102 protein-coding genes, 7 pseudogenes, 1 riboswitch and 1 other annotated feature are annotated in these 105,042 nt (G+C 36.6%); of the genes and pseudogenes, 72 read left to right on the top strand and 37 right to left on the bottom strand.

All coding sequences use genetic code 11. From position 1 onward, the window contains the following. The 10 genes from IGI66_RS18415 to IGI66_RS18460 all read left to right on the top strand — a co-directional run. The coding region (locus IGI66_RS18415; protein ID WP_438849898.1) for a phage tail tip lysozyme at nucleotides 1-1,445 on the top strand (1,445 nt) is incomplete at its 5' end. A 14-nt stretch (nucleotides 1,446-1,459) separates the two neighbouring features. After that, nucleotides 1,460-2,188 (top strand): hypothetical protein, encoded by a 729-nt coding sequence (locus tag IGI66_RS18420; protein ID WP_010742439.1) that lies wholly within the window; start codon nucleotides 1,460-1,462, stop codon nucleotides 2,186-2,188. Between the two features lie 13 nt (nucleotides 2,189-2,201). Beyond that, nucleotides 2,202-2,492, top strand: coding sequence for a hypothetical protein (locus tag IGI66_RS18425; RefSeq protein ID WP_010742438.1), 291 nt, complete (start codon nucleotides 2,202-2,204; stop codon nucleotides 2,490-2,492). Next, nucleotides 2,482-3,720, top strand: a complete 1,239-nt coding sequence (locus IGI66_RS18430) for a hypothetical protein (RefSeq protein ID WP_010742437.1) — start codon at nucleotides 2,482-2,484, stop codon at nucleotides 3,718-3,720. Before IGI66_RS18425 ends, IGI66_RS18430 begins: the two co-directional genes overlap by 11 nt. A gap of 62 nt (nucleotides 3,721-3,782) precedes the next feature. Beyond that, on the top strand, nucleotides 3,783-4,286 hold the full coding sequence (locus IGI66_RS18435; RefSeq protein ID WP_114526118.1) for a DUF3801 domain-containing protein: 504 nt from the start codon (nucleotides 3,783-3,785) through the stop codon (nucleotides 4,284-4,286). 44 nt (nucleotides 4,287-4,330) lie between these two features. Beyond that, entirely contained in the window at nucleotides 4,331-4,609 is a 279-nt protein-coding gene (locus IGI66_RS18440; protein ID WP_114526119.1) for a hypothetical protein, read from the top strand. 46 nt (nucleotides 4,610-4,655) lie between these two features. After that, the gene (locus IGI66_RS18445) at nucleotides 4,656-4,991 is read left to right on the top strand and encodes a hypothetical protein (protein WP_010742434.1); all 336 of its coding nucleotides are present in this window, start codon (nucleotides 4,656-4,658) and stop codon (nucleotides 4,989-4,991) included. 29 nt (nucleotides 4,992-5,020) lie between these two features. Next, nucleotides 5,021-6,832: a VirD4-like conjugal transfer protein, CD1115 family gene (locus tag IGI66_RS18450; RefSeq protein WP_090408147.1), complete on the top strand. Its 1,812-nt coding sequence runs from the start codon at nucleotides 5,021-5,023 to the stop codon at nucleotides 6,830-6,832. Nucleotides 6,833-6,894: 62 nt separating this feature from the next. Further along, on the top strand, nucleotides 6,895-8,073 hold the full coding sequence (locus IGI66_RS18455; RefSeq protein ID WP_090408150.1) for a toprim domain-containing protein: 1,179 nt from the start codon (nucleotides 6,895-6,897) through the stop codon (nucleotides 8,071-8,073). Between the two features lie 20 nt (nucleotides 8,074-8,093). Next, entirely contained in the window at nucleotides 8,094-9,632 is a 1,539-nt protein-coding gene (locus IGI66_RS18460) for a hypothetical protein (protein ID WP_071862926.1), read from the top strand. A 136-nt stretch (nucleotides 9,633-9,768) separates the two neighbouring features. Here the strand turns inward: IGI66_RS18460 and IGI66_RS18465 are convergent, their stop codons facing one another. Then, a complete protein-coding gene (locus IGI66_RS18465) occupies nucleotides 9,769-9,855 on the bottom strand; it encodes a type I toxin-antitoxin system Fst family toxin (RefSeq protein WP_114526121.1) in 87 nt (28 codons plus the stop codon). Between the two features lie 254 nt (nucleotides 9,856-10,109). Between IGI66_RS18465 and IGI66_RS18470 the strand changes: the two genes are divergently transcribed. The 4 genes from IGI66_RS18470 to IGI66_RS18485 all read left to right on the top strand — a co-directional run bounded on the left by IGI66_RS18470 (nucleotide 10,110) and on the right by IGI66_RS18485 (nucleotide 14,457). Further along, nucleotides 10,110-11,750, top strand: a complete 1,641-nt coding sequence (locus IGI66_RS18470; RefSeq protein WP_114526122.1) for an ArdC-like ssDNA-binding domain-containing protein — start codon at nucleotides 10,110-10,112, stop codon at nucleotides 11,748-11,750. 74 nt (nucleotides 11,751-11,824) lie between these two features. Continuing rightward, the gene (locus IGI66_RS18475) at nucleotides 11,825-12,211 is read left to right on the top strand and encodes a hypothetical protein (RefSeq protein WP_010742432.1); all 387 of its coding nucleotides are present in this window, start codon (nucleotides 11,825-11,827) and stop codon (nucleotides 12,209-12,211) included. A gap of 241 nt (nucleotides 12,212-12,452) precedes the next feature. Beyond that, complete coding sequence (locus tag IGI66_RS18480) at nucleotides 12,453-12,803, top strand: plasmid mobilization protein (protein ID WP_010742431.1); 351 nt, start codon at nucleotides 12,453-12,455, stop codon at nucleotides 12,801-12,803. A 1-nt stretch (nucleotide 12,804) separates the two neighbouring features. Continuing rightward, nucleotides 12,805-14,457: a relaxase/mobilization nuclease domain-containing protein gene (locus tag IGI66_RS18485; protein WP_438849899.1), complete on the top strand. Its 1,653-nt coding sequence runs from the start codon at nucleotides 12,805-12,807 to the stop codon at nucleotides 14,455-14,457. A 176-nt stretch (nucleotides 14,458-14,633) separates the two neighbouring features. Here IGI66_RS18485 and IGI66_RS18490 read toward each other — a convergent pair whose 3' ends face one another. Next, a complete protein-coding gene (locus tag IGI66_RS18490) occupies nucleotides 14,634-15,314 on the bottom strand; it encodes an IS6 family transposase (protein WP_438849900.1) in 681 nt (226 codons plus the stop codon). Nucleotides 15,315-15,392: 78 nt separating this feature from the next. On the opposite strand from IGI66_RS18490, the pseudogene IGI66_RS18495 reads away from it, so the two are divergent. From IGI66_RS18495 to IGI66_RS18560, 14 genes and pseudogenes are all read left to right on the top strand, one after another. Beyond that, nucleotides 15,393-16,521 (top strand): annotated as a pseudogene (locus IGI66_RS18495) (DNA topoisomerase); the annotation flags it as partial. 556 nt (nucleotides 16,522-17,077) lie between these two features. Continuing rightward, the gene (locus IGI66_RS18500; protein WP_002311028.1) at nucleotides 17,078-17,266 is read left to right on the top strand and encodes a hypothetical protein; all 189 of its coding nucleotides are present in this window, start codon (nucleotides 17,078-17,080) and stop codon (nucleotides 17,264-17,266) included. Nucleotides 17,267-17,988: 722 nt separating this feature from the next. Then, entirely contained in the window at nucleotides 17,989-18,411 is a 423-nt protein-coding gene (locus IGI66_RS18505) for a cupin domain-containing protein (RefSeq protein ID WP_002307506.1), read from the top strand. Nucleotides 18,412-18,494: 83 nt separating this feature from the next. After that, on the top strand, nucleotides 18,495-19,148 hold the full coding sequence (locus IGI66_RS18510) for an ABC transporter ATP-binding protein (RefSeq protein ID WP_438849970.1): 654 nt from the start codon (nucleotides 18,495-18,497) through the stop codon (nucleotides 19,146-19,148). Continuing rightward, a complete protein-coding gene (locus IGI66_RS18515) occupies nucleotides 19,145-19,909 on the top strand; it encodes an ABC transporter permease (RefSeq protein WP_002318452.1) in 765 nt (254 codons plus the stop codon). The genes IGI66_RS18510 and IGI66_RS18515 overlap by 4 nt, the downstream gene beginning before the upstream one ends. Before the next feature lie 459 nt (nucleotides 19,910-20,368). Beyond that, nucleotides 20,369-20,683, top strand: a pseudogene (locus IGI66_RS18520) (recombinase family protein); the annotation flags it as partial. Continuing rightward, nucleotides 20,683-22,390: pseudogene (gene topB, locus IGI66_RS18525) on the top strand (DNA topoisomerase III); the annotation flags it as partial. The pseudogenes IGI66_RS18520 and topB, both read left to right, overlap by 1 nt. Beyond that, nucleotides 22,390-22,629, top strand: a pseudogene (locus tag IGI66_RS18530) (transposase); the annotation flags it as partial. The pseudogenes topB and IGI66_RS18530, both read left to right, overlap by 1 nt. Nucleotides 22,630-23,163: 534 nt before the next feature. After that, the gene (locus tag IGI66_RS18535; protein ID WP_002292150.1) at nucleotides 23,164-23,736 is read left to right on the top strand and encodes a Dps family protein; all 573 of its coding nucleotides are present in this window, start codon (nucleotides 23,164-23,166) and stop codon (nucleotides 23,734-23,736) included. 144 nt (nucleotides 23,737-23,880) lie between these two features. Next, nucleotides 23,881-24,585 carry a Crp/Fnr family transcriptional regulator gene (locus tag IGI66_RS18540; RefSeq protein ID WP_114526125.1) on the top strand — a complete coding sequence of 235 codons (705 nt, stop codon included), beginning with the start codon at nucleotides 23,881-23,883 and terminating at the stop codon, nucleotides 24,583-24,585. Nucleotides 24,586-24,813: 228 nt separating this feature from the next. Next, nucleotides 24,814-25,152 (top strand): hypothetical protein, encoded by a 339-nt coding sequence (locus IGI66_RS18545; protein ID WP_114526126.1) that lies wholly within the window; start codon nucleotides 24,814-24,816, stop codon nucleotides 25,150-25,152. Next, nucleotides 25,137-25,991 carry a prolipoprotein diacylglyceryl transferase gene (gene lgt / locus IGI66_RS18550; RefSeq protein ID WP_438849901.1) on the top strand — a complete coding sequence of 285 codons (855 nt, stop codon included), beginning with the start codon at nucleotides 25,137-25,139 and terminating at the stop codon, nucleotides 25,989-25,991. Before IGI66_RS18545 ends, lgt begins: the two co-directional genes overlap by 16 nt. Before the next feature lie 146 nt (nucleotides 25,992-26,137). Continuing rightward, nucleotides 26,138-26,371 (top strand): heavy-metal-associated domain-containing protein, encoded by a 234-nt coding sequence (locus IGI66_RS18555; protein WP_003125439.1) that lies wholly within the window; start codon nucleotides 26,138-26,140, stop codon nucleotides 26,369-26,371. A gap of 319 nt (nucleotides 26,372-26,690) precedes the next feature. Continuing rightward, complete coding sequence (locus tag IGI66_RS18560; protein WP_438849902.1) at nucleotides 26,691-28,595, top strand: heavy metal translocating P-type ATPase; 1,905 nt, start codon at nucleotides 26,691-26,693, stop codon at nucleotides 28,593-28,595. 163 nt (nucleotides 28,596-28,758) lie between these two features. Here IGI66_RS18560 and IGI66_RS18565 read toward each other — a convergent pair whose 3' ends face one another. Further along, nucleotides 28,759-29,439: an IS6-like element IS1216 family transposase gene (locus tag IGI66_RS18565; protein WP_438849903.1), complete on the bottom strand. Its 681-nt coding sequence runs from the start codon at nucleotides 29,437-29,439 to the stop codon at nucleotides 28,759-28,761. A gap of 214 nt (nucleotides 29,440-29,653) precedes the next feature. Between IGI66_RS18565 and IGI66_RS18570 the strand changes: the two genes are divergently transcribed. The 3 genes from IGI66_RS18570 to IGI66_RS18580 all read left to right on the top strand — a co-directional run bounded on the left by IGI66_RS18570 (nucleotide 29,654) and on the right by IGI66_RS18580 (nucleotide 31,211). Then, complete coding sequence (locus IGI66_RS18570) at nucleotides 29,654-30,097, top strand: hypothetical protein (protein ID WP_438849904.1); 444 nt, start codon at nucleotides 29,654-29,656, stop codon at nucleotides 30,095-30,097. A 38-nt stretch (nucleotides 30,098-30,135) separates the two neighbouring features. Continuing rightward, nucleotides 30,136-30,612: a hypothetical protein gene (locus tag IGI66_RS18575; RefSeq protein ID WP_438849905.1), complete on the top strand. Its 477-nt coding sequence runs from the start codon at nucleotides 30,136-30,138 to the stop codon at nucleotides 30,610-30,612. 380 nt (nucleotides 30,613-30,992) lie between these two features. After that, a complete protein-coding gene (locus tag IGI66_RS18580) occupies nucleotides 30,993-31,211 on the top strand; it encodes a hypothetical protein (protein ID WP_431381128.1) in 219 nt (72 codons plus the stop codon). A 46-nt stretch (nucleotides 31,212-31,257) separates the two neighbouring features. Here the strand turns inward: IGI66_RS18580 and IGI66_RS18585 are convergent, their stop codons facing one another. Genes IGI66_RS18585 through IGI66_RS18595 form a run of 3 tightly spaced genes read right to left on the bottom strand, consistent with a single transcriptional unit; the run spans nucleotide 31,258 to nucleotide 33,305 of the window. Further along, entirely contained in the window at nucleotides 31,258-31,446 is a 189-nt protein-coding gene (locus tag IGI66_RS18585) for a hypothetical protein (RefSeq protein ID WP_438849906.1), read from the bottom strand. Beyond that, nucleotides 31,439-31,945, bottom strand: a complete 507-nt coding sequence (locus IGI66_RS18590; RefSeq protein WP_438849907.1) for a hypothetical protein — start codon at nucleotides 31,943-31,945, stop codon at nucleotides 31,439-31,441. The genes IGI66_RS18585 and IGI66_RS18590 overlap by 8 nt, the downstream gene beginning before the upstream one ends. Further along, on the bottom strand, nucleotides 31,929-33,305 hold the full coding sequence (locus tag IGI66_RS18595) for a Y-family DNA polymerase (protein WP_438849908.1): 1,377 nt from the start codon (nucleotides 33,303-33,305) through the stop codon (nucleotides 31,929-31,931). Before IGI66_RS18595 ends, IGI66_RS18590 begins: the two co-directional genes overlap by 17 nt. Nucleotides 33,306-33,407: 102 nt before the next feature. Between IGI66_RS18595 and IGI66_RS18600 the strand changes: the two genes are divergently transcribed. From IGI66_RS18600 to IGI66_RS18665, 14 genes are all read left to right on the top strand, one after another. Further along, nucleotides 33,408-33,638: a hypothetical protein gene (locus tag IGI66_RS18600; RefSeq protein ID WP_438849909.1), complete on the top strand. Its 231-nt coding sequence runs from the start codon at nucleotides 33,408-33,410 to the stop codon at nucleotides 33,636-33,638. A 58-nt stretch (nucleotides 33,639-33,696) separates the two neighbouring features. Beyond that, nucleotides 33,697-34,419, top strand: a complete 723-nt coding sequence (locus IGI66_RS18605; protein ID WP_438849910.1) for an ADP-ribosyltransferase — start codon at nucleotides 33,697-33,699, stop codon at nucleotides 34,417-34,419. 274 nt (nucleotides 34,420-34,693) lie between these two features. Then, nucleotides 34,694-37,447, top strand: coding sequence for a cation-translocating P-type ATPase (locus IGI66_RS18610; protein ID WP_316408169.1), 2,754 nt, complete (start codon nucleotides 34,694-34,696; stop codon nucleotides 37,445-37,447). 160 nt (nucleotides 37,448-37,607) lie between these two features. Next, nucleotides 37,608-38,753, top strand: a complete 1,146-nt coding sequence (locus tag IGI66_RS18615; RefSeq protein WP_438849911.1) for a cation:proton antiporter — start codon at nucleotides 37,608-37,610, stop codon at nucleotides 38,751-38,753. Between the two features lie 242 nt (nucleotides 38,754-38,995). Continuing rightward, nucleotides 38,996-40,333, top strand: coding sequence for a TrkH family potassium uptake protein (locus tag IGI66_RS18620; protein WP_316408168.1), 1,338 nt, complete (start codon nucleotides 38,996-38,998; stop codon nucleotides 40,331-40,333). A gap of 306 nt (nucleotides 40,334-40,639) precedes the next feature. After that, the gene (locus IGI66_RS18625; RefSeq protein ID WP_071862930.1) at nucleotides 40,640-40,987 is read left to right on the top strand and encodes an ArsR/SmtB family transcription factor; all 348 of its coding nucleotides are present in this window, start codon (nucleotides 40,640-40,642) and stop codon (nucleotides 40,985-40,987) included. Then, nucleotides 40,965-41,342: an arsenite efflux transporter metallochaperone ArsD gene (gene arsD / locus IGI66_RS18630; RefSeq protein WP_071862931.1), complete on the top strand. Its 378-nt coding sequence runs from the start codon at nucleotides 40,965-40,967 to the stop codon at nucleotides 41,340-41,342. Before IGI66_RS18625 ends, arsD begins: the two co-directional genes overlap by 23 nt. Before the next feature lie 36 nt (nucleotides 41,343-41,378). Then, nucleotides 41,379-43,103 carry an arsenical pump-driving ATPase gene (gene arsA / locus IGI66_RS18635; protein WP_438849912.1) on the top strand — a complete coding sequence of 575 codons (1,725 nt, stop codon included), beginning with the start codon at nucleotides 41,379-41,381 and terminating at the stop codon, nucleotides 43,101-43,103. A gap of 60 nt (nucleotides 43,104-43,163) precedes the next feature. Continuing rightward, nucleotides 43,164-44,246: an ACR3 family arsenite efflux transporter gene (gene arsB, locus IGI66_RS18640; protein ID WP_438849913.1), complete on the top strand. Its 1,083-nt coding sequence runs from the start codon at nucleotides 43,164-43,166 to the stop codon at nucleotides 44,244-44,246. 2 nt (nucleotides 44,247-44,248) lie between these two features. Then, on the top strand, nucleotides 44,249-44,665 hold the full coding sequence (gene arsC / locus IGI66_RS18645; protein WP_090408118.1) for an arsenate reductase (thioredoxin): 417 nt from the start codon (nucleotides 44,249-44,251) through the stop codon (nucleotides 44,663-44,665). A gap of 525 nt (nucleotides 44,666-45,190) precedes the next feature. Continuing rightward, nucleotides 45,191-46,126 carry a sulfurtransferase gene (locus IGI66_RS18650; RefSeq protein WP_090408121.1) on the top strand — a complete coding sequence of 312 codons (936 nt, stop codon included), beginning with the start codon at nucleotides 45,191-45,193 and terminating at the stop codon, nucleotides 46,124-46,126. Continuing rightward, entirely contained in the window at nucleotides 46,123-46,830 is a 708-nt protein-coding gene (locus tag IGI66_RS18655; protein ID WP_010743169.1) for a TVP38/TMEM64 family protein, read from the top strand. The genes IGI66_RS18650 and IGI66_RS18655 overlap by 4 nt, the downstream gene beginning before the upstream one ends. Nucleotides 46,831-47,357: 527 nt before the next feature. After that, the gene (locus IGI66_RS18660; protein ID WP_438849914.1) at nucleotides 47,358-47,813 is read left to right on the top strand and encodes a hypothetical protein; all 456 of its coding nucleotides are present in this window, start codon (nucleotides 47,358-47,360) and stop codon (nucleotides 47,811-47,813) included. A 207-nt stretch (nucleotides 47,814-48,020) separates the two neighbouring features. Beyond that, a complete protein-coding gene (locus IGI66_RS18665; RefSeq protein ID WP_438849915.1) occupies nucleotides 48,021-48,179 on the top strand; it encodes a hypothetical protein in 159 nt (52 codons plus the stop codon). Between the two features lie 411 nt (nucleotides 48,180-48,590). Here the strand turns inward: IGI66_RS18665 and IGI66_RS18670 are convergent. Continuing rightward, nucleotides 48,591-48,809, bottom strand: a pseudogene (locus IGI66_RS18670) (DNA-3-methyladenine glycosylase I); the annotation flags it as partial. 355 nt (nucleotides 48,810-49,164) lie between these two features. Here IGI66_RS18670 and IGI66_RS18675 point away from each other — a divergent pair. Next, nucleotides 49,165-49,302 carry a hypothetical protein gene (locus IGI66_RS18675; protein WP_438849916.1) on the top strand — a complete coding sequence of 46 codons (138 nt, stop codon included), beginning with the start codon at nucleotides 49,165-49,167 and terminating at the stop codon, nucleotides 49,300-49,302. Between the two features lie 853 nt (nucleotides 49,303-50,155). On the opposite strand, the gene IGI66_RS18680 is transcribed toward IGI66_RS18675, so the two are convergent. Beyond that, complete coding sequence (locus IGI66_RS18680) at nucleotides 50,156-50,497, bottom strand: IS30 family transposase (protein ID WP_438849917.1); 342 nt, start codon at nucleotides 50,495-50,497, stop codon at nucleotides 50,156-50,158. Between the two features lie 63 nt (nucleotides 50,498-50,560). On the opposite strand from IGI66_RS18680, the gene IGI66_RS18685 reads away from it, so the two are divergent. Beyond that, a protein-coding gene (locus IGI66_RS18685) for an IS3 family transposase (protein ID WP_438849918.1) occupies nucleotides 50,561-51,687 on the top strand; the annotation gives its coding sequence in 2 pieces (ribosomal slippage) (nucleotides 50,561-50,789 and nucleotides 50,789-51,687; 1,128 coding nt in all). A 148-nt stretch (nucleotides 51,688-51,835) separates the two neighbouring features. Further along, nucleotides 51,836-52,627 carry an LssY C-terminal domain-containing protein gene (locus IGI66_RS18690; RefSeq protein WP_438849919.1) on the top strand — a complete coding sequence of 264 codons (792 nt, stop codon included), beginning with the start codon at nucleotides 51,836-51,838 and terminating at the stop codon, nucleotides 52,625-52,627. 521 nt (nucleotides 52,628-53,148) lie between these two features. On the opposite strand, the gene IGI66_RS18695 is transcribed toward IGI66_RS18690, so the two are convergent. The 14 genes from IGI66_RS18695 to IGI66_RS18760 form a co-directional block, all read right to left on the bottom strand. Continuing rightward, on the bottom strand, nucleotides 53,149-53,994 hold the full coding sequence (locus IGI66_RS18695; RefSeq protein ID WP_438849920.1) for a transporter substrate-binding domain-containing protein: 846 nt from the start codon (nucleotides 53,992-53,994) through the stop codon (nucleotides 53,149-53,151). 19 nt (nucleotides 53,995-54,013) lie between these two features. After that, a complete protein-coding gene (locus tag IGI66_RS18700) occupies nucleotides 54,014-54,745 on the bottom strand; it encodes an amino acid ABC transporter ATP-binding protein (protein WP_438849921.1) in 732 nt (243 codons plus the stop codon). Between the two features lie 11 nt (nucleotides 54,746-54,756). Further along, nucleotides 54,757-55,422, bottom strand: a complete 666-nt coding sequence (locus tag IGI66_RS18705) for an amino acid ABC transporter permease (protein ID WP_438849922.1) — start codon at nucleotides 55,420-55,422, stop codon at nucleotides 54,757-54,759. A gap of 551 nt (nucleotides 55,423-55,973) precedes the next feature. After that, on the bottom strand, nucleotides 55,974-56,744 hold the full coding sequence (locus IGI66_RS18710) for an SDR family NAD(P)-dependent oxidoreductase (protein ID WP_438849923.1): 771 nt from the start codon (nucleotides 56,742-56,744) through the stop codon (nucleotides 55,974-55,976). 9 nt (nucleotides 56,745-56,753) lie between these two features. Continuing rightward, on the bottom strand, nucleotides 56,754-57,227 hold the full coding sequence (locus IGI66_RS18715; RefSeq protein WP_438849924.1) for an S-ribosylhomocysteine lyase: 474 nt from the start codon (nucleotides 57,225-57,227) through the stop codon (nucleotides 56,754-56,756). Between the two features lie 16 nt (nucleotides 57,228-57,243). Continuing rightward, nucleotides 57,244-58,095, bottom strand: a complete 852-nt coding sequence (locus IGI66_RS18720; protein WP_086306089.1) for a MetQ/NlpA family ABC transporter substrate-binding protein — start codon at nucleotides 58,093-58,095, stop codon at nucleotides 57,244-57,246. 21 nt (nucleotides 58,096-58,116) lie between these two features. Beyond that, the gene (locus IGI66_RS18725; RefSeq protein ID WP_438849927.1) at nucleotides 58,117-58,788 is read right to left on the bottom strand and encodes a methionine ABC transporter permease; all 672 of its coding nucleotides are present in this window, start codon (nucleotides 58,786-58,788) and stop codon (nucleotides 58,117-58,119) included. Continuing rightward, a complete protein-coding gene (locus tag IGI66_RS18730; protein WP_438849928.1) occupies nucleotides 58,785-59,825 on the bottom strand; it encodes a methionine ABC transporter ATP-binding protein in 1,041 nt (346 codons plus the stop codon). The genes IGI66_RS18725 and IGI66_RS18730 overlap by 4 nt, the downstream gene beginning before the upstream one ends. Before the next feature lie 8 nt (nucleotides 59,826-59,833). Beyond that, nucleotides 59,834-60,970, bottom strand: coding sequence for a 5-methyltetrahydropteroyltriglutamate--homocysteine S-methyltransferase (locus tag IGI66_RS18735; protein WP_438849930.1), 1,137 nt, complete (start codon nucleotides 60,968-60,970; stop codon nucleotides 59,834-59,836). 51 nt (nucleotides 60,971-61,021) lie between these two features. Then, a complete protein-coding gene (locus IGI66_RS18740; protein ID WP_438849932.1) occupies nucleotides 61,022-62,296 on the bottom strand; it encodes an O-acetylhomoserine aminocarboxypropyltransferase/cysteine synthase family protein in 1,275 nt (424 codons plus the stop codon). Between the two features lie 85 nt (nucleotides 62,297-62,381). Beyond that, nucleotides 62,382-62,629, bottom strand: a binding site (T-box leader). Between the two features lie 273 nt (nucleotides 62,630-62,902). Beyond that, entirely contained in the window at nucleotides 62,903-63,595 is a 693-nt protein-coding gene (gene tenA, locus IGI66_RS18745; RefSeq protein ID WP_438849934.1) for a thiaminase II, read from the bottom strand. Next, nucleotides 63,595-64,257 (bottom strand): energy-coupling factor transporter transmembrane component T, encoded by a 663-nt coding sequence (locus IGI66_RS18750; protein WP_438849936.1) that lies wholly within the window; start codon nucleotides 64,255-64,257, stop codon nucleotides 63,595-63,597. The genes tenA and IGI66_RS18750 overlap by 1 nt, the downstream gene beginning before the upstream one ends. A 6-nt stretch (nucleotides 64,258-64,263) precedes the next feature. Next, entirely contained in the window at nucleotides 64,264-65,619 is a 1,356-nt protein-coding gene (locus IGI66_RS18755; protein WP_438849938.1) for an ATP-binding cassette domain-containing protein, read from the bottom strand. After that, entirely contained in the window at nucleotides 65,619-66,182 is a 564-nt protein-coding gene (locus tag IGI66_RS18760; RefSeq protein WP_438849940.1) for an ECF transporter S component, read from the bottom strand. The genes IGI66_RS18755 and IGI66_RS18760 overlap by 1 nt, the downstream gene beginning before the upstream one ends. 132 nt (nucleotides 66,183-66,314) lie before the next feature. Beyond that, nucleotides 66,315-66,403: riboswitch (TPP riboswitch) on the bottom strand. Between the two features lie 115 nt (nucleotides 66,404-66,518). On the opposite strand from IGI66_RS18760, the pseudogene IGI66_RS18765 reads away from it, so the two are divergent. Then, nucleotides 66,519-67,885: pseudogene (locus IGI66_RS18765) on the top strand (IS3 family transposase). Nucleotides 67,886-67,971: 86 nt separating this feature from the next. Here IGI66_RS18765 and IGI66_RS18770 read toward each other — a convergent pair. Genes IGI66_RS18770 through IGI66_RS18795 form a run of 6 tightly spaced genes read right to left on the bottom strand, consistent with a single transcriptional unit; the run spans nucleotide 67,972 to nucleotide 74,311 of the window. Further along, a complete protein-coding gene (locus IGI66_RS18770) occupies nucleotides 67,972-69,027 on the bottom strand; it encodes an SIS domain-containing protein (RefSeq protein ID WP_438849942.1) in 1,056 nt (351 codons plus the stop codon). An 18-nt stretch (nucleotides 69,028-69,045) separates the two neighbouring features. Then, nucleotides 69,046-69,849, bottom strand: a complete 804-nt coding sequence (locus tag IGI66_RS18775) for a PTS system mannose/fructose/sorbose family transporter subunit IID (RefSeq protein WP_438849944.1) — start codon at nucleotides 69,847-69,849, stop codon at nucleotides 69,046-69,048. Next, complete coding sequence (locus IGI66_RS18780) at nucleotides 69,836-70,621, bottom strand: PTS mannose/fructose/sorbose/N-acetylgalactosamine transporter subunit IIC (protein ID WP_438849946.1); 786 nt, start codon at nucleotides 70,619-70,621, stop codon at nucleotides 69,836-69,838. Before IGI66_RS18780 ends, IGI66_RS18775 begins: the two co-directional genes overlap by 14 nt. A 16-nt stretch (nucleotides 70,622-70,637) precedes the next feature. Next, entirely contained in the window at nucleotides 70,638-71,120 is a 483-nt protein-coding gene (locus tag IGI66_RS18785) for a PTS sugar transporter subunit IIB (protein ID WP_086306076.1), read from the bottom strand. Then, nucleotides 71,095-71,523 (bottom strand): PTS sugar transporter subunit IIA, encoded by a 429-nt coding sequence (locus IGI66_RS18790; RefSeq protein ID WP_086306075.1) that lies wholly within the window; start codon nucleotides 71,521-71,523, stop codon nucleotides 71,095-71,097. Before IGI66_RS18790 ends, IGI66_RS18785 begins: the two co-directional genes overlap by 26 nt. Nucleotides 71,524-71,578: 55 nt before the next feature. Beyond that, nucleotides 71,579-74,311, bottom strand: coding sequence for a sigma 54-interacting transcriptional regulator (locus tag IGI66_RS18795; RefSeq protein ID WP_438849949.1), 2,733 nt, complete (start codon nucleotides 74,309-74,311; stop codon nucleotides 71,579-71,581). A gap of 227 nt (nucleotides 74,312-74,538) precedes the next feature. On the opposite strand from IGI66_RS18795, the gene IGI66_RS18800 reads away from it, so the two are divergent. After that, nucleotides 74,539-74,703 (top strand): transposase, encoded by a 165-nt coding sequence (locus tag IGI66_RS18800; protein WP_438849950.1) that lies wholly within the window; start codon nucleotides 74,539-74,541, stop codon nucleotides 74,701-74,703. Between the two features lie 583 nt (nucleotides 74,704-75,286). On the opposite strand, the gene IGI66_RS18805 is transcribed toward IGI66_RS18800, so the two are convergent. Further along, nucleotides 75,287-75,766 (bottom strand): GNAT family N-acetyltransferase, encoded by a 480-nt coding sequence (locus IGI66_RS18805; protein WP_086306073.1) that lies wholly within the window; start codon nucleotides 75,764-75,766, stop codon nucleotides 75,287-75,289. 258 nt (nucleotides 75,767-76,024) lie between these two features. On the opposite strand from IGI66_RS18805, the gene IGI66_RS18810 reads away from it, so the two are divergent. Next, a protein-coding gene (locus tag IGI66_RS18810) for an IS3 family transposase (RefSeq protein WP_316497776.1) occupies nucleotides 76,025-77,151 on the top strand; the annotation gives its coding sequence in 2 pieces (ribosomal slippage) (nucleotides 76,025-76,253 and nucleotides 76,253-77,151; 1,128 coding nt in all). Between the two features lie 306 nt (nucleotides 77,152-77,457). Here the strand turns inward: IGI66_RS18810 and IGI66_RS18815 are convergent. Both IGI66_RS18815 and mazE read right to left on the bottom strand, forming a co-directional pair. Then, nucleotides 77,458-77,799 (bottom strand): type II toxin-antitoxin system PemK/MazF family toxin, encoded by a 342-nt coding sequence (locus tag IGI66_RS18815; RefSeq protein WP_438849953.1) that lies wholly within the window; start codon nucleotides 77,797-77,799, stop codon nucleotides 77,458-77,460. Continuing rightward, entirely contained in the window at nucleotides 77,796-78,029 is a 234-nt protein-coding gene (mazE, locus tag IGI66_RS18820) for a type II toxin-antitoxin system PemI/MazE family antitoxin (protein ID WP_438849955.1), read from the bottom strand. Before mazE ends, IGI66_RS18815 begins: the two co-directional genes overlap by 4 nt. Before the next feature lie 232 nt (nucleotides 78,030-78,261). On the opposite strand from mazE, the gene IGI66_RS18825 reads away from it, so the two are divergent. Further along, nucleotides 78,262-78,855, top strand: a complete 594-nt coding sequence (locus IGI66_RS18825) for a recombinase family protein (protein ID WP_162787403.1) — start codon at nucleotides 78,262-78,264, stop codon at nucleotides 78,853-78,855. Between the two features lie 1,611 nt (nucleotides 78,856-80,466). Here IGI66_RS18825 and IGI66_RS18830 read toward each other — a convergent pair. Beyond that, complete coding sequence (locus IGI66_RS18830; RefSeq protein WP_114526109.1) at nucleotides 80,467-80,937, bottom strand: hypothetical protein; 471 nt, start codon at nucleotides 80,935-80,937, stop codon at nucleotides 80,467-80,469. After that, nucleotides 80,937-81,902, bottom strand: coding sequence for a ParA family protein (locus tag IGI66_RS18835; protein ID WP_114526110.1), 966 nt, complete (start codon nucleotides 81,900-81,902; stop codon nucleotides 80,937-80,939). The genes IGI66_RS18830 and IGI66_RS18835 overlap by 1 nt, the downstream gene beginning before the upstream one ends. 371 nt (nucleotides 81,903-82,273) lie before the next feature. Between IGI66_RS18835 and IGI66_RS18840 the strand changes: the two genes are divergently transcribed. The 7 genes from IGI66_RS18840 to IGI66_RS18870 all read left to right on the top strand — a co-directional run bounded on the left by IGI66_RS18840 (nucleotide 82,274) and on the right by IGI66_RS18870 (nucleotide 87,644). Beyond that, the gene (locus IGI66_RS18840) at nucleotides 82,274-82,594 is read left to right on the top strand and encodes an XRE family transcriptional regulator (protein WP_114526111.1); all 321 of its coding nucleotides are present in this window, start codon (nucleotides 82,274-82,276) and stop codon (nucleotides 82,592-82,594) included. Nucleotides 82,595-82,617: 23 nt separating this feature from the next. Next, a complete protein-coding gene (locus IGI66_RS18845; protein WP_114526112.1) occupies nucleotides 82,618-83,661 on the top strand; it encodes a replication initiator protein A in 1,044 nt (347 codons plus the stop codon). A 379-nt stretch (nucleotides 83,662-84,040) separates the two neighbouring features. Next, nucleotides 84,041-84,796, top strand: a complete 756-nt coding sequence (locus IGI66_RS18850) for a hypothetical protein (protein WP_114526113.1) — start codon at nucleotides 84,041-84,043, stop codon at nucleotides 84,794-84,796. A gap of 902 nt (nucleotides 84,797-85,698) precedes the next feature. Then, nucleotides 85,699-86,097 (top strand): hypothetical protein, encoded by a 399-nt coding sequence (locus IGI66_RS18855; RefSeq protein ID WP_438849958.1) that lies wholly within the window; start codon nucleotides 85,699-85,701, stop codon nucleotides 86,095-86,097. A gap of 412 nt (nucleotides 86,098-86,509) precedes the next feature. Beyond that, on the top strand, nucleotides 86,510-86,824 hold the full coding sequence (locus tag IGI66_RS18860; protein ID WP_010742459.1) for a hypothetical protein: 315 nt from the start codon (nucleotides 86,510-86,512) through the stop codon (nucleotides 86,822-86,824). Nucleotides 86,825-86,854: 30 nt separating this feature from the next. Then, complete coding sequence (locus tag IGI66_RS18865) at nucleotides 86,855-87,031, top strand: hypothetical protein (protein WP_016249952.1); 177 nt, start codon at nucleotides 86,855-86,857, stop codon at nucleotides 87,029-87,031. 286 nt (nucleotides 87,032-87,317) lie between these two features. Further along, complete coding sequence (locus IGI66_RS18870) at nucleotides 87,318-87,644, top strand: conjugal transfer protein TraF (protein WP_438849960.1); 327 nt, start codon at nucleotides 87,318-87,320, stop codon at nucleotides 87,642-87,644. Nucleotides 87,645-88,091: 447 nt separating this feature from the next. On the opposite strand, the gene IGI66_RS18875 is transcribed toward IGI66_RS18870, so the two are convergent. The 3 genes from IGI66_RS18875 to IGI66_RS18885 all read right to left on the bottom strand — a co-directional run bounded on the left by IGI66_RS18875 (nucleotide 88,092) and on the right by IGI66_RS18885 (nucleotide 90,256). Continuing rightward, a complete protein-coding gene (locus IGI66_RS18875) occupies nucleotides 88,092-88,337 on the bottom strand; it encodes a hypothetical protein (protein WP_010742456.1) in 246 nt (81 codons plus the stop codon). 91 nt (nucleotides 88,338-88,428) lie between these two features. Continuing rightward, a complete protein-coding gene (locus tag IGI66_RS18880; RefSeq protein WP_010742455.1) occupies nucleotides 88,429-88,626 on the bottom strand; it encodes a hypothetical protein in 198 nt (65 codons plus the stop codon). Nucleotides 88,627-89,317: 691 nt separating this feature from the next. After that, nucleotides 89,318-90,256: a hypothetical protein gene (locus IGI66_RS18885; protein WP_010742453.1), complete on the bottom strand. Its 939-nt coding sequence runs from the start codon at nucleotides 90,254-90,256 to the stop codon at nucleotides 89,318-89,320. A gap of 456 nt (nucleotides 90,257-90,712) precedes the next feature. Between IGI66_RS18885 and IGI66_RS18890 the strand changes: the two genes are divergently transcribed. Then, nucleotides 90,713-91,063, top strand: coding sequence for a hypothetical protein (locus IGI66_RS18890; RefSeq protein WP_071862921.1), 351 nt, complete (start codon nucleotides 90,713-90,715; stop codon nucleotides 91,061-91,063). Between the two features lie 33 nt (nucleotides 91,064-91,096). Here IGI66_RS18890 and IGI66_RS18895 read toward each other — a convergent pair. Continuing rightward, nucleotides 91,097-92,223 (bottom strand): IS3 family transposase gene (locus IGI66_RS18895; protein WP_316497776.1). Its coding sequence is split into 2 segments (ribosomal slippage): nucleotides 91,097-91,995 and nucleotides 91,995-92,223, totalling 1,128 coding nucleotides; the frame shifts between segments, so codons are not numbered across the junction. A gap of 308 nt (nucleotides 92,224-92,531) precedes the next feature. Between IGI66_RS18895 and IGI66_RS18900 the strand changes: the two genes are divergently transcribed. The 12 genes and pseudogenes from IGI66_RS18900 to IGI66_RS18955 all read left to right on the top strand — a co-directional run. Beyond that, nucleotides 92,532-93,884: a C39 family peptidase gene (locus IGI66_RS18900; protein WP_438849963.1), complete on the top strand. Its 1,353-nt coding sequence runs from the start codon at nucleotides 92,532-92,534 to the stop codon at nucleotides 93,882-93,884. A gap of 71 nt (nucleotides 93,885-93,955) precedes the next feature. Further along, a complete protein-coding gene (locus IGI66_RS18905) occupies nucleotides 93,956-94,219 on the top strand; it encodes an AbrB/MazE/SpoVT family DNA-binding domain-containing protein (RefSeq protein ID WP_010742450.1) in 264 nt (87 codons plus the stop codon). After that, nucleotides 94,213-94,560, top strand: a complete 348-nt coding sequence (locus IGI66_RS18910) for a type II toxin-antitoxin system PemK/MazF family toxin (RefSeq protein WP_010742449.1) — start codon at nucleotides 94,213-94,215, stop codon at nucleotides 94,558-94,560. Before IGI66_RS18905 ends, IGI66_RS18910 begins: the two co-directional genes overlap by 7 nt. A gap of 15 nt (nucleotides 94,561-94,575) precedes the next feature. Beyond that, complete coding sequence (locus tag IGI66_RS18915) at nucleotides 94,576-95,289, top strand: hypothetical protein (protein WP_438849966.1); 714 nt, start codon at nucleotides 94,576-94,578, stop codon at nucleotides 95,287-95,289. Between the two features lie 180 nt (nucleotides 95,290-95,469). After that, the gene (locus tag IGI66_RS18920; RefSeq protein WP_438849967.1) at nucleotides 95,470-98,736 is read left to right on the top strand and encodes a SpaA isopeptide-forming pilin-related protein; all 3,267 of its coding nucleotides are present in this window, start codon (nucleotides 95,470-95,472) and stop codon (nucleotides 98,734-98,736) included. A 60-nt stretch (nucleotides 98,737-98,796) separates the two neighbouring features. After that, on the top strand, nucleotides 98,797-99,504 hold the full coding sequence (locus tag IGI66_RS18925) for a class A sortase (protein ID WP_010742446.1): 708 nt from the start codon (nucleotides 98,797-98,799) through the stop codon (nucleotides 99,502-99,504). Between the two features lie 22 nt (nucleotides 99,505-99,526). Further along, on the top strand, nucleotides 99,527-99,940 hold the full coding sequence (locus IGI66_RS18930; RefSeq protein WP_010742445.1) for a hypothetical protein: 414 nt from the start codon (nucleotides 99,527-99,529) through the stop codon (nucleotides 99,938-99,940). A gap of 25 nt (nucleotides 99,941-99,965) precedes the next feature. Continuing rightward, nucleotides 99,966-100,193, top strand: a complete 228-nt coding sequence (locus IGI66_RS18935) for a hypothetical protein (RefSeq protein ID WP_010742444.1) — start codon at nucleotides 99,966-99,968, stop codon at nucleotides 100,191-100,193. A gap of 17 nt (nucleotides 100,194-100,210) precedes the next feature. Next, complete coding sequence (locus IGI66_RS18940; RefSeq protein ID WP_114526116.1) at nucleotides 100,211-100,990, top strand: hypothetical protein; 780 nt, start codon at nucleotides 100,211-100,213, stop codon at nucleotides 100,988-100,990. Nucleotides 100,991-100,993: 3 nt separating this feature from the next. After that, nucleotides 100,994-101,365, top strand: coding sequence for a hypothetical protein (locus tag IGI66_RS18945; protein ID WP_010742442.1), 372 nt, complete (start codon nucleotides 100,994-100,996; stop codon nucleotides 101,363-101,365). Beyond that, the gene (locus IGI66_RS18950; protein WP_010742441.1) at nucleotides 101,310-103,703 is read left to right on the top strand and encodes a VirB4-like conjugal transfer ATPase, CD1110 family; all 2,394 of its coding nucleotides are present in this window, start codon (nucleotides 101,310-101,312) and stop codon (nucleotides 103,701-103,703) included. The genes IGI66_RS18945 and IGI66_RS18950 overlap by 56 nt, the downstream gene beginning before the upstream one ends. A 12-nt stretch (nucleotides 103,704-103,715) precedes the next feature. After that, nucleotides 103,716-105,042: pseudogene (locus tag IGI66_RS18955) on the top strand (hypothetical protein); the annotation flags it as partial.

Here is a 105,042-nt window from a genome sequence, read left to right on the forward strand (position 1 = left end):
AAGAAATGAAGGAAAACGTGGATGAATACGGCTATTCAACGTTAGATGGCCAGTTAAGCCAGCCTTTTGAAACTGACAGTTTGCCAATCACTAGAAGGTTTGGCTATGAGGTCAGTAATGATAAAGCCGTTCATTTTGGCAGCATTGAAGTTGAAACAAATCAAGATTTAGATTTAAAAGCACCTATGAGTGGAAACGTGAAGTGGTATGAAGACCAAAAGAAAGTCATTATCACTGAAGAGGGCGAGCGTGGTTCTCGACTGATTTTGACAGGGGTCTATGGTAAACGCCAGGAGAGCGGTTCGGTCGTTCAAGAAGGAGAGTTGGTCGCCAAAGCAACAGGTAGCAAGTTGACGATCTCTTACGAAAAATATGACGAGGATAAAAAGACAATGCGGCGGGTGAACCCCGCTTTTTATTTTCCCAGTGTTTCTTATCGACAAAAAACAACCGTTTCTGAACCTTTTGATCCTGAAGGCGGCGAGTTAGAAAATGCCCGTTTCCTTTACAGTAAACTCACAGAACAAGGCTACAAATTAGAAGGTATTTGCGCTATGTTAGGTAATTATTCTGTTGAGAGCAGTATCAATCCCAAGCGAGCGGAAGGAGACTACCTGTCGCCCCCTGTTGGAGCGAGTAAAGACTCCTGGGATGATCCCGCATGGTTAGCGATTGGCGGTATGCAAATTTATGGCCGGTATCCAAACATAGTCCATCGAGGCTTAGGGCTAGGGCAGTGGACAGATACGGCCGATGGTGGAACACGACATACGTTGCTGGTGAATTTCGCCAAAGAAAAAAAGAAAAAGTGGTACTCGCTAGGCTTACAGATGGACTTCATGTTAAATGGTGACGTTCCAGCATATCGAACGATCTTCAAGCAAATATTGAGTGGAGAATCAGGAAGCAGCGTGGCTGAATTGACCCGCGACTTCTTAGTTCGTTGGGAAGGAAATCCTGGTGATAAGCTGCAAGCACGAGTAGAAGCAGGTGAAAAGTGGTACAAGTATTTCAAAGAGAATCCAGATAGCGATCCAGGAGGAAGCACTGGGAAATATATTCTACCAATTAGTCCACCAAATATTAGTTCTGGTTTTGGCTGGCGATCGATGGGAGATTACCATCGAGGACTTGATTTTGCACATCCACAGGGCACACCAATCAAAGCGATCGATGGGGGCACTGTTATCACAGCAGAATTCCATTACTCCTGGGGAAATCATGTCCGAGTAAGACACGATAACGGACAAACAAGTCTTTACGCTCATTGTTCTGCATTAAAAGTAAAAGTTGGCGACAAGGTGAAACAAGGCGATATCGTTGGTTTAGTAGGGAATACCGGTAACAGTTTTGGTGCGCATTTACACTTAGAAATTTCAAAATCAACTGATTTATCAGTCGCGAGCTTACTTGATCCGGCGGTTGTTTTAGGAATCAATAAGTAAGAAAGGAAAGAGATATGTATAACGAAAAAAAGGTCAAAATTATTAGTCGTTTGGCGATTGTTGCTTTGCTGGTTGCCGGAATCTTAACAGGTTTCGGCATCGGCCAGCTGACCAGTAAATCTGAGAATAAAACAGAAACAAAAGCTTCGTCTACTGCCAAAAATACGATTGAAGAGAAGACGAAAAAGAATCAACTCAATACAAAGGATGTAGAGGCATTCTTGATCGCTTATTATACGAAAAAGGATTTGTCAGAAAATCGTTCAAGGTATAAACCCTTCATGACTAAATCGATGTATACACAAGAAACCGATATAGAGGATCTACCCATCAATCAAGCATACAAGGGTTATGTGGTCAATCAAGTGTTTGATGAAGCAGACGTTTATATCGATAGTGAGAACCTGGTTGTATTAGTTGACGTTAAATATCATAATACCCAGCTAGTGGAAAAAGGAACGACTGAAGGGGCGTTGGTAGATACGCCTGAAACGCAAACACTGAAGCTTACATTTATTAAAGAAAACGGTCGTTTTAAAGTCAATAATATTAATCGTATTTTCTTGACAACTACCGGCGAAACGGCGAGAACGAATACTTATGAAGATGAAGAGGAAAACGAGACAAAAGAAAGCTCTAAGACTGAAGACAGTCAATCAACGAACAACTCTTCAGAGACAACCGAAGCGGTTACAAAAGAATCAACGGCGGCTTCTCAAACACAAGAATCAAAAACAGAATAGGAGAGGTCATCTTTTGGGTAAAATTGAAGATCTACAAAAAAGACGTAATCGTCTGGCCAAAGAATTAGAAAAAGCGGAACAAACCCTTAAAAAGCAAAACGAGATTTGCAAAACAAAACGGGCAACGTTAGAACAGCTGGATATGGATATTGTTTCCCAACTATTAGTTGATAAGGGAATGGATATGAAGGACTTAATGAATATGCTTGGAAACAACAACGCTGCGGTGTCACCCTCTTCAAATGGAAAAGTCGTTAATGAGGAGAACCATTCAAATTTAGGAGGACAATCAGATGAAGTTTAATCCCCTTTCGATCGTTAAAAAGAAGTATAGTTTTGAATTTTCAGATGATTATAATGTAGAAACACCTGAAAAAATGAAAGATGCTATGGATCTTATCTGTTGGGCTGAAGAAGAAAATGCTCGTCATTTAGAAGAAGATACTTCCGGCTCAGTAGTGATCATCAAACAAAATAAAAAAGGCGTTGTGTTGTACGGGCAACGTATAGAATTTCCGATGGATTTAGAAACTGATTTTGATTCGTTGATGGAATCCTTTTATACGCGAAAAGTAATTCCGTTCGATCAAACACTTTTAAGTAGTTCTAATCAGAAAGAAACGGCTTTTGTTGCACCACCAACGCCACCATTTCCGCCTCTAAAAGACGTGGAGCAAAATGATAGTGAGGCGGGCTATGCAGCTGTTCCTACTATTCGATCAACTGAAGAGCCGGTTGAAGAAGAAAAGGAACAAGTTACTTATCAACCAAGCGACATTCAAGAACTGATTGCTCTTCAAAAAGAGCAACAAGAAGAAATCCGACGATTAAGGCAACAATTAGAAGAAAAAGAAGCTAAAAATAGTACAAGCGAGCCGGTTTCGCCTACAGTAAGTGGGTTAGTGATTGAGTCTGTTGTAGAAGGTAAAGAAAATGCGGTTCAGCTAGGGGTACCAGGGGAAGGAAAAGCAGTATACGGATCTGCGGCGGCGTCCAATTTAACCTTCCAAGAACGTATGGATCTGTTCATGCTAGACGAAAAGAAAAAGATTGAAGCTGAGATTGTAGCAGCCGACAAACGTTCAATCATAGAGTCATCAATTACAGCGAAATTACAAGCTGAAAAAGACGCTGCGGTTAGTAAAATGGAATTTGATTTATTTGATCAACAAACCAAAGCAATCGAACAAGAAGAGAAACGTCATGCTTTAGAAATGGAACGGATTAGAAAAGACTATGATAATCAAATTTCTGCCAAAGCGCTTCTTTTAGATGAAAAATACAAGAATAAAGCGGAAGAAGAGATCCGCACCGAGTACAATAAACAAACAGAAGCCCTAAAGAAAATATACGACAAGCGGATGACGGAACTGAAAGAACGTCAAAAAGAGTTGTCTGCTAAGATGATGGAGAATATCGAATCAAGCTTCAGCTCGTTAGACTTAAACATCGATGAACCAAGAGAACAAAAGAAAGAAAAAGAAGAAATTCCGGATATTACCGATTTTCAACGAATTCGAGTTGGAGAATAATTGAAGATGCTAGTCCTATAGAGCTGCCAGCAATGGCAGCTTTTTCTATTTGGAGGTGACGAATGGATCAAAAAGAATTAGTTCATTCATTATATATAAATGGTGTAAGCACGATGAAAACACTCCTAGAGACGTTACTGAAAGTAAGCTCTGAAGTGGAGTACATGGGGAAACAAATCCATGAGAGATATTCACCTAGTGAAACAAAATTATACAAATTGTTGAATCAAAAAGATCCTATCAGTGTTCAATTTCTATCCCAAAAAGTTGATTTGAATAAAGTAAGAGAGCATTTGGGGAAACACAATATCTCATTTGCTTTTGAAGAAGATCCAAACGGTGTCCGGCTGTATTTTAAGGTGAAAGATGAACGGATGATCGCCCAGGCATTACAGCCAATCATCAAAGAAGCAGCTGCTGACTTAGGTTCGTTTTCTAAGAAGGTGTTGAAAAAACCAGGAACTATGAGTTTCAAAGAGAAAGTAGCTTACGCACAAAAACACCAATCAAAATACCAGGGATCAATCAAGAAAGCACCTACAGTCAAAGCACCCGTAAAAAGCTGATGGCACATTTAGCTTAATGAATTCTATAGAAAGAAGGGGAACAAATGCTATTTGTCGTTGAAACCATTGAAGACAATGAAAAGAAATATAGTGTAGTGGAATCAGAGTCGCCAAAAGGAGCCATGCTGCTAGACGGGTTTGATTTGCTACAAAAGAAAGGTGATACACCTAATAAGGTAGAGAGTTCTATTACTGGTATTTATGAGGTTGCTCAAACGAACCATTTATTAGAAATGTCTCGAAATGCGGAAGTGCATAGATTTTACCGAGAAAGAATCAAAAATCTAGGGTTTGATTCATCGACTTTCAAAAAATTGGAATAAAAGGATCTAATATTGTAACTACTAAAAAAAGAATAGAGGGAATTAAATGAAGAATTACTTAGATGATTGGAGAAAGATTGAGGGATCACTGACTGAAGAAAGAATTAATAGTATCCCTTATTGTTTGGAAAAAGATCATTTATTTAGAATCAGAGAAATGTTGTCTGAAGAGGGTTTTGAATCAGATGAATTCTTCATTAGGGAAAATCCAGCGCTGGGTGTCTACATTGTGTGTAGAGAAAACCAAGAGGATTATTTTACGATTCATGAAGAAAATGGGAATCTTACTCCGATATATATTACGAACGATTTTGACGAGAATGGAACAAATTGTTTCCCATGCAAGGAAATAACAAAAGCCATAGCGTTGAATGAATGTTGAAAAAGTTCACAAAATAAAGGCGGTGGAATATGCAAACATATAAAAAGTCGTTAACCCCCTATTTGATCCTATCCGCAGTTTTGTTCGTTCTTTTTTATACAATCAGTAATTGGCTGTTTTCCTTTACGAATGCTGATATAATTGAAGTGATCAATTTTGCTTTTTCTTTAGATGGCTTGAATGATCTCGCTAGTAATTTCCATATTTACCTATTGATGTTTAAACCAATCTCGTTAGCTGCTGGCTTAACGGGATTTTTTTGTGGTCTGCTAGGTTACGTCTACAAGAATGATAAAGGTATTTATCGAAACGAGGAAGAACACGGATCAGCGAGATTTGCCAAGGTTGAAGATATGGAAAAATACGCTGATAAAGAAGAGGAATACAATATCATCCAAACTGAACACGCTCGTATGGGGATCTTGAATGAACGTCTTCCAATTGCGGTTCAACGAAATAAGAATACCTGTATCTTCGGAGATCCAGGTTCCGGTAAAACACGCTTTTATGTAAAGCCGAACTTGCTTCAAATGCAAGGCAGTTACATTACTACTGATCCTAAAGGCCTGCTTGTTCGTGAGACGGGGAAAGCGTTAGAGGATGCCGGATATAAGATAAAAATATTTGATCTAGCTAACCTTGCTAACAGTGATCATTTTAACGTGTTTAAATACATTAAAACGGAGCTTGATGTTGATAGGGTACTAGAAGCAATAACTGAAGGAACCAAAAAAGGAGATAAGCAAGGTGAGGATTTTTGGGTCAAGGCGGAAGCGCTGCTTTCAAGGGCGTTCATTGCCTATCTGTGGTTCGACGGCCAAGACAACGAATATTTACCCAACTTATCAATGATCGGGGATATGCTGCGGTTTACGAAGCGTAAAGACCCTAAAATACCTAGTCCGGTCGAACAATGGTTTGAAGAACAAAATGAACTTCATCCGAACAACTATGCTTACAAGCAATGGTCACTATTTAATGACTTGTACGAATCAGAAACAAGGGCCAGCGTTCTAGCAATCGCTGCGGCTCGGTATTCCGTATTTGATCACGAGCAAGTCGTGGATATGGTTAAAGAAGATACGATGGATATTGAGAGCTGGAACGAAGAGAAAACAGCAGTATTTATCACGATTCCAGAAACCAGCGATTCCTACAACTTCCTGTCAGCTATTTTCCTTGCTACGGCAATGGAAACTCTGCGGCATAAAGTCGATAACATTTTATCCGGCGCGCAATCTTTGGCACCAGGTAAATCCTTGCTGCATGTACGCTGGATTTTAGATGAATTTGCCAATATTGGGAGGATTCCTAATATTGATAAAGCCCTGGGAACGTTCCGGAGTCGGAATATGTCAATCGTGATCATTCTTCAAGCGTTAGATCAGCTGAAGAAGATGTATGAGAAAGGCTGGGCTTCGATGGTTACACTTTGTGCGAGCTTGTTGTTCCTGGGCGGAGAAGAGGAAGCAACAATGAAGTATCTTTCCCAACGAGCCGGAAAACAAACGATCACGATCAGAAATACGACAGAACAAAATAGCCGAACATCTGGCGGATCGATCAGTAAACAAAAGCAAGGCCGAGATTTGTTGACACCGGACGAAATAGGCCGAATGAATGGTATGGAGTGTCTTTTGTTTGTATCTAAGGAATACGTTTTTAAGGATAGAAAATATCCGTTGGAAAATCATCCGAAAGCACATTTGCTAGGTGATAAACCAGGAGATCCTAACTGGTATAACTACAAGCGATATAGAAACGAAGCGGAAGAATTGTTGGATAAGATCACACCAGACCAACTCATCGATCACGGAGTGATTTATTCTGATGCAGCATAAACATATTAGAAAGCAGCTTAAACAAGCTGCTTTTTAATTTTGTAGAAGCAGAGGTGAACTAAATGAAGAAAAATCAAATTATGAGATCCCATGCTGAACGAGAAAAACTATTTGCTGAAGCGAAAGGGAAAAATATTGTCGATGTGGCCACAAGTTTAGGAATGGGGCTAGTGCGGCAAGGAAGAAATTACTGTTGGGATCAACACGATAGTTTTATGATCGATACCAAGAAAAATTTCTTCTATTGGAATTCGCAAGGTTTTGGTGGAGATCCTATCAAATTAGTTGAGACGATTAAAGAATGCAGCTTTAAAGAAGCAGTCAATTATCTTACTGGAACGGATATAGCAGCGGCGAAGATTGAGAACTCGCCACAGAAACCCTTCAGCTACTTTTTAAAGGATCATAAAACCTTTTCGACTGGCCGGAAGTACCTTACTGAAGAACGTTTGCTATCAAACGAAACGATTGATCAATTCCTGTCCGCTGGTGCACTCGCTCAAGCAACTTACAGAGATTTCAAAACGAATAAAATTCAACCTGTGATCGTTTTTAAATCAATGGATCAAGAGAATCGTATCAAAGGAATGACTGTTCAAGGTGTTTGGGAACAAAAAGGTGAAGAACGACCTTATTTAAAGAGAACTCATGGTGACGGATTTTCAGGCTTCATCATGAAAGTTGGCCAGCCACCGAAAGCGAATGAATTGTCTGAAGAACGCCCATTAAAAGTAATCGCTTTTGAAGGGCCGATAGATTTAATGAGTTATTACGAGCTATTCAAAAACACGATTGATCATGCGATTTTGGTTTCAATGAACGGGTTAAGAAAAGGCACAATATCAAAATGTATAGTCAATCAATTAGGAATAGAAATGAAAGAAGCAGACAAACCGGACTTTTTGGATGATTTAAGCAAGAAGAGTAAACCAAATAAACTCATACAGATTGTGCTTGCTGTCGATAATGATCGAGCCGGCAAGAATTTCATTTCTGATTTTGGCGTTCAGTCATTTGAAGTTACGCCACAGGTGCCGGCGCTGCTGGAAGGCGAAACGAAATCGGATTGGAACCAGGTGTTGCAACGGATAAAAAAGCCTGAAGAGAAAATCTTTAATGCTCGTATCAAACAAGCAGTGACAGCGAATAGGGAAAAAAAGAAGCCGAGAATCAACCGGACTGTGCCTCGTGGAGAGACAGAATCAACAGAAAGAATCACTCGTTCAGTTCGAATGAAATAAGTAAAAATAGGAGCGATACTATGGAACCCAAACAAAAAGAGTATATGGAAGCAGCTTCAGAGTGTGTGTCAGCACTAAACAAAGTCATCGAGCAAAAAGAGGTTCAGCAGCAAGCTTCCCCGATTGACAATCTGACAGCTGAAGAACCGAAAACATATGTGACGAAAGAGGAAATCGATTCAATTTTAGCTTCCCATTTTTCTAAAATCGAGGCTCTTATTGGCAACTATGAGAAGCAGATAGATGGACTGCCTGAAGCAACGACAAAAGAAGAGCTTGAAAAGAAGTCCAACGGATTCTTAACTAGAATAAAGGAAGCATTTAGTGAATTTAATGCTGTTGTGAAATATTTGATTGCAGACACAACGGACGATATACGCCTATCTATCAAAAACGGGATCAACCAAAAATTCTTGAATGTTAGTGCGAAAATGCAAAATCTAGGTGCTAAAATCGACAAACGTTTTGCGATCGAAGAAAAAGTTGTCAGAGTAGATCCACGAGTTGCTAAACAAGGAGGACAAAGTGGAGAGCAAGAAGTTGAAAAGGTTCGAAATGAAAACTCCAGCAAGACAAATGAATTTGTAGGGAAAATAGAAAAAGTCGTAAATGCTTATATTGATTGGGATAAAAATGCAGTCGGGTATTATGCCGATATTGAATTTGCTAACTTGAAAGAATTTTACTCAAATAATAAACAGGATATAGAACTGAATGAAGTCACAACACCAATAATCGAAGTGATAGAAAGAAACATACAAACATTAAAGGATTTTGAACCTGTTGAACGAGAGTATGAAATGGATGGAGAGAGAGTAGTTGAAGACAATGAGTACGAGGGCCACTTCAATATCGATGTAGAGAGCGTAAAAGAAATTTATAACCAGAGCATTAGTCAAAAAGACATCAATCTCACGAATAATGAGAAAGCTAAAGAGGAAGAAACACAAAATTCTTCAAAGAGCCCGGAAAGGCTATTTGATTTTGGTCATGTCGCTGAAGTTGCTTTCAATAAACGAGCGGCCGATCCAGAGCATAATTGGGAAGCACATACTAAGCGGTTCGGAACGGAAGATTTGGATAAAGCCTGGGAAGTCTTTCTGAAGGATGCCTGGGGGATAAAAGATAATTTGTCACTTGTTGGAAGTTCAGAACTTACCGAAACTTGGGAGAAAGAATACTATGATTTCTTTTACGAAGGCGGAAAAGAAGCATACGATGCAATGAAAAAGGATGGTACGCCATTACAATATACAGAAGCAGCAGTGGAGAAATTTCAGACTCTTTATGATGATCATATGGCCAAAGCCATGCAAGAAAATTTGACCAATGAAGTTGGGGCAAAGGAACAACCGATTCATAATGAACAGGCACCAGCGGAAGAGCTTACACGTCCTCCTTCAGACGAACCTTTGCCGCATGAACAACAAAGTTCTAGGCCTAAGAATAAGTTTGAAGAAAGAGTCATGAAAGCAACTGAGTTGAATAAGTTGATCGAAAAGAACGTTGAGAAGTCAACAGACAAACGAGCGGTTAATGAAAGCCCAAGGATGAAATAGAAATCCTATAATTGAGAATTAACTACATTCGTGCTATACTGAAGGGGCAAACGATCGAACATTTGAAACACGTAAGCCCTGGAGAGGTAGGATTCTCCAGGGCTTTTTTCGTGGGCTGATGTCGCCTTTTTTAGTTTTACTTCTTGCTTCGGTTATTCAGCCAATAACTGAATAAGGAAACGATTATTCCGACAAGAAGGGGGCAAACGAACACGTCGAACATTCAAAACACCTCCTTCAGTCGCTAAGACTTGTAGGAAGGCGACGCTTCATTTTATCACATAAAATAAGGACAATGAGCTAAAACTATTCATGAGTACGTGTGTCTCTCACGCGTACTTTTTTTGTTGGATTTAAAGAAAAAAAAGAAGCGAACCTAAAAGGTTCGCTCCCGAAGATGCCTTACCTAATGGAACAGTCAAGGCCTGTTCTGCCTGTACATCTTCAGCAACCTAACTATAGCAAAAGGAGAAAACAATGTCAATTTACCAGCTAGTTACCATTAATCAGCGGTTTATCGCTGAGACGATCGCTCGGACTGGAAGCGAGCAATTACTAGATAAAGTCGCTCGAAGTTTTGTTGGATTGTATAGCCAGGATGAAAACTGGTACATTCCTTTACGGGCAAATTTGGGAAACAAAAAACCTGAAGGGGCATACTTTGAAACACCTTTCCCCACTAACAATCCTCACTTCAAGCGACCGGGATTAGACTATCAAAAGTCGATTTTTGTTCCAGCTGAGTACACGATAGAGATCAGAAACACGCTGCCAGAAGAACAATCTGCTCTCATTTTTTCGAAGCAAGACGAAATTAGAGAGTCGTTCGAATCATATGTTTTAAGCTTGGATCGGCTCGATAAAAAATCTACGAACTATCAATTTTCAACCGTGCCGCTTTTTCCGGAGGGGATACAACAAATCAAAAAGATGCAAGACGAGGTGAAGAAATCAATGAACAATACATCAGAAAAAGGAACAATGAAACAAGAGACACTCTTCAATCATTTGAATGATGTGGCAGCGAAGAAAGAAGAAAATGGTTCTACTGTTGTTGAGATCCCCGATGTTCAAAACGAAAAATCAATTCAAGAGACTATCAAAGCAAAAGATTACAAAGCCCTGTCCGCTCATTTGAAGGAGGGGGTTTCTTCCTATTTAGAAACCGATCTCTTCAAAAACTATTTGAATTTCGTTTCGAAATTCCATAAATATTCTCAAAAGAATGTCCGTTTATTGCTTAGTCAGAATCCCGCTGTTTCTCGTGTTGCTGGTTTCAATAAGTGGAAAGAAGTAGGGCGAACAGTTAAGAAAGGATCAAAGGCGTTGTACGTTTATGCTCCGGCTTCAGCAATCAAGAAAGATAAAGATGGAAAGCCGATCAAAGATGAAAATGGAAAAGTTGTGAAGGAAACCTACTTCTTTCTTACTCCGGTTTTTGATGTTAGCCAGACCAGCGGCGAACCGATACCAAAACCGATTCATGAATTGGAAGGCAACTTTGAAACGCCGGAGCAATTCGTCAAGGTGTTCAAAGCGGTTGAGGCTATTTCACCGGTGCCGCTAAAAATTGAGGAATTCCCTAGCAGTGCGAATGGCTATTATCATAAGGTCGAAAAGGAAATTGTTATCAATACTGGACTAGGCGAATATATGACATTGAAGACAATGATTCATGAGATCACTCACGCAAAACTTCATGCAGATTCAACAAGTTCGTTTGGAGATCCAACGTATAGCCAACAAGAATTCGAAGCGGAATCGGTCGCCTATATCGTCAGCAACCATTTGGGAATCGACACAAGCAGCTACTCCTTTGGCTATCTAGCTTCATGGACGGAACAAGGAAAAACGATTGATTCTTTTACTGAGTCGTTGGATAGAATTACAAAAGAAGCGCAACAAATCATCGAGTCATTGGACAAGTCGTTAGCTCTATCTTTCGCAATGGCAGAACCAGCCAACAAGTTTGAAGAACGAATTGCCAGGGCACAAGGACGATTTGTGGAACCTAAAAAAGCAGAAGAGAAGCAAGTTGAAAAAGTGCCGGCTAAGAAAGAAACCAAGGAGGTCGAGCCGCCGAACCCAAAAGAAAAGAGTCTTCGACTGACTCGCTAAATGGACGGCTGAGGACGACAAACCAATCGCTTTTAGACAAAATAAAGAAACCTGAGAAGGAGAATTAAGAAAAAATGCCAATGAAAAACGAAACGATCGTACACACGCTTTCGCAAATTTTATTAGTTGATCCTGCAAGTGAAACACCGAGAATCCATAATAAAAGGAAATCTATTTCTAAGCGACAATTGATTCGAAGATTAGAGTTGCTGGTTCAAGAAATGGAAGAATTAGAAATCGAAATCGATCTTACTGAATATAAAGAGACAATCGCACACTTGAAAAAAATTAAAGCGACTCATGAATACAATGAGTTGATTCAAGAAGTCGTCGATAGTTATGATCCGGACTTTGGTGTAACGATCGAACGGAAAAACGAACTGAAAATCGTCAAAGAGATGACGAAAAAGGAAGAAATCGAGTCACAAGAAAAACAAAAAAGTAAACGGTCGTCTGTTTAGAATGGACACTCGCTTCAGTGAAGCGGAAAAATACGTCAAAAATGGTCAAATGAACGTCAGTGAAAGTCAGTCGTTCAGCAAAAGGGGGATTGGGGGAACCCCCAAACATTTAGAAAGGAGTCGTCAAAATTGACGGCTCTTTTGTAAAATATAGCGAGTGGGTACCCACTTGCTCTGCTCGCAAAAGGGTTAGTCTACCGTTCCTAGATTTGCGGAGTCAATAGGAAAAGGAGAACTGAAGATGGAAAAAGAACCTAAACGCAAAAGACCAATTCAAAAAAAAGTCCGCTTTAGTCAAGAAGAATGGGGCTATCTGAAAAATAAAATAGACCAAAGTCCGTACAATAATTTTCAAAATTTTGCTCGAATCATGTTGATTACCGGCGAGATCGTCCATGTCGATTACTCGGAGCTGCGAACGTTGAACCAGGAAGTTGGCCGGATTGGAAACAACGTCAATCAAATGGCTAGACTTGCAAATCAGTTCGAAGAAATATCCATCGATGATGTTGAACAGCTGCTTACTGATGTGCAAAATTTACAAATCATGGTTTCTTCAGCATTGAAAAAGGAAATGCAGAGAGGGAGATAAGATGGTTTATACGAAACATTTCTTTATCCGGTCGTTTGATCATTTGAAGCAAGCGGAGGACTATATAAAGAATGCCGGCAAGACGACCATTCAAAAAAGTGAAGACAACGATCATTTAGGAAATTTATTTCCGTATCTGATCAACGAAGATAAAACAATGAGTAAAAAACTGGTGTCTACTTTTGGCATTGCTTCAGTCGAAAATGCGGCGGATGAATTCTCCGCAACAAAGTTGAATGCAGTAATCGAAAGAGGAACTGATGTCGAGATCGATTTAAAAACGGGAAAACCTAAGTCGCTAGAACTGAAGCAGCTTGAATCGGGAAATAGAATTTTGGCACATCATGTTATCCAGTCGTTCTCACCAGAAGACAATTTGTCGCCCGAAGAAATTCATGAGCTAGGACGAAGAACGATTTTAGAATTGACTGGTAATGAACATGAGTTTGTTATCTCGACTCATGTTGATCGCGAACATATTCATAATCACATTTTGTTTAATTCAACAAACATGATGGATGGAAATTCGTACCGTTGGCTGAAGAGTACAAAAAGAACTTTGGAGAAAATATCAGACAAACACGCAGCAAAAGCAGGCGCTAAAATTATAGAGAAGTCGCCAAAGAATTCTCACAAGAAATATACGATGTGGCAAACGGAATCGATTTATAAAAGTAAAATTAAGTCGAGGTTGGACTTTCTTTTGGATCATTCTTCCAGCATTGAGGACTTCAAAGAGAAAGCAGATGCGTTGTACTTGCATGTAGATTTTTCAAAAAAATGGGCAACGTATCGTTTGCTAGATCATCCACAAATCAAAAACACTCGGGGTCGGAGTTTCACGAAGAGAGATCCAGAAAAATATAATCTTGATCGAATTGAAACTCGATTAAAGGAAAACACTGCAACATTTACAGTTGAGGAAGTTGTCGATCGTTACGAGGAAAAAGAAAATGAGATCAAGAATGATTTTGATTACCAGGTAAAAATAGAAAGCTGGCAAGTCGATCATGTGACCACAAAAGGAATTTATTTGAATGTCGATTTTGGTGTCGCTGATCATGGTCAGCTGTTCATTGGGGGATTTAAAATTGATCAATTAGAAAACGGAGATTTTAATCTCTATGTAAAAAAGGAAGATATATTTTACTTCATGAACGAGAAGAATGCCAATCGGAATAAATACATGACAGGAGAGACGTTGGTCAAACAATTGAGTCTCTACAATGGAACCGTACCTTTGAAGAAAGAGCCGGTCATGTCAGAATTAAATGAAATTATTTCGGCAATCAACTTTCTTGCGGATCATGATGTTAGTAACGGAAAGCAGCTTCAGCAGCTGGAAGTCAAATTGGATCGTGCGCTGCATGAAGCAAAGAATAAACTGATTGAACTTGATGGGAAAATCATTGAGCTGAATCAAGCAGCGAAGGATCAGTTGTTGGGTAAAGATCCTGACTCTGAAGAGATTGAAACATCAGGAGACTATCAAACGATTCAGAAGGAGCTTGCTTCAGTAAAATTGAGTCGGTCAATTCTAAATGATCGCTTTGAAGAAATCGTTGGAGAGATTGAAGCGTATCGTGAAATCCGATATGTGGCAGAAAAACCAGAAGAGAAGAATCGTCCTGAGCATGGTGTGAATAAGAAGTAACAAATGACCCGGCCTCTTTCAGCAGCTTTTTCTTTTTCGTTCAGCCAGGGCGAGCCGCCCGTTTATTTTTGAACCACTAAGCGGCGGGGGCGGTGGGAGCTAGTGAGTGAAAAAATAAAAAAGGTTCTGTTGCAAAGTTTTAAATAAAGAATAAAATCCCTTACGGTATCTATGATTTAAGCTGGGATTCCCAATAATATCTTGATTTCAGTACAGACCGAAAGCCCGAAGAGAGTGCCTTCTTTTCGGGTTTTCTTATATAATCCTCGGATGGCTTCCATGCCTTTAATCGTGGTAGAGGCAGTGCGTAAACTTCGATAGAATTTATTGCGTCTCTTTACTGGACGATGGTCTTGTTCAATCAAATTATTCAGGTATTTAATGGTACGATGTTCTGTCCCTTGATAAAAGCCGTATTCTTTTAGTTTCTTAAAGGCACTTGTAATAGAGTGGGCTTTATCTGTGACTACAACCTTCGGTTCATCAAACTGCTTCACTAACCGCTTAAGAAAAGCATAGGCTGCTTGTGTGTCCCGTTTTTTACGTAACCAAATATCCAAGGTTAAACCATCTGCATCGATGGCTCGATACAAATAATGCCATTTTCCTTTAATTTCGATGTACGTTTCATCCATTTTCCATGAATAAAAGGATTTTTTATTTTTCTTTTTCCAAATTTGATAGAGTAGTTTGCCATATTCTTGCACCCAACGATAAATCGTCGTATGAGAAACGTTAATGCCACGATCATATAAGATTTCTCGAACTTCACGATAGCTAAGGTTATAACGAAGATAGTAGCCCACGGCTACAATAATCACATCCTGCTGAAATTGCTTTCCTTTAAAATGATTCATCGTCATTCCTCCTGCTATCTTTTTCTATTATTCTACCTTATTTGATAGTAGATTTAAAACTTTGCAACAGAACCTATCCCCGAATTTGACTACCTGAAAAGCAACCTCAGTCGGTATCTCGAACTAGCAGGAGTGGGCATTTCCGAACCGCAGCTAAACGAAAATAAACGGTATGTAGATGGAAGCAAAAGTACAAGAACACTATGCGATTATTCCAACGAAGACATTGCCGAAGCTCAGTGATGTAACGAAAGACGAAAAAAACATTTATCTTCTGGTCTTGTATCGTACCCTCGTAATTTTTGAAAAGCCGTATATCTATGACGAAACCACCATTGATACAGCGATCAATCAGGTTCTGTTCCAATCAAAAGGGAAGACAGAAAAAGAGCGTGGATGGAAACGACTATATAAACAGGAAGAAAAAGACAAGGACGACCCACTTTTACCAGAAGTAACCGTCAATGATTCAGTGGCTTTCGCCCTTGAAACAAAGGAAGGGAAAACCCAACCACCCAATTACTATACAGAGGGCACACTGCTAACCGCCATGAAACATGTCGGACGGGCAATGGACGATAAAGACAGCAAAGACATTCTTAAAGAAACCGAAGGGATTGGAACCGAGGCCACTAGAGCCCGTATCATTGAAACCTTGAAGAAACAGGACTACATCACGATCAGTAAGAGTAAAATCTATGTGACAGAAAAAGGCGAATTGTTGTGCCGCATAATTGCAGAGGACGAAATCGCCAATGCCGGCATGACTGCCCAATGGGAATGCTATTTGAAAAAGATCCGAAGCCAACAAGGCACACAAGAAGCTTTTTTAGGCAGTATCGAGCGGTTTGTGCAGCACCTCATTGAAAAAGTGCCACAAAACTTCCAAGACAAAAAAGAAAACATTGCAGATGTAGCCGGTCATATGGAACAAGAAAATGTGATGGGTACGTGTCCGAAATGTCAAAACAGCGTAGTAGACAAAGGAAAAGTTTATGGCTGTTCGGGCTACAAAGACGGTTGCAAATTTACGCTTCCTAAAAGATGGAGCCAAAAAGCACTCACAAAGAAAAATGTCCAAGATTTATTAAGCAAAAGAGAAACGAGTTTAATCAAAGGGTTCAAAAGTAAAAAAGGAAGCAATTTCTCGGCAAAGTTAACGCTGAATGACGAAATGAAATTAGCTTTTGAATTTCCAAAAAAATAAAAACACAAGATCTAGACCTTGCCCCTTTTGGAAAAAAGGGGCAAGCCCCCAAAATCGTCTCAGTCACCCAGTTGTAATAGCCTAAAACTGAATAACACTTAAATAAGTCAAGAAACGGGTAAGTATTTTTTGGCAGACCACCAAAAAATCTCCACCCTCACAGTCCTTGACTTCTTTATTTTTGGCTGTGGGCTGTCGTCGCCGACAGTCAAACCAGTTGTAAAAAATATTTGCTATCTTGCCTGTCGCTAAAATAGTGTACCGCCAAAAAACGCTTGAAAGGAATTTTTCTTTTGCTCGCTTGTTGCTTTGTAAGAATAAGTAGCTATTCTGCAAATAACCCTAATATTTCGTATTTCTCTAAAAAACCAGTGTTTGAGAGGGAAGTTCTACGCTCATTTCAGATTGATCTATGGGTAACTATCCATGAAAATGCCTGTAAACCGCTCTTTTTTCAGTTTTTTTAAAGAGAGAGAAAATAAAAATAAAATACCAACTTTTTACGTATATTAATAACGAAGGACTTAAATATAGGATGATCAAAGGAGGCGTTCTTATGTATGAAGACGAATGGAGAGAATACTATGCAACCAAAAATGAGAGCATACATATTACGAGAAACAAACTCATTTTCCAATGCAATGAAGGAATCGCTCTGTCTACTCATAAAACGGAAATTGAAAGAATCATGCATGCATTGGCACTTAAACTCTTATTACTGGAGTTAAATTCATATGATTTTTAATCTGCAAAAAAGTTTATAGCACCGTCGCTTATACCAGAAAATATAACAAACGCCGCATTGTTTTTTTGTGCACTTTAATAATCTATTCAACTAAGGAATTAAGCTGGCTGTCAAGAGAGTAATATCGTATTGAATCTCAGGTGGAAATTTTCTGCGGTATCTTTTTTGACTGAAATGACATTAGTGTTTTTTGGGGATTGTGTATGTAAGTATTTTTTAAAATCATTTTAACAAGTTTTGGACAAAAATTCTCATGAAAAAACAGAATTTAAATAGCATGATAAATTAGAGAAGATAGTTTAATGTGCTTATAGGAACACCCCACTTTTACAGTCACAATCAATAACCTTGCTACTTTCTTTCGAAATTGATAAGATTCTAAAGGATTGACAACGCTTGATAGTGAGCATAAACTTAATGTACGCTAGTTAGTTTACAAGTGCAAACTAAAAAAGTATGATGTGTCGTCTCTGAAATTCTCCCTGATTCAAGTCATAACCAGAGTACATATCGGTTATTTTTTGATTCCATATTTTTTCCTTTATGTGCTGAGGATTAAGGGGTACCAATTGTAATTGCGCGTTATATGGTCTTTGTTTAGAATCGCTCTCCAAAAAGCCAATTTTTTGCATAGAATTTTAGATGTGGTACCATTAATTAGAATTATTATAAATAAGAAGTAGGTATCATTGTTTTAGTAAAAAGACTAGGAGGAATGGAAGATGGAAATAGACTACAAGGATCATGGGAAGAAGCCGTATATCATTAATATTGAAGACGCCACCACAGGAAATGATAATTACCGGACGACCATTTGGACAGGCAGTAAACTGCAAGTCACCGTAATGTCCATTCAACCGGGCGATGACATCGGTTTGGAAGTGCACGAAGGCATTGACCAATTTATCCGTATTGAAGAAGGAGAAGGCGTGTGTAAAATGGGGCCTTCTAAAGATAACTTACATGTTCAACAAAAAGTGATGGATGATGACGCCGTATTTGTTCCGGCGGACATGTGGCACAACATCGAAAACACCGGTGATAAGCCGCTCAGACTGTATACCATTTATGCTGGTCCAGATCACCTTGAAGGAACGGTTCACCCTACTCATGAAGACGCCAAAAACGATCCAAACGAACACTGAGGTACACTAGGATGAAACAAAAGCCCTGCACCCGTATGGATGGTCCACTGGTGCAGGGCTTTTTTATAAAGGAGAGAAGTGGTATGAGTGATTCATTGTTTAAATTAGAGAAGGTTGGTTTTCAGGCAAACGGAAACCAAATCCTTCAAGATATCTCTTTTACAGTAAACAAAGGGGAAGTGATTGTTTTTTCTGGTCCTTCTGGAAGTGGAAAAAGTACCCTTTTGAAATTAATTGGTACGCTGCTTTCCCCAACTTCCGGAAAAATTTATTATCGAGGTACGGATCTGCAAAAAATCGATCCTGTGGAGTATAGAAAAGAAGTCTCTTATTTCTTTCAAAACGCTTCTCTATTCGATGAGACAGTTCAAGAGAACTTGTCTTTTCCTGCCCGCATAAGAGAAGAAGGATTTGATCGGGAACGTGCAAAAAAATTGTTAGAACGAGTTCAAATACCTGAAACTTACTTATCGAAAGAGGTCAAGGAACTATCAGGAGGGGAAAAACAACGGGTTGCATTGGTCCAAAATTTGATGTATCAACCGAAAGTGTTGCTCCTGGATGAAGTTACCAGTTCATTGGACCAAGAAAACAGAGCGATTGTCCTTGATTTAGTCCGAGACATGATGAAAGACCAACAAACTACGGTGTTGGCCGTCACTCACAACCAGGAAGAAATCGACCAAGCTTCTCGTCTGATTACTATCAAAGGTGGAAAAATGGAGGAATCGAAATGACAAACAATTTGGAAATCAGTAATCTTTCTTTGCTTTTATCCTCTGTCCTCTTGATAGTTGCCTTGTTGATTGATTACAAAGAGAAATTGGGATTAGGAAACGACATTTTTATTGCGGGAATTCGCGCTGTCGTTCAATTATTCCTTATTGGATATGTATTGAGCTACGTATTACGAGTGGATAACAACTTTCTCACTTTAGCGATGGTTTTGTTCATTGTGTTCAACGCTTCTTATAACGCCCATACACGCAGTGAGGGGATCAACCGCTCTTTTAAAATTTCAACGACGGCTATTGGAGTAGGAACAGCCTTGTCCTTACTCATTCTTGTTTTTTCAGGAGTCATTGACTGGTCCCCTTCCCAAATCGTTCCAATTACAGGCATGATTGCCAGCAACGCCATGACTGCGATTGGAGTGACCTATCGGTCTTTGAATTCAAAATTTACGGACCAACGCCAACAGGTATTGGAAAAATTGGCATTGGGAGCCAATAAAAAACAAGCGTCCATGAGTATTGTAAGAGAAAGCGTCAAAACGGGCATGGCTCCTTCTATTGACCGAACAAAAACGGTTGGACTTGTCAGCCTACCAGGTATGATGTCAGGGTTGATTTTTGCGGGAATTGATCCTGTTCAAGCGATTCGTTACCAAATTGTTGTGATGTTTATGTTGATTTCAGTTACTGCGATTTCTTCGTTTATTGCTAGTTATATGGCTTACCGTGAGTTTTATAACAATCGCAGTCAATTAATTATATGATTTGGGATGATACACTACTCTTAAAACCAGTGGTTACAATTTTATGTAGTTAAAAGAAGACCTCACGAGAATAATTGCAAAAAGAACTTCATTTTTTAAGGAAGAAGGATATTTTTGTCATCGAATCTTTGGAACGACTAGGGCGAAACTATGATGAAATTTTTTATATAGTGCAGCAACTGGATTAAAAGGATATCGGACTGATTGTTTTGAACATGCCTATCCTCAACCAATGAGAACTTTCGACGAAATCATGTTCTAGAAAGAAATTTCTATCCAATAAGAATTCCAAATCATGGACACTATTATCAAAGAAGCTTTAATAGATAAAATATTCAAAGCAGATTCTAAAAAAGTCGATTCCACAAAATATACATGAAATGAAAAATGGAGGAATATAAGTGAACTTTATGTATGAAGTTAAAACAACTAAATCATTCCAAGCGGCAACAGAAGCATCTAAGGCAATTGATTAATAATTTAGTGATTGAAATTTATAAATATCAAGCTGAATCAGAACGTAAAAAAATTAAAGAAAGACAAGCCGAGGGTATCGTTTTAGCAAAGGAAAAAGGGAAATTCAAAGGAAAGTAATTTAAATTTAAAGAAAACGATCCACGGCTACAACATGCCTTTGATTTATTTTTGAACGGTTGTTCCGATAAAGAAGTTGAAGAAAAAACTGGAATCAATCGCCGAACGTTTAGAAGGTATCGATCAAGATATAATGTGACAGTAGATCAAAGAAAAAACAAAGAAAAGAGGGATAGTTAATGAGTACGGTTATTTTAGCTGAAAAACCAAGCCAGGCATTAGCCTACGCAAGTGCTTTAAAACAAAGCACCAAAAAAGACGGTTATTTTGAGATCAAAGACCCACTATTTACAGATGAAACGTTTATCACTTTTGGTTTTGGGCATTTAGTCGAATTAGCAGAACCAGGTCATTATGACGAAAAGTGGCAAAATTGGAAACTTGAATCTTTGCCGATTTTACCTGATCGATACGATTTTGAAGTCGCAAAAGATAAAGGAAAGCAGTTTAAAATTGTTGCAGAACTTCTCAAAAAGGCAAATACAATTATTGTTGCAACAGATAGCGACAGAGAAGGTGAAAATATCGCCTGGTCGATTATCCATAAAGCAAATGCCTTTTCAAAAGATAAAATATTTAAAAGACTATGGATCAATAGCTTAGAAAAAGATGTGATCCGAAGCGGTTTTCAAAATTTGCAACCAGGAATGAATTACTATCCCTTTTATCAAGAAGCGCAAACACGCCAAATTGCCGATTGGTTGATTGGCATGAACGCAAGCCCTTTGTATACGTTAAATTTACAACAGAAGGGCGTACAAGATACATTTTCACTAGGACGTGTTCAAACGCCCACCTTATACCTTATTTTTCAGCGCCAGGAAGCCACAGAGAATTTTAAAAAAGAACCTTTTTTCGAGGTGGAAGCTAGTATAAAAGTAATCCAAGGGTCATTTAAGGGCGTTCTAAGCCCCACACAGCGTTTTAAAACCCAAGAGGAGCTTTTAAGCTTTTGTTTCTTCTAAACAAGCTAAAATAGGCAATCAAGAGGGGATAATTGCTGATGTTCAAACCAAAGAGAAGAAAACGAATAGTCCGAGTTTGTTTTCTTTAAGTAGTTTGCAATCAAAAGTCAATCAGCTTTATAAAGCGACAGCGAGCCAAACTTTAAAAGCTATGCAAGGACTGTATGAAGCAAAATTATTGAGTTATCCAAGAACAGATACACCATTTATTACAGAGAACGAATTTGCTTATTTAAAAGCGAATTTTGGCAAATATAGCGGTTGTTTAGGACTTGATCTTGAAATGGTTCAAACAGAGCCTAGAAAGCGTTATGTGGACGGTAGTAAGGTACAGGAACACCACGCCATTATTCCAACAAAACAAGTACCTAACGAATCTGCATTAGCAAAAATGGACGATTTACAACGAAAAATATATGCTTTAGTCGTTAAAACGACCGTTGCCATGTTTTTACCTGATTACTTGTATGAAGAAACCAAGATACAAACGAAAGTAGCTGATTTGCTGTTTCAATGGATCGGAAAGACACCAAAACAAGAAGGTTGGAAAATTCTTTTCAAACAACAAACCAAAGAAGAAAAAGAGGACGTTCAAACGTTACCACTCGTTATCATTGGCGAACGTGCCGAAGTTGATGTTAAGAGTGTTGAAAAAGAAACGCAACCGCCAAAAGCTTTTACAGAGGGTACACTTTTAACCGCTATGAAAACGGCGAATAAAACGGTTGATAATGAAGAAGCAATAAAAATTTTACAAGAAGTTGAGGGGATTGGAACAGAAGCAACAAGAGCAAGTATTATTGAAGCGTTAAAACAAAAAGAATATATCCAAGTGATTAAGAATAAACTTGTTGTAACTGAAAAAGGAAAATTATTGTGCCAGGCAGTTGAAAGTCAGCACCTTTTAACGAGTGCTGAAATGATTTCCCATTAGCCATACGCAAGACTATTTACTCTACGAACTTGATTGAATCCTTTAATAAGCAAATCAAGAAATACAGCCACCGCAAGGAACAGTTCCAAAATGAAGAGTCGATGGAACGTTTCTTAGTCTCGTCTTTTGATACTCACAACCAAAAATTCCTAGGTCGCAGTCATAAAGGTTTCCAACAGGCCGAAGGCGAGCTCGAACAAATGCTGAGTCAACCGATGGAGAATTAGAAACAATCTACAGTAGGAAAGAACCATTTACACAAAATTATTGACGCTCCCAAGCTAAAACTCCTATTAATCGATCTACTAAAAATAAATAAAAAATTCTTTTCAATTTTTATTTATGGTATGACATAAATAAAGTAAAGTTATTCTTCTAGGTTAATCTTATTAATACTCTTTCTCACTAGTGTTGCATGGAACACTAGTGAGAAAGAGCATTAAATATACTGCAAGGCAAGACATTTGGTAATTGAAGAATAACAAGCAAAAAAATAGCAGTCAGGTCTCTTGACAAAGTATAGTTGCTATTCTTTTTTTAGGCCCTACTTTAATGAAATTTTTGTTTGGAGGGAACGACTTCATTCCTTTGATTATTTCAGTTGAATTTAATAGAGAAGCCTGGCGTCTATTAAGAAATACTTTTCTTGATGAGCGTCAATTTTTTTAACGGAAATCTATCCTATACTAAATTCAGTAAAGAAAAAGGAGGAATCAAAGAAAGCTATTTTAAACAAACCAAAATTATAGGAGGAATAAATCATGACTGAAAATAAAGCTACTCAAGAAAGAACACCCCAAGAAAGATTGCAAGAAGAACAAGAACACAAGGAACATGTTCATCATACGAAAATTAATGCAGCGGCCATTGCGGATCATCTTTTAGGCAACATGCATACATTACATGTGAAACTGCACCAATATCACTGGTATGTAAAAGGAGCCAATTTCTTTACGTTGCATGAAAAATTTGAAGAGTTGTATAACGAAAATGAAAAATGGTTCGACAAACTTGCGGAGCGTCTAATTACTTCTGGGCATAAACCTGCTTCGACAACGGTTGAATTTGAAAAATATTCGATGCTTTCGGAAGATGCAGTTAATAAATACGCTAAAGCAGAAGACATGGTTGAAAATATTATCGAGGACTTCAGAAGCACTCGTGACCTAACTATTCGCGCGATTCGTTTAGCTCAAGACGAGGGTGACGATGCTTTAGAAGATACATTGATTGCTTTTAAAAATGACTTAGACAAGAACATTTGGATGCTGCAAGCGTTCATTGGTAAAGAAGCATTAGAAGATGATGACGCTCTTGATGAGGATGAAGATTAAGGTAAAAGTAGAAGCTGATTTAGGGATTGGAATTCTTTCCAGTCCTTTTTCCATTTTCTTGATGTGCATCAATTTTTTTGTAGTAAGAGACTTATATAATAAAAGCAGCGAATATAAACAAAATAAATAAAGGGGGAGAATGAATTGACTAAACATATCCATCATGAAATTGGCGACCACGCAGCCTGTATCCGCTTGGTTCCAATATTCAATCACTTAGAGGATAGCGCGATGAATTACATTGCTGAAAAAGCCCACACGAAACAGTATCAAAAAGGAGAGTTTCTGTTTCGTTCACAAGAAAAAGAGGATACTTTATATATTATCAATCGTGGGAAAATCCGTATTTATCGATTGGCAGACTCTGGCAAAGAGCAGCTAGTGCGGATCTTGAACCCTGGTGATTTCACCGGAGAATGGACCTTGTTCAACCCGGATGCAGTACACGAGGAATATGCCGAAGCAACCCGAGATACCGTTGTCTGTATGATTCAGCAAAAAGATGTCCAAGATTTTCTGGAACAATACCCAGCTATTTCTTTAAAACTATTGGCGGAAATGTCTAAACGGTTAGAAAGTTCAGAACGTCAAACGACACAAGTAGCCTTGGAGAGTGTCATTACCCGTTTAGTTTTGTTTTTGGCAGAAAATGTGGAACCTGAAATGGGCAACTCTCCCACCATCACCCTGCCGATGGAAAAAAAGGACATTGCTTCCTATTTAGGAACGACACCTGAGACCATCAGTCGCAAATTTGGAGAATTGGAGGACGAGGGATTGATTCAACAGCTGTCTGGGAAAAGGATCAAGATTCAGGATTTAGATGATTTATTGCTTTACAGCGAATAATCGGACACACTTTTTTCTACACGTTGGTGTTCTGTCGCTCTTCATTAACAACGGGACAGAACTCAGTGCTTTTGCTTCCATCTGTCCGTTTTTGGCTTTTTTAAGACAGAACGACCTTCATTCATTGGAAAAATAAAAGCACAAACATGATAACCCTCAAGTTTTTTTGTTTTATTTTTCTTTAAGATAGGGTTGTCGAACAAAACGTAAAAATAAGTAGGGGTGAATGTGCATTATTTTTGGGTGATAGTTGCCATCACGTTGTCAGCAGCGGGTGCATTCTTTGTCGTCCCTTTCACCAACAACACGATTGGCGGCGAAGCAAAAACGTCTAACGTTGTTGAGGCAGATAGGTTAGCTATGGAAAAAGAAGAGGAAGTTGTAAAAGGAGCCGGCGTAATCGGACACGGAAAAGTGGCGTATTACGAAGCGAGTGACCAGGGAGATAAAAGTGTATTCACTGTTTGGTTTCCATGGAGCTTAGCCGGAATCTTGTTCAGCATCACCATGACTAGAATGACGCGAAAAATTGAAGAAATGGAGCAAATAGAATGGAATTCGTATTAGGCGTTTTGAATCCCCATGCGGTGGAGATTGGTTCTATTGTGATTCATTGGTATGGAGTCATTATTGCAGCGGGCATATTAGCGGCTCTCCAGTTGAGCACCAAGGAAGCAAAGAAAAAAGGACTGGAAGAGGATACCATTATCGATATGGCCTTATGGGCAATTCCGATTGGACTCCTCGGCGCTCGGCTTTATTATGTGTTATTTGAACTTGGTTATTATCTGCAAAATCCAGGACAAATCCTTGCGATTTGGAATGGCGGCATTGCGATTTATGGGGGATTGATTGCAGGAGGGGGTACGCTATATTGGTATGCAAAGAAAAAAGGTACTTCTTTGGCACTCGTTCTTGATATTTTAGCGCCCAATGTATTGTTAGCCCAGTCCATTGGTCGTTGGGGCAATTTTATGAATCAGGAAGCTCATGGTGGACCGGTTACTCGTCAATTCTTGGAAAATCTTTATTTACCTGAATTTATCATTGAACAAATGAATATCAATGGTACCTACTACCATCCGACTTTTTTATACGAGTCATTGTGGAGTTTGTTGGGCTTTGTCCTCATCGTCACTATACGGAACCGAAAACAGCTTTTGCGTCAAGGAGAAGTCGCTTTGAGTTACGTTTTGTGGTACTCAGTGGGTCGGTTCTTCATTGAAGGTATGCGAACGGACAGTTTATGGATTGGCGAGTGGATCCGCGTTTCGCAAGCCTTGTCTCTGGCCCTGTTTATTGGCGCGATTGTAGTATGGTTTATACGCAGACAAGACTATCCACCAATTTCTTATTATTCTGATGGCAATAGGGGGCAGAAAAAGACTATTAAGATGGTGAATTGAGCAAAAAGATAAAAAGAAGTGCAAAACTTGATATGCGTCAATTTTCGTTTGCTAAAAGTGAGCTATACTACAGTTGTAAAGAGGAAAAGGCAGTGTTCATTAATCTGCTGCGGATAAAATAAAAACACATAAAGGAGATAGGAATTATGGAAAAAGCTATATTGCAATTAGAAACGTTGTCTTGTCCAAGTTGTATGCAAAAAATTGAAGGTGCCTTGAAATCAGTTAACGGTATTGATAAAGACAGCATTAAAGTATTATTCAACTCCAGCAAAGTCAAAACCAATTTTGATTCAGCTGTCACTTCGATTGAAGAGATTCAAAAAGCTATCGAAAACGTAGGCTATCCGGTCCTTAAAGCAAAAGTCAAGGCCGCTTAACAGATTAAATGAACTAGGCAATTCTGGAAGAAAAGCTATTTTTCCGGGATTGCTTTTTTGTTGCAATCCGATTCGAGGTGCTTAGAAACGATAAAAGAGAACTTTCTAAACTTGATAGCCGTAAATTTTTATTCGATAAAAAGAGGGTATCGTTATAACTGTAAAGAGGAATAAGTGTCATTGAGGCTGTTAGATCAAAAAAATAGTGAGAAGGGACACGTATTTTTTCAAAACTTGATGTCAGTCAATTAATTACTTAGGCAATTATCTTATACTGTGTTTATCAATAAAAGAGAAATTAAATTTGGAGGGAAAAAGCATGCAACAATATATATTAAGCAAGAAAAATGTTATCACCGTCATCAGTGGATTGTTAATCGCACTCGGTTTCTTCAGTCACTTTGTTTTAGAAAACGTAGGACTTTCAGAGTGGTCTTTGATCATCGCCTCTGTCTTTGGGATTACGCCAATTGCCATTCAAGCGCTTCAAGCAATGAAAGTCAAAGTCATCAGTATTGATGTCTTAGTCAGTATTGCAGCGATTGGTGCGCTTTTTATTCAAAATTATGAAGAATCGGCTATTGTCACGTTCTTATTCTTATTCGGACACTACTTGGAACAACGAACATTGAACCAAACGCGATCTGCTATCAAAGAATTGACTGAAATGGCACCCGAAAGCGCCTTGAAACAAATGGATAATGGCGAATTTGAAGAAGTAGAAGTGGATGATGTAGATGAAGGGGATATCTTGCTCGTTAAAACGGGTGCGAAAGTTCCAGTGGATGGCACAGTCCTTACGGGCGAAGGGCATATCAATGAAGCTAGCATTACAGGGGAAGCTGTTCCGGTCAACAAGCTAGCTGATGCAGAAGTTTTTGCAGGAACCATTTTAGAAAACGGAACGATTCAAATCAGAGCTGACCGAGTTGGTGAGGACACCACATTTGGAAAAATTATTGAACTCGTGGAAGAAGCACAAGATTCTAAATCCGAAGCGGAACGGTTCATTGATCGCTTTTCTAAATACTACACACCAGCTGTCTTGGTTCTGGCAATTGTTGTATGGGCGTTCAGTCAAAATATTGAGTTAGCAATCACCATCTTGGTTCTAGGTTGCCCAGGCGCATTAGTTATCGGAGTGCCTGTCTCAAACGTTGCCGGTATCGGGAATGGTGCTCGTAACGGTGTTCTTTTAAAAGGGAGTGAAGTCATTCAAGACTTCAGCAATGTGGATACAATTGTATTTGATAAGACAGGTACTTTAACTGTCGGAAACCCAACCGTTGCAGCGACTGAACTGTATGAAAAAGATTCTGCTGAAACGCTTGGCTATCTGGCCAGTGTGGAACGGGAATCAGATCATCCATTAGCAAAAGCGGTCTTAAATCAAATTGGAGAAACAAATTTTTATCCTGTTGAAGGAACTGAAGTCGTGAAAGGCGGCGGAATCGTTTCAAGTGTAGCTGGACATAGAGTGGCTGTTGGGAATGTGGCCTTGATGGAAAAAGAAAATGTCACTCTCAGCAAAAAAGTGCAAAAAGATGTCAAACGGTTTGAACAACAAGGGAACTCTCTCGTTTTGACAGCGGTCGACGGTGAATTAAAAGTACTGATGGGCATTCGCGATCAAGTCCGTCCGGGTGTGAAAGCTAATTTGCAGGAATTAAAAGACTTGGGCGTGAAAAATCTAGTCGTTCTTTCAGGAGATAACCAAGGAACCGTTGATGTGGTCGCCGGCGAACTTGGTTTGACCGAAGCTCACGGCCACATGTTGCCGGAAGACAAATCGGCTTATATCGGAAAACTTCAACAACGTGGTCAAATTGTAGCCTTTGTTGGAGATGGCGTTAACGATAGTCCGTCCTTAGCTTTAGCAGACATTGGAATCGCAATGGGAAGCGGAACGGACGTAGCGATTGAAACATCCGATGTCGTTTTAATGAACTCGAACTTCAGCAACTTGCCTCACGCATTAGGATTAGTAAAAGCCACCGCAAATAATATGAAACAAAATATCGTGATTTCAATTGGAGTAGTGTTGGTCTTGTTGACCAGCGTCTTCTTCAGCGAATGGATGAATATGTCTATCGGAATGTTGGTTCATGAAGGTAGTATCTTGGTGGTAATTTTCAATGGCATGAGATTAATGAAGTATAAGTTGAAAGGTCGAAAAGAACAAAAAGAAGTATCAGCACCTGCAGAGAAAGTAAAAATATCTTAAGAATAAATTAGAAGAGGCTGAGACAATAGTCCATCCTTGAAATGACAAAAGCGGAAACTCAGATTTTTAAATCTGGGATTTTCCGCTTTTTTGAGTTCTTGAAAAAAAAGGTTCTGTTGCAAAGTTTTAAATAAAGAATAAAATCCCTTACGGTATCTATGATTTAAGCTGGGATTCCCAATAATATCTTGATTTCAGTACAGACCGAAAACCCGAAGAGAGTGCCTTCTTTTCGGGTTTTCTTATATAATCCTCGGATGGCTTCCATGCCTTTAATCGTGGTAGAGGCAGTGCGTAAACTTCGATAGAATTTATTGCGTCTCTTTACTGGACGATGGTCTTGTTCAATCAAATTATTCAGGTATTTAATGGTACGATGTTCTGTCCCTTGATAAAAGCCGTATTCTTTTAGTTTCTTAAAGGCACTTGTAATAGAGTGGGCTTTATCTGTGACTACAACCTTCGGTTCATCAAACTGCTTCACTAACCGCTTAAGAAAAGCATAGGCTGCTTGTGTGTCCCGTTTTTTACGTAACCAAATATCCAAGGTTAAACCATCTGCATCGATGGCTCGATACAAATAATGCCATTTTCCTTTAATTTCGATGTACGTTTCATCCATTTTCCATGAATAAAAGGATTTTTTATTTTTCTTTTTCCAAATTTGATAGAGTAGTTTGCCATATTCTTGCACCCAACGATAAATCGTCGTATGAGAAACGTTAATGCCACGATCATATAAGATTTCTCGAACTTCACGATAGCTAAGGTTATAACGAAGATAGTAGCCCACGGCTACAATAATCACATCCTGCTGAAATTGCTTTCCTTTAAAATGATTCATCGTCATTCCTCCTGCTATCTTTTTCTATTATTCTACCTTATTTGATAGTAGATTTAAAACTTTGCAACAGAACCCTTATTTTTATGTTGTGTTTTTTTCGTATTATTATCAATGAGAGCTCATTCTGAAAGCAAATGATTTTGTCTATGTAACAAAAACAATAGATGATGTATAATGAATTTATACCATAAATGATGTACGAGGAGGTTAGATAGTGGATATAAATTTAGATGATTTGGATCTTATGTCGTTTCCAGAAGCAAGTGTTAGGTGGCGGAAAGAAAGAACCTATGTTACACAGCAGTATGCAAAATACCCGCATAAGTTTCTTGAAGGATCTACTGCTGCCATTGGCATGGGAACAAAAAAAACGTTTATCATTACTCGAGAGGGTATGGAGTATTTGATGAAGCAATCGGAGATCGAAGCAAATCAGGGTTCATGGCTAGTTAAAAGGCACTGGAACAGAACGATCGTTACATTTGATCAAACGGTTCATTCAGAGTCTGAAGCCCAGGAATTAATAATACGATTAATCCATTCAGAATTAGGAGACTCTTCCTTTAAAGTGACATTTGATAAGTATCAAAAGAATCCTATAAAGTGCCGAGTTATTCTTAAAGAAGGAACAATGTTTACCTATGAAATGGTTAGGTAGATGATTTATCTTGAAATAAAGAAAGGAAGTGTTGGGGAATGATTGGGTTGTTGGTTTTTTTTGGAATAATAATAATCAAGATTAATTTGTATTTATTCGCTTTTCCAGAGGTCAGTATATTCTTGGGTTTTATATTCGGGATTCTATTTCCGAAACCTTGGTTAATTGGAATTGACCCCTCACAAGGAGCGGAACAATTTAGTCCTTTTCAAGTGTATTATCCTTTATTCAAATTTAGTCATGAGCATATATTACCGTTGCATGTCGCCTTTCGAGTGGGCTTCATAGTTCTAATTCTTGGTGGTTACTATTTACTAGCAAAATATGTCCACATCAAAGGTATATATGTATTTCAAGTTGCTGGTGTTTTACTCGTTGGCTACCTGGCATATCTGACCATGACCCAGGGATTCGAACTCAGTTTGATTTGGAGTATCGTTTGGACGTTGATTGTTACGTTTATTGCTTCAGGAATGCGTTACACAATATTTTATCCGCTAAAATCTAAAGAGTAGCTACATAGATGGAAATCTCAAGCAAATAGAGCGATTTTATCTATAAACTTACTCGTTCAGAGTTTTGAAATGAGCTTAGAATGCTGTTTGATGCACCATTTTTATAGTAAAGTTCCGCATGCTGGGGCAATTGAATACAAAAAGACCGCTGGATTTATTCCAACGGTCAGTGAGCTGATTGGAATACATTTTTAATGTATCAACTCAAAGATAGTTTATCAAAAAAAATTACCAGCCACAATAACGACTGGTAACGGACATATATGGGAACCCAGTTTCCGCTAGGTATATGTGGAATATATCAAGGATAAGCTATCACAGCAAGATTAATGCTTTTAGAAAAAGTCATCAAACGGAAGAGACAGAGGAGGAACAAGAATATGACAGAATTCATTGTCCACTACAGTATTCAAGAGGAACCAAATAAAGTACTTAATTCAGATCTGCGGCAGTCACTTGTGATCGAAGCGAAGAGTGAAGAGGATGCGAAGAAAAAGCTCTATGAAGTTGAAACTCGAAAGGTCAACTATATTTCTTCAGTCAGCCTATTTACATGGAATGGGAGAAACTCAAATAATATACTGACAAAAGAAAAGTAAACAAAAAAGCAGCAATCCCCATCGTCAAGGGGATTGCTGCTTTTAATTATTCCTGATACGGAATCACGAAGTAATCATAGTGGATACGCTCTGCTGCTCGCTCAATGTAGAAGCAGAAGCGCTCGATCCCTTCTTCTGCTACCGTACGTTGGCCGCAACCGAGGATCTGTTCTAAAAAGAAGGCACGATCAATATAGTGCAATTCGTACAGTTTGATTAACGTCATATCATCCATCAGTCTCACCTTCTTCATCATAAAAAGCTTGATAGAACTCGTCTTTTTCCATTTCGATTTCCGCTGAAGCCTGGTGATTCTCGATGCGTTGTTTGTCTTCCGCAAACATATCTGTCTCAAACCATTTGCTTGTTTCATTGATTACTACGTGTCGCACGTCTTCCCAGTAGATTATTTGATCGTTAAAAACAAAGTAATCTTGGTAGGCCTCCCCTTTGAAATAACCGGATAACTCATCCAAAAGGCGGCCAAATTCATCTAGCAAGTTAAGTTGTACAATTACTTCCCTATTACTAAGAAAAGATTCTGACAAAACCGCATCAATGCGCTCTCGTGTCATTTGCGGACGTGCGTCATTGCTTTTTAACGCATATTCTTCATTGGCACGAACACCTTTCATGAGATCATCGAGGGCGTACGCGGTTCCCCACTTTAGCCCGAAGGGTCGATCGTGAAAGTCGTTGTAGTCTTTGAATTCTTTTTTAGTTCGGTGTACCATTTGACTCACTCTCGATTCCAGACATCCCGCCGGCATGCCCTCCGACTAAGGTCGAACGTTCTATTGCCCTTGATCCAGGCATATAGCTATGCGCATGCACGATGGATTTAAACCCGTATTTCTTTCGGATCGTATCGACAATAAAATCGATTTTAAAGTCGTTGATTTGCTCCTCTGGTTCCTGAAAAAGATTCAATTGCAGCGTGTTTGTAAAGGTGAGTTTCGAGCAGTTCACACCGATATTTCGCACGTCTTGTCTTCGATAATGCCTGGCGAAGACAATCAGCAGCGCTTCCGCAATCTCCTTACTGGAATTCGTTAGAGGAATCTTGATTTGTTGATGGAATCCTCTTTTATCCGGATTTTGATAGTCTATGTACCCCATGGAATAGCCGACCCAAAGAGAGACGCAGGCCGTTTTGGCTCCTGATCGACGCAAACGAGTACCTACTTGGTCGGCCATTTCTTTAATAACCACCTCGATTTCGTCTCGTCGTGTATAGTCTCTATTCAATACCTGGCTGTTTCCTATAGATTTAGATTTAGGCGTGTATTTCTGACCAATGAAGCTACGATCGATGCCCCAGGCTTTTGCATAAAGTTCCGTACCAATCACACCTAGTTGTGTCTTCAAGCGCCAATAATCCGCGTGAGCAAACTCATAAGCTGTTCGAATACCCATTTGTTGCAGACGCTTTTTTGTCCGCTTGGCTATGCCACAAAATTCTGTCAAATCGGTGATTGTCCAGAGCTTTTCTGGAACATCTTCATAGCGAATTTCCGCACGCATATTGCGGCTTGCTTTACTATAGAGATCAAGAGCTGCTTTCGCCAGCCAACAGTTGTCGCCTATCCCGACAGTCGTGTAGATTCCTGTTGTTTGGCAGACGTCAATTTGAATAAGACGAGCAAGTTCGTCCGCTGTTTGGCAGCCATATAATTTCAACGAGTCGGTGACATCAAGAAATGATTCGTCCACGGAAAACACAGAATGATTGTTTTCGTCAGCATACTTTCGGTAAACATTGTTTATTTCCATATTCTTTTTCATGTAGTAAGACATTCTAGGTGCTGCAATGATCAAATCATCGGGATAAGGAAAAGGGAGATCTCTGGCACGCGACACGTTAGAAATGCCGTATTCCTTCTTTGCAGCCGGTGACGATGCCAGAATCAAGCCACTTCCCCTCTCTTCTGGATTGTCTGAAGGATAGCTCATAACCACCAACTTTGTTGTGAGAGGATTAAGACCACGCTCAACGCATTCTACTGAAGAATAAAAACTTTTACAGTCGATACACAAAATATCGAGGCTAGGTTCTTTTTCATAAATGAATTTTGGATTATCATTCCAATCCATGATAAGCACCTCCTAAATAAGAATGAAACGAACATGCGTTCGGTTAGATTTAATCATGGTACTACAAAAAAGTCAATCAGAATTAACTAAGGATTTTCATGTATGCGTTTTGTTGATATGATGGTAACAAAAACTATTTTGGAAGGTGATTATATGAATGAAGAGCAATCCGCCGCATTCAAATCAATGAAAAATCAGTTAAAGTCTGTACAATTTACACCAATACAAGCATTAACCATGGGATTGTCTTATTTTAAGGGCGGATACTATGAAAATCTTACTGAGGATGAATTTGAAGCAGTAGTAAAGATGTTTGTTGAGAAGTATATGTAATTGCTTAATGTTTACACAGAAACTAAAAAGGCTACCTGTTAAAAAATAAGGATTCGAGGTGCTAATTATTCTTGATAATTTGATTTTTGCTGCTATGCATAAAAAGCCTTACGGGAAAAGGTATGATCCTTGTGATCAATCAAAATACAAACACTTTACTTCAATTGACATGGCAATTAAATGGGCAAGAAAATATTATAGTGATTGGTCTAGAAAATACGAAGATATTTATGGACCCGGAAATACGAATGATTTAATCAATTATATGGAGAACTTTTGGACGCATGATCCTATCAGAAACTATTGTGGTTATGGATCGTTAAAGCTAAATGGGTATTTGAGAAAGACATCTCGAATCTTTATCGATCAGTCTAACTATAATGACGCATTAGTTACCTTGTTGCTGTTTGCTCCTAGAATTCCTGAAAATGTAGTGGTGTATCGCTATGTACCCGATATAGTTATTAAAGCAGTCTTGAAAGAAAATAAAGCTGGTCGTCACTACACAGATAACGGGTTCATGAGCTGTAGGTTACTATTTGATCCTAAGGATAAAGAATTTTTCAACTATGAAAATGTTTTGGAACTTCATGTAGATAAACACACAGTTGGAGCTTATGTAAATTTAATTCAAGGATGTGAACGTTATGAATACGAGCTTCTAATTTTACGGAATGCACAAATGTTTTTGATAGATTATCCGTATGAACGGGAGAATCGAATGGTTTATCCTATGAGGTTAAGAAACATTACTGATTCAATTAGTCCCTTTTTTTCATAAATTTATAAAAGTGAATGTAACACAAACGGATTGTATTTTTTTAGAAAAAAGACGTCTATCCTTATGGTTTTAAAGAGAATAAAGGCAAATGATTTATTGAACAATAAAAACACTGAATACCATATTAGTTGAAAGTTTTTCTAGAAAATGGTATATTAATTAGATTAATAGAATAACTAAAAGGTTGAGCGTATGCTTCAAGACAAGTCTTCCAAGGGTGAGGAAGGGTCTTTAAGTTTGCGCTTTTTTTTTGTAAAAATAGGAGGACAATTTTTTGAACTATTATAAAAAAAAGAAAGAGTCAATTTTAAATGAGTTTTCTGTTCAATCAAATCGTGGATTAACTAAAGAGCAAGTGTTAAATCACCGAGAACTGTATGGAGAAAATAAGCTCCCTGAGGAAACTGAAGATTCATATTTGAAAGTTTTTCTAAAAAGTTTTAAAGAACCCATCGTTATTGTTTTATTGGGCGCGGTCGCCCTCTCTTTTCTAAGCTCGTATTATGCTTTTCAAATACAAGGCGATAAGCATCATGGAGTTGAGGCACTTTACGAGGCAATTGCGATTTTGTTTTTGATTTTAATTAATGCATGTCTAGGGTTTTGGCAGGAAATTAGTGCTAGAAAAAGTTTAGATGCTTTAAAAGAAATGAATAATCGACAAACTACTGTTCTACGAGATTCAAAGTGGGGGAAAATATTGGCAAACGACTTAGTCGTAGGCGATATTGTTAGGGTTCAAGTAGGGGATTTTGTAGAGGCTGACGTACGCTGGATAGTTTCTGAAGAATTACAAGTAGTCGAATCACATTTGACTGGTGAGACGGATGCGATATTGAAAATGACGGACGTTATTGAAGAGACAGTTGAACCCGCAGATCAGACAAATATGGGATTTTCGGGTTCAACAGTTACAAATGGTCAAGGGTTAGGTATTGTAGTTGGAGTTGGAGAAAACACAGAATTAGGAAATATTGTACACATGATTCAATCTGTCGAATCAAAAAAATCTCCGTTGCAAAGTACTGTAAATCAGTTGACACGAATTCTTATGATGATTTCAGGCGGTATAGTCGTATTAACCTTTATTGTAGGGATAATTCGTGCTGGAGAATTTAACATTACAGCGATTTCTTCTGTATTATCGACATCGATTGCACTTGCAGTTGCCTCTATACCTGATGCTTTACCAGCGGTTTTATCTATTGTATTAACAATAGGGGCTGCTAAAATGGCTAAAAATAAAGGTCTGGTTAAATCTTTAAATAGTGTTGAAACATTAGGTAGCATGTCCTATGTTTGTTCTGATAAAACAGGGACGCTGACTAAAAATGAAATGACTGTAATAAAATTTACAGCGAATGGCAACGACTATGAGGTTAGCGGAACAGGGTATTCACCTATTGGAACAATTAGAAGTAAAATAGATCAGCCAATAACTAAGACAGAGGAATTCTTATATGGTGCTATTTTGTGCAACGATTCAATTGTTAGAGAAATCGAGGGAGAGTTTAAACCTTTGGGAAATCCAACAGAAGTTGCTTTAACGGTATTAGGGCAAAAGGCAGGAATCAAAAAATCAGATCTAATTGAAGAGTATTCGGTCATTCGTACATTGCCATTCACAAGTAGTCGTAAAATGATGAGTATTATTGTCAAAAACGAAGAAGGATACAAATTATATACAAAAGGTGCCCCAGATATTTTGTTAACAAACAGTAAGGGAGTATTAGTAGATACTATTATTGATTATTCGGAAGAAGCTAAACAAGCATTTAATAATAATATTGAAAAGTATGCTGATCAAGCATTACGTACTTTAGCGGTAGCACATCGAACTTTAACTAAAGAAGAAGCTATGAATGCCGACGTTACAGAATTAGAGCAGAATTTAATCCTTAGTGGTGTGGCGGGGATTATAGATCCAGCTAGAGAAGAAGTGAAAGAATCAATAAAAACGCTTCATGAAGCGAATATTGAAGTTGTAATGATTACAGGTGATCACGAAAAAACTGCCCGTGCGATTGCCTACGAGTTAGGGATCGTTATTGATAAAAATGCTCCAGTAATTAAAGGAATAGAATTAGAAAACATGACTGATGAAGATCTATTTAAAATAGTTAGATTAACCAATGTCTATGCTCGGGTTTCCCCAGAGCACAAGCAAAGAATTGTTAAACAATTACAAGCTCACAACCAAGTTGTTGCAATGACAGGAGATGGCGTGAACGATGCACCAGCGCTTCGTGCAGCTGATATTGGGATTGCTATGGGGATTGCTGGGACAGAAGTTACGAAAGATTCTGCTGACTTGATTCTATTAGATGATAAATTTACTACAATTGAAAAGTCAGTCCATAGCGGGCGTACTATTTATGGGAATATAAAAAACTTTATGCGCCATGAGCTAACAACAAATGTTGCTGAAGTTTTATCCCTGCTTATCGGGTTATTCTTCTTTACTAATACAATCGATAATGTTTCAGGAGCAACTCCGACATTAACAGCTCTAATGGTACTATGGGTTAACATGGTTAGTGATGCAGTCCCTTCGTTTTCCTTAGGATATGATATTGCTGAATCTGATATCATGAAAGATCATCCACGTAATTTGAACGAATCAATTTTGGCTAATTATACATGGTCTAGAGTACTAATACGAGGAACAGTAATGGGACTGATGGTGTTTTTAGGATTTTGGCTTGCTGCCAAATCTGGTTTGTCTAGTAATGAAGCGCAAACAGTGGCCTTCTTAACTCTTGTTTATGGTCAACTTTGGCATGTCTTTGATGCAAGAAGTTCAAAAACTTTATTTAGAAGGAACCCTTTCAGCAATAAACGTTTGATTTTGGCCGTATCTTTTGCAGCGATTTCATCATTTTTAGTTACGATAATTCCATTTTTTAATATTGTTATGGGGACCGCGCCTTTAAGCACTCCTATATATCTACTAGTCTTATTTATTCCTGCATTACCAACACTAATATTGTCCGGAATTAAGGAACTATTTAATATTAAGATATGGTGAACAAAGATTTTACTAAAATTACAATATAAATAAAAGTGGCAACTACAAAGCATTCCTTTTTGAGGTTAAAAGTCGATCAATCACAACATTTTATTTCCTATTCTAAATCATATATCCTAAATAAGTATGAGTACTTTAAGAAGAAAGAGGATGAAAAATAATGGAGTTCATAGGGGTTTTATGTCTGATCTTAGTCAGCACTACTATAGCGGGGCACTTTTCAAGGCGGTTGGGCATTCCTGCTGTTATCGGACAGTTATTAGTGGGCATTTTGTTAGGTAACGCCGGATTAAAAATAGTTCATCCAGATATTTTAGTAGAAGATTTTTCCGAAATCGGAGTTATACTTTTAATGTTTCTAGCGGGGTTAGAAAGTGATCTTTCTTTACTGCGAAAATATTTTCGTCCAGGAATGTATGTAGCTGTTTTAGGTATCTTGTTTCCGGTCATATTAGGAACATTAGGTGGTAGTTTTTCCCATATTGCGTTAAACGAATCTTTTTACTTAGGTCTGATTTTAGCAGCTACGTCTGTTAGTATTTCAGTAGAAGTATTGAAAGAATTAAATGTTGTTAATACAAAAGAGGGATCTACAATCTTAGGAGCTTCTGTGGTTGATGATATATTAGTAGTTTTAATTGTCAGTCTAAGCATGTCTTTTTTAGGAGCATCAGGAGATAACAATCAAACACTAGGGATTATGCTAGTTGAACAAGTATTCTTCTTTATAGGAATCTATTTATTCATTCGTTGGGGCGCGCCTTATCTAATGCGATTAAGTAACAAATTGTTAGCTGAATCTTCAGTAATTATTGTTTCTCTTATTTTGTGTTTGAGCATGTCCTATTTAGCCAATCTTATTGGATTAAGTTCTGTTATAGGGTCTTTTTTTGCAGGTGTTGCTATTGGGCAAACAAAGGTGTGGAAAGAAGTTCAATATAATATTGAAGCGATAGGTTATGCTGTTTTTATTCCTGTCTTCTTTGTGAGTATTGGCTTAGAAGTTACTTTTACAGGAATTGGAAAGCAACTGATATTAATCCTGTTTTTGACCCTTTTAGCGATTATTTCAAAATTGTTCGGAGGATACTTCGGAGGGAAACTAGCAGGATTCAATAATCATAGTAGTTTGATGGTTGGCTCTGGGATGATCTCCCGAGGAGAAATGGCTTTAATCATTGTTCAATTGGGTGTTCAAGCTCATTTAGTTAGCAAAGAGTATTATTCTGCTTTTATATTGGTAATCCTGTTTACAACACTATGCTCCCCATTTTTATTAAAGCATTTCACAAAAAAACTCTACTAAAGTTAACTATGTGTAGTGATAATATACTCCTATAATATGATTGCAGAAACTTTATTCTTAATCTTATTATAGGAGTATATTGCTTTTTTACCTAGATATTTTGTGTTTTTTAACTCCAAAACTGATCAGAAATATGGTACGCTTTTCATAAGTATTAATCATACTTCATAGAAAGTAGATAAGTGAAAAATACTTGTATTAATATTTAGATGTACCTAGTTTCTTAAACATGAAGGATAATAATGAGAACTAATAAAAAAAAGAGAATCAGAAAAAAAAATTCTACAGCTAGAACAATTACGATGATTTTTACCTGTATCATTGTTATAGGAACTGTTTTATTAAAACTTCCTCTAAGTTCTAAATACGGACAAAACATTAGTTGGATAGATTCATTTTTTATTGCAACATCCGCTACTTGCGTTACTGGGTTATCTCCTCTTGCTATTCACAACCAATTCAATGCGTTCGGTCAAATAGTTATTTTATTTTTGATTGAAATTGGGGGAATAGGTTTCATGTCTATCCCTGTACTGTTTTTTTCTATTCGACGCAAAAGAATCAATTTTAGTACCCGAATTTTATTAAGGGACTCAATGAATTTAGAAACCAAGTCTGGTGAATTTAAGTTAGCCTTATCAATCCTCAAAATTTCTTTTCTCATCCAATTTATAGGAGCTACAATTTTATCTTCTCAATTTATTCCTAAATATGGAATACCCCAAGGAATTTGGTTTGGCATTTTCCATGCTATATCCGCTTTTTGTAATGCTGGTTTTGATTTGTTTGGGAATAGTCTGATTTCATTTACTGAAATGCCAATTGTTTTATTGACAATTAGTCTCCTTATAGTTTTTGGTGGGTTAGGTTTTATCGTTTGGATTGATCTTCTTCAAATAAGAAGAAAGAGACTGAGTTTACAAAGTAAATTAGCTTTAGCAACAACAATCATGCTAATCCTAATAGGATGTACATTCTTTTCTAGGACTATTGAATATCAAGGCTCCATTATCAATAATATTTCAAATATTTTTTTCCTAGCGATAACCCCAAGAACAGCGGGTTTCTTCACTTTAAATTACGGAACAATTAAACAGTACGAATTAATGATTACGATGGTTTTAATGTTTATTGGGGGAACATCTGGATCAACAGCAGGTGGATTAAAAACAACGACGTTTTCTATCTTAATGCTAAAAGTTTTTAGTGTTTTTAAAGGGAAAGAAAGAACGGATATATTTTATCGATCAATAAATGAAGCAACCATTTCAAAAGCTATGACCTTATTTGCGCTATCTTTAATCATATGTACTGCTAGTATTTTCATATTATCTATTACTGAAGTATCCGAGCAGTCGAATTTAATTACGATAACTTTTGAGGTAATATCCGCATTAGGCACCGTAGGTCTTTCCGCAGGTATAACGCCTACGCTAACTATAGTAGGTAAACTCGTTATTATTTTCTTAATGTTTATCGGAAGAGTAGGAAGCTTGACTGTTATAGCCTCTTTAAACAATAAGAGCAATGAACAAGAGGCAAAAATAAAATATCCCGAGGAAATAATCATGTTGGGTTGATGAGCTCCCCTATTTAATATTGAATAGAGGTAAAACAATGATTAAAAATGTATGCAGAAAATATCCTAAAGATAGACATCAACGAATGTAACATAATCTGATTGTGTTACATTTGATGAATTAAATCTATTAGATCGATATACCAATATGAAGCATTAACATTGATAAAGAAAATTATCGATGTTAATGCTTTTTTGGTTCTATTGATTATTCATCAAGCATAAAAAATACAGAAACGATTGACGATTTATAGATATTCATCTATATTAATGCATAGATAAGCGTCTATGTTTAGGAGGATTAAGTATGAACTATGATGAAATGTCAGTAATGCTTAAAGCACTTGCTGATCCAAAACGGTTAAAAATCATTGATATATTGTCTTGTGGCAGCTTATGCGCATGCGATATTTTAGATCATTTTGATTTTACTCAACCGACCCTTTCACACCATATGAAAGTATTAGAAAAAGTTGGTATTGTGCTTGTTACCAAAGATGGAACATGGCACAGATATCAATTGACAGATAGCTTTGTAGATCAATTTATGGGTTCAATGATGCAATTATTTTCTAATGAAGAGAATTGCATTTGTGATACATCAAACTGTAATTGTAAAGGAGAAAAAGAAGATGAAAAAATTGGAACTATTTGAACCAGCAATGTGTTGCTCAACAGGAGTGTGTGGACCTTCTGTAGACGAAGAATTACTCATGGTGACTTCAGTTTTTGAGACATTTGAGGGAATAGATTCAGTAGAAGCTTCACGTCATAATCTTACAAGTGATCCAGATGCTTTTGTTAATAACTCCACGATTTTAAAGTTGTTACAAGAAAAAGGAAATGATATTTTACCAGTTACATTGCTAGACGGAGAAATTGTCAAAGAAGGATCTTATCCTACGTTAGAAGAATTTGGAAAATATGGTGCGATTCACTTTGTTGCTCAGCCGGTTAATAACTCTGGTGGATGCTGTGGAGGAAATGATGGAAGCGAAGGCTGTTGTTAACAGCCTCTTTTCTAGTTTAAGTAAGGAGGAGAATAAATGTTACAATATATGCCCCAAAAGATGGGCTTAACTAAATATCTATTTTTCACTGGTAAAGGTGGCGTAGGGAAAACAACTACCGCTTGTGCGACAGCCACTTCTTTAGCACAAGATGGAAATAAAGTAATGCTGGTTAGTACAGATCCGGCCTCAAATCTACAAGACGTCTTTCAGACAACGTTGACTAATAAACCTACTCCAATAAATGGAATCAATAACTTAATGGTAGCTAATTTTGATCCGATCACGGCTGCTGAAGATTACAAGGAGAGTGTTGTTGGGCCATACCGTGGCATACTTCCTGATAGTGCCCTTGTAAATATGGAAGAGCAATTGTCAGGGTCATGTACAGTAGAGATTGCAGCATTCAATGAGTTCGCAAACTTTCTAACTGATAAAGAAGTTGCAGAAGAATTTGACTATGTCATTTTTGATACGGCTCCAACAGGCCATACACTAAGAATGTTACAGCTACCCTCTGCCTGGAATAATTTTCTTGACGAAAATACTACTGGCGTTTCTTGTTTAGGTCAATTATCAGGTTTAGGTGACAAGAAAAATATGTATGAAAAAGCAGTAGGAACTTTGGCTGATGAAAAACAGACAACGTTAATCTTAGTTACTCGACCACAAAAAGCACCTTTAGTTGAATCAGAGCGAGCGTCTGAAGAATTATTAAAATTAGGAATTGAGAACCAAAAATTAGTCGTCAATGGTTTGCTAGAAGTGTATGATGATGCTATTTCAGAGGAAATACACTCTGAACAACAAAGTGACTTGAACAACATGCCTAAACCATTAACTAAATTTGAAGCATACTACATTCCTCTCCGACCTTACAATGTCACTGGGGTAGATAAGCTTCAAATTTTATTGAACAATCAACAGCCTACTATCGTAGAACAGGAACAAGAAAGCGTTGATTTTCCTAATTTAGATTCAATAGTTAATGAGTTCATCCGAACAAATAAGAAAATTATTTTTACGATGGGGAAAGGCGGTGTAGGAAAAACAACCGTTGCAATAAAAATTGCTGAAAAATTAGCGCAATCTGGAAAAAAAGTTCATTTAGCTACAACTGATCCTGCTGATCATTTAAACTTATTTATTTCTAGTGATTTACCCATCTCAATCAGTCATATCGATGAGGAAAAGGAATTAGAAACATACAAAGAGGAAGTTCTTTCAAAGGCTCGTGAAACAATGAATGCAGATGATGTCGCTTATGTTGAAGAAGATCTTCGATCTCCTTGTACGCAAGAAATTGCTGTTTTCCGGGCATTTGCGGATATTGTAGACAAATCAGAAAATGAAATTGTTGTGATCGATACAGCCCCAACAGGTCATACATTACTTTTACTGGATTCTACTCAAAGCTATGCAAAAGAAGTAGAAAGAAGTTCCGGAGAAGTTCCTGTTTCCATTCAAAAATTGTTACCTCGGCTTCAAAATGAAGAAGAAACTGAAGTGCTTATGGTCACATTACCAGAAACGACACCAGTCTATGAAACGATGCGTTTAGATGAAGATTTGGATCGTGCAAAAATCGCTCATACCTGGTGGTTAGTAAATCAAAGTATGTTTGCGGCTGATACACAAAATAAAGTATTAAAAGCACGTTCGTTCAATGAATTAGAATGGATAGAAAAAGTATCTGAACTATCAAAAGGAAAATTTGCTGTTGAAGAATGGCAACCGAACTTTAGCCCTTTAGGGGTATAATTTTTTGCCAATACATAGATGTACATCTATGTATTGATTTCTTAATGATGGAGGATTCAAATGAAAAAAAATGAAAATCAACAAGGATTGGGAATCTTTGAAAAATATCTAACTCTTTGGGTAATAATTTGTATGGTACTTGGCATTTTAATTGGAAAGTTTCTACCGATAGTACCGGACACACTAAGTCAATTTGAGTATTATAATGTTTCTATTCCAACAGCCATTTTAATTTGGTTAATGATCTTTCCTATGATGTTAAAAATTGATTTTGGAAGTATCGTAAACGTGTCAAAAAAACCGAAAGGTCTGATCGTTACTTGTGTTACTAACTGGCTGATTAAACCTTTTACTATGTATGGTATTGCAGCCTTTTTCTTTTATGTTGTATTTAAGAGTTGGATTCCATTAGACTTGGCCAAAGAATATGTAGCCGGCGCTGTTATACTTGGCGCAGCTCCATGTACGGCAATGGTTTTTGTTTGGAGCCATTTAACTAAAGGAGATGCAGCGTATACGCTTGTTCAAGTTGCAGTAAATGATCTAATCATTCTCGTGTTATTCGCACCAATCGTTGCCCTTTTATTAGGTGTAGATAACGTTGTGGTACCGATGGCTACATTAGTATTATCAACTATACTTTTTGTTGTAGTACCCTTACTTTTGGGCGTTATTACGCGGATCTTAATTATTAAAAATAAAGGTTTGGACTACTTTGAGAATGTCTTTTTAAAGAAATTTGATTCTGTAACGATCATAGGATTACTCTTTACACTGGTGATCATTTTTTCTTTCCAAGGGGAAAAAATCCTTGCTAACCCTCTTCATATTCTGTTGATTGCTGTACCTTTAACAATTCAAACATTACTAATTTTTACGATTGCTTATACTTGGTCAAAACTTTGGAAATTACCTCATGATTTAGCGTCACCAGCGGGTATGATAGGTGCAAGTAATTTTTTTGAACTGGCTGTTGCAGTCTCCATTTCCTTATTTGGATTACAATCAGGTGCTACCTTAGCTACTGTCGTTGGCGTTTTAGTTGAAGTTCCTGTGATGTTACTCTTAGTTAAAGTGTCTAACAATACCAAAAAATGGTTTATGCAAAGCCCAGCAAATTTAACACATATTGGAGGGGAATAGCAATGAAAAAACTATACTTTTTGTGTACAGGGAACTCCTGCCGCAGCCAGATGGCTGAAGGTTATGCTCATAGTATTCTACCCAAATCAGCTTTCGAAGTCAGAAGTGCAGGTATTGAAACCCATGGATTAAATCCTAGAGCTGTAAAAGTAATGGCGGAAGATGGCGTGGATATTTCTAATCAAACGTCTGATCTAATAGACATGGATTATTTTAAGAATGCAGATTTGATCATTACTCTTTGTGGAGACGCAAAAGATAAGTGCCCTACCATTCCTAAAGGAGTTGTTCATGATCATTGGAATTTACAAGATCCTGCACAAGCAATAGGAAGTGATCAGGATATTCTTTCTGAATTTAGGAAAACCAGAGATATAATTAAGAAAAAGATTCTTGAAATCAATAGTCAGCATGATTAAATCTAGATATCATGATTCAAATTATATAAGGAAAAAATTACTGAAGAATATCACTTACAAATTATTGTTACACCATATCTCTGTTCAATACAAGATTATGAGAAGACAATGCATAGATTCGATTGATTATGTATAAATAGATAACTACCTAGATAGTATTGTAAAGTGGTAAACGTTTTAATATACTTTTAACTGAAGACTACCATTGTGGTATTTAGTTGGAGGTGAGAGGAATGTCTGTATTGCATCTATGACTATGAGTGTCTAAGAAACTTAGAGGCTCTAAGAGAGTAAATGAATGCATTCCTCCACTTTTATCTTCTTTATTAATGTGAAAAAAATCACTTTCAGAAGATAAGTTTGGAGAAGCATACTACTTGGTATGTTTCTTTTTTGCGTGCAAGATTATATGGGGTGTCTTCTATTTGGGAAGGAACTGTTTTTCATTTGCTTCTTTGTCATATTGGATTAGAAAAAATTCTTGGCTGATTTGAATACTCAAATCACCATATCAGGAGGATTATAATGAAAAAATTGTTAGCAGTGTCTTTAATCGCGTTAAGTCTAGGGATCGCTGGTTGTGGGAACTCAAATAATGCGACAGATGACTCAGGACAAGAATCATCTAAGAAGGAAGAAGTTCGCTTCAAAGGAGACTACATTGTCGATGCAGATTATGTGAAGGACCATTTAGATGATATTATCTTAATCGATGCACGCGGTGAAGATGCGGCTAAAAAAGGGACTGTGAAAGAAGCTGTTCCGATGACATGGCAATATCTATCGGATGTGGAGAATGGTGCTTCTGGTGATGAGAATTGGGGATTAGTATTAGAGCCTAAAAAGCTGGCTGAACATCTAGGTGAGAAAGGAATTGCAAAGGAGAAAGAGGTTGTATTATTTGCTTCTGCTCAAGAAGGCTGGGGAGATGATGGTCGGATTGCATGGGAGCTTCTTGCTGCTGGATATAAAGATGTAAAAATGGTTGATGGAGGCTTCTCTGCACTTAAAGATGCCGGAGTTAAAACGAATAAAGGCGGTACAGAACTAAAACCTGTCGATGTTGAGATCGACTCAATTAATCAAGATCATATGATCAAAACAGATGAACTTAAGGCGGATTACGATGATTACAAAGTCGTAGATGTTCGTGAGGATAAAGAATACGATGGTGAAGTATTATATGGTGAAGCAAAAGGTGGGCACCTTCCTGGCGCGATTCACGTGAAATATACTGATCTATTCAATAAAAATGGCACACTTAAAAGCAATGACCAATTAACTAAACTTTTTGAAGATGCTGGATTATCGAAAGATGATAAAATTGTCACTTACTGTACTGCGGGTATCCGTTCTGCTTATACACAATTGGTCATGGATATGTGCGGATTTAAAAATGTTAAGAATTATGATGGCTCATTTTATCGTTGGGCTAAAGTAGAAGATGTAGAGAAACAATGAAAAAACTGAGTAAAAAACAAGTAGCTAGAATTATTCTAGTCTTATTGATAGTGATAGGTATCGTGTGTTTCCTATATGTTCCAGCTATTAAATCAAAGCTTACTCAGGTATTAATGCTGTTCCGATCTATGAGTGTGGAGAGTATCATTGGTTATATTAAATCATTTGGTGCATGGGCAATTCTGATTTCATTTCTACTAATGATGTTTCAATCCGTCATAGCTCCTCTGCCAGCATTTCTGATTACGTTCGCAAACGCAGCGATATTTGGCTGGTGGCAAGGTGCAATCCTTTCCTGGAGCAGCGCAATGGCTGGGGCGTTACTGTGCTTCTACATTGCTCGAATTGCTGGAAGAGATTTTGTCGAGAAACTAAATAAAAATTTTTCATTGCAGAAATTAGATGAATATTTTGATCGTTATGGAGAACACACGATACTTGTTTGCCGATTGTTGCCCTTTATCTCATTTGATTTCATCAGTTATGCTGCTGGACTAACAGCGATCAAACCTATCCCCTTTCTAATTGCTACAGGATTGGGGCAGTTGCCAGCAACTATTGTCTACTCGTATGTTGGAAGTAATTTAACAGGTAATAGTCAAAAAATTATGTTTGGCTTACTGAGTATGTTTGCTTTGTTTATAGCAATTTATGTAATTAAACAAATCTATGGTGAAAGAATAAAAAAAGAATCTGCTAAATAAGTTTTGAAAATATTAGAGAGAAAGAATATCCAACTTCTTTATCTCTTTTTGATACTCTATCGAATGTAACACAAACCGATTGTGTTACATTGGACAAAATGAATCTATCCCTTGCGGCTCTAAGGAAACTTTATTTTTCCTTTTGTCGCTTTTTATTTCTTGCGTTTTGACCGCAACATACTACTGACCCACTGTTGGTTATGTCACATTCAGGAGAAATCTCAAGTGAAGGAAAGAGCCACTAAGAATAGTTTTATAATGGTCACTTATACCATTTACCCCTACGATAAATTGGTAGTAGTGAGCGACTTACTAGGTGTGGCGGCCAAATTAGATCTACAATAACTCTTTCTCGGCCCACCGAACAACAAGTAATTGGAACAGGCGGCCGATGGAGTACCGTCTATTTATAAAGCACTAAAAAGGGAAATAAATTCAGAACGCATATAAGAACTAAACAACATGATTGGCCGAATGAATGGCAAAAGACAAGACCGCGACTAAGGGAAATAAAGGAGGACACAGGAATGTATCGGTGTAAATACTGCAATTTAAAGTTGATAATGGATGGGTTAAGCGGCTATTACTGTAAAGAGTGTGATTTGTATTATGAAGAGTCAGAAGTCATTAAGTCACGGCGTGAATTGGTTCAACTACCGGAACTATCCAATGATCCTTTTTTCTTCCAATATGTCACAACGAAAGATTTATTGAAATGTAAGACAATCGAATTACTGAAGTATCTCGACTTGGCTCGAGGGACGAGCAGAAAGCTAAAAGAAAAAGCGCATCACAAACCAACTGAAATCGATCAATTAGATAAAGACAATCTGAAGTTAGCGAAAAGAACGATTCACAAAATTGAAACCATATTGATCGAAAGAAACGGGTATTTTCCAGCAGCCGTATATCCAGCGACGATAGAAAAAGAATATGATAGGCTTCGTGATTGTCAACGTAGTTTCGTTAGTAAAGGGAAATAGTAATATCGCAAATGAAATAATACGTATTTACTCCGTACTGGTCTCTAGCGAAAAGAGATTCTTTATGCAAAAATAATTGATTTAGATGTAAAACGTCAGAAAAACGCAACCGTATTAATTTTAGGACGAGAAAAGGATGATTTACTAGAGATACTCTCGAATGAAAGCACCGACAGCGATTACGCGTTTACAATGAGCACCGAGAAAATGAAGCGAATCTCTGAAGTAGAAGCCAATAGAATCGTCACTGATCTAACAGGTCAGCATCGAAAGGAGCCAATTATTGGCATCGATCAGCGGACGAAAGAACCTAAAGTCTTTAAACCAGCGAGCCTTTCGATCGGAAAAGTTATTTTAAATACTTAAAAATACAAATGGTGAAAGGAGTTTTTATGACTAACGTTATAAGTATTGAATCCGCCAACCAAGAGATACTACTGTTTCTGAACTCAATCGTTAGGATGCGTCACTAAAAGTGTTCTTATCAAAAAAACTGCGTCTTCACATTATAGCTTTACTCCAATAAAGGAGCAGTTGCAACTTTTAACAACACAAGAAGCCAATAGAATGGTGAAAGAATTATACTCGGAATTTGAGTTAACAGGTATAAGAACTTTTAATGAAGTGACAAAAGAATGGACGATTACCCCAATGAAAGACATCGTATCGTCGCAGCATTGTAGAATTTGAAGAACAGTAAAAAACCATTATTTGGGGCTATCACATACTAAAAAAAGACACTGTGGTTTAACTTCACAGTATCTAAACAAGGGATTCCTATTTTCTAAAACAGTAGTCCATATGATCATTTACAAGTCCTATGGATTGCATGAATGCATAAACGGATGTTGTACCAAGAAATTTGAATCTTTTCTTTTTCAGCTCTTTGCTTATCTTGTCAGACAATTCAGTGGAAGCAGGAACATCATCAATGGTATCCCAATGGTTATTTATTGTTTTACCGGATACAAAATTCCAAATAAAAGAATCAAAACTGCATTTAAGCACAATCTGTTGCTACAATGGAGGTTTGTTTAGAGGGTATTCTGGATACGTATTGTTATATACGTTACTAAACAACGCCGATCTTATAGAGGATTCTGAAAATTTGCTATCACTTTTATAAAATTTGCAAATGTTTATACAAAAGGATACGTCTGGAGCAAACATGACTTTTGGAGATTGTGGTTATAGACTGTCAGGGGATATATTTAGTGGAAATAGTGGAATGATGTTGGCTGTTAATAGCATTCTTACTAAGAATCCCTATAATTGGATTCCGATTCCTTTAAATAGTTTACCTATCCTTTTTAAAGAGATATAAAAAATGATTTTGAAAGGGGGGAAAGGAATGAAGGAAATTTTAGCTTTGCAAAAGGTGTCAGAAAAAAACACCACTAATACAGAACCAAACTTAAGTAAACAAAGCCATTTCAGCTGGCTTGGTTGCGGACTACATTCAATTACTTGTATCAATCCTGGTAATTAATTGAAACTAGTCAGTTCTATTGTAAACAGTGAAGTACGTATACTTCACTGTTTATTTAAATTAATTCGATCCGTAATAAGTAAACCAGACATATTACTATTAGATGAACATTTTGATAACCTAGATTTACAGATTATTAAAAATATTTTAGACTAAATTGATAAATTAGGTATTACGCTTATATTTATCATGGAAACACTGAAGCACCTTTATCAAATTCGATATATAAAAAATTATTGAATATGAAAATCTCTTCTATTCATTTTTTTCCTTCCCATTCGAATAAGTGATCAAACTTTAAATAAAGAGCCCTAAGAGGCGAGAAGTGATGTCCCTTTCTATGTATACTCAAAAGTGACAGAATAACTTTATAATTAAATTGCGTAGTTAGACAATTCTTGGTTATTTTGAATTGTGTGTTTTGGGTGATTATTAATTAACGAGAATGAGTAATTGAAGTGTACAGAAAACTTTCGCTTTTCTCTATACTTTATTTTTGATTCCATGGGCTAATAACATTGTATGCACCACATGAACGCAGATCAAATGCAAACCATAATAGATTGCTCAGAGAATAATTTCCAAAACCATCTAATTTAAAAATATTTTTCAAAATAAAATTGATTAAGCAGTTCAAAGAATGAATTTACAGCCAAGGAAGATTTTTAAAGGGAAATAACGAACGATAGTCGTACTAAAACAACCATATTTTGCACTTAATCCTAACATTCGCCTATACTATACAACTTTGTTTAATGTATCTTATGTAAACTAAAATAAAAAAGGCGGATGTCAAGTAAAATCGCAACGAATTAACGAAAAATTAAACGTTCTGATTGGTATTTATTCACTATCAAGGACTGTTGTTTAAGGCGGCGCATTCTCGTTCATAAATCTCTTTACATGTTGAAAAGCCGTGAATCTTTTTTGGCCTAGTGTTTAACTCGTTAGCGATAAATATCATATCAGCTTGAGTTTTGCTTTCAAAGGTCAGTTTCTTTGGTAAAAACGCTCGTATCAGTCCATTTGTATTTTCGTTTGTACCACGTTCTTGCGGCGTATATGCATGTGCGAAGTAGATTTTTGACTGGTAAGTATTTTCAATTTGATTGATAAATAGACTATTCGCGAACTCTGTTCCGTGGTCACATGTGATGGATTTAACTGCGTCGCCATGTAATGGTGTTAGTATCAAATCTTAGACAACTTTTCGTGGAGACAGAAATAAATTAAACTTATCTACGAGAGGATGAATTTTATGAACCGATACGAAGAAAATTTCAAACAGATGATTGTTGATCTGAATCAAACTGGACGTTCTGTTCGAGGGCTAGCGAAAGAATATGGCTTATCTGAAGCAACGATTTACAAATGGAAGAATTTATATTTACCTAATCAGTCCACAGGACTGACTGGAAAAGAAGTGGCTGAATTGAGAAAAGAAAATGCTCGTTTAAAAGAGGAACTTGAAATCTTAAAAAAAGCCGCAGCCATATTTTCTCGAAAGACCTAAATTCGCTTGTTCAATTTATAGAAAAATGGTGTAAGGATTACACTGTTTCTTTGTTGTGTCGGTTATTAGAAATTCCCAGAAGTGTCTATTATTTCTATAAAAATAAACCTTTAACTGCTACGCAAATAAAAAATAATTTCTTGAAACGGAAAATTACTGATATCTTTTTTGAAAACAAACAGCGATATGGTGCGACAAAAATCTATCATGTATTGCTCAAAGAAAACATTTCAGTTTCACTTAGACACGTACAAAAACTAATGCGACAACTGAGTTTACGTTCTATTACTATTAGAAAATACAAACCACAAAGTAATAAACAAGCAGTGGTATTCAGAGTAAATATCTTAAACCAAGATTTTTCTACTAAAACGATTTGTGAAAAATGGGTGGCTGATATCACTTACATTCCTACCAAGAAAAATAGTTGGTGCTACTTGTCTTCAATCATGGATTTACATACTAAAAAAATTATTAGCTATACATTTTCAAAACGAATGACTGTAGATTGTGTGATCCAAACATTGAATAAAGCAAAAAAGCATTATCCCATTCCAGAAGGAATGATTCTACACACTGATTTAGGCAGCCAATATACAGCAATTGACGTGGAAAACTGGCTTAAATCCAACAAAATAAGACATTCCTATAGCCGAAAAGGAACGCCTTATGATAATGCGGGAATCGAATCTTTCCATGCTTCATTGAAAAAAGAAGAAGTATATACGACTACTTACTCAGATTTTGAAGAAGCAAATCGGTCGTTATTTAGCTACATTGAAGGATTCTATAATCGAAATCGAATCCATAGTTCGATTGGTTATCTAACTCCACAGGAGTTTGAAGATCTGTCAAGAGAGGAAATGGCATAGCCGTCTCTACTAAAATTTGTCCAAGATATTGACTCAAATCCATTGATTAGACTAAGAAAAAGACAAAGATGTGATATGATAGAGGCAGTAATCAAAGAGTGTTGGGGGCATTCTGTATCTCTTAATTATTCCAGAAAGGATGATTATTATGCTTAGACAAAAAGTGTTAAATTTTATTTTTCGTACTATTCGTTTTATGTTTATTAGCATTTTAGGCTTACTAATCTATCAAACCTTACTAACTGATATTTTAACTAAAGGCTATCATATCGTAGCATACATCATTTTCTGGCTTTTTAGTTCATATATCATTTTACCAATTTTCAATAAATTTGTATCAAAACAATACTTACCTAATTATTTTATTGGACGTGCACGCACCACAGATGGATTGCTGGGAGATCCAATTAATTTAGCCTTCATTGGTTCAGAAGAAGATATCAAGAAACTATTCCTAGAAGTCAGATGGACTTTAGCAGATCCAATTTCTCTAAAATCAAGTATACGAATTACTTTTAGTTCTATTATGAAGAAATCCTACCCAAATGCTCCAGTAAGTTCTCTATTTTTGTTTAATCAAAAACAATCATTCGCTCTTGAGAAAGAAATTTCCGGAAATCCTCGTGAAAGGCACCATATTCGTTTTTGGAAAACACCAAAGAACTGGTATTTACCTGGTGGATTTCAGACAGATTGGTTGGCAGCTGCCACTTATGATAAGAAAGTTGGTCTTTCTTTATTTACTGGACAATTAACTCATAAAATTTCATCGAACATAGATAAGGAAAGAGACTTTGTCATTCAAACTTTAAGTAAAAATCACCAACAATTGACTGTTAAAACCGTAAAGAATTTTACTTCTAGTTACCATGGAAGAAACGGTGGCGGTGATCATATTTATACAGATGGTTCATTACCGTTTATCGATTTAACAAAATGACTCTAAGTAGTAGGTCCCCCCTGTCCGAAGTAAAAAAATAAATTACACTAGAATTAACAGTTTCACGTCGATCTCCACTAGTGCTTAAAATTAGAAGTTTGCTACTTTTATTGGCTCGTCTAATATTTTTTTCTATTAGTTGTAAAATTTATTTCTGTTTTAGTGCATTTTTAAATTAGTTCTCGATTAATTGATATTCTTCATTTATCCATATTTTTTTGAAGATATAAGTTAACGCTCATATCGTCATTTCGATAAGTTGCTAAAATTTTAAAAATTATTTTTCACAATGGACTCTCCTAGACTTGATTCTGAGAGGTCTAAAGATTACCATAGTTCATTTGTCTTTTTGTTGTCAGTCTGAAACTAATTTATAACGAGTATTTTTCGTAACATGAATAGTGATGCTCCACCTTATAGTAATATACGTTATTAGGTGGAGCATAAATGTCAAAAAAAAAACAAATTGTTCCATATCTTTTTATGAATTTATAAGAAATACTCTTGAGTAGTGTATTTTTTTATTTTGAAATATAGCTCATATCTGCTGAAGGATTAGTGATATCTACTCCTACCCACTTCTCATAGATCTTACTCAACTCACCATTTTTTTTCATTTCAACAATAATATCAGAGACTTCTTTTCCTAACTTATCCATCTCTTTATTGCCTTTTCTATATAAGAACGCTGTATCAGTAATGTCCTCAGATTTTCCTACAAATTTTCCATCTACTACTTTATTTTGAATCAATGCTATATTAGTCCCTGCTCCCTCAAAGAATCCAACTACGTCACCATTATTTAACGCTGCTGCTGCTGTATCTTTGTCTTCAAAAATAACGGGTTCAATATTAATTTTCTTTTCTTCAATATACCTTTCTAAAAACTCTCTCGCATTACTTGTAGCAGTAACTGCAATTTTTTTACCACCACAATCTTCTAGTCCAGAAATATCTTTAGTCTTATTTAAAACAAGTAATTTCATAAAACCATGAGCATAAGGCGCAGTAAAATTGTACTTTTCCTTTCTTGTCGGATTAATAGCTAAGTAACTAGATAAAAAATCTACTTCTTTATTATCAATTTTCCCAAAAAGTACATCAAATCCTGCAGGATCAAATTCTATCTTCTTATCGAGTTTTTTTCCAATATAATTCCAGATGTCTACTTCTGCTCCGACAACTTTGTCATTTTTCATATAAGAAAACGGAGGAACATTATTGTTTATAGCAACAGTGATTGTCCCTTGCTCTTTTTTCTTAGGTAATTCAGCTTCTTTTGAATCTTTCTTTTGGCAACCTGATAACAAAAATACCATCATAAAAGCAACAAGTATTGTCCTTACTATTTTTTTATATTTATTCATTCTAACTCCCCCATTATCTTTAATTTACTTGCTTTAAAAACTCTTTAACGCGTGAATTTTCTGATCCATCAAATATTTTTTTAGGACTACCCGATTCAATAAATGAACCATTTTCCATCACGAATATTCTATCAGATACTTGTCTTGCAAAATTCATTTCGTGTGTCACAATCAACATGGTATAACCTTTGTTCCGCTGTTCTTTAATTAAACCTAATATTCCATTAATTGATTCTGGGTCAAGTGAAGAAGTCGGTTCATCAAACAGCATTATTTTAGGTTCAATTGCTGCCGCTCGGGCTATCCCAACTCTTTGTTGCTGTCCCCCAGATAACTGTTTCGGGAAAGAATTTATTTTATCCTGCATCCCTACACTTTTTAAGGCCTTTAAAGAAACATTATAAGCATTTGCTTTTGATAGCTTTTTTACAGTAATTAAAGGCTCCATGACATTCTCAATAGCTGTCTTATTTTTAAATAGGTTGTATTGTTGAAATACCATCGAAGTTTTTCTACGAACCTCCAATGTTTGCTTTTTAGTAATACCCGGAGCTGATACAGATAGGCCATCTATAACCATCTCTAGTTTATCGGGCATCTCTAACAAGTTGATGGATCTTAAAAAAGTTGATTTCCCTGCACCAGAAGGACCTATAATAGAAATTGTCTCACCTTCATCAATAGTCATACTTAAATTATTCAGAATAGTTCTTTCTCCAAAATGTTTACTAAGATTTTTCAATTTAATCATACTTGTACTCCTCAACTTTTTGATAACTTAATTTCTATTAATTTTTGTGCCTGTTCAAAAATTAATATGATTACCCAGTATATCAACATAGCTACCAAATATGCCTCGAACCAATTTCCTGTTAAGGACGCTTCAACTTTGGCCTTTGACAAAATGTCTATTACACCGATGGTAAATCCCATAGAAGCTCCTTTAAAAAGCATCACAAAGTTATTACCAATAGATGGTAAAGCTATTTTGAATGCTTGAGGCAAAATTATTCTTCGCATCGTTTGTAAATAGGTCAATCCCATCGAAAATGAAGCCTCAAATTGACCTATATCCACTGCTTCAATAGCAGCTCTAAAATTTTCAGCCATAAAAGCCGTTGTATTTAGTGTTAAAGCTATTATCAAAACCCATGTTGGAGATAATCCTTGAAAAATTGGAAATATTTGTCTCAAACCAAAATACAAAAAGAAAAGTTGAGCAATAAAAGGAGTAGCCCTAAAAAAAGAAATGAGAATACCTGTGATTTTGCTTAATATAAAAATATTAAAAAAACGAATCAAAGATATGACAGTGGAAAAAGCAATAGTTATAAGGAAAGCAACTATTGACACATAAAGTGTTACATAAATACCTGAAAAAGCAATTGGAATTGTATTCAGGAAAAACGACCAATCAATGTTTTGCATATTTTTTACCTTAATCTTTATTTATTTAGTTTTAACTCTAAGTATATCTAATTGGTAGTTATAGATGAAATTTTCAAAATAGATTAGCAGCTTCGTTAGTGATTGTTTTCACTATTATATTTATAAAAAATGGAACTTCTATCCTAGTACCTCTAAGAGTAAATTCTACTCAATATCATTCATGATGTATATTCATATTAACGCCTCCTATTACCTATACCAATAAGATAATACTCATAAAAGTATACCTTTGTACTAAAGCGATTACAATAGCATTCTAATTAGTATTATTAGCTTGAAAATTTTCTTTAATAATATTTTTTTAAGTGTTGCATATTTCTTAGCGAATAAAAATATATACCAATATTTGCTACATCCCAATCTACCATTAAATCTTATTAAGAAGATAGTAATGCTGTAGGTTAAAATTCAATTTTAAATTTATACTTATTTACACATGTAATTACCGTAAGTTTTGGAAAAAAAAGAGAAGAATTTATCCTTCTCTTAAAAATCATGAAACATTCTTATTTGTTACTTTCTAATTTTTTTTAATGCATTGTCATTCCACCAGTGACATTAATTGCTTGTCCCGTCATATAGCTTGATAAAGAGCTTGATAAAAACAATACGACATTCGCAACGTCTTGGGTTGTTCCTGTTCTCCCCAGTGGCACTTGACTTATATCCTCTTGTCGAATATCTTCTGCGCTTATCCCTCTTAATAAACCACCCTCAACTCGTTCTCTTTGCTTCATTTCGGTTTCAATAATTCCCGGACAAACAGCGTTTACTAAAATATTATTAGCTGCTGTCTCAATTGCTAATGTTCTGACCAAACCTAGTACTGCATGTTTGGACGCTACATATGCCGACATTCCGCGATATCCGTTTTTTCCGGCTTGAGATGCAATCGCTATTACTCTTCCTTTTTTACCACCTGCAATCATTGCCCGTGTAAAATATTTTGCTGCTAAATAAGTCCCGCGAGCATTAATCTGATAGTTCTTATCAAAGTCACATGTTTGGCTATCCACAAGAAAATCCATTGTCGAAATCCCAGCTACATCAACAAGAATATCTGGAACCCAATTTTTTTTATATAATAAATGGCTTAAATTGGATACTTCTAATTCTTTACTGACATCCAAATGAATCTGGAAATAATTTTCATACACAGCTTGTAATTCACTAGATTTATACGATATATCTGCAGCGATTACTATAGACTTATTAATTAGAAAAGTCTCAACAATCGCCTTCCCGATTCCTTGATTGCTACCAATTACTAATACGATTTTATCTTTTAATTCTGGAAACATTTCTATCACCTAAACCAAATGACGTTTAAAAGCATCATCACTAATTCCTTCAGAAATTATTTTTTTTGACCATTCTTTTGCTGAGAACAGAGAATGGTCCCTATAATTTCCGCAACTTATGATATCAGTTCCTTGAACGTCTTCCCATTTAGTTTTTTCAGCAATTTCGCATAAAGACTCCTTTAAAGCCACAGCAACTTCATGAGCGGTAGGTTCCCCCCATACAATCAAGTGAAAACCTGTCCGACATCCAAATGGTGAACAGTCAATTACCCCGATCAAACGATCGCGCAATAAGTCCGCTAATAGGTGTTCTATGGTATGCAACCCAGCAGTTGGAATTGCACTTTCATTGGGTTGGACAAAGCGTAAATCAAAATTTGTTATAATATCACCTTTCTGACCATTTTCTTTAGTGATTAAACGTACATAGGGTGCTCTCACCTTTGTGTGATCAAGTGTAAAACTTTCTACCTCTGCCATAATTGCAACTCTCCTTTTAGTTTTCTAAATAGTTTATTGGTTTATCAACTTCAATTTTGGTCCCACCAAATTCTTTTTCTATATATTGCTGAATAGATTGATCATGATAGATCTTTATTAATTTTTTAAAGTTATTATCATCTTTTTTTCCTTCAGCAGTAGTTAAGATGTTGATATTATTTTTCGTATTTTGATTTACTTCTTCATGAAATAATGAATCTTTTAGAACATTTAAGTCACCATCTAGAGCTACAGTATTTGAAATCAAGACTGCATCTACAGATTTTAAAACTCTAGGTCCAGTAGTATCGTCAATTTGTTTGAAAATGAGGTTTTTAGGATTCTTTTCGATTTTTTCTACTCCACTTAAAGCACCAAACCCATCACCTAATTTAATCAGTCCTGCAGTTTGCAAGAGTAATAATCCGCGTGCTGTATTTGCAGGATTATTTGCAATGGCTATCGTTGCTCCATTAGGAAGATCTGACAATGATTTGTATTTTTCAGAATAAATCCCTAATGGTTCTAAATAAGTCGTTCCTAGCAAGGTCAATTGTTGTTTACTATTTTGCGAATTATAAGCCTTATAATACGCATATGATTGAAATGCGTTGACATCGACACTGCCATCCGCTGTCGCCTTATTTAATTGAACACCATCTGTAATTTCTTTAACTTGAATATTTAAGTTAGCATTTTTCGCCTGCTCACTTTTAGCAATGTATTTCCAAATTTGATAATCCGAACCCTGTGATCCAATAATGATAGTTTTGGAGTTATCCTTTTTCGAGTTGCTCATTGCATGTATTCCAAACCCCGCAGCAACAATAACTACTAATACTCCCAAAAGAACTAATACTTTTTTCATATTCTATCTCCTTCTCTAGTTTTAAAACTTAGTAAAGTAATTTGCCATCTGGTCCCCTATAAATTGAATGGAAAATACCATAGCTAACAAAATAACCATACAAACAAAAGTGACATCATTTTGAAACCGTGCGTAACCTATACTAATAGCTACATTTCCCAATCCACCTGCCCCCACTGCACCGGCCATGGTAGTCAATCCAATCAAGCTAATAATTGTCAAAGTAGTTACTCGAATGATGTCTGCCAAACCCTCTCTTAAAAAAACTCGATAAACAATTTCTATATTGTTCAAGCCCATAGACTGTGCAGCTTCAATTACTCCAGGTCCAACTTCTTGCAAAGTAATTTGAATTTGACGAGAATAAAATGGAAATATACCTACTACCAAAGGAACTAGTGCTGCTGTCGTTCCTACAGTTGTTCCGACAAGGAAACTCGTAAGAGGAGATATAATCGCAAGCAAAATAATAAAAGGGATACTTCGCAAAAGATTAACTATCTTATCAAGTATATTATAAAAAATGCGATCTTCAGCAATCCCCCCAGGTTGTGTCAGAGTTAAAACCAGACCAACAGCAAGGCCTATTAAACCAGCAACCAGTGCTGAGATAGTTGTCATATATATTGTTTCCAAAGTAGCATGTAAAATGTCATTTTGCATCGTTATTGCATGAGGAAATAGGTGTTTCATATGTCCACCCTCTTTACAACTTCTTCTACTTCGACACTCTGATCCCTTAAAAAATCTATTCCTGCGTTAACTTCTGAGCCATGTAAGTCTAATATCATGACACCTACGGTCAAGTTATCAATCTGATCAACATTAGCAAAGAGAATATTGGCACTTATATTAAATTTTTGAGCCATTTCAGTAACTACCGCTTGATTAGTCGTCTCACCTACAAACTTTAGGAAATAAAGCTTTTGTCGATCATTATTTTTCTGAATACGACTTAATGCTTCTTGGATATTAATTGAAGTATCAATAAATTCTCTGGTTAACTGCTTTTTGGGTCTCCTAAATACTTCAGTAACATTTCCTTGTTCAATAATTTTCCCTTGTTCCATGACAGCTACCCTGTTACAGATTGTTTGAATTACTTGGATTTCATGGGTTATAAGAACAATTGTCACTCCTAATTGCCTATTCAAGCGTTGAAGTAATTTTAAGATAGATAATGTTGTTTTTGGATCTAATGCGCTAGTTGCTTCATCACTAACTAAAATATCAGGATTGTTCGCTAGTGCCCTAGCAATCGCTACTCTTTGCTTTTGACCGCCAGAAAGCTGTGTAGGAAATGCATCCGCCATTTCAGTCAACCCTACTAATTGCAATAAATCCATTCCCTTCGCTCGCCGCTCAGATTTACTCAATTTTTCACCAAGTAAAGGAAATTCTACGTTATTTAAAACTGTACGAGAATTCATTAAATTGAAATGTTGAAAAATCATACCAATCTTTTTTCGCATTGCTTGAAACTGGCGTTGTTCTAAATCTTCAAGAACATCACCATCCACGATAACTTTACCTGAGGTTGGTAACTGTAAATGATTGATCAATCGTATCAAAGTGCTTTTCCCAGCGCCTGAATAACCAATTATCCCAAAGATCTCTCCGCGCTTAATTTCCAAAGAAACATGGTCCACAGCAGTGATCAAATCATTTTTCCTTTTGAAGGTGACTACTGTGTCTTGCAGTTTGATTATTGTTTGTCTTGCGTCCTCCATCGATACCCCTACTTTTCTGGCCATATTTCTTCTGCTATATTTTTAATCAGATCGATTTTTTTCCATTGTTGTTCTTCAGTTAAAATATTTCCTTCTTCTGTAGAAGCAAATCCGCACTGAGGACTCAAGTATAAACGATTTAATGGTATATATTTTGTGGCTTCATTAATCCGTTTAATGACTTGTTGGCGGTCCTCTAATTTTCCATCTTTAGAGGTAATTAAGCCTAAAACAATTTTCTTTTCGCCACTAACTTCTGCTAACGGTTCAAATCCACCCGAACGTTCAGTATCGTATTCTAAGTAATAAGCATTTACATTTTCTGAGGTGAATAAAGGATCAGCGACATCTGCATAACTACCGGAAGATGCCCAAGTTGAATGATAATTTCCACGGCATACATGGGTATTTAATATTAAATCTTCCGGTTGATCCGCTAAAACCTCGTTATTAATCCTTAAATATAAATGAGCTAATTCTTTACGAACATCTCTTTCATCCTTATTTTGTTCGTCCATAAACCCCTTTGGTAGAGGCCCAACTAAAACACCCCAAGTACAATCATCTAACTGTATCGTACGAGCTCCTGCATCGTAGAAATCGCTAATGACTTGACGATAAGCTTTAATGATATCTTTAATCAAGCTCTCGTTTGTAGGATAGATCTTTCGAACTTTATCAATAACATCTGGTCTTAATAATTCCACTAAAATTTGCGCCGGTGCGGGAATTGTTTGTTTTACTTCTACTCCTTTACTAGTATGGGCTCGCGTAAATTTGAAGTGATCTATAAAGGGGTGGTTCTCACCAGATATTTTCTCAGTAACTATCACTGTTCCCGGGCGTGTTTCTTCTCCGTGAAAAAAATAGCCATGTTCTGGAACAAAAAATTCTATACCTTGAAAACCCCAAAAGAAATCTAAATGCCACCAGCTACGACGAAACTCTCCATCAGTAACAGCTTTTAGTCCTGCGTCCTCTTGCTTCTTTATCAAATTAATAATAGATTCATCTTCAATAGCGTCCAATTCCTCTTTTAATATTTCTCCATCTTCAAATTCTTTTCTAGCCGTTTTTAATTTTTCTGGGCGTAAAAAACTTCCCACGATATCATAGTGAAATGGCGATGTTGTTTGTTTAGTCATTATAAAGTTCCTCCAATTTTTAGTTTTTGTGAACTGAGCAAGTAACTTTTTTTATACTTTTTCTAAAGCCTGTGACAAATCAGAAATCAAGTCTTCTGCATGTTCAAGCCCTACGGATAGTCGGATACTTTCGGGTTTAATTCCTGCAGCAAGCAATTCTGTTTCATTTAATTGAGAATGAGTTGTAGATGCAGGGTGAATAATTAATGATTTTGCATCTCCGACGTTTGCAACTAGAGAAAATATTTCTGTTGCACCACAGAGTAATCTTCCTGCTTCTATACCATCTTTTAAACCAAAAGAAAATACTGAGCTAGTACCCTTAGGAAAATATTTTTTTGCACGATCATTATAAGAATTTCCTTTCAATGTTGGGTAGCTAACCCATGAAACTTTTGGATGACCTTCTAAAAATTCAGCTATTTTTTGCGCATTTTCTACATGACGTTCCATTCTCAATGAAAGTGTCTCTATTCCTAGTAATAATAACCATGAATTAAATGGAGACGGTGCTGCGCCAGTATCTCGAAGTAATACAGTTCTTGCTCGTGTAATATAAGCAGCATTTCCAACAGCTTCTATCCATGAGAGATTATGGTAACTAGGATCAGGATCAACAATTTTTGGGAATTTACCATTCGCCCAATTAAATTTTCCAGAATCAATAATTACTCCACCTAACGAGACACCGTGTCCTCCTATATATTTAGTAGTAGAATAGACAACGATATCGGCTCCATAATTTATTGGCTTAAATAAATAAGGGGTAGCAAATGTGTTGTCCACAATTAGTGGGATACCTGCTTTGTGGGCGATTCGGCTTATTTGTTCAATATCAACAATTGTGATATCTGGATTGCCCAGGGACTCGATAAAAATTGCTTTTGTATTTTCCTTGATCGCTTCTTTGATTGATTCTAATGATTCTGCATCAACGAATGTTGTTCTAATTCCAAATTCTGGCAAGGTGTGGGCTAACAAATTATAGGTTCCTCCATAAATTGTAGAAGCTGAAACAATATGGTCCCCTGAACTTGCAATGTTTTGAATTGCATATGTGATAGCAGCTGAACCAGATGATGTTGCTAAAGCGCCTATACCACCTTCCAACAATGCAAGACGCTCCTCTAAAATAGCTGTAGTAGGATTAGTAATCCTTGTATAAATATTCCCTGTATCATTCAAATTAAATCTATCTGCTGCCTGATCAGCGTTCTCAAATAAGTATGACGTTGTTTGATAGAGAGGTACTGCTCGACTATCTAATGTAATATCTGTAATCTGCCCCCCATGTAGTTGGATTGTTTCAAAATGTTTTTTTACCATTAATATTCTCCTCCTTTTAAATTTGAAATAATAGTGAAAATTAAACTAGCTTTTTAAACAAAAAAAGTCCTTTAATGCTTACGCATTAAAGGACGACTGAACGTGTTACCACCTCTACATTTACAGGGATTTCACAAAACCTGCCTTACCAAGTACTTAGTTAATACTGCATACTCTGACACTATAACGGGTGTTCCCGAATTCGCTTTGCAATTAAGCTCAGCAAACTATCTCAGAGGCCATTTTCTGAATTAACTTCTATAACTTCTTTCACCAAACGAAGTCTCTCTGTTTAAAGATGTCAATTCATACTTTTCTCTTCTACGATTTTCACTATAATTTAATAAAAATCTTAACACCTTGTTATTATTGTTGTCAACACTTTTTTCAAATTTACTTTATAAATTAGTCCTTATTCTTTTCTTTAATAGTTAGCACAATCAAATAATATGAAGGTAAAGGTTCAATTTATTAAGAAATCTTTTAAGAAAAAATAAGTCTAACGAAATAATTTTCACTGACATATTTATCTCCAAATTAATTGAATGAAAAGCTTTAACGATTTAAAACCTCTCGTAAAAATAATCCTATTTATTTAATCGGACCTTAATTGTCATTTTTTATACCTTCTGGCCACTTTTCCAATTTATATGCCATTTCCCAAAAATTGAACTCCATTTTTGCACTTATTACAAATGCTGAAATCATCATTTCTTGATCTACTTTTTTACTTTCAGCATACAATCTATTTAGCAGTGCACGTTCTTTTTCTAATGCTTCACTCGCTTCCTCACTTCCATAGGTTTCAATCCATTTTTGGTAGATAGATACTGGAGATTTCACGTTTTCATTTTTCAAATTGCGACCGATATCGAAATAAAGCCAAGAACAAGGCAACAAACTTGCAGCTGCAATTGCAGCGTTATGGGCAACCAATTGACGATACATGTGCGATACGTAGTGATATGCTGTTGGTGAAATCTGAGTGAGGTTTATTTCTTCTTCTGTGATATCCAGATCTTTAAAAAAGTTAGCTCTAATAGCAAGTTCTCCCTTTGCTAAATCTGCTGCATTATTCATCATCTGTGTCCGCAATTCAGACACACTTGTTTTTTCAGCTACTTTCCTATACAGCTCTGAGAAGTGAATCAAATAGTATGAATCTTGTATCAAGTAATAACGAAAATTCTCAATAGGCAAAGAGCCTTCTTGCAATTGGACAATAAAAGGATGCTTGAAACTTCCCTCCCAATAAGGAGTTGTTTGTTCACGTACTATTTCGGTAAATGATTTTTCCATTAAGTAAATCTCTCCAGTCTAATTAAAATATCTCCTAATATTATTAGGACTGCACACACTATTACAGATCCTCTAGATATTTTCCAAGTTATATAATGAACCCGTGGATTGGTTTCAGAGAATCCTCTTGAATACATAGCTTCTGTGTAATGGTCACGCCAGTTAAGAGCAAGAAAAATAACCTTCACATAGTAAAAAGATGACCATGGATACAATCGCTTTCCCCGTAATAAACTTGCGTCATACATATTTTTTATTTCTTTACGTATATCAGGAACTGCATGTATAACAACCATCAATCCGTAGATGAAAATAGAAGGTATTTTATATTGTTCAAAAACAAGTAAGCAATCTTGAAAATCTATAGTAGTCATAAATCCTATCCCTAAAGCAGCAAAGGCATAAGTTCTTGTAAATAACATCCACGCATCAGTAATGCCACTTCCTTGAATGTATACAGACCAAAAAGTTGTTATTGCTGGAATAAACGGAAGACTAATCAAAAACAATACTGTTCCAATCATTTTTTTATAAACCAAATAAAAAACAACTACAACTACTAAATATAAATTTAACCATACCGAATGTGTAAAAGAAACTTCAATAGTAAAAAAGAATACCCAGACAAATATTGCTGGAATAGAAGTAGTTCTCTCTTCCATATTAGATCATACCTCCTTTAGCGATTTATTTGACAAGTGTAAATGATAGTCGCTAATCTCATCTAATGGATCAAGTCGGTGTGAAACTATTAGAAAATCTGTTTGCGTTCTCTTCTCCTCAATCCATCGAACAAAGTAATCGCAAGTTTTTTTATCTAGTCCAGAAAAAGGCTCATCTAATATTAAAAAATTATGATCTAAACTTAACAAACTAATGAGTTGAACCATCTTTTTTTGACCTTCACTTAAATGAAATAAACTACGATCTAATAAATGTGTGATGTTTAATTCTTCTAGAGCTTGCAATTGTCGCTTACTTATTTCATTACTTATTTTTTTAGGAAAATTCAACTCACTGCTAACTTCAAGGGTGACAAATTGCTGTTCAGCACTTTGAACAGCCAAGGTCAGCAATTTGTATAATCGTTTCTTCCCAAAAATTCTTGAAACTCGTTTTTCCTGAAAGAACATTTTCCCACTATACGGATATAATTGAACCATTGCTTTCAACAAGGTGGATTTGCCTGCACCATTATCACCTGTTAAAGTGGATACCCCGTTGTAAAAAGTAAAATCTTGTTTCTTTATCAACTCTTCACCACCTTGCCCTATTGCTACATTATCCAAGGTGAAAATCGCAGAATCGATTTCCTTATAACTTTTTAACTTAGGTACATCTGTTATTTCCGGTAAACTTTCCACTTGAGATTCCGTTAAACTTCCATTTTTCATGATAAAAAGCCTATCTATCAGCTGTCTATAGTGTGTCATATCATGGTCAACAACTACAATTAACTTCCCCTTATCTCTTAATTTAGATAACATATTTATTAAGAAAATTCTTGATTCGGGATCAATACTCGCAAATGGTTCATCTAACAAAAAAACAGGTGCATCTACTGCAATCAATATTGCCAACGCTGCGCGTTGCTTTTCTCCTCCAGATAAGGTTGTCAGTTCCTGATACATTAAATGTGAAATTCCCATTTCATCAACAGCTTCTTGTATCCTACTCTTGGCATTATAATAAGAAACTCCACAATTTTCTAAAACAAATACAAATTCTCGTTCTAATGTTCGCATAGTAAATTGTTGACTTGGGTTCTGAAACATAAGCCCAATTTTTTGTGCCTTTTCTGAAATAGAGTATTTATGAATACCTAGTCCATCAACTAAGATATTTCCTTCAAATGTCACACCGTTGAAACCAGCTACAGTATGAATAAGCGTACTTTTACCACTTCCACTGTCTCCGGTAAGCAAAATAAACTCTCCTAAGTCCCATTCGCAGGAAATTTTATTCAAATGAAAGCCCCCGAATTTTTTTACTATCAAATCTTGAATTTTAATACCTCTACTCATTAGGAAGCACTTTGTTTCTGTAACTTATTAAATATGAAAACTATTTGCTTTGTTAAAAAAACTCCAAAAAAGGCTACGGAAATAAAACGAACTACAAATAAAGACAATATCATAACTACGCCATAAGTACCGTATCCAAATTTAAAGAATTCATATGCAAAACTAAATATCGTTGTTCCAATTGCTCCATAGATTAGTGTTATCGTATCATAACGCTTATACTTAGTAATGAAGAAACCTGCTTCTGTGCCTAGACCTTGAATGAATCCAGAAATCAACACACCTGCGCCAAAGTATGATCCGTATAACATTTCTGCTAAAGCTGCAAACACTTCACCCAACAGTGCACTTCCAACCTTAGGAATAAGCATCCCCGCCACAGGTGCCGCAATCGTCCACATGCCAAATAATATTTCGTTAGCAAATGCTGTTAATCCAAATGGTGTAAGAATAGAAACCAATAATGCATACAAAACGCCTGTCCCCATAAATACTGCACCAAATAAGAAAGCTAAGAATGCCAAAAAAATTACATCAGGTAGTGCCCATTTAAACTTTTCCATAAAAAAACCCCTTTTCCTTTATTATTAAAAATAGAGGCATAAGGGGTTAGCAAACTTAAACTTGCTACTCATTTTAAACAACTCAAAAAAACTATCAAGATAAATTTCATCCGATGATTTTTTTAGTTCAACAAAAAGCATTATACATTTTCCTTCGACAGTACTAACTGTTTCAGGTTCAATGGGTATAATCTCAGCTTTACGCACCCCAAATGTCATTATATTAATTTAAGTAAATATTACCATATCACTATTGAAAAGAAAACAAGTACCATTGAAAGATTTGAAGTGCGCCCCTTAAGTTAGACCAAAAAATCTAACTTAGGGGGTTTTTTAGTGTCTAAATATGATTACGGATTTAAAAAAGTCGTTGTTGAAGCTTACCAGAATGGTGAAGGTGGTTTTCAAACGTTGGCTCGTAGCTTTGGTATTCCGGCTGCTTCGACAGTAAAAAAATGGGTGAAAACCGTTGAAAAGCTCGGTTTCAGTGCTCTAAATCGAAGAAAGGGCAAACAATCTTATTCTTCTCAATTCAAGCAAGATGTCTTACACTATTATTTGACTAGCGGTGACTCTTACCTTGATGTTGCGTTGAATTATGGATTGCCATCTGGAGACCTACTCCTGCACTGGCATCAAGCATTTCTGCGCGAAGTCATGAGAGGTCTTTCACCGAAACCGAAAAGAAGACCTTCTATGCCAAAGAAAAAAAGAAATAGCTATCAAAGAAACCCTTGATGCGTGAGCAGGAACTGGAACGAGAGAATGAACTGCTTCGTGCTGAACTGGTTTTCATAAAAAAGCTCCGGACTTTAGGGATGACTATCCCGGATCGACTCAAGAACGAGACGCACGAATCATCCACGAACTCCGAAAAGAGTTCCGATTAGCGATTATTCTTGAGGAGACGAAATTTCCTAAAGCAACGTATATGTCTTGGCAACAGCGGTTCGATCGTGAAAATCCAGATGCAGAATTAGAAAAAATAATGGTAATTATGGCTATCGTCGAATTCAAATTGCCTTGAATGCGCGTGGACTAAAAGTGAACCAAAAGAAAATCCGCCGATTGATGCGTAAGCTTGGATTGAAGGGCGCAAAGTTCACACGAAAATCTCGTAGATATTATTCTTACAAAGGAACCGTTGGTTGAGTAGCAAAAAATCGTATTCGCCGACGTTTTTATACATCGGTTCCGCATCAAAAATTACCACAGATACTTCTGAATTCAAGTATTACGAACGGGACAATACAGGAAAGATAAGAATTAAAAAACTGTACCTCAAACTATTTCTTGATATGTTTAATGGGGAAATTTTGTCCTATCGAATTTCAGAAAACCCAACTATAAAGCCTATTCTCGCTGCTCAAAAAGAAGCCATTGACTGCACCGCAGATTGTCCATACCATCGGACATTCCATTCAGACCAAGGGTGGGCTTACCAGATGAAGCACTATAGAAAACCATTATTGAATAAGAACATATTCCAAAGCATGTCGCGAAAGGACAGCTGTCTTGACAACTCGTTGATAAAGAATTTCTTCGGTTTATTAAATCAGGAATTATACCATGGTGTCGAATATACTAGTCTTGAAAGTTTAAAACGAGCAATTGAGGAGTAGATTGATTACTACAACCATCGCCGAATTAAGACACGGCTTGGTTGTAGTCCAGTACAGTATCGAGAACGAATGACAGCATAAAAAATACCGACCAGATTTTCTAGTCGATATATGGTCTAACTATTGGGTCTAACTTCATTTTACAAAACTATACAATGCTTGCTCTATTACTTGTTAAACTTCTTACTTCCTAATTTCATATGAAATTGTGGATCTTTTGGTGTGGATGGATCAACTCCGCGCAAATTTGGAATTTTTGCACACATCAGTTGTAATGGAATAATGAAGTTAAAAGTCAACATTTCATTATTATCAGCGGTAGGTAAAACTAGGTTCGCATTATCCGATTCATAATTAGTAATTAAATAAATTGTTTCACTCCATCCCGATAGGACTTCTTTCATTTTATGCGACCGAGATTCGTCTCCGACATCTAAAATGAACACAGTCGATTCATCATTGATTGCATTGTAAATTCCGTGAATAAATTCTTCGAATTCATAACCTGTAACTGGACAACGCATGGTTTCTAATAGTTTTAATGCACTCTCTAGGATGTCTCCATATAATGAAGCTGGGCCAGTGATACGAATATCTTTAATCTCTTTTAATGATTCTTTGTGTTCCTCAATCCACGCTTCAGAAGCATCGAAGACCGAACGGAAATGTTTTGCTGCTTCCCTTGCTTCAGCAATTTCACTATTGAACCTTTCTTCTGAGACTGTCCTCTTCTCTAAACCAATAGACAATGCCAACAACAATAAGTTCAACTTCGTACAATAGAATCCTTTAGTTTTGGCCCCTGCTAATTCTTCACCACAGTCAACGGTTAAAATATAATCCGCTACCTCATCAATATAGGCTTCTTCTACTCCTGCCATTGAGGCCGTTATGCAGCCATGATCTTTTGCTAGCTTCATTGCATTATAAGTGGAGTAACTACTTCCTCCTTGGGAAATTCCAACGACTAAAGTTTGCTCATTATCTGTTAAAAAAGTCGTTTCTGTAATCTCAAATGGATACATTGCCCGGACATCCATTTTTAGTAAGGATTGCATTTTTTGACTCATTTGTAATCCTGAGTGATAGCTTGTTCCTGATCCAGTAATGATAATTCGTTTTACAGAAGCTTTCTTTACCTCTGTAAACAATTCCGCAGATTTCTCAATAATTAATTCCATTTTCTCCGGTGTTTCCAACATGTAACTTTCAATTGTAGCCATTTGTCAATTCTCCTTTTTTTATAAAATTCCAATAGCGTGCATTAAAATCCCAAATATGATAATTCCAATAGTCAACCAAGTAATACTAACCTTCTTGATCAAACGATAGATCACAAAGGTAAATATCAGCGGAAGCATGTTAGGTAAAATCTGATCCAGAATATCCTGAACAACTATTTCAGCCCCACTGATTTTTAATTCCAATGGTGTGGATATTGATAACATAGTGGCTACCATACCACCCACTACTGATAACCCAATAATGGTTGCTACAGACATGATCTTGTCCATCAAGCCTTCTTTTTGGATTCGTTCCAGTGAGCTTACTCCAACCTGATAACCTAATTTCAGGCCAAAAATTCGAACAAGAAAATTCGGGATATTGTAAATCAACAGGAATAAAATAGGTCCAAACATACTGCCGTCTTTGGCGATTGAAACTCCGATACCGGCAGCGATAATTCGTAAAGTTCCCCAGAAAATCGAATCTCCAATTCCAGCTAACGGTCCCATCAGTGACGCTTTAACGGCATTGATCGATTGTTCATCAAAGTCAACGTTGTTAGCATTTTCTTCTTCCATCGCCGCAGTTATTCCCATGATAGTCGGAACTACTGCCGGTGTAGTATTGAAAATTTCCAGATGCCGAATTAATGCCGCTGATTGGTCTTTTTTCTCGCCATATAATCGTCGAATTACCGGAATCATTGAATAGCAATAACCAATATTTTGCATTCGCTCATAGTTAAACGCTCCCTGTAAGGCAAATGAACGCCAGAATACGCTTCGAAGCTCTTTGTTAGTTACCTTAGTCAAAGTCAATCTCTCCCTCCGTTAAATTATCTTGAGCCAAGTCAGTTGCTTCCTTTTTGGGTTCGATATAGAAATGTAAGATAAAAGCTAGACATACAGCAAACAGAGCGATCGCTGTGATATTCAAGCCACCATATGCTGCCGCCAAGAAACCGACGAAGAAGAATGGTGCCATTTTTTTCGAAAAGAGCATGTCCATCAATAAAGCGAATCCAATTGCCGGTAACAGTGACCCTGCAACACCCATCCCATCTAAAATTACTTTAGGAATCGAATTAATAAGAGTAGAAACTTGATCTGCTCCCAAAAGAATGGCTAAAAATGTAGGTAAAAATGTACTCAAGAAAAACAGACAAACCGGAATCCACATTGAAATGGCCAGTCCTCTATAATTTGCTTCCTTAGCATACGTATCAGCTTTATGAGCAAAATAAGTATTAGCAATCCTCACTACAACACCCAAAGTTTGAGCCAATACAGCTATCGGTACTGCTAAAGCCAAAGCTACTTCAACACCACTACCAGAAATAATTGCGAATGCTGTTCCTAAAATGCCTCCCGTTACAACATCAGGCGGTGTTGCTGCACCGATACCTGCAATACCCATCCAGATCAATTCTAGTTGAGCCCCGATAATAATCCCTTGTGTAACATCGCCTAAAACGACGCCAACAAAGAGGCCCGTTACTAGTGGTCGATCAAACATCATTTGTCCAAAAATACGGCCATCCAAAATTCCGATTCCTGCTATCAACCCTAGCATTAATGCTTGTGCTACCATTCTATTTTCTCCTTTCTTACAAATCAAAATCCTCCAACGTCTTTCGTTTATCTCTTGGCAACATCCGAAATTCGACTTCCACTCCAGATGCATGAATCGCTTTCAAGTTTTCAATATCTTCCCCATCAACGGCCACTAGATCCGTCAACTTACGTTTGCCCTCGGAAAAACGTAACCCGCCAATATTAATTTCTTTAATGACGTTACCAGCATTTTCGATCAGCTTGCGTGCATCAGCTGTATTTTTTACCAGAACTAAGACATTGCTTTTTTTGGAATGGCTAAATTTCTCGACAATTTCACCTGATTCCTCAACGCTTCGGATATATAAGTTTGCATTGCTTGGCTTTGCCAAATTTAGTGCCATGGCTTTCATTTGATCATTCTTGGCTTCATCGTTTACGACCAAAATGGTGTTGACCCCTAATGATGAAGTCCATCCAAAAGCTACCTGTCCGTGAATCAGACGATCGTCAATCCTCAATAATGATACTGTCATCTTGTACGCCCCCTTTACTTTCAATACATGCATTTACATGTAAGATTCCTCTTTTAGCTTCTTCTAAACTATTGTTTATTCGTTCCTCTATTGAACCTTCTGACAAGAATAAGTTCAATAACATGGGTAGGTTCACTCCCGTAACCAATTGAAAATCATATCCCTCTAATAAAAATTCTGTAAAAAGATTTGCGACACTTCCTCCAAACACATCTGCTAAAACAATTAACGGTTCTTCCTTTACACTTGCTAAGTACCGTTTTACTTCCTTGGAAGCCTCTTCAGAAGATTTTGACTTTGTCATGCAGAAATAATCAATCGCTATATCTTCTCCAATAATTAGTTGAACACTATCAATGACTCCTTTTGAAAACTCACCATGTGTCGCAATTAAATATTTCAACTAAATCCCTCCTTCGCTTTTATATAAAGCAAAAAGCGTGCCAACTAGTGGCACGCTACGGATTATAAAGAATATTGTAGATATATCCGATCTCTGTGAGAGGAACTGTCACACTATAAGTCTGCTCTAGCACACTAAACACTTCCTGGATCACTCTAATCTCCTTTTGATGATCATATGAAAATTTTTCCAAATCAGGAAAGTCCATAATTTCAGAATGTCGGATCAAACGTTCCACCATACAACTGACGTGGACATACATCGCAACTTTGCGAGCATTAGATAATTCTAAAAATAAGCGAGTTTCCAACTGTTGAATACAGCATTCAACAAGTTCCATAATTTTCTTGGTATCCAGTATCGTCAAAGAATCAATCACCCGAATTAACGAAAAGTTTTTTACCAGTCGATTATTGATTTCTATAATGTCATCTTCAGCCAAGGTTCGTTGAAAAATTTCCGCGATTTTGCTGGAGCCATCACCGGAAATGATGGTTTCTAGAAGAACAAAATTCGCCTTTGGCACTTCTGGATCATCTGTTCCGATAATTGCCAAAAGGTCATACTTGGCTGTTAACGCGGGGCTAATGCCATTCTTCTTCAACTCACTGAATTCTGTTGGGATTATTTCAATATCCACCATACCATCTAAACAATCGTACAATAACTTTTGGATCTGCACAGCTGTTCCAAGCCCAGTAAAACAGGTAGTGATAATTGCTTTTCGTTTACTACGTTCCGGTTGAAAGAGCTGAATGTTCGGTACGGTAACTTCTTTCATTTGTTCAGCGATCTCTGCTAAATCCTTACCTTGCTGAATTAGATTACCAATTTCTAAAGCCATTAAAGTTCCTAATTGATCAATAAATAAAATTGGAATTTCAATATCCTGCTTCAACTGCTCATAAATCATATTCAAAGAGCCCATATCAATTAAAATTACTAACCCACGATTGACCTGGTTTTCTTCTATATAAAGACGAACCTTTTCACTAATATCGTCCAATGTAGCCTCGATCGGCATGTCAATGGATGCAAACGTTGAATTACCCAACATTCGATTACACACATTGGCAATGCTACTAGCAGTGGCATAACCATGCGCTAAAATGATGGCATCCAAATCTGCTTCTTGTTCAGTCTGTTCTAGTGTTGATAAGAAAAGAATAAACAAGCTACGATCTACATCATTAAAGGTTAAGTCTAATCGTTTTTCTACTTCTGGTAAAAGTGTAGTTATCGCGCCTTTTGCTAATCGATAGTTCTCATTGATCAACTGTTTTAAACTTTCTGGAAAAAATAACTGATCTGTTTCGCCTTTCAAGACATAACGATAAATGTAATGAGAAAAGAACAAAACAAAATTGCCATCGTATCGGAATTTTGTTTGATAATCTAGTTCCCTAAAAATCTCTTGCATTGTCGTAAAAATAAATTTTTCCAATGACATATGGCTAGCATATTTATCCTGATACACTAACTCATCCATGAATTGAGTCACTTGCTGTAACCATTGCTTTTTCAATTCATGCAACGTTTCTTCACCATTCTCATAATGTTCGTGAAGAAGTATCATTCTAGAAATAAAACCAGTCAGCTCCTTTGCTCGGCTAGAAACCTGCTTTCTCTCATAGGAGCCTGAAAAGATAAGATTAGAACCCTCAAAGGTCGACCATTGTTCCTTTTGTATATTATGAGCATAGATTTTTTGTGGCAAATCACGCAACTGAATTTTCACTTGAGTCTGTTCATTACGGGCAATGGCGCTGCCGCAAGCATATTTGATTGTATTCTCAATTTCTCCAATATTCCCCTCGTAATATGTCTGCAGTAAAATATTTAACACTCGCGGTGTTACCTCAATCGGTTGATTCAGTTTGCGGCTTTCTTTACCAAATAAATACTCAATCATTTGTCGTTTTTCCATGATTCCGCGTTCATCCATATTGGGAACGTAAATATGAATTGGAATTCTTCTTAAAAACGTTTGTAGAAATTCTTGAGGTTTTTCCGTCGTTGCAAAAGCCAAACGCACCTTAGCTTTACGCGACTTTGTCTCACCAATTCTTACAAAATTTCCTTTATCCATAAACGTAAAAAGCTTTTCCTGGCCTTCAGCATTTAACCGGTGTACTTCATCCAAAAAAAGTAATCCTTGATCGGCTTCCTCCAACAATCCAGCCCGGCTCTCATAAGCTCCAGTAAATGCACCTTTCGCGTATCCAAATAAAAGTCCTGACAATAGTTCTGGATTATTGTAATACTGCGCGCAGTTTAGCACCTTGAAAGGCGCATCAAAGGGTAACACGCCTGCTTTGATCATATACTCATGCATCACCTGAACAAAATAACTTTTTCCGACACCTGTATCTCCCATCAGCATAATCGGTAATCCATTTTCTGGATAAAAGACTGCTGTCCTTAGTTGTTCCAATGCCTCAGAGAGACTTTTATCCCAACCAATCATTTGTTCAAACACTCTTTCCGCCGGTAGCTTTTTTATCAATTCGACGATTTCCTGCACTCGTTCATATTCCTTATTCAATTCCAATTTAAAATGTTCTTCAAAGACCTTTTTGGCTAAAAATAAAACTGGTCGCGTATTCACTTTAACTAGCAACCCATTTTCAACAAGTCGATTAGCTGCTCGACTAGCTTGGGTCCTGCTTACCTTCAGTAGTTTCTCTATTTCAGGTGTGTCAAAGAAAAATCGCTCTAATTGGTCTAATTGCAGATTCTTACACTTCTCATTTGCTAATTCCAAAATTGCTTTTTCTAATGTAGACATCCCAACCACCTCTATACCATTCTAACGAAGTCTGGGATGAAATCAATTCTTCATAGGTCAAAATAGCAATAGACCTATAATCAATATCAAACCTAATTAATAGATCGTGTCCATCTATCAATGAGCAGTTAAGTATTTAAAAATATTCATGACGTTTACTCCAAAAGGATTACTAGGTATCCCGGCTTGATCGATAGTAAACTTAAAACAACAGCCTTTAACTAGATATGCTTTGCAACAGAACCTTATACCGCATCATTTATACAACTAGTGTGATTGAGGTATTTCAGCAGCAACTTCGCAAAACAATAAAGTCAAAAAATTTCTTCCCATCGGATGGGTCGCTGCTAAAAATGCTGTATCTCATTACGATAGTTGTTACAAAAAAATGAACCATGAAAGTACAAAATTGAGGTCAGACTTTGTCACAATTTGGTGTTTTTGTTTATACGCCATTCAAAATTAACATATTCTTAGAGCAGTAACCCTGATACAATAAATATCGGATATGCTCCCTTTGGCTATACCTAAAAGTGACAGTTATGAAAGGATGACAAAAAATCAAGTACACTACATACTTGATTAATCTTAACAGTGATTATTTTTCACTAGTATTCTCCATCCATGCGAAAATTGTTACTGAAGAAATATAGTTTATCTTTCGCTTTTCTATTTCATAGAGCTTCTTCCTGGCTTTGTCTTCATTCTGTGTTTCAATGACTTTTGATTGTCGCAATCTGAATTGAGTACTCTGTTTGGATTTTTTTCCACACTATAGGAAACCATGAATTCTGACAGGTTGCTTCTCTCCAGTTCTTCCGTTAGCATAGTAAACCTCAAGCTATTACTTAGATAGCCCAAAATATTATCTACCATTATATCATTTTAGGACTATACCTATTTCAAGGTTCTAAGAGAAAAAAATTTCCCCACATTATGTATCCGATTCTTTGAATATTTACTTTTTTTCAATCTTTACTCTATTATTTGACTAAAAACTATTAATGAACCGTATTCAGTTTTAATTCTTCGGGAAGTATCTATAAAGCCACATTTCTTGTATAAAGTTATTGCCACATTGTTTACTGAATTCACAGCTAATACGATTTCATTTATTGATTCAAAATGGCTTCTTATATAGCTAGGAAGTAATTGTAAAGCCTTTTTAGCAAAACCATTCCCTTGATACTTTGAATTTGTAGAAAAACTTCTTAATAAAATAGCGTGCTTATTATCAGAATAGGTTTCTATACCTTCTTTTTCTTGCAAGATAAAAAAAGTAGTCACAATTTCATTATTTGTCACTAACACAATAGGGTGTCTATTTTTTTTCTTAGATGAATCAACTATGGATTCTTTAGGAAGCGCTGAAAAGATTCTTTGATTTTTAAGTAAGTTATAGCTATCTATCTGTTTCATCAATCCTATTTGATCGTCATACTCAATTAATCTCACTTTGCTATTCCCCTCTTTTCTGTTTACGTTCTTAACCCTTTCCTTAAAATCATTGCTAAATGATTCTATAATTAGATTATCATATAGTGACTGAACGCTCTATTCATTTCTTAGCTTCTATATCATTTTGACACCTTGTTTTTCCTATACAATTGCCCCAAACGGTTCTGGAAAAAAGACTGGTGTTAGTATCAAATCTTAGACAACTTTTCGTGGAGACAGAAATAAATTAAACTTATCTACGAGAGGATGAATTTTATGAACCGATACGAAGAAAATTTCAAACAGATGATTGTTGATCTGAATCAAACTGGACGTTCTGTTCGAGGGCTAGCGAAAGAATATGGCTTATCTGAAGCAACGATTTACAAATGGAAGAATTTATATTTACCTAATCAGTCCACAGGACTGACTGGAAAAGAAGTGGCTGAATTGAGAAAAGAAAATGCTCGTTTAAAAGAGGAACTTGAAATCTTAAAAAAAGCCGCAGCCATATTCTCTCGAAAGACCTAAATTCGCTTGTTCAATTTATAGAAAAATGGTGTAAGGATTACACTGTTTCTTTGTTGTGTCGGTTATTAGAAATTCCCAGAAGTGTCTATTATTTCTATAAAAATAAACCTTTAACTGCTACGCAAATAAAAAATAATTTCTTGAAACGGAAAATTACTGATATCTTTTTTGAAAACAAACAGCGATATGGTGCGACAAAAATCTATCATGTATTGCTCAAAGAAAACATTTCAGTTTCACTTAGACACGTACAAAAACTAATGCGACAACTGAGTTTACGTTCTATTACTATTAGAAAATACAAACCACAAAGTAATAAACAAGCAGTGGTATCCAGAGTAAATATCTTAAACCAAGATTTTTCTACTAAAACGATTTGTGAAAAATGGGTGGCTGATATCACTTACATTCCTACCAAGAAAAATAGTTGGTGCTACTTGTCTTCAATCATGGATTTACATACTAAAAAAATTATTAGCTATACATTTTCAAAACGAATGACTGTAGATTGTGTGATCCAAACATTGAATAAAGCAAAAAAGCATTATCCCATTCCAGAAGGAATGATTCTACACACTGATTTAGGCAGCCAATATACAGCAATTGACGTGGAAAACTGGCTTAAATCCAACAAAATAAGACATTCCTATAGCCGAAAAGGAACGCCTTATGATAATGCGGGAATCGAATCTTTCCATGCCTCATTGAAAAAAGAAGAAGTATATACGACTACTTACTCAGATTTTGAAGAAGCAAATCGGTCGTTATTTAGCTACATTGAAGGATTCTATAATCGAAATCGAATCCATAGTTCGATTGGTTATCTAACTCCACAGGAGTTTGAAGATCTGTCAAGAGAGGAAATGGCATAGCCGTCTCTACTAAAATTTGTCCAAGATATTGACTCAAATCCACTTGTAATTTTTTGTTTTAGTATTTTTTAATTAAAAACTTCAAACTAATAAAAGAGAGCACGCTCAATTATTAGTTTGAAGTCAATGGTAAATAATATCTAGTTTGCTATATAAATCTTATTGATGCAACATTTCGCAATCAAGTAATCTTATATTTCTCCAAACAGTAGCAGTATACGGACCAAGTGTATGAGCAACAGTACTTTTTTTATTTAATGACTTTATTTTTTATAGACGAGATAGTATACCGTTAGGCCACTTTCCTTAAAAAATATATTCAATAACTTGATCAATTCTGGACATATCTTGTAGTGGCAAATTTTCGATTTTTTTTAGTTTTCTTACCTTGAAATCGAGTGATTTCAATTGGGAGATCAGCACTTGCCCCTTTGTATCTAATTCATCGGGTAGTGAATAGCGGGTAGGAAGTTTCTTCATCGTAGAAGCAATCGGACAAACAACCGCAAACATTGTTTTGCGGTTGAAATCGTATCTAGATACTACTAATCCAGGACGTCTTTTTTGAATTTCTTTTCCAGAAGAAGGATCAAAGTCAATCCATACAATATCTCCTTTTTTAGGAATATAATTATTTTCTTCTTTCATAAAATAATCTCTCTCCCTTCCGGAGATACATCTGACCATTCATCTTTCTCATAGTATTCTGCTTCTTCTCCGCCACTGAAAGGATCTTCAATTTTTGGAACTAAGGTGATCGTTCCATCATCAGAATATACTACAATATATTCTTGATTCTCTTCAGGTTTTTTACCGTTATCAGATGGCAGCGTTATTACAACGGAACTCCCTTGTAATCTAGATTTTGTAATTAACATAGTATCACCTCTCTCACCAAATTATACTAAGTAACATTATGTATCGCAATAGATAGAAACATGAATAGTTAGTGTACAGAAAATGGTCCCTTTCTGTACACTTTCTTTTTTTGTCTTTTATCAAATAAAAAGTAGTTAATTTATGTTCATAAACCCGTATCAAAATCTATGTTCAAATAATACCTCTTACATAAAGTTATGTTACAATAATTTTGAGAATGGAGTGATTTTTTTGAAAATAGGATACGCCCGGGTTTCTACAGGATTGCAAAATTTGGATTTACAGGAAGATAGTCTTAAAAAATTTGGTTGTGATAAAATTTTCACCGATCATATGAGTGGAGCAAAAAGTAATCGCCCAGGTTTAGAAACTGCAATTGATTTTGTTCGAGCTGGAGATATTTTAGTTGTTTGGCGATTAGATCGCTTGGGAAGAAATATGGAAGATTTAATTTCTATTGTAAATAGATTAAATGAACGAGGAGTCGGTTTTCATAGCCTGCAAGAAAATATAACAATGGACAAATCAAGTTCTACTGGCCAGTTGATGTTTCATTTGTTTGCTGCGTTCGCAGAATTCGAGCGGAATTTAATATTGGAACGTTCTGCGGCTGGTAGAGCTGCAGCAAGAGCTCGTGGTCGATTTGGGGGAAGACCAGAAAAATTGAATACTAACGATTTAGACCTAATGAAAATGTTAATTGATAATGGTACGCCAATTAAAACTGTTGCTGAAAAATGGAATGTCTCTAGAACAACAATTTACCGATATCTCGATAAAATGGAGGCCAGAGATAATGAAAAACAGAAAGGATCAGTTATCTAGTTATTCCCATAATAAAAGACAAGCAGCAATGAGGAAGTACAAAGTAATTCGACCAAATTTAGCTTATCAAAAATTCTTACTTGAAATATCTGAAGATGAAGGAATACCACTTCGGACATTGCTACGTTGGAAGAAACACTATCAAGACGATTGATTAATTGGATTAGTTCATAAAACAAGATTTGATAGAAGCAAAACTCGTTTAGCCCATGATGTAATCAGTGAAATTAAAAGCTTACTCATTGCCCATAGAAAAATGAGTGTTGCAACTATTCATAGATAGTTATGTGACTTTTGTTCCTCCAAGCTATAGTCTGGTATACAAATCGATTCAAACTCTCCCCTCTTCAACCGGTCTACTTGCTCATGAGGGTGAGAAGATTTATTCAGAAAAGTTTGCCCTTATTAAAATTAGAGATCCTTAACGACCAAATGAAGTGTAGCAAGCGGCCCATACCTTATTTGAAATTGAGATCATTGTTACTGAAGTAGTTTCGAAACTTCCATGGGTAACGATTATCATGACTGTAATTTCAGAAATACTGTACGCAAAATAATAGTATTCTCTTTGAGCTTTAATGCCGTTTTACGAAAGCAAGAGCAGTGTGAGATAACTCAGAAAAATTTTTTGGTGTTATGAAGGTATCACTCGGTATACAGTTGGAAACGGTTCAAAGAATCATGAAGATTATCGCTTGTTCAATGTACGAAACTATACTCAATACGCGTTAGGTGCGCAAAACGGCTGCGAAGGCACTTCGATACAAAGGAAAATTAACTACCTAGAGCTTGATTTCCTCTCTAATGCTATTCTAAAATCACCTAATGACAATCCTAATAATTGTTTTGTTGGATCGCCTTTGTAGAAAATTCTTATACCTTCTAAGCTATATATCCGGTACTATTACCCAGTTGGAGTTTTGAAGTCGCAGCAAATAATAATCATGTAGTCACTTAAGACAGCTATAATAAAGCTGGCAATCAACTCCATGGTTTTAATCCAATCAGTGGTTGTTACCGGTTAAGTAGGACATATTAAAGTAGCAATCAAAAAATAAAATTGGTTGCTACTTTTTCTTTAATTCCAATAAATGAATATGCTACATCTCGATGTTTTATGATTGATTTCATTTGCGATATTTATTTTTCATTCAGGCCAGTATTATACACTTTGTAATTCAATAGAATCATAATATATTTTCAATACATTACTATTACATTAGTAATAAAACGCTTTACTATTACTAATCGTATTGTATTGGTAATTCTTAAATTAACTAAAATGTTTATAGTAATACTTGTAGAAATATGAACTACGACTAAAAGTAATATACTGCATTGCTTTTAGTCGTATAAATTTTTCTATGCATTTAAATCTTTTAAAAAAAAATGACCTTACAATAATTCTTTTTGTGTTCATTGGCTTCATCTTCCTTAGTTAGTCCCGTTTAATGGCGTTATATTACTATTAAATTACTAATAAAATACCATTTTATTAGTAATTTTATCGTATTGTCTTTCTTTCTTAAAATTAGGATATATGTGGTAATAATTTAAGCAATATAAAATACGACTAAAAGCAATGCAATATATTACTTTTAGTCGTATAATTTATTTCTTTATGCTTTTAAAGTTCTCAACATTAAGAGGGTACTTGCCATAATCCTTAATGTGTTCATTGGCTTCATCTTCATCAATTAGTCCTAGTTGGTAAAAGTGTTGCCAAATTGCATTCTCTAAAAAATCGGAAAGAAACCCCTTAGTTCCTGCAAGCTTTTTGCTATTTTTATTATCCTTATGAATTAGACTATCAAGCTTTCTCACAGTGTACTCGTTTAGTTTGTACGTCTTGTTAATACTTTCAACTGAATCACTTTCTTTTGCAGCAGTTAAACCAAACTTTTGAGCTTGAGAATTACTTGACGTATTCTCAACAATTTGGACCTCTTCTTCTGGATCAGCTTCATACTGATCTGATGCATCAAATTCCAGAGAATCCTCTGGTGTTTCGATTTCGTCCAAATCATCATCAAATGCTGTTTGAAAATCCGCTGATGGACGTTTCTTATTAGATCTAGGCATTATTCTTCGACCTCACTTTCTTTAAATAGGTTATGAGGAATATCAAGGGTTTCACCCTCAGCCGATAACAAACCGATCCGATTCATTTCATCAAGTAGCTTATAGAAATGTTGTGCAAATGGATTATCTGGGAAGCTCATAGTGATTGGCATACCACTTCTGATAAGTTTATCTGCAAATTTAATAGAGCGTGGTAACTCAGTATCAAAATAGTGGTATCCATTTCTATTCGTATATTTCATCATAGCGTTGATCATTTTAGCGTGAACATTCGTATTATATACTTTATTCCCTAAAACACCGCCAATTCTCAAGTTAGGATTGAATTTCTCCTTTAAAGTATTCACTCTAGAAATCAAATGAACCACTCCATCAACACCGTTCATATCAGGTTCATAAGGAATAATCACTACATCAGATATTGTCAAAACTGATGATGTTACTTGCTTCAATTCTGGTGGAGTATCAAAGATAATAAAATCGTATTTATCCTCAACACTATCAAAGTAACCTTCTAGGGCATTGAAATAGTTTGAACTAGGGTCTATAGATTTGTTTAGGATTTTTTTAAGTCCGGCAACATTAGATATTGCTTTTAAATTATCTTTTGATTTTTTTACTAATGATGCGAACCATTCGAGGATGTTATCTCGAAACTCTTCCATCTTATCAAACTCTAAAAAGTTATTATCAGAGTTTGCAGGTAGCACATCTATTTGTGTGTCATAGGTTGGAACAATAGTCTCTTCAACCTTAGCTTGACCCATAAAAACATCATAAATTGTATTTTGTTCTTTGCCTACCTTAACCCTAAAAGACTTTGTTAGATTCCCTTGGGCATCAGTATCAACCGCAAGTATTCTAGAACTAGGAAAAGATTTTCGAATAGCTCCAATTAAATTTATTGAAATGAGCGTCTTACCAACGCCACCTTTATTTGCCGAAACACTGAGTTTCAACGCCATATTCCATTCCTCCTAAATAGTCATGCATTATATTACTTTAATAATACTTAAAGCAATTCATGAATATCATTTTCTATGACTATAAGGTAACATAGTATGTAGTCGATTGCAACAACAATACACAGATAAAAACAATCTAATGCATTATGAAAGGAATAGTAATAAAATACTAATAGTAATATATTGGTCTTTTATTAGTAATGCATTTCTAATAGTAATTAAGGTAAACAGCTTTATATAGCCTTATTCTGACTAGTATGATTGCGTAGGGATTTCTACTGATAGTAGTTGAAACTGGGGATTATAAGTGATAAACTGTGACCAAGCAAAAATGTTGTTGCATGTAACAACGCATCGTGGGAGGTTCTTGTATGAAACATGGAACTAAAGAATTTAGAAATGAATACGATCGATATATCTTAAAACTTTTAATAAAAGAATACTATATCAGCAGACCAGAACTGTCAAAAGCGATCGGACTTACTTTAAGTTTTGTCAGAGAATTTGACAATGGAACTCGTTCTTTCGGAGCAACCGCATTAGATCAATTTGAAGAACTAGTTTTCAGTAAGTATGAGCCTTTACTAAAAGTTCATGAATACGATTTAAATCAAATAAAAGAACAGCTAGAGTCTATCGATTCAGATGAGGAGCTAGAGGAGTTCCGCTTAAATAATTTCGAGATGACCTAACTTAAAAAAATGAGAGGTTTTTTATGACAGACTTTAACTTTATTTCAGCAAATGAAACTCGAAAAGCTCTTTTTTATCAATTACCAAAAGTCCTTTTCGAAAGTGATAAATACATGAAAATGTCTAATGACTCAAAAATTGCTTACGCAATGTTAAAAGATCGTTGTGAGTATTCCTTACAAAATGACTGGGTTGATCAAGACGGAAATATATATTTTATCTTCACTACCGCCGAGTTAATGGATCTATTGCATGTGGGTAATAATAAAGTTGCAACGATAAAAAAAGAACTAGCTTCTTTTGGTTTACTGCTGTCAAAAAGAATGCCGCCAAAAAAATTGCCTGATGGCAGTAAAAAAGGGGTACCAGCTAGACTGTATTTAGGACAACTAGATCTAACTGCAACGGATGTTTACACCGATAAAAAATCGAGTGAGAACGCTGGATCTTCTGAAAGTGGGAAAATCACACTTTCAGAAGAAACCGATAAAATCAAGGACTTATCCCAATGTGGGAATAAACCATCTTGGGGAAATTCTTTATCAAATCAGCATTTCTCCGAAAGTGGGAAAATCACACACAATCTATATAAATCTTCTAACACTCTAGACACTAATAGACACTTTATAGACTCAGACAAAGACGAGCTACAAGAAAAACTCCTTTTAGAGAATTTTGTAGAACTCAATAGCAACTCCCAGCGAGTCAATGCGACGTTTGTTCCTGATAATGTTTTAAAACTAATTCAAACATTCTCTCCTAGCTACAGCGTAGCACAGACAACAGTTAAGACAATTCATAATGCCAAAAACAAAGCTGAGCAGATTGCTGGAATAAAAATGGTTTACGAGGAAATGGATGATTATATCGTAAACCCCGATCAAGGGTTATACAATACTGTCTTACGTGCCTATCAGAAACAAAAGAATGAAGAAATCAAAGACATGCAGAATGTCATTTTTACTTATGTAAAAAATTGGTTTGTCGAATATCCAATCCAAGCCAAAAAAGCTGCACAAGAGAGTGATAACTTACCTAACATCAGTTTGCATAACTGGGTAAACTAAGTGGTGGTTAGATGTTAAAAATACTAGAAGGAATGTAAAGAGTGCGTGAGATATCACTCAAGAAAAGAATCCGCGAAAGAATAGAACTATTCAGCTTAGAATCGAAATAAGAATTAAATCCGCAACGTGCTTATCTATTCTATCCATGATACGTTGGCTTGTTTTATACAGTACCTTAATGCTCGCTGCCTTATCAAAGGTCGAATTGATAGAAGTTATCTAGTTCTACCATTTTCTATTTGGGCCGGAGCTCAAGGAAGTTTCCTCTTTTTTTTCGATACTGTGAACATTGATTAAGCTTTACTGTTGGTGATCGCTAGGGTAGGGTTAAGAAATTCTGATAGAGTGGTTTAAAAATAGTTTATGGGAAGTGAATTCAGTGTTAGCAAAAACTGTACATGTCGTTCTTGAAAAGAGAAAGATCAGCGGTGCTGTTAAATTAAGAAATACAGAATATTATTTTAGAGTGGATCAGCAGAAAATTTCAGAGGATCTAAAGCCTGGAATGCTCGCTTTTTCTTCAGATGGACAGCTTGTTTACGTTCTCGAAGTAATCGATGATCGAACGCCTGAAGAAGAAGCTGCATACACTGGGGTCTTGACGAAAATATTTGATGAAGATCCGGCCATAAAGTCAGGTGAAAAAGCCATCGAGCAGCAAAAAAGGTCAGCTTTTGAAAAGGTTGTTTATACAGGAATTATTGTTGAATTGGTTGATAAGAAATTCAAACGGACTGACAAAAACTTAAAGTTCAAGTCTTCAGAGAAGATCAATGACAAGATCTCTAAAGGGGATATTGTGCCTATCATATTGCATACGAAGGACGGCCGGAAAGAGAAACTATATGTTTTAGTTCAACGGATTATTGAGAATGCGTCACAGAAACAGCGATTCATGAATACAAGACGAAGACCCGTGAGTTGGTTGTATAAAAAGACGGAAAAGGGCTATAAGAAAATGAAATACGCAGATGTAGTCAAGGAGCATAAAGAAGTCAAGAAAACAAAATCGCCAACCATGCCAAAGGAGAACAGACAGTCTGAATCCGTTAAAAAAGGAAAAGCCAGGGACGGAGCAGATAAAGAGTTCAATCGAGAAGTCCACGATTTTGTGATTCGAAAACGAAAAGATTAGGCGTGAAATTGAATCTGATAACTCTTTTTTGAGAGGCGGGATTTTAGCACATTTTGCGTGGATATTCCAAAAATATCATGAACGGGTGTTTTTCAATCCTAAAAGGTAAAAAAATAAACCGAACATGTGTTCACTTTCGGTTAGAACTCTGTTATAATTATCTGTGAGATTAAGACGTCTATCTCATTTGAAAGCTATTTTGATTATTTGTCTATGTAAAAATATTCTGATTCGCAACTATTCTGACAATTTATTTTTCAAAATTCTTATTGTGCTTAATATAGTTACGAGGTTAAATATAAATAACGTTGACTTGCTAGTTGATTGGATGAATATGCCGTTTTATGTAGGAATTGATCATGTGAAGTATCGAATAAGAGAACAGAAAGAAAGGGGATAAAAAAACAGAGAATTAGTATGCTTTGCTAAGTAATTTATACTTGAGAGTTTGTTAGAATGATTCTTTTTTAGAACTACTTCTTGACTTAACAGGAATGAAAGGCTTAAACTGAAAGCGAATTAGTTCTTGCCTCTCAAGCAGGATGCTATATTGTTTGAAAAAAATAACCAAAGGCTCAACTGATCTCGGGAGTTTCTCAGGCTCCGTCAGCGATCAGCTGAGGTAGTAAGACAAGACCCTTACTACGTTAACCCTCGGCTGTCATGGATTTCTCCAGACATTCGTCATTATATCAAAATTAGAATAGTATTGTTAGAATATTTCACCCCAAAAGGGAACGAATTATCGAGTAATAGGACTTTTATTGATATTTTTTAAATGCGAATGTTGGATAAATGCCCCCGTGAGTCGAGTAAGGGATACGTAGTGTAGACTACGTATCCCTTTTTTTGTTGTTTTAGACAAGAGCTGATTCTTAATAAAAAATAGTTGGAGGTGTCCTATGGGTGCGATTGGGATTGAGGTACGAGCAAAAGATTTAGAAACAGTCAGTACAAAAATTAAATTGTTGAATAATCAAATTTGGTTTTTGGAAGAAGGATTTGCGGTGAAGTATTGCTATTTCTTTGAACATGGACGGAAAGTACCTGTTCAGGTAGATCGTGTGAGCGTCGAGGAAATATTTCCCAAGATTCGTTTTATCTTTGATCAAAAGAATCAAGTGATCGCTGAGAGAGCTTGTCCAGACACAAGGCTACGAACGACTAGAAAAAATAAGTGGCTTTCAGTAGGGAATGGCTCTGGAAACAATCGTGAGTTGTATTTTTATCAAATGATCCAGCGGATTGAAGATACGGAGTATGCAAAGCAAATGCTAGCACATTATTACAGTAAAAAATGATTGATCGCTTAACAAGATTAAAGAATCAAGGTTAAACGTTTATTGTTTGCTAGATAACCACTAGCAATTATCTTTCTAACACATTATCCGAAAAGCGCTGATGACGAGGGCTTTCGGAACCAAAACTGAATAGATGAAGTTCGGGAAGTAGAACCCCCTCCAAATTAATCAGCATGGCTACTAAGGGATTTGGAGTAACCATTCAAAAGGAATGGTGAGCCACCAAACATTTGAGGATTTGCGAAGACGTATAATCGATACTGAGCGAATATCCGGCCTCAATAGGAGTTAGATTTCTCCGGTTGTAAAAATCTGCGAAAGCTTTTTGTTCTACGAATACACAATTATTTAGTAAACAATAAACGTTTAACTAGACACTATGTATCCAGGATACTAAGAAGGGAGCATACCAATGCGAGAAAGAAAAACGATCACACTTCCAATCGGAAAAACAGTCGATCCGATTTGGGATAAAAAGAATATCATGGTAGCAATCAAAGTCATGCCAAACATGAGCTTGTCACTATTTGAAAATGAGGTACTAGACGGTCAATCCATTTATAACTTAGAGAGGATTGTTTTAGTTACAAAGTACAAAAAGCAAACAGAAATCCCTATTAAGCAGGTTGTTTTAGCAGTTGACGGCAGCTATCGCTGCTACGTCACTGATGACGTGAATATCAATCGTGGCGAATTAGTGTTACCTCGTATGAAGAAGAAAAAGTAGGGGCCACCCTATAGTGAAGGAGGGCCCACCTTGCCTACTAAGAATCCGCGAAGGAAATTTGTCTTCAAAAAAGGAACGAGCGAAAAGCTTGATTGGTTAGTAGATCAACAGAATAAGAATTCAAAGAAAAAAGTTTATCCATATGAAGTTGTAGAGGAGTTGATAGAAAATGCATACATCATACAAAAAGCCTTCGGAAAGACATGAACTCGTTCAAATGATCAATCGTGTTTCTATGAGGGAGTTAAGAAAAGATTTGAGAAACGCAAAGTTTTTATCAGTATTTAGCGCTGTTTTAACTATTGGTTTGTATTTTGTCGGCACGGGTTATATAGTTTCTGCTTTTTGTACGATCCTGTCCTATATTTTCGCAAAGATTATCGAAAGTGCTCTTATGAGATCACAAATAAATTGACAAGATTTATGTTCAGCTGAAGTTTGAGAAACATTTACAATTAGAAATTACGGATTTTTATTTGAGGGAGAAAATCGAATGATGCAGCAGGCGTTAACGAAGAGTGAACAACTTAAGTCAGGAGACATTATCAGAATTGTTTTCTATGAACAGAATTGCGGTATAGATGAAACAGTTTTTACAGCGATTGTTGTTGAGCTCAAAGAATGTTTCATAGCTATTCCACAAGATTTCCAAGGGCACATCTTTAACGCAGCGAAAAAAGGAGCAGTTTGGAAAATAGAAATTGATTGGCTTTTAGAAAACGATACGGAAGCGTATCTGATTGAACGATTTGACGATTTAGTGTCAAAGCTTTGGAAAGTTGTCACGCCAATAGTAATGATTATGAGTGAAATCTTTTGAAGTAAAGTTAAATTTTTGAAGTCACGATAAAAAGCATAAATCATTAGTAGAATACCTAAACTAGTCAAGAAGCTGAAAAAAACATAAAAAAAATTCACATTGACACCTTCACTAACATGATATCAGAAATTAAATGGAAAGTATGCTAACGGAGAATAGGAGAATATCACTTCTTTTTAAACTGCAAAAGTAAAAATACAAAGATAAAGAAAAATAGAGATTCCCACAGAGTTGTCGTCCAACTGAAAGTTTTGCTAACTCCGAAGAACAAATTGCCAAGGTTGGAGACAAAAAGATAGATGAATGTTACCCAAATTGATGTTAGTACTCTTTTTAACACGGAATCACTCCCTTTTAAATAAGGTTATACAAATTAGGATAAAAAGTCTAGTAACGACGGGAATCAAGGCAGAAGTTGCATAAATAAAAAAGACTCTGCTTTAGAGTCTAATTAAAGGACACACTTTGTTCTTTTAATTGTTTGATTATCTCAGTGACATAAGCGTCTTGAAAATCTTTACGGAAGGACTTTAGAAATTCCTCAGAAAAGAAATCAAAATTTTTTTCTGAATATGCTAGCAATTCTTCAGGAGTTTTAAATTCTGCAATAACAGAAGCGCTGTCGAAAGAATCAGCTACGCGCAATGAAACTGATTTCATTAAAGAAATAACATCAATTTGTGTTCTTAACATAAAAATCACCTCTTCTGTTGAGTGTAACATAATTGAATAGAACTATCTGGAACTATCCGGTAACCCAAGTCAATAAAGAAGAAGCATTAAACTAATCTAGTGCTTGTTTAACCTTCATTAGTCCAATGTAAAAGGATTTAGAAATAGATTTACCACATTTTTTACAAGCGTAATCTCCAGTGGGAATATCGTTAAAAACCTCTTTTTCATACTCATGATTACACTCTTGATCTTCTTTTTCTAAGTGCATCTTTCTTAATTCAAGAGAACGTTCTAATTCAATGGACACAGATACTCACCTTCTGCGAATTATTTTTACCACAAGCAATTTTTTTAAAGGGGTAAAAAGATAGTTTTAATAAACCAACTAACTCAGTTTATTGAAGAAAAAACACTGAGCAGTTAACTCAGTGTAAAAGACAGGACCTATTTATTCATAATTTTTTTACAATTATTCACAGCGCTTTTCATTGTATCAAAACTATTGATATCAATGTCGTAGATAAACAGATTCATTTTCATTGATTTGATTTCCTTCAAATTTAAAACGGCAAATATACTTGTAATATTTTTGGATTTAGAATTATTGAAGTGGGCCTTTTCTAGGGAAGAGTACATTCGGTAATTAGAAACATAAACGTGTACAGGATAAAAGTTAATCATTGTTTTCACATCCTCGTGGTATTCAATAACCATAACATTAAAAAGCCCTTTAATGTGAATACGAGGAACAACGTAAGTAAAACGTAATAAGGACCATGAAGGATGAATAAAACCAGCTGTTTCCGCAACTGGCTTAGAGCTAAAATGATGTACTTCGACTGTTTCTTTAGCTCTGCATTAGTATAACACGTATATTTTTGAGAAGTTTATAAATGTTCTAACGAACATCAGATGAGTCGGCTACTCAACCTAGCAATAATATCTGAAATAAGATTTGAAAAATATTGCCAGTGGAGTTGAACTATTGTTCAACATTACTATTTGTCTTCAATTTCATCAATGAAGACTGAAATATCATTTTTGAAAATGTACTTACTAAATTGTTCGCTTAGGATTTGGCTGACATTTCGGTAAGCGAAGGTAGGCGTGTTAGGTAAAGTATAGTAATAAATACCATTTTTTTGATAGATCGGATCAGGTACGGTCGTTGTCTGATTTCCTTCAATTGCATTTCCAGCGTCCGCTGCTATATCAATAATAAAGGCCCCCGTTTTTAACTGCCCTTGCTCTGCAATAGTCATAATGGGCTTACCCGAATCGCCCACTTCAATGCCGTTAATGATAATCGAGTATTTAGAAAGTTGTTGTTTGAATTGCGGAAGTGTTTTTCGATAAAAAAGTCGGACAGAAGAAGAAATTTTTGAGATCGCATGGAAAGCACCTTGAGCTGCATTTCCGGACCCTAAAATAGCAATCTCACAATTACTATTTGGTAATAAGCCAAAATTCAAGAGAGCATGTAATACTCCGGCATAACCAGCATAGAAGCTGTTTTGATAAACGAAGTTTCTAGGAATCAACTGTGTAGGATAAGCATTTTCCTGATAGTACATCATGGGTCTTTGATTATCGATATCAAGAATATAGAGATTTTTAGGAATTGCTTGAGTCTCCATAAATTCTTTACCTGATCCCAGTGGATGAGTCCAACCAATAATCATCTGATTTTGACGAATCAAGTCGTAATCAGATGGTTGGAGGAGTTTGAGAGAGAAGATTCCCTCACAAGAGGCAAAAATTTCAGAACGGGTTAAAATAGTGCAACCTGCTTTTCGATAATTATCATCAGGGATACTTAGCGAGTCACCAAAACCATTCTCGATATAAATTGAATTGGCGAATTGCTTGATATGTTCAGGTAACAAAGGGACGCGACGCTCATTTGGAAAATTTGACTTTATAAAACCTAATTTCATAATTCCAACTCCATTTCAATTTTAGTTTTTGTATAGATTTGTTCTCAGAGAAATGTTTCATGAGGCTGTTTTCGTACATCTTAAGTCTAACACAGTTTTGAGGTGGAATTTTAACGTTCAGAGAGGATACGTCCGCTAACGGAGGAAAGGAGATTTAGCAATGAAAAGTCTAGTTGGATCCACGTAGGGTCATCCATTACTCTATTTACGAGGTTACTACCGATTGTATCAGCAAACTAGAGATGAAATTAAGAGACAAGAGATTATAGAGAAAATGAGCGGAATTATCGACAAAAATCGTAAACAGTTTTTGATGCCCGAAGGCTGAGATAGGGAGTTTGTAGAGATAATTCAGTTACTTGGATATAAAATTGATTTAGTAGAGGAAAAAATATTGAAAAACTTAGATGAATTATCAACTTAGCTAGCAAGCGTAAAACTTCAAGGAGGGAAAGAATGAAACAAGAAAGTATTGTCCAATCGAATAATGAATTACTAAATGATAAAAGGGTATTAATGGTTAATCCCAAAGACGAGGTATCTGTTAAAACAATCAAAACAGATAGCAGAGGGTACACAAGGCTAATAGATCAGTATTGCAGCAATCACTTTGGTAAGAGTTTTACTTTTAAGGACTTCAACAATTGGTTAGTAAATAGAGGCATTAAGGTGGTTCAAAATAACGGAACAACAGCATTAACGCAAGCAATATTTGTCTCATATATTAGTTATCACTATATTCTAACGAAAAATTATAGACAAGATAAAGAGGTTGGATTGGAAATAATCATGAATATATGGATTTGAGTCAATATCTTGGACAAATTTTAGTAGAGACGGCTATGCCATTTCCTCTCTTGACAGATCTTCAAACTCCTGTGGAGTTAGATAACCAATCGAACTATGGATTCGATTTCGATTATAGAATCCTTCAATGTAGCTAAATAACGACCGATTTGCTTCTTCAAAATCTGAGTAAGTAGTCGTATATACTTCTTCTTTTTTCAATGAGGCATGGAAAGATTCGATTCCCGCATTATCATAAGGCGTTCCTTTTCGGCTATAGGAATGTCTTATTTTGTTGGATTTAAGCCAGTTTTCCACGTCAATTGCTGTATATTGGCTGCCTAAATCAGTGTGTAGAATCATTCCTTCTGGAATGGGATAATGCTTTTTTGCTTTATTCAATGTTTGGATCACACAATCTACAGTCATTCGTTTTGAAAATGTATAGCTAATAATTTTTTTAGTATGTAAATCCATGATTGAAGACAAGTAGCACCAACTATTTTTCTTGGTAGGAATGTAAGTGATATCAGCCACCCATTTTTCACAAATCGTTTTAGTAGAAAAATCTTGGTTTAAGATATTTACTCTGGATACCACTGCTTGTTTATTACTTTGTGGTTTGTATTTTCTAATAGTAATAGAACGTAAACTCAGTTGTCGCATTAGTTTTTGTACGTGTCTAAGTGAAACTGAAATGTTTTCTTTGAGCAATACATGATAGATTTTTGTCGCACCATATCGCTGTTTGTTTTCAAAAAAGATATCAGTAATTTTCCGTTTCAAGAAATTATTTTTTATTTGCGTAGCAGTTAAAGGTTTATTTTTATAGAAATAATAGACACTTCTGGGAATTTCTAATAACCGACACAACAAAGAAACAGTGTAATCCTTACACCATTTTTCTATAAATTGAACAAGCGAATTTAGGTCTTTCGAGAGAATATGGCTGCGGCTTTTTTTAAGATTTCAAGTTCCTCTTTTAAACGAGCATTTTCTTTTCTCAATTCAGCCACTTCTTTTCCAGTCAGTCCTGTGGACTGATTAGGTAAATATAAATTCTTCCATTTGTAAATCGTTGCTTCAGATAAGCCATATTCTTTCGCTAGCCCTCGAACAGAACGTCCAGTTTGATTCAGATCAACAATCATCTGTTTGAAATTTTCTTCGTATCGGTTCATAAAATTCATCCTCTCGTAGATAAGTTTAATTTATTTCTGTCTCCACGAAAAGTTGTCTAAGATTTGATACTAACACCAACCTGAGAAAAGTTTTAATTCTTACAAGCTTATGTGGTTTATTATCCTATATTACTTTTCAGACAGGTGAATGCTTCAGAGAGTCTTTGATGTGTACTTTCTTAGGAGTGATAGCTTCTAGCGTGATCGGTAGTTTCTACTTCAAAGCTAAAAGAAAGTAACAAATTGAATAAAAAGATTTTTTTGAAATAACGATCAGTAAGGTCATGGTATTAGGAAAGAGGGAGAATATGAAAAAGAAGTGTTGGAAGTTATTAGTTATTGGTTTGTTAACGGTTCCCTTAGGGCTGGGAGGAATTGTTCAGGCGGAAAATGTCCTTGAACAATCGTCTCAAACAGTCCAATCAGAAACCAGTACGACTGAAACAAGCGAAACTCGAAAAAATAGAACCGAAGAAAGTCAAACGCAATCAAGCCAGTCAGAAAGCGACCAGCCGAAAGCTGAACAACCCGAAACTCCAGATGTGACCAATCTCAATCCTGCTGTAAGGGCGGTACCTGAACAAGAGGTTATGGCTCCCAATCCAGAAACTGGTGAGATTGCCGAAGAAGATGCACGCAACGCGTCACTTCCTGTCGAAGCGTATGCAGCAGCAAGTCTAAAACCTGTTTACCGCGTGTACAATCCGAATTCAGGAGAACACTTACACACGTTAAACGGTGGCGAAAAAGACAATCTAATGTCATTAGGATGGGTCTATGAAGGCATTAGTATGCAAATTGATGGCAGCGGTAGTAATCTGTACCGTGCCTATAACCCGAACTCAGGCGAGCATTTTTATACCAAAGATTCGAAGGAAATCGACAAAATCAAACGTGCCGGCTGGCGCTATGAAGGTGTCGCTTGGAAAGTACCAAACGGCGGCCAAAAAGTTTATCGCGTGTTCAATCCAAATGCACAAGACGCTGGCAGCCATCATTATACGTTGTTAGAATCTGAAAAAAGTGATTTGGTCAGACGTGGGTGGCGGTACGAAGGCGTTTCTTGGTCTGTCACTGGTGGCGCGGTTCCTGCTAAATCAACGAACATCATCAATAGTGTTCCTTATGTTAGCCAATACACACCTGTGAAGGCGCCTTGGGGATGTGCGTCTGCTTCGTTAGCAATGATCCTTGGATCAAAGAATATCCGACCAAACCTAAGAACGATGCAAGACCGCTTGCCAATGTATCCAAGTAATCCGAATGGCCAAAAAGGAAATGTGTATACTGGCGCTGGCTTCGGTTGGGTGATCAAACCGAATGCGTTAGCAGCATATGGTAAAACCTATGGCGGAAATACAGTAGATATTTCAGGATCAAATACCGTACAAATTATTAATCGTGTGTTGAATGGTCAACCCGTTCTATATTATGGCTTTTCTTCGTACCAGAAGAATTCCGATAAGAATAGAAATCATGCAAAAGTGATCGCTGGGTACAATAACGGGAAATTCTTAGTCTATGATCCATTGTATTATTCAGCAAATGCAGGCGCAGGCAGTGGTGGTAAAAATATGTTATACGATCGAGGCGCAAGAGCCTGGGTTACGATGGGGCAATTCAATGCCGAACGCGACGGGCGTGCGGTAACAATTCAATAAAGTATAATTATGGCTATACAATCTTTTTTGTTTATGATACACTGTAAGTATCAACAAAGGAGGACACGTGTATGGAAGTTCTAAAAATTCTCAAGTGGGGAAACAGTAGTGGAATGAGAATTCCGAAAAGCATTATGAAAACAATGAATCTCCACGAAAACGATCAGGTTCAGATGGAAATTGAAGTGGTTGACGGTAGAAGACGTTTAGTGATTCAATCTGAAAACGAAGCGAAAGACCCAACTATTGAAGAACTCTTTGAAAACTATCACGGTGGAAGACAAAAAGTTGATTTACAAGATCTTGGAGAAGCCGTAGGTAATGAGAAATGGTAAATGTACCTAAACAGGGAGACATATTGTTGTTGAATGCAGCGCCGAGAGCTGGACATGAGCAGACAGGAAAAAGACCGTATATTGTTCTAAGTCACAATATTGTTGCAGCAAATAGTAATGTAGTCATCGTTGCGCCAATAACTACAACAAAGCGGGTATATCCACTTTACGTGGCTATTCCCAAAGAGCTAGGGATGAAAACAACAGGTAAGGTAATGCTGGATCAATTAACAACGATTGATTATGAAGCAAGAGAGTGTTTGTTCTTGGAAAAGGCAAATGACGTGCTTGTGATCGAACTTTTAAAAAAAGTAAGAGCCGTGTTTCAAAAAAATAGTTAAGAAGGAGATTTCAAAATGAAAATGAGTCGTTTAGGTAAGTGGATTGTTGGTTTAGTAGTGGCATTAGGATTTACAGGGGTTGCTTTGGCAAGTACCACAGACGTTGAGGCATCAACGTTGTATCGTGCGTATAACCCAAACACAGGAGAACACTTGTATACCCAAAATGGCAACGAGATCCCATTCGTGGTTCGCGCAGGGTGGCGCAACGAAGGCACAGCATGGGAAGCACCTAGTCAAGGAGCAAGAGTTTATCGGATGTTTAACCCGAATAACGGGGGAGATCATCATTACACTTTGAACATGAACGAAGTAAATATGTTAAAAGGAAAAGGCTGGCGCTATGAAGGGGAATCGTGGAAATCTGGTGGTTCGACACCGGTTTATCGTTTATATAACCCAAATGCGAAATCAGGTACCCATCATTTCACCATATTAGCAAGTGAGAAAAACAACTTGGTTAGGGCTGGCTGGAGATATGAAGGTGTGGCTTTCTACTCAGGGAAAGATGCTCCTAACACTGGCGGTAACAATGGAGGAAACGGTGGCGGATCACAACAATTAACCTGGACCGTCTGGTACAACGTTCCTGCTGATGAAGATCAATCCTATGCCCTGAAACCAGGACAAAAGAAATTTGCAACTGAAGGTGAAGCAAAAGCGTTTATTGATAAATACGCAAGAGAGACACCAACCGGATCAACAGGCTTTGGTTATAGACAAATCTAATTACAAACGATAATTCAGACCTTGTAGAAATTATTCTACAAGGTCTTTTTTATATAAATATTTTATAGGGAGGAATAATGATGGACAATAAAATTTATTTTGATAGCTCATAAAGGATATTTATGACTGACACTAAGCTAACTCAAAAGAGGTGGCTTTTTTTTATTTGGAGGGAAAGAGATGAAAAATAAGAGATTCAAATTAGCAGGATTACTTAGTTTAATTTTAATTGGAATAAGCAGCTTTTTATTCCAAGGAACTGCCCAAGCAAAAGAAGATAAGAACGTTCAAATTAAAACAACAAGTCAATCGCTGCCAGGGAGAGTGTTTTACGACACGGATAATTTGTACACTATGAGGGGTACAAAGAATGGTGCTGCATGGACGGATACGACTGCTTCTCTTGCAGTTCATTATCCTGACGGCCGCAATGAAATGGTTTTCTGTATTCAACCAGGGGTACCTTTAGTTGGTGGTAAATGGACAGATGGGTACGAGGGGATTGAATCAACTGAGGTTGATGGGGACGCACTTATTGCGTCATGTATTTGGCAAACAGTTTTTCCAAACAAAACACAACATGAAGAAATGGCATCAAGAGCTGTAACTTGGCAATATATCAAAAAATACAACCTGGATATCACCTCGATTGATGGGATTCCCGAGTATCCTCAACTAGAAAAAAAATTAATGGATGCAGTAGATCACTACAAGAAACTACCCGATTTTCACAATAAAACGGTTAAACTAAAATATGGTGAAACGAAAAAATTAGATAGTGGTGGAGTAGATCTACGTGCGTTTGACAGTATTATTTCAAATGATGCGAATGTAAAGTTTGAAATTGCTTCAGATGGTATGTCAGCAAATGCAACCCCTACAGATCCGACGAAAGCAACAGGAACCTATACAGCAATTAAAAACTATGCATATGGAACGCCTATCGTCTGGACGAAAGAAAATTCGCAAACAGTTGTGTCGCCAAAAATTGCCGATCCAACAAAATATTTTGTTAAATGGGATATTGATTTATATGGAGAGATTGAGATTGGTAAGGTAGATAAAGATAGTGGGGAATATTTACCAAACACAAGCTTTGACGCTTTATTTGAAGGCACCAATGCCCCAGCAAAGAAAACGGTGAAGACTGGTAGTAATGGTAAAGTTACAATCAAAGATATTCCAAGTGGGGTGAAATATAAGATCACTGAAACAGCTGTACCTAGTCCCTATGTACTTGCTTCAGCGATTGGTGAAAGCGACACCTATGAAGGTGTTGTAAAAGCTGGCGAAACAGCGACAGTAACAGCTAAAAACGTCAAAGCTACTGGACAGATCGTCATTGAGAAATCCGGCGTTGAGAGTGGAAAGGAACCGTGGAATAGTAACTATTCTCGTGCTGGAAACGTGTTTGAGATTCGTGAAAAAGATAAAGACGGGAAGGTAGTAGAAACAATCACCTCGAACGATCAAGGGATTGCTACTTCTAGCAACAAGCTGCCTTTAGGAACGTATTATGTATCAGAAAAAACGGCCGCAAATGGATTTGCGAACACCTTTAAACCAGTGACCGTAAAGATCGAATACAAAGATCAAAAAACACCGGTTGTTGTAGTGAACGACAAGGGAACAAACCAGGAAGTGACGGGATCTTCTGTTTTGACGAAAGAAGATGCAGAAACGAAGAAAGACACACAAGGGCGAGCTTCATTTGAAGGCGCTGAATACGGACTGTTCTATAAAGACGGCAAACCAGTGAAATGGACAGATCGCGTAAAACCTGAGTTGACGAACGGAACTCAAGTGAAGACAGAAGATGATTCTGTTGTTATTCGTATTGACGATAAAGATCAAACGGCTGGGGTGAAACACTTAGCGTTGAACGGCTACTATTGGTTAGAAACAAAAGCCCCCGAAGGGTACCAAATTGATTCAACAAAACGTGAATTTGAACTGAAGTACAAGGATCAAGACACAAAAGTGGTTGCCTCTGATGTGACATCACAAGAAAAAGTGATCAAACTAACGATCGATGGCTTCAAATACTTGCAGTCTAAATCAGGAAACGTGAATTCTGGCTACAATGGGATCAAGTTCTCGCTGACGCCTATTGATCCTACAAAGGGTGACGTTGTAGAAGTTGAAACACAAACAGATGCGAACGGCTATGATGGCTATTGGGGCTTTAAAGAGTTCCCTTATGGCGATTACCGAATCTCTGAAGTAGCAGCGCCTGACGGCTACAAAAAGATGAAGGATCTGATTCTTAAATCCACTTTTGATGCTGAAAAGCGTACGTACAACATGACAGTGACTGAAGAAGGTCAAAAAGAACCAATCAAAACTCTGACCGTTGAAGAAAGCAAGATCAACGAAGGTTCGAATCAAATTTCTTTAGGGAAACTCATGATCACGAATAATTTAGTCAAAGCACCTGAAATCTCTACACAAGCGACAGTCAACGGTAAGGATACATTCACACCAGGGAAAGATACACCAATGAAAGATGTGGCAAAACTGACCGGTCTTGAGGTAGGACAGAAGTATCGCCTTAAAGAGATTACACTTTGGAGAATCCAAAATGGTGATATTAAGAATGCTACACCAGTTTATCAAGCAGACGAAGATTTTGTTGCTAAATCAGAGACAATGGAAAAAGTCATTGAAACGCTTGTAGACACATCGAAAGACGATAAAAATACGTCTTATGTGTGGACTGAAAAACTGGCTGAACTAGATGAATCAGATAAAGAAAAAGAAGCAGCTGAGCACGTGGATTTAACCAACAAAGAGCAAACTGTAACACCTGAAATTCCTGAAACACCAAAAGAAGAACCGAAAATCGAAACCTTGTTCGCCAACGTCGATGGCAAGCAAGAGATTGATGCGACGAAAGATCAAAAACTTGTAGATAAAGTGAATCAAGAATTTCCTGAATCACAAGTCGGTCAAACGAAGCATTGGGTTCATAAGCTGCATAAAGTTTCGGAATCAACCAAAACAGTACCAACAAGCAGCACATCAAGCACGACAAAAACAACATCGACGACGACAAGTACCACAACTTCTAACAGTACAACAAGTCCTGAAAGTTCTACCAAAAAAGAAGGCAACTCTGAAGTGTTGGAAACGATCAATGATTCTCGAAAAGTGACAAAAGGCAACGAAGAGTTCAACGTGGACTTCCAATATTACGCGAAGAAATACAATCTGAAGGAAGGCGAGAAGTTGGTTGTGACTCATGAAGTCTTTAACGATGAAAAACATACCGATAAGTATGCGGATCATTTCGACTTGAACAATGAGAAGCAAACGATTCGACCTTTGAAAGTAACACCGAAAAAAGAAACGCCTGCAACAAAAGAGACACCGAAATCTGAAAAGTCGATTCCGCAAACAGGAAGTTACAACGCGTTTGAAGAATTCTTTTCAGCGATTTTTAACTAGATAGTCACTCAAAGAAGGAGTTAATTCTCCTTCTTTTTTTATTTATGAGGAGGTGCAGCAGTGAGGACTATTCGGAAAAAATTCCGACTTTTGAAGCGATTTTTTGCAAACTCTCCAATCGCACGACGTGTATTGATTGTTTGCTGCTTATTAGGCGTTGCGGCATTTGTTACTTTTTCAATGCTATTTTTCAAACAGCGAGACTTTGAAAAAGATGTTTATGCCGCACAAAAACAAGCGACAGAACACGTTTTAAAGAAAACTAAGGAGAATCCTAGTAAGGATGTAGCAGCAGATTATTCAGCTGCTGACGTACACACCTTAAATCCAAGAGATTTAAAAAAAGTTGATCCGATCAAGCAAGTAAATGATTACGGAATGGGTCTATTAGAAATACCAGCTATTTCTATGGCATTGCCTATTTTAGAAGGGCCAACGCAAGCAAATTTAAGTGTTGGTGCCGGTACAGCGAAAGAAGGACAGATCCCTGGGAAAAAGAACTTCGTTCTATTAGGGCATTACATGACAAATAGAGGGTTGCTATTTGGAGGGATTCAATATTTAAGAAAAGGCAACGGCATTAAAGTGACCTACCAGGGGAAACAAGCTGACTATGAAGTCACTGAAATAAAAGTTGTATCCAAAAGTGAGACACACTACATGGAAGACACGAAAAATCAAAAGGGTGTGTTGACATTGATCACTTGCGATAGCAGCAATCAAAACACGCCGAATCGCTTGATCGTTCGTGCAAAGGTTACACAATAAACGGTAATGGAGGAATTCAGAAATGAGGTATAAAAAGCCCGAAAGAAATCGAGAAGAAAAGATCCCCTTTACTCCTGGGATTCATGAAGCAGTGATTGAGAAAGTTGTCATGCAGCGATCCAAAAAAGGGGCCGATATGTTCATGATTTTTGTTGCCGGATCGAATGAAGAGAGTAGCCTTTCTTTTTTAACATTCGGCAATGATTTTACGGAAGAGAGTTTGGGCTACATTCTATCAAGTATTGAAGATAATGGCTGCGAGATCCCCGATATTGATTTCGATTACAACGAACAGACAGCCAACTTTATGACAGGCAAAGAAGTGTATATAAAGATCAAGGAAGGCGAGTATAACGGTGAAATTCAATACAGCGTGGAAAGCTTTTTAAGCCAGGAAGAATACGACACGATCCTAGATCAAGAGGACGTAGAATAAATCTAAGAAAGCGTAGGTAAAGTAAATGGATATTGTAATTAAAATGATTGGGGTTATCGGAGGAATCATGACGGTAATCGGATTATTTGGTGTTTTGACAGGTGCGTTAAACTTTTTCTCTGGTAGAAAAAATGAAAATCCTCAAAAGATGGATAGTGGGATCGAATCAATGATCATGGGCGGAGCAATGGCAGCTATATCCGGAGGGATCACAGCCGCAATTATCGCCGCAGTTGGGGCAATTAGGTTTTAAGAGAGAGGAAGTAGCTTATGAAGATAGACGGCTCAACGCTAACTCAGCTGCTATCCAGTCTTGATGAATACAATCCAGCCGTGAATCAATTAGTAGAAAAAATCTCAAAAGGAATCATTCCAGTGGCAATGGTCATTCTTGGAGTATTCATGTACATCGAATTGAATAATACGACTCGAAGAATGCAAGTAGAACAGAATCGTCTAGGTTTAGAATTGTTTATTTCCGTTACTTGGAAATATTTTGTAGGATTCTGTCTGATCATGTTTACAGATGAATTCTTTGATTCAATCGTTTGGATAGTGAATGCTGCTGGCAATATCATTAGTCATATTTCTACTAAAAAATCGGATTTAGACTTTTCAGTTCCAGAAATAAAAGGAAAGTTAAAAGGCGTTCAAAAAATGATTGTTAGTAGTATGGGCGCTTTGGCACAATTTGTCAGCTGGTTTGCGGAGATTGTCACCAAAATACTTGTGTTCTTCAGAGCAATCGAATTGTATATCTTTAAGGCTGCTGCACCTTTGTTAGTGGCCTTTTTCGTTAATGACGAATGGCGGCCAATTACAATGAAGTTCATCAAAATGTTCACTGCGGTAGCACTTCAAGGGATATTGATCATCATAATCCTATCCATTTATCCGGCAGTCGCAACAAATGACATGCTAGATTTGGTCGTTAAAGGGGATTGGCTAGAGAACTTGTCTGCAATGTTCTTGACGATATGCAAAGGCGTGATCTTTATCATGGTGTTGGTTGGATCACAAAGAAAAGCAAAAGAATGGATGGGGGGATAACTTGTGGCAATTCAATCGAAATTCCATATGGATCTATCAAAGTATGAACCTGTTGGTAAATCTGGCCTAAATAAGCGGCAAAAGAAAATGATCTTACAAATAATTCCAGGATTATCAATCATTATGCTTTTTGTAGCATTTTTAGATTTGAACGATTTTACTTTTTGGATCTTGTCATTCGTGACAGGGTTCTTTTTAATTGTTCCGCCGGTATTAAAAGGTTTAGGTGTATGGGAAGAGTACAAAAACAAGCTGGATTTTTTTATGAAGAAACAAGACCGGTACTATGAGACCGGCCAGATACGGAGGTATGCAGCGCATGAGTTTGTTCAAAAGAAAAATGTCTCGGAGGCAGACAAAATCGGAAAAAAGTAAGAAGAAACGGTTGATTCAGAATGCCGCAACAACACAAAACACATTAAAATATACCAGTAACTTTGAGTCAGGTTTGATGCACATTGTAGATAATGAGTATTCGAAGATGTTCAAGCTGGGAAATTTAGATTATGAAGTCGCTAGTGAAGACGATAAATTAGATGTTGTGATCAATTATGCGGAAGCGTTAAATTCATTGGATAAGCAATCGAAATACCAGCTTTTAGTCTTAAATAAGCGTGTTAAATCAAGCTTATTAGAAAATATCTTATTAGAGCCACAAGGTGATCCGTACGACATTTACAGAGCAGAGATCAACAATATTATTAGCAGCCGGTTCTTGCACGATCAAAAGAGTTTCGAAACGCAACGATATGCGATTTTTACCACTAAGTCGAAAACAGCGAAACAAGCGGATCGACAACTAAATACACTTGGTAAAAACTATGAAAAACGATTCAATGATTCAGATAATAATTTAGATTTCACTCAATGCAGTGGTGAGGAACGTATGCGGGTCATGAGCAGCATTTTAAGACCAGGCAAACACTTCTCAACAACCTATCGTGATATTGCCTTATCAGGATTATCGAGTAAAGCCTTCGTTGCACCAGGCCGCTTGAAGTTTTTTGATGATGATTTTCAGATCGATGATAAATTTGGAAAAGTCATGTATGTTCGGGATTATCCCGAAAACCTAGAAGACCGACTGATCAACGAAATTTGTGAGAGTGGCCATGAATTAGCGATTTCTATTCATGCCAGCCCTTACGACATTGTTCAGGCGAAGAAAGACCTCACTTCGAAACAATTGCAAAATAAATCAGATATTGTAAACCAACAGAAGAAAAACTTTAAAGAAGGTCTTTCAGAAGACATGGTTTCCGGCTTGGCCAATGAAGTAGACAAGACAACCAAAGAATTGGCTGCTGAAATGAAAGAGAACGGGCAGCGGATGTTTTCAGGTGTCTTTACGGTCATGTTGGTTGAAGAGAGCAGAGACAAATTGAGACAGGCTGTCCGAGACGTAAAAGATCAAGCCCAGGCTCTAGGTGTTGAATTCGATGATATTTATCAAATGCAAGAAGAAGCATTGAATACGATTTTACCAATTGGTAAGCCTTATTTGGATGTTCAGAAGAAGTATATGCGTGATATGACAACCAGTAATATAGCAACACAAATCCCCTTTACGAATGTGGAGCTTCAATCTGAAACGGGTAAGTATTACGGCCAGAACCAACTAAGTAATAATATCATTACGATCGATCGTAAGAACGATCTGAACACGCCTAGCGGATTGATTTTGGGTACATCCGGTTCAGGAAAAGGTATGACCGTCAAGTGGGGGCTTATTTATGATTTGCTTACTACGATCATGAGAAAGACGAAAGATGGTCGTAAGAAAGAACACTGCATTATCGTTGATCCGGAGGATGAATATTCCCCCATTGGGAAAGCATTTGGAGCAGAGATATTGGATATTTCTTCAGGAACGAATCACCATTTAAACATCTTAGATATGGCCGATTCTTCCATGCTTGATGGTGAGGATAAAAAAGTGGATCTAGTAAAAGAGAAGGCCAACTTATTAGTAAGTTTGTTTGAGTCCATTTTGAAAAGTTTTTCGGATGAAGAGGCCAGCATGGTTGACCGAGTAACACGATTAACTTACCAACGGTTTGAAACAATCGATCGCCAACCTACGTTAGTAGATTGGTATGGCATTTTGAAAGAACAACCGGAAGATTTCGCCCAACAACTGGTCATTAAGGTAGAACCTTATACAATTGGTTCGCAAGATATTTTTGCTCACGAAACGAATGTTGACCTTACAGCACCATTTATTATTTTTAATATCAAGCACTTAGACGATCGTTTGAAATCATTTGCTATGAAAGTGATCTTGGATCAAGTCTGGAAACAAGTCGTTTCTTATCAAAATAAATTGACGATCCATCTATACTTTGATGAATTGCAGCTGAATTTTGATACTGAAGAAAATGCTTCATGGTTCTTCAAATTATGGTCACGGATTCGGAAGTATGGAGCTGTTACAACAGGAATAACTCAAAACGTTGGCACGCTTTTAGAAAAATCAGCTGGACAGAAAATGATTTCAAATAGTGAATTTATTGTGTTGTTGCGCCAAAAATTAGTCGATATGGAACACTTGAAACGAGTGGTTAAGATTCCACCATCGTTACAAAAATACGCCGGTGAGAAGGTGCCAAAAGGTACAGGTTTGATTTATGCCGGTGGGAATATCGTTCCTTTTGAGAACATCATTCCCAAAAATACGAAGCTGTTTGAGCTGATGAATACTGATGCGGCGTAAGGGCATGAGCCTATGAAAAATAAGAATGTTCAGCAAAAAGTAAAAGTTGATTCCGTTTCAAAGAAAAACAGGTATCAAGAAGACACTGAATCGACCCAAAAGAAAGAGCCGAAAACGTTGATCGGTTCTACCATAACGGCACAAAAGCAACGTAAAGTCATCGTAAACCAAAAGATGAAAGAAAATGCCAATCTATCTTCACGAAAACAAGTGAAGCATACCAGGGGAGAATACAAGGAAGCACAAAAAAAGTATCGAGCAAAAGTTCAGACACACAAGCAGCTGAAGCAATCGCTCGATGCTTTGAATGCAGAGCATTCATCCAAAGTTACAGATCAACAAAGAGCAGCGGATACAGATGAATCCAAAAAATTAGATTCTCTATCAAGTGGAAAAACGGCTGAAGAGATTCGAGCGAAAACATTTGCTAGAGAGAAGCTAGAAAAAGAAGTCGAAAAAGCAGGTAATGACGTAAAAAATGCCAAAGAAGAGGCCGGAACTGCTAAACAAGTATTGAAAAAGACCAAAAAAGCTGACCCTTCAAGACTTTCAAAACAAGTGAATCGGCAAGCTCTATCAGCTGCAAAAAATAAGGCTGAAGAATCAATGAATCAGCATGATACGTTAGCTGAAGCAGTGAAGCTCAGACAAGATGGCCGACGTCGAACAAACACATATCAATCGACAAAATATTTAGTTAAAAGTGGTCATCGAGTAAATATGAAATTGACTAGGGGCGCTTATGGCCTGTCCAATCGCTCCTATAATTTCATTCGTGGACGGGGGTTTCAAACGACACCTGAAGAATATTCGAAATTGCGACAGACAGCTAAAAGAATGCGGAACTTTAGGAATCGACTTCAAGCCAGCAAAGCCGCCCAAGCAGCAAGAAAAACGCAAGGATTTGTTAGCTCCATTATTCGTGTATTGAATAATCCCTTTAAGGGAAGAAATTTATTAATAATCGGCGGCATTATGATGTTCATTGCTACGATATTCATGTTTTTCCCGCTATTTACACCACTTCCTATCCAACAAGACGAATTCGATCTAACCGATTCATGGAATCATATGACGAAACTGGATGCGGATCGTTCCGATGATACGTATTCATTCTACACGAATCCTGATGAAACAATGTTTTATATGAATTATCGCTTTGAAGACTATACCATCGATGAGCGAACGAATATCCTTTCTTTCAAGACGTATGGTGATTATTTAAATGGCATTTGGGAATCGATGAATAATACCAAAGGTGACGAGTACAAATTTACATCCATGTACGATCTCGCTAAGGATAAAAAATCGGATTACTATTTAGATTCTGATGATTTTG

The sequence above is a fragment of the Enterococcus sp. AZ048 genome, assembly GCF_051715125.1.
GTDB lineage: Bacteria > Bacillota > Bacilli > Lactobacillales > Enterococcaceae > Enterococcus_A > Enterococcus_A gilvus.

Excerpts from the sequence above, each read along its gene's own strand:
- IGI66_RS18950 (WP_010742441.1), top strand. The coding sequence starts at position 101,310 with ATGAGTTTGTTCAAAAGAAAAATGTCTCGGAGGCAGACAAAATCGGAA.
- IGI66_RS18595 (WP_438849908.1), bottom strand. The coding sequence starts at position 33,305 with ATGGATTGGAATGATAATCCAAAATTCATTTATGAAAAAGAACCTAGC.
- IGI66_RS18755 (WP_438849938.1), bottom strand. The coding sequence starts at position 65,619 with ATGAGTAGAGGTATTAAAATTCAAGATTTGATAGTAAAAAAATTCGGG.
- IGI66_RS18690 (WP_438849919.1), top strand. The coding sequence starts at position 51,836 with ATGCTTAGACAAAAAGTGTTAAATTTTATTTTTCGTACTATTCGTTTT.
- IGI66_RS18455 (WP_090408150.1), top strand. The coding sequence starts at position 6,895 with ATGAAGAAAAATCAAATTATGAGATCCCATGCTGAACGAGAAAAACTA.
- IGI66_RS18490 (WP_438849900.1), bottom strand. The coding sequence starts at position 15,314 with ATGAATCATTTTAAAGGAAAGCAATTTCAGCAGGATGTGATTATTGTA.
- IGI66_RS18470 (WP_114526122.1), top strand. The coding sequence starts at position 10,110 with ATGTCAATTTACCAGCTAGTTACCATTAATCAGCGGTTTATCGCTGAG.
- IGI66_RS18655 (WP_010743169.1), top strand. The coding sequence starts at position 46,123 with ATGAAAAAACTGAGTAAAAAACAAGTAGCTAGAATTATTCTAGTCTTA.
- arsC (WP_090408118.1), top strand. The coding sequence starts at position 44,249 with ATGAAAAAACTATACTTTTTGTGTACAGGGAACTCCTGCCGCAGCCAG.
- IGI66_RS18700 (WP_438849921.1), bottom strand. The coding sequence starts at position 54,745 with ATGATTAAATTGAAAAATCTTAGTAAACATTTTGGAGAAAGAACTATT.
- IGI66_RS18935 (WP_010742444.1), top strand. The coding sequence starts at position 99,966 with ATGGATATTGTAATTAAAATGATTGGGGTTATCGGAGGAATCATGACG.
- IGI66_RS18565 (WP_438849903.1), bottom strand. The coding sequence starts at position 29,439 with ATGAATCATTTTAAAGGAAAGCAATTTCAGCAGGATGTGATTATTGTA.
- IGI66_RS18740 (WP_438849932.1), bottom strand. The coding sequence starts at position 62,296 with ATGGTAAAAAAACATTTTGAAACAATCCAACTACATGGGGGGCAGATT.
- IGI66_RS18715 (WP_438849924.1), bottom strand. The coding sequence starts at position 57,227 with ATGGCAGAGGTAGAAAGTTTTACACTTGATCACACAAAGGTGAGAGCA.
- IGI66_RS18855 (WP_438849958.1), top strand. The coding sequence starts at position 85,699 with ATGGGTGCGATTGGGATTGAGGTACGAGCAAAAGATTTAGAAACAGTC.
- IGI66_RS18785 (WP_086306076.1), bottom strand. The coding sequence starts at position 71,120 with ATGACAGTATCATTATTGAGGATTGACGATCGTCTGATTCACGGACAG.
- IGI66_RS18625 (WP_071862930.1), top strand. The coding sequence starts at position 40,640 with ATGAACTATGATGAAATGTCAGTAATGCTTAAAGCACTTGCTGATCCA.
- IGI66_RS18560 (WP_438849902.1), top strand. The coding sequence starts at position 26,691 with ATGCAACAATATATATTAAGCAAGAAAAATGTTATCACCGTCATCAGT.
- IGI66_RS18420 (WP_010742439.1), top strand. The coding sequence starts at position 1,460 with ATGTATAACGAAAAAAAGGTCAAAATTATTAGTCGTTTGGCGATTGTT.
- IGI66_RS18750 (WP_438849936.1), bottom strand. The coding sequence starts at position 64,257 with ATGGAAGAGAGAACTACTTCTATTCCAGCAATATTTGTCTGGGTATTC.
- IGI66_RS18575 (WP_438849905.1), top strand. The coding sequence starts at position 30,136 with ATGATTGGGTTGTTGGTTTTTTTTGGAATAATAATAATCAAGATTAAT.
- IGI66_RS18900 (WP_438849963.1), top strand. The coding sequence starts at position 92,532 with ATGAAAAAGAAGTGTTGGAAGTTATTAGTTATTGGTTTGTTAACGGTT.
- IGI66_RS18910 (WP_010742449.1), top strand. The coding sequence starts at position 94,213 with ATGGTAAATGTACCTAAACAGGGAGACATATTGTTGTTGAATGCAGCG.
- IGI66_RS18720 (WP_086306089.1), bottom strand. The coding sequence starts at position 58,095 with ATGAAAAAAGTATTAGTTCTTTTGGGAGTATTAGTAGTTATTGTTGCT.
- lgt (WP_438849901.1), top strand. The coding sequence starts at position 25,137 with ATGGAATTCGTATTAGGCGTTTTGAATCCCCATGCGGTGGAGATTGGT.
- IGI66_RS18695 (WP_438849920.1), bottom strand. The coding sequence starts at position 53,994 with ATGAATAAATATAAAAAAATAGTAAGGACAATACTTGTTGCTTTTATG.
- IGI66_RS18430 (WP_010742437.1), top strand. The coding sequence starts at position 2,482 with ATGAAGTTTAATCCCCTTTCGATCGTTAAAAAGAAGTATAGTTTTGAA.
- IGI66_RS18940 (WP_114526116.1), top strand. The coding sequence starts at position 100,211 with ATGAAGATAGACGGCTCAACGCTAACTCAGCTGCTATCCAGTCTTGAT.
- IGI66_RS18760 (WP_438849940.1), bottom strand. The coding sequence starts at position 66,182 with ATGGAAAAGTTTAAATGGGCACTACCTGATGTAATTTTTTTGGCATTC.
- IGI66_RS18500 (WP_002311028.1), top strand. The coding sequence starts at position 17,078 with ATGTATGAAGACGAATGGAGAGAATACTATGCAACCAAAAATGAGAGC.
- IGI66_RS18620 (WP_316408168.1), top strand. The coding sequence starts at position 38,996 with ATGAGAACTAATAAAAAAAAGAGAATCAGAAAAAAAAATTCTACAGCT.
- IGI66_RS18650 (WP_090408121.1), top strand. The coding sequence starts at position 45,191 with ATGAAAAAATTGTTAGCAGTGTCTTTAATCGCGTTAAGTCTAGGGATC.
- IGI66_RS18845 (WP_114526112.1), top strand. The coding sequence starts at position 82,618 with ATGACAGACTTTAACTTTATTTCAGCAAATGAAACTCGAAAAGCTCTT.
- tenA (WP_438849934.1), bottom strand. The coding sequence starts at position 63,595 with ATGGAAAAATCATTTACCGAAATAGTACGTGAACAAACAACTCCTTAT.
- arsB (WP_438849913.1), top strand. The coding sequence starts at position 43,164 with ATGAAAAAAAATGAAAATCAACAAGGATTGGGAATCTTTGAAAAATAT.
- IGI66_RS18705 (WP_438849922.1), bottom strand. The coding sequence starts at position 55,422 with ATGCAAAACATTGATTGGTCGTTTTTCCTGAATACAATTCCAATTGCT.
- IGI66_RS18915 (WP_438849966.1), top strand. The coding sequence starts at position 94,576 with ATGAAAATGAGTCGTTTAGGTAAGTGGATTGTTGGTTTAGTAGTGGCA.
- IGI66_RS18675 (WP_438849916.1), top strand. The coding sequence starts at position 49,165 with ATGAAGGAAATTTTAGCTTTGCAAAAGGTGTCAGAAAAAAACACCACT.
- IGI66_RS18885 (WP_010742453.1), bottom strand. The coding sequence starts at position 90,256 with ATGAAATTAGGTTTTATAAAGTCAAATTTTCCAAATGAGCGTCGCGTC.
- IGI66_RS18835 (WP_114526110.1), bottom strand. The coding sequence starts at position 81,902 with ATGGCGTTGAAACTCAGTGTTTCGGCAAATAAAGGTGGCGTTGGTAAG.
- IGI66_RS18505 (WP_002307506.1), top strand. The coding sequence starts at position 17,989 with ATGGAAATAGACTACAAGGATCATGGGAAGAAGCCGTATATCATTAAT.
- IGI66_RS18905 (WP_010742450.1), top strand. The coding sequence starts at position 93,956 with ATGGAAGTTCTAAAAATTCTCAAGTGGGGAAACAGTAGTGGAATGAGA.
- IGI66_RS18770 (WP_438849942.1), bottom strand. The coding sequence starts at position 69,027 with ATGGCTACAATTGAAAGTTACATGTTGGAAACACCGGAGAAAATGGAA.
- IGI66_RS18440 (WP_114526119.1), top strand. The coding sequence starts at position 4,331 with ATGCTATTTGTCGTTGAAACCATTGAAGACAATGAAAAGAAATATAGT.
- IGI66_RS18485 (WP_438849899.1), top strand. The coding sequence starts at position 12,805 with ATGGTTTATACGAAACATTTCTTTATCCGGTCGTTTGATCATTTGAAG.
- IGI66_RS18460 (WP_071862926.1), top strand. The coding sequence starts at position 8,094 with ATGGAACCCAAACAAAAAGAGTATATGGAAGCAGCTTCAGAGTGTGTG.
- IGI66_RS18860 (WP_010742459.1), top strand. The coding sequence starts at position 86,510 with ATGCGAGAAAGAAAAACGATCACACTTCCAATCGGAAAAACAGTCGAT.
- IGI66_RS18830 (WP_114526109.1), bottom strand. The coding sequence starts at position 80,937 with ATGCCTAGATCTAATAAGAAACGTCCATCAGCGGATTTTCAAACAGCA.
- IGI66_RS18800 (WP_438849950.1), top strand. The coding sequence starts at position 74,539 with ATGCTTTGCAACAGAACCTTATACCGCATCATTTATACAACTAGTGTG.
- IGI66_RS18660 (WP_438849914.1), top strand. The coding sequence starts at position 47,358 with ATGTATCGGTGTAAATACTGCAATTTAAAGTTGATAATGGATGGGTTA.
- IGI66_RS18600 (WP_438849909.1), top strand. The coding sequence starts at position 33,408 with ATGCGTTTTGTTGATATGATGGTAACAAAAACTATTTTGGAAGGTGAT.
- IGI66_RS18780 (WP_438849946.1), bottom strand. The coding sequence starts at position 70,621 with ATGGTAGCACAAGCATTAATGCTAGGGTTGATAGCAGGAATCGGAATT.
- IGI66_RS18465 (WP_114526121.1), bottom strand. The coding sequence starts at position 9,855 with ATGTTCGACGTGTTCGTTTGCCCCCTTCTTGTCGGAATAATCGTTTCC.
- IGI66_RS18840 (WP_114526111.1), top strand. The coding sequence starts at position 82,274 with ATGAAACATGGAACTAAAGAATTTAGAAATGAATACGATCGATATATC.
- IGI66_RS18450 (WP_090408147.1), top strand. The coding sequence starts at position 5,021 with ATGCAAACATATAAAAAGTCGTTAACCCCCTATTTGATCCTATCCGCA.
- IGI66_RS18710 (WP_438849923.1), bottom strand. The coding sequence starts at position 56,744 with ATGTTTCCAGAATTAAAAGATAAAATCGTATTAGTAATTGGTAGCAAT.
- arsD (WP_071862931.1), top strand. The coding sequence starts at position 40,965 with ATGAAAAAATTGGAACTATTTGAACCAGCAATGTGTTGCTCAACAGGA.
- IGI66_RS18475 (WP_010742432.1), top strand. The coding sequence starts at position 11,825 with ATGCCAATGAAAAACGAAACGATCGTACACACGCTTTCGCAAATTTTA.
- IGI66_RS18590 (WP_438849907.1), bottom strand. The coding sequence starts at position 31,945 with ATGGTACACCGAACTAAAAAAGAATTCAAAGACTACAACGACTTTCAC.
- IGI66_RS18615 (WP_438849911.1), top strand. The coding sequence starts at position 37,608 with ATGGAGTTCATAGGGGTTTTATGTCTGATCTTAGTCAGCACTACTATA.
- IGI66_RS18890 (WP_071862921.1), top strand. The coding sequence starts at position 90,713 with ATGAAACAAGAAAGTATTGTCCAATCGAATAATGAATTACTAAATGAT.
- IGI66_RS18665 (WP_438849915.1), top strand. The coding sequence starts at position 48,021 with ATGAAGCGAATCTCTGAAGTAGAAGCCAATAGAATCGTCACTGATCTA.
- IGI66_RS18535 (WP_002292150.1), top strand. The coding sequence starts at position 23,164 with ATGACTGAAAATAAAGCTACTCAAGAAAGAACACCCCAAGAAAGATTG.
- IGI66_RS18870 (WP_438849960.1), top strand. The coding sequence starts at position 87,318 with ATGATGCAGCAGGCGTTAACGAAGAGTGAACAACTTAAGTCAGGAGAC.
- IGI66_RS18735 (WP_438849930.1), bottom strand. The coding sequence starts at position 60,970 with ATGACTAAACAAACAACATCGCCATTTCACTATGATATCGTGGGAAGT.
- IGI66_RS18730 (WP_438849928.1), bottom strand. The coding sequence starts at position 59,825 with ATGGAGGACGCAAGACAAACAATAATCAAACTGCAAGACACAGTAGTC.
- IGI66_RS18580 (WP_431381128.1), top strand. The coding sequence starts at position 30,993 with ATGACAGAATTCATTGTCCACTACAGTATTCAAGAGGAACCAAATAAA.
- IGI66_RS18725 (WP_438849927.1), bottom strand. The coding sequence starts at position 58,788 with ATGAAACACCTATTTCCTCATGCAATAACGATGCAAAATGACATTTTA.
- IGI66_RS18920 (WP_438849967.1), top strand. The coding sequence starts at position 95,470 with ATGAAAAATAAGAGATTCAAATTAGCAGGATTACTTAGTTTAATTTTA.
- IGI66_RS18815 (WP_438849953.1), bottom strand. The coding sequence starts at position 77,799 with ATGAAAGAAGAAAATAATTATATTCCTAAAAAAGGAGATATTGTATGG.
- IGI66_RS18875 (WP_010742456.1), bottom strand. The coding sequence starts at position 88,337 with ATGTTAAGAACACAAATTGATGTTATTTCTTTAATGAAATCAGTTTCA.
- IGI66_RS18510 (WP_438849970.1), top strand. The coding sequence starts at position 18,495 with ATGAGTGATTCATTGTTTAAATTAGAGAAGGTTGGTTTTCAGGCAAAC.
- IGI66_RS18435 (WP_114526118.1), top strand. The coding sequence starts at position 3,783 with ATGGATCAAAAAGAATTAGTTCATTCATTATATATAAATGGTGTAAGC.
- IGI66_RS18515 (WP_002318452.1), top strand. The coding sequence starts at position 19,145 with ATGACAAACAATTTGGAAATCAGTAATCTTTCTTTGCTTTTATCCTCT.
- arsA (WP_438849912.1), top strand. The coding sequence starts at position 41,379 with ATGTTACAATATATGCCCCAAAAGATGGGCTTAACTAAATATCTATTT.
- IGI66_RS18795 (WP_438849949.1), bottom strand. The coding sequence starts at position 74,311 with ATGTCTACATTAGAAAAAGCAATTTTGGAATTAGCAAATGAGAAGTGT.
- IGI66_RS18555 (WP_003125439.1), top strand. The coding sequence starts at position 26,138 with ATGGAAAAAGCTATATTGCAATTAGAAACGTTGTCTTGTCCAAGTTGT.
- IGI66_RS18585 (WP_438849906.1), bottom strand. The coding sequence starts at position 31,446 with ATGGATGATATGACGTTAATCAAACTGTACGAATTGCACTATATTGAT.
- IGI66_RS18445 (WP_010742434.1), top strand. The coding sequence starts at position 4,656 with ATGAAGAATTACTTAGATGATTGGAGAAAGATTGAGGGATCACTGACT.
- IGI66_RS18930 (WP_010742445.1), top strand. The coding sequence starts at position 99,527 with ATGAGGTATAAAAAGCCCGAAAGAAATCGAGAAGAAAAGATCCCCTTT.
- mazE (WP_438849955.1), bottom strand. The coding sequence starts at position 78,029 with ATGTTAATTACAAAATCTAGATTACAAGGGAGTTCCGTTGTAATAACG.
- IGI66_RS18480 (WP_010742431.1), top strand. The coding sequence starts at position 12,453 with ATGGAAAAAGAACCTAAACGCAAAAGACCAATTCAAAAAAAAGTCCGC.